Origin of the sequence: Burkholderia sp. Bp9143, from assembly GCF_003853645.1 — a bacterium.
In the GTDB taxonomy this organism is placed as follows: domain Bacteria; phylum Pseudomonadota; class Gammaproteobacteria; order Burkholderiales; family Burkholderiaceae; genus Burkholderia.
The window spans coordinates 1-110,706 of record NZ_QTPO01000021.1 but is presented as its reverse complement, the minus strand read 5'-3'; the positions used below and the strand labels follow the sequence as shown (position 1 = coordinate 110,706).

At 67.3% G+C, this 110,706-nt stretch carries 108 protein-coding genes, 6 tRNA genes and 1 riboswitch (1 of these 115 only partly in view); of the genes, 44 read left to right on the top strand and 70 right to left on the bottom strand.

The features are described from left to right. The 6 genes from urtB to hemN all read right to left on the bottom strand — a co-directional run. On the bottom strand, positions 1-1,168 hold the 5' portion of the coding sequence (gene urtB / locus DIE23_RS17830) for an urea ABC transporter permease subunit UrtB (RefSeq protein ID WP_124613338.1). Its footprint begins 452 nt before the window's first position; 1,168 of the gene's 1,620 nt are visible here — the first part of the coding sequence; it begins with the start codon at positions 1,166-1,168; its stop codon lies off the left edge, out of view. Positions 1,169-1,312: 144 nt separating this feature from the next. Beyond that, positions 1,313-2,620, bottom strand: a complete 1,308-nt coding sequence (gene urtA / locus DIE23_RS17825; RefSeq protein WP_124613337.1) for an urea ABC transporter substrate-binding protein — start codon at positions 2,618-2,620, stop codon at positions 1,313-1,315. A 385-nt stretch (positions 2,621-3,005) separates the two neighbouring features. Next, positions 3,006-3,329, bottom strand: a complete 324-nt coding sequence (locus DIE23_RS17820) for a rhodanese-like domain-containing protein (RefSeq protein WP_006758748.1) — start codon at positions 3,327-3,329, stop codon at positions 3,006-3,008. 11 nt (positions 3,330-3,340) lie between these two features. Further along, the gene (locus DIE23_RS17815) at positions 3,341-3,997 is read right to left on the bottom strand and encodes a protein-L-isoaspartate O-methyltransferase (RefSeq protein WP_124613336.1); all 657 of its coding nucleotides are present in this window, start codon (positions 3,995-3,997) and stop codon (positions 3,341-3,343) included. 104 nt (positions 3,998-4,101) lie between these two features. Beyond that, complete coding sequence (locus DIE23_RS17810; protein ID WP_124613335.1) at positions 4,102-4,359, bottom strand: hypothetical protein; 258 nt, start codon at positions 4,357-4,359, stop codon at positions 4,102-4,104. A 71-nt stretch (positions 4,360-4,430) separates the two neighbouring features. Beyond that, positions 4,431-5,822: an oxygen-independent coproporphyrinogen III oxidase gene (gene hemN, locus DIE23_RS17805; protein WP_124613334.1), complete on the bottom strand. Its 1,392-nt coding sequence runs from the start codon at positions 5,820-5,822 to the stop codon at positions 4,431-4,433. Positions 5,823-5,992: 170 nt separating this feature from the next. Here hemN and DIE23_RS17800 point away from each other — a divergent pair, with 170 nt between their 5' ends. The 3 genes from DIE23_RS17800 to DIE23_RS17790 all read left to right on the top strand — a co-directional run bounded on the left by DIE23_RS17800 (position 5,993) and on the right by DIE23_RS17790 (position 7,933). Continuing rightward, entirely contained in the window at positions 5,993-6,310 is a 318-nt protein-coding gene (locus DIE23_RS17800) for a YkgJ family cysteine cluster protein (RefSeq protein WP_124613333.1), read from the top strand. A 131-nt stretch (positions 6,311-6,441) separates the two neighbouring features. After that, entirely contained in the window at positions 6,442-7,023 is a 582-nt protein-coding gene (locus DIE23_RS17795; RefSeq protein WP_124613332.1) for a DUF1439 domain-containing protein, read from the top strand. Positions 7,024-7,102: 79 nt separating this feature from the next. After that, positions 7,103-7,933, top strand: a complete 831-nt coding sequence (locus tag DIE23_RS17790; protein ID WP_124613331.1) for an undecaprenyl-diphosphate phosphatase — start codon at positions 7,103-7,105, stop codon at positions 7,931-7,933. Positions 7,934-8,058: 125 nt separating this feature from the next. Here the strand turns inward: DIE23_RS17790 and trmB are convergent, their stop codons facing one another. Together trmB and DIE23_RS17780 are read right to left on the bottom strand one after the other, a co-directional pair. Next, positions 8,059-8,826, bottom strand: a complete 768-nt coding sequence (gene trmB / locus DIE23_RS17785) for a tRNA (guanosine(46)-N7)-methyltransferase TrmB (protein WP_124613330.1) — start codon at positions 8,824-8,826, stop codon at positions 8,059-8,061. A gap of 132 nt (positions 8,827-8,958) precedes the next feature. Then, positions 8,959-9,033: transfer RNA gene (locus DIE23_RS17780), tRNA-Gly, on the bottom strand. Positions 9,034-9,326: 293 nt separating this feature from the next. Between DIE23_RS17780 and DIE23_RS17775 the strand changes: the two genes are divergently transcribed. After that, complete coding sequence (locus tag DIE23_RS17775) at positions 9,327-9,671, top strand: cupin domain-containing protein (RefSeq protein WP_006752094.1); 345 nt, start codon at positions 9,327-9,329, stop codon at positions 9,669-9,671. 87 nt (positions 9,672-9,758) lie between these two features. Here DIE23_RS17775 and DIE23_RS17770 read toward each other — a convergent pair whose 3' ends face one another. Together DIE23_RS17770 and gabP are read right to left on the bottom strand one after the other, a co-directional pair. Beyond that, the gene (locus DIE23_RS17770) at positions 9,759-10,856 is read right to left on the bottom strand and encodes a GlxA family transcriptional regulator (protein WP_260436102.1); all 1,098 of its coding nucleotides are present in this window, start codon (positions 10,854-10,856) and stop codon (positions 9,759-9,761) included. Between the two features lie 7 nt (positions 10,857-10,863). Beyond that, positions 10,864-12,258: a GABA permease gene (gene gabP / locus DIE23_RS17765; protein WP_124613329.1), complete on the bottom strand. Its 1,395-nt coding sequence runs from the start codon at positions 12,256-12,258 to the stop codon at positions 10,864-10,866. 329 nt (positions 12,259-12,587) lie between these two features. On the opposite strand from gabP, the gene DIE23_RS17760 reads away from it, so the two are divergent. Then, positions 12,588-13,748: an enolase C-terminal domain-like protein gene (locus tag DIE23_RS17760; RefSeq protein ID WP_124613328.1), complete on the top strand. Its 1,161-nt coding sequence runs from the start codon at positions 12,588-12,590 to the stop codon at positions 13,746-13,748. 63 nt (positions 13,749-13,811) lie between these two features. Here the strand turns inward: DIE23_RS17760 and DIE23_RS17755 are convergent, their stop codons facing one another. The 3 genes from DIE23_RS17755 to DIE23_RS17745 form a co-directional block, all read right to left on the bottom strand. After that, positions 13,812-14,348 carry a chromate transporter gene (locus tag DIE23_RS17755; protein ID WP_124613327.1) on the bottom strand — a complete coding sequence of 179 codons (537 nt, stop codon included), beginning with the start codon at positions 14,346-14,348 and terminating at the stop codon, positions 13,812-13,814. Then, a complete protein-coding gene (locus DIE23_RS17750; protein ID WP_124613326.1) occupies positions 14,345-14,956 on the bottom strand; it encodes a chromate transporter in 612 nt (203 codons plus the stop codon). Before DIE23_RS17750 ends, DIE23_RS17755 begins: the two co-directional genes overlap by 4 nt. 128 nt (positions 14,957-15,084) lie before the next feature. Then, positions 15,085-15,840, bottom strand: a complete 756-nt coding sequence (locus tag DIE23_RS17745; protein WP_124613325.1) for a DeoR/GlpR family DNA-binding transcription regulator — start codon at positions 15,838-15,840, stop codon at positions 15,085-15,087. An 81-nt stretch (positions 15,841-15,921) separates the two neighbouring features. On the opposite strand from DIE23_RS17745, the gene DIE23_RS17740 reads away from it, so the two are divergent. Continuing rightward, a complete protein-coding gene (locus tag DIE23_RS17740) occupies positions 15,922-16,527 on the top strand; it encodes an NUDIX domain-containing protein (RefSeq protein ID WP_124613324.1) in 606 nt (201 codons plus the stop codon). Between the two features lie 79 nt (positions 16,528-16,606). Beyond that, positions 16,607-17,473, top strand: coding sequence for a Sir2 family NAD-dependent protein deacetylase (locus tag DIE23_RS17735; RefSeq protein ID WP_124613323.1), 867 nt, complete (start codon positions 16,607-16,609; stop codon positions 17,471-17,473). A gap of 33 nt (positions 17,474-17,506) precedes the next feature. Here DIE23_RS17735 and DIE23_RS17730 read toward each other — a convergent pair whose 3' ends face one another. Continuing rightward, positions 17,507-18,718, bottom strand: a complete 1,212-nt coding sequence (locus DIE23_RS17730; RefSeq protein ID WP_124613322.1) for a S53 family peptidase — start codon at positions 18,716-18,718, stop codon at positions 17,507-17,509. A gap of 200 nt (positions 18,719-18,918) precedes the next feature. Next, positions 18,919-19,110, bottom strand: a complete 192-nt coding sequence (locus DIE23_RS17725) for a hypothetical protein (protein WP_124613321.1) — start codon at positions 19,108-19,110, stop codon at positions 18,919-18,921. A 25-nt stretch (positions 19,111-19,135) separates the two neighbouring features. Here DIE23_RS17725 and crcB point away from each other — a divergent pair, with 25 nt between their 5' ends. Both crcB and DIE23_RS17715 read left to right on the top strand, forming a co-directional pair. After that, on the top strand, positions 19,136-19,522 hold the full coding sequence (gene crcB / locus DIE23_RS17720) for a fluoride efflux transporter CrcB (RefSeq protein ID WP_124613320.1): 387 nt from the start codon (positions 19,136-19,138) through the stop codon (positions 19,520-19,522). 24 nt (positions 19,523-19,546) lie between these two features. After that, positions 19,547-19,897 (top strand): DUF190 domain-containing protein, encoded by a 351-nt coding sequence (locus tag DIE23_RS17715; RefSeq protein ID WP_124613319.1) that lies wholly within the window; start codon positions 19,547-19,549, stop codon positions 19,895-19,897. Positions 19,898-19,906: 9 nt separating this feature from the next. Here the strand turns inward: DIE23_RS17715 and DIE23_RS17710 are convergent, their stop codons facing one another. Beyond that, entirely contained in the window at positions 19,907-20,470 is a 564-nt protein-coding gene (locus DIE23_RS17710; protein WP_057928544.1) for a YggT family protein, read from the bottom strand. 76 nt (positions 20,471-20,546) lie between these two features. Beyond that, positions 20,547-21,476, bottom strand: a complete 930-nt coding sequence (locus DIE23_RS17705; RefSeq protein ID WP_124613318.1) for a Rossmann-like and DUF2520 domain-containing protein — start codon at positions 21,474-21,476, stop codon at positions 20,547-20,549. Between the two features lie 512 nt (positions 21,477-21,988). Between DIE23_RS17705 and DIE23_RS17695 the strand changes: the two genes are divergently transcribed. Continuing rightward, complete coding sequence (locus DIE23_RS17695) at positions 21,989-22,276, top strand: hypothetical protein (RefSeq protein WP_124613316.1); 288 nt, start codon at positions 21,989-21,991, stop codon at positions 22,274-22,276. A 115-nt stretch (positions 22,277-22,391) separates the two neighbouring features. Here the strand turns inward: DIE23_RS17695 and DIE23_RS17690 are convergent, their stop codons facing one another. Both DIE23_RS17690 and DIE23_RS17685 read right to left on the bottom strand, forming a co-directional pair. Further along, a complete protein-coding gene (locus DIE23_RS17690; protein ID WP_124613315.1) occupies positions 22,392-23,063 on the bottom strand; it encodes a LysE family translocator in 672 nt (223 codons plus the stop codon). A 34-nt stretch (positions 23,064-23,097) separates the two neighbouring features. Next, entirely contained in the window at positions 23,098-24,654 is a 1,557-nt protein-coding gene (locus tag DIE23_RS17685) for a UbiD family decarboxylase (protein WP_124613314.1), read from the bottom strand. A 596-nt stretch (positions 24,655-25,250) separates the two neighbouring features. On the opposite strand from DIE23_RS17685, the gene DIE23_RS17680 reads away from it, so the two are divergent. Next, positions 25,251-26,378 carry a lytic transglycosylase domain-containing protein gene (locus DIE23_RS17680; protein ID WP_124613313.1) on the top strand — a complete coding sequence of 376 codons (1,128 nt, stop codon included), beginning with the start codon at positions 25,251-25,253 and terminating at the stop codon, positions 26,376-26,378. Between the two features lie 112 nt (positions 26,379-26,490). Here DIE23_RS17680 and DIE23_RS17675 read toward each other — a convergent pair whose 3' ends face one another. The 9 genes from DIE23_RS17675 to DIE23_RS17635 all read right to left on the bottom strand — a co-directional run bounded on the left by DIE23_RS17675 (position 26,491) and on the right by DIE23_RS17635 (position 34,535). Then, positions 26,491-27,687, bottom strand: a complete 1,197-nt coding sequence (locus DIE23_RS17675) for a pyridoxal phosphate-dependent aminotransferase (protein ID WP_124613312.1) — start codon at positions 27,685-27,687, stop codon at positions 26,491-26,493. A 68-nt stretch (positions 27,688-27,755) separates the two neighbouring features. After that, positions 27,756-28,193: a transcription antitermination factor NusB gene (gene nusB, locus DIE23_RS17670; RefSeq protein WP_059530215.1), complete on the bottom strand. Its 438-nt coding sequence runs from the start codon at positions 28,191-28,193 to the stop codon at positions 27,756-27,758. Then, entirely contained in the window at positions 28,190-28,708 is a 519-nt protein-coding gene (gene ribH, locus DIE23_RS17665) for a 6,7-dimethyl-8-ribityllumazine synthase (protein WP_059530212.1), read from the bottom strand. Before ribH ends, nusB begins: the two co-directional genes overlap by 4 nt. Positions 28,709-28,761: 53 nt before the next feature. Beyond that, positions 28,762-29,904, bottom strand: a complete 1,143-nt coding sequence (ribBA, locus tag DIE23_RS17660; protein ID WP_124613311.1) for a bifunctional 3,4-dihydroxy-2-butanone-4-phosphate synthase/GTP cyclohydrolase II — start codon at positions 29,902-29,904, stop codon at positions 28,762-28,764. A gap of 188 nt (positions 29,905-30,092) precedes the next feature. Beyond that, a complete protein-coding gene (locus DIE23_RS17655) occupies positions 30,093-30,611 on the bottom strand; it encodes a DUF1993 family protein (protein WP_124613310.1) in 519 nt (172 codons plus the stop codon). Positions 30,612-30,792: 181 nt separating this feature from the next. Next, on the bottom strand, positions 30,793-31,422 hold the full coding sequence (locus tag DIE23_RS17650; protein ID WP_057928487.1) for a riboflavin synthase: 630 nt from the start codon (positions 31,420-31,422) through the stop codon (positions 30,793-30,795). 14 nt (positions 31,423-31,436) lie between these two features. After that, a complete protein-coding gene (gene ribD / locus DIE23_RS17645) occupies positions 31,437-32,558 on the bottom strand; it encodes a bifunctional diaminohydroxyphosphoribosylaminopyrimidine deaminase/5-amino-6-(5-phosphoribosylamino)uracil reductase RibD (protein ID WP_124613309.1) in 1,122 nt (373 codons plus the stop codon). Between the two features lie 15 nt (positions 32,559-32,573). Further along, complete coding sequence (gene hemL, locus DIE23_RS17640) at positions 32,574-33,857, bottom strand: glutamate-1-semialdehyde 2,1-aminomutase (protein ID WP_124613308.1); 1,284 nt, start codon at positions 33,855-33,857, stop codon at positions 32,574-32,576. Between the two features lie 225 nt (positions 33,858-34,082). Continuing rightward, the gene (locus DIE23_RS17635) at positions 34,083-34,535 is read right to left on the bottom strand and encodes a hypothetical protein (protein WP_060313004.1); all 453 of its coding nucleotides are present in this window, start codon (positions 34,533-34,535) and stop codon (positions 34,083-34,085) included. 244 nt (positions 34,536-34,779) lie between these two features. Here DIE23_RS17635 and DIE23_RS17630 point away from each other — a divergent pair, with 244 nt between their 5' ends. Further along, complete coding sequence (locus tag DIE23_RS17630; protein ID WP_124613307.1) at positions 34,780-35,997, top strand: Bcr/CflA family multidrug efflux MFS transporter; 1,218 nt, start codon at positions 34,780-34,782, stop codon at positions 35,995-35,997. A 109-nt stretch (positions 35,998-36,106) separates the two neighbouring features. Here DIE23_RS17630 and DIE23_RS17625 read toward each other — a convergent pair whose 3' ends face one another. The 3 genes from DIE23_RS17625 to zwf all read right to left on the bottom strand — a co-directional run bounded on the left by DIE23_RS17625 (position 36,107) and on the right by zwf (position 40,255). Then, complete coding sequence (locus DIE23_RS17625; protein WP_124613306.1) at positions 36,107-38,041, bottom strand: bifunctional transcriptional regulator/glucokinase; 1,935 nt, start codon at positions 38,039-38,041, stop codon at positions 36,107-36,109. Beyond that, positions 38,019-38,699, bottom strand: a complete 681-nt coding sequence (pgl, locus tag DIE23_RS17620; protein ID WP_124613305.1) for a 6-phosphogluconolactonase — start codon at positions 38,697-38,699, stop codon at positions 38,019-38,021. The genes DIE23_RS17625 and pgl overlap by 23 nt, the downstream gene beginning before the upstream one ends. A gap of 86 nt (positions 38,700-38,785) precedes the next feature. Beyond that, on the bottom strand, positions 38,786-40,255 hold the full coding sequence (gene zwf / locus DIE23_RS17615; RefSeq protein ID WP_124613304.1) for a glucose-6-phosphate dehydrogenase: 1,470 nt from the start codon (positions 40,253-40,255) through the stop codon (positions 38,786-38,788). Between the two features lie 429 nt (positions 40,256-40,684). Between zwf and DIE23_RS17610 the strand changes: the two genes are divergently transcribed. From DIE23_RS17610 to DIE23_RS17595, 4 genes are all read left to right on the top strand, one after another. After that, a complete protein-coding gene (locus DIE23_RS17610; RefSeq protein ID WP_124613303.1) occupies positions 40,685-41,932 on the top strand; it encodes an ABC transporter substrate-binding protein in 1,248 nt (415 codons plus the stop codon). Positions 41,933-42,070: 138 nt separating this feature from the next. Beyond that, positions 42,071-43,009, top strand: coding sequence for a carbohydrate ABC transporter permease (locus DIE23_RS17605; RefSeq protein ID WP_124487779.1), 939 nt, complete (start codon positions 42,071-42,073; stop codon positions 43,007-43,009). After that, on the top strand, positions 42,999-43,856 hold the full coding sequence (locus DIE23_RS17600) for a carbohydrate ABC transporter permease (protein WP_124613302.1): 858 nt from the start codon (positions 42,999-43,001) through the stop codon (positions 43,854-43,856). Before DIE23_RS17605 ends, DIE23_RS17600 begins: the two co-directional genes overlap by 11 nt. A gap of 111 nt (positions 43,857-43,967) precedes the next feature. Continuing rightward, positions 43,968-45,086 carry an ABC transporter ATP-binding protein gene (locus DIE23_RS17595; protein ID WP_124613301.1) on the top strand — a complete coding sequence of 373 codons (1,119 nt, stop codon included), beginning with the start codon at positions 43,968-43,970 and terminating at the stop codon, positions 45,084-45,086. 97 nt (positions 45,087-45,183) lie between these two features. Here the strand turns inward: DIE23_RS17595 and DIE23_RS17590 are convergent, their stop codons facing one another. The 3 genes from DIE23_RS17590 to trxB all read right to left on the bottom strand — a co-directional run bounded on the left by DIE23_RS17590 (position 45,184) and on the right by trxB (position 47,672). Continuing rightward, on the bottom strand, positions 45,184-45,807 hold the full coding sequence (locus DIE23_RS17590) for a trimeric intracellular cation channel family protein (RefSeq protein WP_124613300.1): 624 nt from the start codon (positions 45,805-45,807) through the stop codon (positions 45,184-45,186). After that, on the bottom strand, positions 45,794-46,573 hold the full coding sequence (locus DIE23_RS17585) for a Smr/MutS family protein (RefSeq protein ID WP_124613299.1): 780 nt from the start codon (positions 46,571-46,573) through the stop codon (positions 45,794-45,796). The genes DIE23_RS17590 and DIE23_RS17585 overlap by 14 nt, the downstream gene beginning before the upstream one ends. A gap of 136 nt (positions 46,574-46,709) precedes the next feature. Then, a complete protein-coding gene (gene trxB, locus DIE23_RS17580; protein ID WP_124613298.1) occupies positions 46,710-47,672 on the bottom strand; it encodes a thioredoxin-disulfide reductase in 963 nt (320 codons plus the stop codon). Positions 47,673-47,961: 289 nt separating this feature from the next. Between trxB and DIE23_RS17575 the strand changes: the two genes are divergently transcribed. From DIE23_RS17575 to DIE23_RS17565, 3 genes are all read left to right on the top strand, one after another. Beyond that, the gene (locus tag DIE23_RS17575; RefSeq protein WP_124613297.1) at positions 47,962-50,271 is read left to right on the top strand and encodes a DNA translocase FtsK; all 2,310 of its coding nucleotides are present in this window, start codon (positions 47,962-47,964) and stop codon (positions 50,269-50,271) included. Positions 50,272-50,317: 46 nt separating this feature from the next. Further along, complete coding sequence (lolA, locus tag DIE23_RS17570; RefSeq protein ID WP_124613296.1) at positions 50,318-51,007, top strand: outer membrane lipoprotein chaperone LolA; 690 nt, start codon at positions 50,318-50,320, stop codon at positions 51,005-51,007. A 187-nt stretch (positions 51,008-51,194) separates the two neighbouring features. After that, a complete protein-coding gene (locus tag DIE23_RS17565; protein WP_124613295.1) occupies positions 51,195-52,505 on the top strand; it encodes a replication-associated recombination protein A in 1,311 nt (436 codons plus the stop codon). Between the two features lie 40 nt (positions 52,506-52,545). On the opposite strand, the gene DIE23_RS17560 is transcribed toward DIE23_RS17565, so the two are convergent. Then, the gene (locus tag DIE23_RS17560) at positions 52,546-52,812 is read right to left on the bottom strand and encodes a DUF2164 domain-containing protein (RefSeq protein ID WP_124613294.1); all 267 of its coding nucleotides are present in this window, start codon (positions 52,810-52,812) and stop codon (positions 52,546-52,548) included. Between the two features lie 251 nt (positions 52,813-53,063). On the opposite strand from DIE23_RS17560, the gene serS reads away from it, so the two are divergent. From serS to DIE23_RS17545, 3 genes are all read left to right on the top strand, one after another. After that, positions 53,064-54,365 carry a serine--tRNA ligase gene (gene serS / locus DIE23_RS17555; RefSeq protein WP_124613293.1) on the top strand — a complete coding sequence of 434 codons (1,302 nt, stop codon included), beginning with the start codon at positions 53,064-53,066 and terminating at the stop codon, positions 54,363-54,365. A 130-nt stretch (positions 54,366-54,495) separates the two neighbouring features. Further along, a tRNA-Ser gene (locus tag DIE23_RS17550) sits at positions 54,496-54,586 on the top strand. Positions 54,587-54,874: 288 nt separating this feature from the next. Continuing rightward, positions 54,875-56,410, top strand: coding sequence for a methyl-accepting chemotaxis protein (locus DIE23_RS17545; RefSeq protein ID WP_124613292.1), 1,536 nt, complete (start codon positions 54,875-54,877; stop codon positions 56,408-56,410). A 33-nt stretch (positions 56,411-56,443) separates the two neighbouring features. On the opposite strand, the gene DIE23_RS17540 is transcribed toward DIE23_RS17545, so the two are convergent. Continuing rightward, positions 56,444-57,604: an alkane 1-monooxygenase gene (locus DIE23_RS17540; protein ID WP_124613291.1), complete on the bottom strand. Its 1,161-nt coding sequence runs from the start codon at positions 57,602-57,604 to the stop codon at positions 56,444-56,446. 530 nt (positions 57,605-58,134) lie between these two features. On the opposite strand from DIE23_RS17540, the gene DIE23_RS17535 reads away from it, so the two are divergent. The 5 genes from DIE23_RS17535 (at position 58,135) to DIE23_RS17515 (ending at position 61,426) form a co-directional block, all read left to right on the top strand. After that, entirely contained in the window at positions 58,135-58,788 is a 654-nt protein-coding gene (locus DIE23_RS17535; RefSeq protein ID WP_260436101.1) for a GNAT family N-acetyltransferase, read from the top strand. A gap of 166 nt (positions 58,789-58,954) precedes the next feature. Next, positions 58,955-59,725 (top strand): septum site-determining protein MinC, encoded by a 771-nt coding sequence (gene minC, locus DIE23_RS17530; protein ID WP_124613289.1) that lies wholly within the window; start codon positions 58,955-58,957, stop codon positions 59,723-59,725. A 59-nt stretch (positions 59,726-59,784) separates the two neighbouring features. Further along, a complete protein-coding gene (gene minD, locus DIE23_RS17525; RefSeq protein ID WP_124496814.1) occupies positions 59,785-60,600 on the top strand; it encodes a septum site-determining protein MinD in 816 nt (271 codons plus the stop codon). 12 nt (positions 60,601-60,612) lie between these two features. Next, positions 60,613-60,867: a cell division topological specificity factor MinE gene (gene minE / locus DIE23_RS17520; RefSeq protein WP_006486661.1), complete on the top strand. Its 255-nt coding sequence runs from the start codon at positions 60,613-60,615 to the stop codon at positions 60,865-60,867. Between the two features lie 157 nt (positions 60,868-61,024). Next, positions 61,025-61,426, top strand: coding sequence for a YXWGXW repeat-containing protein (locus DIE23_RS17515; RefSeq protein ID WP_124613288.1), 402 nt, complete (start codon positions 61,025-61,027; stop codon positions 61,424-61,426). A 116-nt stretch (positions 61,427-61,542) separates the two neighbouring features. Here the strand turns inward: DIE23_RS17515 and DIE23_RS17510 are convergent, their stop codons facing one another. Then, a complete protein-coding gene (locus tag DIE23_RS17510) occupies positions 61,543-63,096 on the bottom strand; it encodes a chloride channel protein (RefSeq protein WP_124613287.1) in 1,554 nt (517 codons plus the stop codon). 182 nt (positions 63,097-63,278) lie between these two features. Here DIE23_RS17510 and waaC point away from each other — a divergent pair, with 182 nt between their 5' ends. Continuing rightward, positions 63,279-64,277 (top strand): lipopolysaccharide heptosyltransferase I, encoded by a 999-nt coding sequence (gene waaC / locus DIE23_RS17505; protein WP_124613286.1) that lies wholly within the window; start codon positions 63,279-63,281, stop codon positions 64,275-64,277. Positions 64,278-64,333: 56 nt separating this feature from the next. Here waaC and DIE23_RS17500 read toward each other — a convergent pair whose 3' ends face one another. The 9 genes from DIE23_RS17500 to rph form a co-directional block, all read right to left on the bottom strand. Continuing rightward, a complete protein-coding gene (locus DIE23_RS17500; protein WP_124613285.1) occupies positions 64,334-64,513 on the bottom strand; it encodes a hypothetical protein in 180 nt (59 codons plus the stop codon). A gap of 102 nt (positions 64,514-64,615) precedes the next feature. After that, complete coding sequence (locus tag DIE23_RS17495; RefSeq protein ID WP_124613284.1) at positions 64,616-65,926, bottom strand: MFS transporter; 1,311 nt, start codon at positions 65,924-65,926, stop codon at positions 64,616-64,618. A gap of 289 nt (positions 65,927-66,215) precedes the next feature. Beyond that, positions 66,216-66,707: an energy transducer TonB gene (locus DIE23_RS17485; RefSeq protein ID WP_124613283.1), complete on the bottom strand. Its 492-nt coding sequence runs from the start codon at positions 66,705-66,707 to the stop codon at positions 66,216-66,218. A 226-nt stretch (positions 66,708-66,933) separates the two neighbouring features. Beyond that, the gene (locus tag DIE23_RS17480) at positions 66,934-67,227 is read right to left on the bottom strand and encodes a hypothetical protein (RefSeq protein WP_124613282.1); all 294 of its coding nucleotides are present in this window, start codon (positions 67,225-67,227) and stop codon (positions 66,934-66,936) included. Positions 67,228-67,384: 157 nt separating this feature from the next. Beyond that, positions 67,385-67,786: a hypothetical protein gene (locus DIE23_RS17475; protein WP_124613281.1), complete on the bottom strand. Its 402-nt coding sequence runs from the start codon at positions 67,784-67,786 to the stop codon at positions 67,385-67,387. Positions 67,787-67,939: 153 nt separating this feature from the next. After that, a tRNA-Ser gene (locus DIE23_RS17470) sits at positions 67,940-68,027 on the bottom strand. Positions 68,028-68,069: 42 nt separating this feature from the next. Continuing rightward, complete coding sequence (gene hemW / locus DIE23_RS17465) at positions 68,070-69,284, bottom strand: radical SAM family heme chaperone HemW (RefSeq protein WP_124613280.1); 1,215 nt, start codon at positions 69,282-69,284, stop codon at positions 68,070-68,072. A gap of 34 nt (positions 69,285-69,318) precedes the next feature. Beyond that, a complete protein-coding gene (rdgB, locus tag DIE23_RS17460; protein WP_124613279.1) occupies positions 69,319-69,948 on the bottom strand; it encodes an RdgB/HAM1 family non-canonical purine NTP pyrophosphatase in 630 nt (209 codons plus the stop codon). Next, positions 69,941-70,681: a ribonuclease PH gene (gene rph, locus DIE23_RS17455; RefSeq protein WP_124613278.1), complete on the bottom strand. Its 741-nt coding sequence runs from the start codon at positions 70,679-70,681 to the stop codon at positions 69,941-69,943. The genes rdgB and rph overlap by 8 nt, the downstream gene beginning before the upstream one ends. A 175-nt stretch (positions 70,682-70,856) precedes the next feature. On the opposite strand from rph, the gene DIE23_RS17450 reads away from it, so the two are divergent. The 4 genes from DIE23_RS17450 (at position 70,857) to DIE23_RS17435 (ending at position 75,159) form a co-directional block, all read left to right on the top strand. Then, on the top strand, positions 70,857-71,780 hold the full coding sequence (locus DIE23_RS17450; RefSeq protein WP_057928524.1) for a YicC/YloC family endoribonuclease: 924 nt from the start codon (positions 70,857-70,859) through the stop codon (positions 71,778-71,780). Positions 71,781-71,786: 6 nt separating this feature from the next. Beyond that, complete coding sequence (gmk, locus tag DIE23_RS17445; RefSeq protein ID WP_124613277.1) at positions 71,787-72,467, top strand: guanylate kinase; 681 nt, start codon at positions 71,787-71,789, stop codon at positions 72,465-72,467. Between the two features lie 58 nt (positions 72,468-72,525). Continuing rightward, positions 72,526-72,729, top strand: coding sequence for a DNA-directed RNA polymerase subunit omega (rpoZ, locus tag DIE23_RS17440; protein WP_006025620.1), 204 nt, complete (start codon positions 72,526-72,528; stop codon positions 72,727-72,729). A gap of 63 nt (positions 72,730-72,792) precedes the next feature. Then, entirely contained in the window at positions 72,793-75,159 is a 2,367-nt protein-coding gene (locus DIE23_RS17435) for a bifunctional (p)ppGpp synthetase/guanosine-3',5'-bis(diphosphate) 3'-pyrophosphohydrolase (protein WP_124613276.1), read from the top strand. A gap of 176 nt (positions 75,160-75,335) precedes the next feature. On the opposite strand, the gene DIE23_RS17430 is transcribed toward DIE23_RS17435, so the two are convergent. Together DIE23_RS17430 and DIE23_RS17425 are read right to left on the bottom strand one after the other, a co-directional pair. Continuing rightward, a tRNA-Arg gene (locus DIE23_RS17430) sits at positions 75,336-75,412 on the bottom strand. 68 nt (positions 75,413-75,480) lie between these two features. Then, a tRNA-Arg gene (locus tag DIE23_RS17425) sits at positions 75,481-75,557 on the bottom strand. Positions 75,558-75,687: 130 nt separating this feature from the next. Here DIE23_RS17425 and greB point away from each other — a divergent pair. Beyond that, positions 75,688-76,251, top strand: a complete 564-nt coding sequence (gene greB, locus DIE23_RS17420) for a transcription elongation factor GreB (protein ID WP_124613275.1) — start codon at positions 75,688-75,690, stop codon at positions 76,249-76,251. Between the two features lie 108 nt (positions 76,252-76,359). Here greB and DIE23_RS17415 read toward each other — a convergent pair whose 3' ends face one another. Beyond that, entirely contained in the window at positions 76,360-77,502 is a 1,143-nt protein-coding gene (locus tag DIE23_RS17415; RefSeq protein ID WP_124613274.1) for a porin, read from the bottom strand. Positions 77,503-78,012: 510 nt separating this feature from the next. Next, a complete protein-coding gene (locus DIE23_RS17410; protein ID WP_124613273.1) occupies positions 78,013-78,276 on the bottom strand; it encodes a hypothetical protein in 264 nt (87 codons plus the stop codon). 392 nt (positions 78,277-78,668) lie between these two features. Here DIE23_RS17410 and DIE23_RS17405 point away from each other — a divergent pair, with 392 nt between their 5' ends. Then, positions 78,669-78,872, top strand: a complete 204-nt coding sequence (locus tag DIE23_RS17405) for a cold-shock protein (RefSeq protein ID WP_027783827.1) — start codon at positions 78,669-78,671, stop codon at positions 78,870-78,872. 163 nt (positions 78,873-79,035) lie between these two features. After that, complete coding sequence (locus DIE23_RS17400; protein ID WP_124613272.1) at positions 79,036-80,163, top strand: exonuclease domain-containing protein; 1,128 nt, start codon at positions 79,036-79,038, stop codon at positions 80,161-80,163. A gap of 34 nt (positions 80,164-80,197) precedes the next feature. Here DIE23_RS17400 and DIE23_RS17395 read toward each other — a convergent pair whose 3' ends face one another. Then, complete coding sequence (locus tag DIE23_RS17395; RefSeq protein WP_124613271.1) at positions 80,198-80,791, bottom strand: chorismate mutase; 594 nt, start codon at positions 80,789-80,791, stop codon at positions 80,198-80,200. A gap of 227 nt (positions 80,792-81,018) precedes the next feature. Beyond that, positions 81,019-81,165 (bottom strand): hypothetical protein, encoded by a 147-nt coding sequence (locus DIE23_RS39580; protein ID WP_009690993.1) that lies wholly within the window; start codon positions 81,163-81,165, stop codon positions 81,019-81,021. 198 nt (positions 81,166-81,363) lie between these two features. On the opposite strand from DIE23_RS39580, the gene DIE23_RS17390 reads away from it, so the two are divergent. From DIE23_RS17390 to DIE23_RS17375, 4 genes are all read left to right on the top strand, one after another. Beyond that, positions 81,364-81,759 (top strand): DUF2946 domain-containing protein, encoded by a 396-nt coding sequence (locus DIE23_RS17390; RefSeq protein ID WP_124613270.1) that lies wholly within the window; start codon positions 81,364-81,366, stop codon positions 81,757-81,759. A 127-nt stretch (positions 81,760-81,886) separates the two neighbouring features. Next, positions 81,887-84,226, top strand: coding sequence for a TonB-dependent receptor (locus tag DIE23_RS17385; protein WP_124613269.1), 2,340 nt, complete (start codon positions 81,887-81,889; stop codon positions 84,224-84,226). Then, positions 84,214-85,473 (top strand): sialidase family protein, encoded by a 1,260-nt coding sequence (locus tag DIE23_RS17380; protein WP_124613268.1) that lies wholly within the window; start codon positions 84,214-84,216, stop codon positions 85,471-85,473. Before DIE23_RS17385 ends, DIE23_RS17380 begins: the two co-directional genes overlap by 13 nt. Next, positions 85,470-85,952, top strand: coding sequence for a TlpA family protein disulfide reductase (locus tag DIE23_RS17375; RefSeq protein ID WP_124613267.1), 483 nt, complete (start codon positions 85,470-85,472; stop codon positions 85,950-85,952). Before DIE23_RS17380 ends, DIE23_RS17375 begins: the two co-directional genes overlap by 4 nt. Before the next feature lie 82 nt (positions 85,953-86,034). Here DIE23_RS17375 and DIE23_RS17370 read toward each other — a convergent pair whose 3' ends face one another. The 7 genes from DIE23_RS17370 to pepN form a co-directional block, all read right to left on the bottom strand. Continuing rightward, a complete protein-coding gene (locus DIE23_RS17370; protein WP_006476609.1) occupies positions 86,035-86,289 on the bottom strand; it encodes a GlsB/YeaQ/YmgE family stress response membrane protein in 255 nt (84 codons plus the stop codon). Between the two features lie 231 nt (positions 86,290-86,520). Next, positions 86,521-86,733, bottom strand: a complete 213-nt coding sequence (locus DIE23_RS17365; RefSeq protein ID WP_124613266.1) for a hypothetical protein — start codon at positions 86,731-86,733, stop codon at positions 86,521-86,523. Further along, positions 86,730-88,475, bottom strand: coding sequence for an FAD-dependent oxidoreductase (locus tag DIE23_RS17360; protein ID WP_124613265.1), 1,746 nt, complete (start codon positions 88,473-88,475; stop codon positions 86,730-86,732). Before DIE23_RS17360 ends, DIE23_RS17365 begins: the two co-directional genes overlap by 4 nt. A gap of 175 nt (positions 88,476-88,650) precedes the next feature. After that, positions 88,651-89,460 (bottom strand): LuxR C-terminal-related transcriptional regulator, encoded by an 810-nt coding sequence (locus DIE23_RS17355; protein ID WP_124613264.1) that lies wholly within the window; start codon positions 89,458-89,460, stop codon positions 88,651-88,653. A 179-nt stretch (positions 89,461-89,639) separates the two neighbouring features. Continuing rightward, a tRNA-Thr gene (locus DIE23_RS17350) sits at positions 89,640-89,715 on the bottom strand. Positions 89,716-89,919: 204 nt separating this feature from the next. Then, positions 89,920-90,933 carry a class 1 fructose-bisphosphatase gene (locus DIE23_RS17345; protein WP_124613263.1) on the bottom strand — a complete coding sequence of 338 codons (1,014 nt, stop codon included), beginning with the start codon at positions 90,931-90,933 and terminating at the stop codon, positions 89,920-89,922. Between the two features lie 288 nt (positions 90,934-91,221). Beyond that, entirely contained in the window at positions 91,222-93,915 is a 2,694-nt protein-coding gene (pepN, locus tag DIE23_RS17340) for an aminopeptidase N (protein ID WP_124613262.1), read from the bottom strand. Between the two features lie 186 nt (positions 93,916-94,101). Here pepN and DIE23_RS17330 point away from each other — a divergent pair, with 186 nt between their 5' ends. Then, on the top strand, positions 94,102-94,803 hold the full coding sequence (locus DIE23_RS17330) for a DUF4136 domain-containing protein (protein WP_124613260.1): 702 nt from the start codon (positions 94,102-94,104) through the stop codon (positions 94,801-94,803). A gap of 52 nt (positions 94,804-94,855) precedes the next feature. Here the strand turns inward: DIE23_RS17330 and DIE23_RS17325 are convergent, their stop codons facing one another. The 9 genes from DIE23_RS17325 to DIE23_RS17285 form a co-directional block, all read right to left on the bottom strand. Beyond that, positions 94,856-95,428: a TMEM165/GDT1 family protein gene (locus tag DIE23_RS17325; RefSeq protein ID WP_124613259.1), complete on the bottom strand. Its 573-nt coding sequence runs from the start codon at positions 95,426-95,428 to the stop codon at positions 94,856-94,858. A 78-nt stretch (positions 95,429-95,506) separates the two neighbouring features. After that, positions 95,507-95,643, bottom strand: a riboswitch (yybP-ykoY riboswitch). A gap of 94 nt (positions 95,644-95,737) precedes the next feature. Continuing rightward, positions 95,738-97,060: a guanine deaminase gene (gene guaD, locus DIE23_RS17315; protein ID WP_124613258.1), complete on the bottom strand. Its 1,323-nt coding sequence runs from the start codon at positions 97,058-97,060 to the stop codon at positions 95,738-95,740. Further along, on the bottom strand, positions 97,057-97,458 hold the full coding sequence (locus DIE23_RS17310) for a hypothetical protein (protein WP_124613257.1): 402 nt from the start codon (positions 97,456-97,458) through the stop codon (positions 97,057-97,059). Before DIE23_RS17310 ends, guaD begins: the two co-directional genes overlap by 4 nt. A 27-nt stretch (positions 97,459-97,485) precedes the next feature. Next, on the bottom strand, positions 97,486-98,511 hold the full coding sequence (locus DIE23_RS17305; RefSeq protein ID WP_124613256.1) for an adenosine deaminase: 1,026 nt from the start codon (positions 98,509-98,511) through the stop codon (positions 97,486-97,488). 18 nt (positions 98,512-98,529) lie between these two features. Continuing rightward, positions 98,530-99,534, bottom strand: a complete 1,005-nt coding sequence (gene xdhC, locus DIE23_RS17300) for a xanthine dehydrogenase accessory protein XdhC (protein ID WP_124613255.1) — start codon at positions 99,532-99,534, stop codon at positions 98,530-98,532. Next, a complete protein-coding gene (locus DIE23_RS39575) occupies positions 99,534-99,737 on the bottom strand; it encodes a hypothetical protein (RefSeq protein ID WP_185646481.1) in 204 nt (67 codons plus the stop codon). The genes xdhC and DIE23_RS39575 overlap by 1 nt, the downstream gene beginning before the upstream one ends. 408 nt (positions 99,738-100,145) lie before the next feature. Next, a complete protein-coding gene (locus DIE23_RS17295) occupies positions 100,146-100,658 on the bottom strand; it encodes a disulfide bond formation protein B (protein WP_124613254.1) in 513 nt (170 codons plus the stop codon). A gap of 150 nt (positions 100,659-100,808) precedes the next feature. Next, positions 100,809-102,185 carry an amidase gene (locus DIE23_RS17290; protein ID WP_124613253.1) on the bottom strand — a complete coding sequence of 459 codons (1,377 nt, stop codon included), beginning with the start codon at positions 102,183-102,185 and terminating at the stop codon, positions 100,809-100,811. 7 nt (positions 102,186-102,192) lie between these two features. Further along, entirely contained in the window at positions 102,193-102,873 is a 681-nt protein-coding gene (locus DIE23_RS17285; RefSeq protein WP_124613252.1) for a GntR family transcriptional regulator, read from the bottom strand. Positions 102,874-103,149: 276 nt separating this feature from the next. Between DIE23_RS17285 and DIE23_RS17280 the strand changes: the two genes are divergently transcribed. The 3 genes from DIE23_RS17280 (at position 103,150) to DIE23_RS17270 (ending at position 106,803) form a co-directional block, all read left to right on the top strand. Next, a complete protein-coding gene (locus DIE23_RS17280; protein ID WP_124613251.1) occupies positions 103,150-104,319 on the top strand; it encodes a gamma-glutamyl-gamma-aminobutyrate hydrolase family protein in 1,170 nt (389 codons plus the stop codon). A gap of 114 nt (positions 104,320-104,433) precedes the next feature. Beyond that, on the top strand, positions 104,434-105,138 hold the full coding sequence (locus DIE23_RS17275; RefSeq protein ID WP_124613250.1) for a DUF2968 domain-containing protein: 705 nt from the start codon (positions 104,434-104,436) through the stop codon (positions 105,136-105,138). Positions 105,139-105,507: 369 nt separating this feature from the next. Next, a complete protein-coding gene (locus DIE23_RS17270; protein WP_124613249.1) occupies positions 105,508-106,803 on the top strand; it encodes an MFS transporter in 1,296 nt (431 codons plus the stop codon). Positions 106,804-106,878: 75 nt separating this feature from the next. Here the strand turns inward: DIE23_RS17270 and DIE23_RS17265 are convergent, their stop codons facing one another. Then, positions 106,879-108,717, bottom strand: a complete 1,839-nt coding sequence (locus DIE23_RS17265; RefSeq protein ID WP_409364237.1) for a tetratricopeptide repeat protein — start codon at positions 108,715-108,717, stop codon at positions 106,879-106,881. Positions 108,718-108,847: 130 nt separating this feature from the next. Between DIE23_RS17265 and DIE23_RS17260 the strand changes: the two genes are divergently transcribed. Continuing rightward, positions 108,848-110,506: an FAD-dependent monooxygenase gene (locus tag DIE23_RS17260; RefSeq protein WP_124613247.1), complete on the top strand. Its 1,659-nt coding sequence runs from the start codon at positions 108,848-108,850 to the stop codon at positions 110,504-110,506. A gap of 8 nt (positions 110,507-110,514) precedes the next feature. Here the strand turns inward: DIE23_RS17260 and DIE23_RS17255 are convergent. Next, positions 110,515-110,706 (bottom strand): formate dehydrogenase subunit delta (locus DIE23_RS17255; protein WP_124613246.1); only part of this gene is annotated, 192 nt, incomplete at its 5' end.

Genomic DNA, 110,706 nt, shown 5'->3' with positions numbered 1-110,706 from the left:
CGAGCCGGTTGTACGGCAGGATCAGGTTCTGCATCACCGTCACGCCGCCGCTCATCCACGACGGGTTCACGACCTGCACGTTCTGCGCGCCGAACAGCATGCGCGTCGCCTGGATCAGGATCAGGCTCACGCCGAAGGTCGCGAGCAGCGTCTCGAGCGGGCGGCCGTACAGGTGCCGCAGCACGAGCCGCTCGAGCACGATGCCGATCAGCGCGGCCGCCGCGAACGAGACGGGTACCGCGACGAGCGGATACCAGTCGAACGCGGCCGGCGCATAGCGCTGGATCAGCGTCTGCACGACATAGGTTGCGTACGCACCGATCATCAGGAATTCACCGTGTGCCATGTTGATCACGCCGATCAACCCGTACGTGATCGCGAGGCCGAGCGCCGCGAGCAGCAGCACGCTGCCGAGCGACAGGCCCGCGAACACGGTGCCGACGATCTCGCCGCGGCGCTGCAGCGCGTGCAATGCGTCGAGCCCTTGCTGCGCGGCTTCGCGCACGCGCGCGTCGGGTTCGGTGTAGCTGCCGTCGGCGTTCTTCGCGACGAGCGGGCGCAACTGTTCGATCATGTCGAGATCGCGGCGCGCGGCCACCACCTGCACGGCTTCGAGTCGTTTCGCCGGATCGGCATCGTGCAGCGCGGCGATGGCCCAGAGTGCGTCGAGGCGGCGCTTCAACGACGGATCGGTTTCCTTCGCGCGTGCGCGATCGATCATCGGCTTGAGTGCCGGGTCGGGCGACTTCAGCAGCGCGTCGATCGCGTCGCGGCGCGCGGCGACGTCGGGCGATGCGAGTGCGAGGCCCGACAGCGCGCCGGCGATCTTCGTGCGCAGGAGGTTGTTCAGCATCACGGGCTGCGCGTCGCCGGCCGGTGTCGCGGCCTGGGTGAGCGCGTCATGTGCGGTGTCGCCGGTCTGGATCAGCAGGCGGCCGTCGCCGGTCGCGAGCGCGTCGCCGGTAGACAACGCATTGAGCAATGCGACGGCGCGCGGATCGGCATCGGCGGCAAGATGGTCGATTGCAGCCGTTTTCGCGTCGAAGTCGTCGCCGGCGAGCGCGGCGGTATCGGCGGCCGTCAGGGCGAACGCGGCGCGCGGCAGCGCGCACGCCAGCGCGGCACAGGCGACGACCGCGACGGCGGCGCGGCGAAAGCGTGTAGGCATCGGGAAATCCTGTCGGGCGTGGGAAAGCGAATACGTGCGGCGGTGCGCGGGCGGGTGCGGTTCGTTACGGTGCGTACCCGCATTCGCGCACCTGCCTGCGAGCGGAGAGCCACGCCGGTGCGCAGCGCCCCGCATCGCCTCGCATCAGGCCAGCACCGCGCGCTGCCGGCGCAGGAACGCCGGAATCGAGCTGACGATGTCCGGCTTGCCCTGGTTGCCCGCGATGAACGGGCTCCACGGTTGCGCACGCACCGCGGTCTTCGTCTTCCACACGACGTTGAATTGCCCGTCGCCGCGGATCTCGCCGATCATCACCGGCTTGTGCAGGTGATGGTTGCCGTCCATCGCGAGCGTGAAGCCCGACGGTGCGGCAACCGTCTGGCCGATCATCGCGACGCGCACCTTGTCGACGTCGGTGCTCTTCGCCTTCTCGACGGCCTGCTTCCACATGTGGATGCCCACGTAGGTCGCCTCCATCGGATCGTTGGTCACGCGCTTCGCGCCGCCCGGCAGGTTGTTTGCCTTCACCCACGCGGCGAACTGGTCCTTGAACTTCGTGTTGGTCGGGTTCTTCACCGACATGAAGTAGTTCCACGCGGCAAGATGGCCGACCAGCGGCTTCGTGTCGATCCCGCGCAGCTCTTCCTCGCCCACCGAGAACGCAACCACCGGCACGTCGGTCGCCTTGATCCCCTGGTTGCCGAGCTCCTTGTAGAACGGCACGTTCGAATCGCCGTTGATCGTCGAGATCACGGTCGTCTTGCCGCCCTGCGAGAAGTTCTTGATGTTCGCGACGATGGTCTGGTAATCGCTGTGGCCGAACGGCGTGTAGACCTCCTGAATGTCTGCGTCCTTCACGCCCTTCGATTTCAGGAACGCGCGCAGGATCTTGTTGGTCGTGCGCGGATACACATAGTCGGTGCCGAGCAGGAAGAAGCGCTTCGCACCGCCGCCTTCCGCGCTCATCAGGTACTCGACGGCGGGGATCGCCTGCTGGTTCGGCGCGGCGCCTGTGTAGAACACGTTGCGCGACATCTCCTCGCCTTCGTACTGCACCGGGTAGTAGAGCAGGCCGTTCAGTTCCTCGAACACCGGCAGCACCGACTTGCGCGACACCGATGTCCAGCAGCCGAACACGCACGCGACCTTGTCCTGCGTGAGCAGCTGGCGGGCCTTCTCCGCGAACAGCGGCCAGTTCGATGCGGGATCGACGACCACCGGCTCGAGCTTGCGGCCCATCACGCCGCCGTTCTTGTTGATGTCGGCGATCGTCATCAGCGCTGTGTCCTTCAGCGACGTTTCGGAGATCGCCATCGTGCCCGACAGCGAATGCAGGATGCCGACCTTGATCGGGCCCGTGCCCGCATCGGCCGCTTGCGCGAACGGGCTCTTGCCCGCGAGCGCGAGTGCACCGGCCATCGAACCGAACTTCAACAGACTGCGACGTTTCATCGGGATCCCCTTGTCGTGTTGGATAGCCGTGCGCCGTGACGGCGCCGGCATCGGAGTAACGCAAGGCATGTGCCAGTCGCATGGATGCACGCCGGGCGTGCCCCGGCGGGGTGGCGCGGGGCGCTGGCACGGTGCGCATGACGCGTCGTGCAGCATGCGCGATCCGTTGCGGTGCGCACGCACGGGCGTAAATGGTGCACGACGGGTGATCGTGTCGGCGCGTGCACGACGTGTCATCCCGTGCGACGGGGAAGGGCGGGAAACCAAGGCAGAAACGGAGGCAGAGACGCAAACGGGCGCGCCATGCACGCCCGTTCGGCGGATTGGAGCGATCGGCTGCAACTCGCCGGTCGCCGTGGCGGCGCGCGATGCGCCGCCGGCAAGGTCAGTAACGCGGCACGGACGGATCGACGTCACGCGACCACGCGTCGATCCCACCCTGCAGGTTGTACAGCTTCGTGAAGCCGCGCGATTCGAGGAACATCGCGACCTGCGCGCTGCGCATCCCGTGATGGCACACGCAGACGATTTCCGCTTCGTCGTCGAGCTCCTCGCTGCGCGCGGGGATCTGCTGCATCGGGATCGACACGCTGCCGGCGATCTGCGCGGTGGAAATTTCCCACGGCTCGCGCACGTCGAGCACGACCGGCGCGGGGCGCGCCGGATCGCGCAGCCATTCCGCGAGCATCGCGGGCGTCAGGATCTGCATGGGGCCGCCGCTCAGAACTTGAAACGCGACGGTTCGATCGCGTTGACGAGGTGATTGACGTAGGTTTCGAACACGTCGGCGACACGGTACTGCTTGTCGTCGATGCGCGTGATGATCTGCGCCTTCATCACCGGACGGCCGCCGACGAACGCCGACAGGCGGCCGCCGATCTTCAGCTGTTCAAGCATCTGCTGCGGCACGACCGGCAGGCCGCCCGCGACGCAGATCACGTCGTACGGCGCCTTGTCCGGCCAGCCGAGCGAGCCGTCGCCGAGCACGACTTCCGCGTTCGTCACGCCGTCGTTGCGCAGGTTGTCGGCCGCGAACTTCGCGATGACCGGATCGATGTCGACGGCCGTCACGTGCTGCGCCCGATGCGCGAACAGCGCGGCCAGGTAGCCCGAACCCGCGCCGATCACGAGCACGTTCTCGTGCTTCTTGACCGCCAGTTCCTGCAGCACGCGCGCTTCGACGCGCGGGAACAGCATCTTGCTGCTGCCGCCGGGCAGCGGCAGCTCGAGGTCGGCGAACGCGAGATCGCGATGTTCGGGCGACACGTAGTTTTCACGCTTGACGATCGACAGCAGGCCCAGGACGTCCAGATCCAGCACGTCCCACGGCCGGATCTGTTGTTCGATCATGTTGAAACGCGCGTTTTCGATATTCATGGTGTGGTCACGCAGCCAGGTCGGCCATCAGCGGGGATAGAGAAACTTCGTGATTGTACCAAACGAGGCGCCGGCAAAGCCTTCAGACGGCCTGCAACAGACCTTTACCCCTTGCTCTTCTTGATCTGTGCCTCGAACGCGAGGTCGAGCTTGCTCGCCTTGCGCGGCTTTTTGGGGCCGAATGCGTCGACGAACTTGACGAATTCGTCGAGCGGCAGCGGCTCGCTGCGTTTCTCGGCGGTGCCGCCGGAGCGGTCGACCAGGTAGAACAGTCCGCCCGCCATCGCGACGGCCGCGAACTGCGGGTTGCCGGAACGGGTCTTCAGGCGTTCGACCGCATTGGTTGCTTTGGTGGTGCGCATCGTGCGGATTCTTGCAGGGGCGTTGAGTCCGCTACTTTATCAAACCGGCCGCCCGCACGCGCCGCGCGGCGTCAGACGGTGCGCGAGTAGCGTTGCCTCGGCATCTGGCCGAGGTACGCGTCGAAGGCCATCGCGATGTTGCGCACGACCATCCGGCCGGCCGGGTGGATCGTCAGGCGATCGCTTGCCACGGTCAGCAGGCCGTCCTGCTCGAACCCGCGCAGCGCGTCGAGCTCGCGCGCGAAGTGGTCGACGAAGCGGATCCCGTGCGCCGCCTCGATATGCGAGAACGGGAGTTCGAGGTTGCACATCAGCTGCGTGATCACGTCGCGGCGCAGCCGGTCGTCCGGCGTGAGCCGCACGCCGCGCGCGATCGGCAGCCGGCCCGCGTCGAGCGCCGCGCCATAGGCCGGCAGGTCCTTCGCGTTCTGCGCGTAGACGTCGCCGACCTTGCCGATCGACGACACGCCGAAGCCGATCAGGTCCGTGTCCGCGCGCGTGCTGTAGCCCTGGAAATTGCGCTGCAGCGTGCCGTTGCGCTGCGCGCGCACGAGTTCGTCGGACGGCCGCGCGAAGTGATCCATCCCGATGTACACGTAGCCGGCCGACGTCAGCATGTCGATCGCGAGGCCGAGCAGCGCGATGCGCGTTTCGGGCGACGGCAGCGTCGCGTCGTCGATCTGCCGCTGCATCTTGAACAGGTGCGGCATGTGCGCGTAGCCGAATACCGACAGGCGGTCCGGCGCGAGTTCGATGATCGTCTCGAGCGTGCGCGCGAACACGGCGACCGTCTGGTGCGGCAGCCCGTAGATCAGGTCGACGCTGACCGAATGGAAGCCCGTCGTGCGTGCGGCCGACAGCAGGTCGGCCGTCATCGCGAGCGGCTGGATCCGGTTGATTGCCTGCTGCACGACCGGATCGAAATCCTGCACACCGAGGCTCAGCCGGTTGAAGCCGATGTTGCGCAGGTGGACGAGCGTCGCGGGCGTGACCGTGCGCGGATCGATCTCGATCGAGAACTCGGCGTCGGCGTCCGGCGCGAGCGCGAAGTGTTCGCGGGTGGCCACCATCAGCTCGGCCGTTTCGTCGTCGGACAGGAAGGTCGGCGTGCCGCCGCCCCAGTGGAGCTGCGTGACCGGGCGCGCGGGATCGAACAGCGCGGCCTGCAGCGCCAGCTCGCGCTTCAATTGCTCGAGATACGGGCGCGCGCGGCGGCGGTTGTTGGTCGCGATCTTGTTGCAGCCGCAATAGAAGCAGGCCGTGTTGCAGAACGGGATGTGGAAGTACAGCGACAGGTCGCTCGACGACGCGCCGGGATCGCCCGCGGCGCGCACGTAGTCGGCCGGGTCGAAATCGTCGCGGAATTGCAGCGCGGTGGGGTAGGACGTATAGCGCGGCCCGTTCGCGCCGTACTTCGCGAGCAAATCGGGACGGAACACTGTGTCGGCAGAACCGGAACTCATGATGGTCTCGCGCTTTTTAGATGCTTTCGAGTATATAAACGCGCGTTTCGGCTGCATTGTGTAATAACGTCGCAGCCGGCGGTGGCACAATGCGCAGTGGGCTGCCGCACGCTGCGTCCGGTTGCCGCACCGTTTTTTGTTGTTCGTGAGAGAGCCGAGTGTCCGTCGAAATGCCTGTCCGTCCGGCGCCCGCCGATGTCCCGCCGCCGCATGCGTGCCGCGAGGGGTGCGGCGCATGCTGCATCGCGCCGTCGATTTCCTCGCCGATTCCAGGAATGCCTGACGGCAAGCCGGCCGGCGTGCGCTGCGTGCAGCTCGGCGACGACCTGCGCTGCCGGATCTTCGGCCGGCCGGAGCGTCCCGCGTGCTGTTCCGGACTGCAGCCGTCCGCCGAGATGTGCGGCGCGTCGCGCGACGACGCGCTCGCGTGGCTGACGCGACTCGAGGTCGCGACGCAGCCGGCACCCGGCGCTGGCGCGGGCCGCTGAAGTGCCGCCGTGCGCCGCGGGTCCATGGAACCGGCGGCGTGCGCCGAAACACTAACTTCGGTCCACGGCTTCACACGGGGGGGAGCCGATAGCCAGACTGCCGCTTCGCCCGATACAGGAGATTGTTCAGCATGACCGCATCTTGCACGCCCGGCCGGCGCCGCTTCCTCGCCGCCTGCGCCGGCGCCATCGGCGTGTCGGTATCGCTCGCCGCCTGCGCGTCGACGTTCCCGTTCATCCCCGATCACTACACGTTCTCGCGCGGCGACGTGCAGAAAGCCGTCGCGCGCAAGTTTCCGTACGAGAAGACGGTCGCGCAGGTCGTCGATGTGTCCCTTGCGAATCCGGCCGTCAACCTGCTGCCCGACCAGAACCGCGTCGCCGTGCAGCTCGACGCGCATTTCGCGAGTCCGTTCCTGCGCGAACCGGTGAGTGGCAAGTTCACCGTGTCGGGTCAGTTGGCTTACGACGCGCCGAGCCGCTCGGTCGTGCTGAAGGCGCCGGCCGTCGACAGCCTCGTGCTCGACGGCAACGCGCAGATGTACGCGCAACAGGTCGGCGCGGCCGCCGGCCTGCTCGCGACGCAGGTGCTGACCAACTATCCGATCTACACGTTCAAGCCCGAACAACTGCAATTTGCCGGCGTGAACTACGAACCCGGTACAATTACGATTCTTACAAACGGCATACGCGTGGCGATCGTCGAGAAGTGACGGCGCACCGCGCGCGGCCGGGGCGGGCCGCGGCGGTGACGCGGCCCTTTCTTTCGACTACTTCGGAGTTGGGCCACGGATGGACTGGATCCTGATCTGCAAGGCATTGATCCTCGGCGTCGTCGAGGGGCTGACGGAATTCCTCCCGGTGTCGAGCACCGGCCACCTGATCGTCGCGGGCAGCTTCCTGAATTTCAACGATGCGCACGCGAAGACCTTCGACGTCGTGATCCAGTTCGGCGCGATCCTCGCGGTCTGCTGGGAATACCGGCACCGGATCGTGTCCATCGTGTCCGGGCTGCCGAGCCGGCCCGACGCGCAGCGCTTCACGCTGAACGTCGTGATCGCGACGATTCCCGCGATCGCGCTCGGCCTGCTGTTCGAGAAGAAGATCAAGGCCGTGCTGTTCTCGCCGGTGCCGGTCGCATTCGCGCTCGTCGTCGGCGGCGCGATCATCCTGTGGGCCGAGGCGCGGCAACGCGAACGCGGCGCGCCGCCGCGCGTGCAGTCGGTCGACGCGCTCACGCCGCTCGACGCGCTGAAGGTCGGCATCGCGCAATGTTTCGCGCTGGTGCCGGGCATGTCGCGCTCAGGCTCGACGATCATCGGCGGGATGCTGTTCGGCCTCGACCGGCGCGTCGCGACCGAATTCTCGTTCTTCCTCGCGATTCCGATCATCTTCGGCGCGACGCTCTATGAAACCGTCAAGGACTGGCAGGCGTTCACGGTCGATTCGCTCGGCCTGTTCGCGCTCGGGCTGGTTGCCGCGTTTATCAGCGCGTTCGTGTGCGTGCGCTGGCTGCTGCGCTTCGTCGCGACGCATGACTTCACCGTGTTCGCGTGGTACCGGATCGCGTTCGGCCTGTTCGTGCTGCTGGTGGGTTACAGCGGGTGGCTGAATTGGGCGTGATGCAGGTGCGGGGGCGAGGGTGAGGGCGCTTCCAATGTAAAACGGCCCGATCGGCAGAGTCGCCGGTCGGGCCGTTTTTTTCATGGCGCGGCGCGCGGTGTGCGATGCGCCGTCGCGGTGGGGATTCAGCCTGCTCGCTTGCGGAACACCAGGTCCCATACGCCGTGGCCGAGCCGCAGCCCGCGCCGTTCGAACTTCGTGACGGGGCGGTAGTCGGGGCGGGGCGCGTAGTCGGCGGCCGTGTTCTCGAGCGACGGTTCGGCGCCGAGCACTTCCAGCATCTGTTCCGCGTAGTTCTGCCAGTCAGTCGCGCAATGCAGGTACGCGCCCGGCTTCAAGCGCGACGCGAGGTGAGCGACGAGCGGCGGCCGGATCAGCCGGCGCTTGTGGTGGCGCGCCTTGTGCCACGGATCCGGGAAGAAGATGTGCACGCCGTCGAGGCTTTCCGGCGCGAGCATGTGCTCGAGCACTTCGACCGCGTCGTGCTGGATGATGCGGATGTTCGGCAGGTCCTGCTCGCCGATCAGCTTCAGCAGCGCGCCGACGCCCGGCTCGTGCACCTCGACGCCGAGGAAGTCGTCGCCCGGGCGGTGCGCGGCGATTTCCGCGGTCGACGCGCCCATCCCGAAGCCGATCTCCAGGATGCGCGGCGCGCGGCGGCCGAACACGGCGTCCCAGTCGGGGATTTCAGCGGCGTACGGGACGACGAAGCGCGGGCCGAGATCGTCGAGCGCGCGGCGCTGGCCGGTCGACACGCGGCCGGCGCGCGTCACGAAGCTGCGGATGCGGCGGCGGTGCAGCGGATTGACTTCGTCGGCGCCGTCGGCAGCTTCGTCGGGAAGGGCGGCGTCGTCCGGCGGCAGGCCGGCTTCGTTCGGATCGTCGTGCATCATCGGTGACAGAGAAAGGCTCGGTTCGGGCGCGGGCCCGTTACGCGCAGCGGTGCGCCGGATGAACGGGCACATGGTACAAAAAAGCCGCCTTCGACGAGGCGGCTCTTGCGCTGGCTGCCGTGCAGCCGAAGGTGGAGCGGGCGATGGGAATCGAACCCACGTCATCAGCTTGGGAAGCTGAGGTAATGGCCATTATACGACGCCCGCAGAACGCGTAATTCTACAGGGTTTAGCCGAGACGTTGCAAGCGAGGCGTTTTGGCCGCCGATCTCGAAGCCGGTGTGGCTCGGGGGCGGCGCGATGGCATCGCCAGGAATGGTCGTCAAGGCCCGGCCAGAAGCGGTCCGTCAACGCAAGGCAGAACGCAACGAACGCGTGCCGCACCTGCGTGCGAGCCGGTGTCGAAAATAGACGAGTCGGTGTCGGAACCATACAAGCCCCGCCAATGCTTTCGAACTAACGTGACAGACCTCTTACCCGATCGTTAGTCTGGAGCCGACATGTCCGATTTCATCACCGTTCTGCGCGAAACCTGCCCGACCCCGGTCCTCGATGCGACCAAATGGAAGCGCATCGGCGGCGATCCGCACACCGTGAACCTCAACGCATACCTGTCGAAGGACGGCAGCAAGATCATGGGCACCTGGATCTGCACGCCGGGCAAGTTCGAGGTGAACTACGAGAAATGGGAGTACTGCCACTTCCTCGACGGCTATTGCATCATCACGCCGGAAGGCGAGGAAGCCGTGCACCTGAAGGCCGGCGACGTGTTCGTGATCGAACCCGGCATGAAAGGGACGTGGGAAGTGGTGGAGACGGTGCGCAAGTACTTCGTCTTCGCCTGAGCGAGGCTGCAGGCTCGATCCACGCATCCCGTCGTCGTTCGATACGCGCCCGATTCCCGGAGCCGGGAGGGCAAGCGGGGATCGGGCTCAATAAAACTCGTTCCGGTTCGGAAACAGCTCGCCGAGCGTGGTCGCACGCTCGGCCGGCTCCGCCATACCGCCGATCGCGCCGGGCGCCTGACGCTCGCGATAGGCGCTCGGCGACATGCCGTACGCACGCCGAAACTCGCGCCCGAGATGCGACGCATCGGCAAAGCCGCAGGCCGCCGCGATTTCGGAAACGTTCTTGTCCAGATGCATCAGCATCCACGCGGCCGTGCGAATCCGGATCGCCCGGTAGCACGCTGCCGGCCCGCTGCCGGTCGCTTCCCTGAACAGCCGTTCCAGCTGTCGCGCCGAAAGGTCCAGCCGTCGCGCGAGCGCGTCGATCGTAATCGAGTGGCTGATGTGCTGTTCCATCAGCAGGATCGCCCGCTTCACCTTCGGATGCGCGTTGGGCGCGACACCGGGCGGATGCGGCTGCGGCGCGCTGACCGTTTCGCGCCCGTCGACCAGCAGGATCCGCAGCGCCTTGTAGACGATCGACGGCTCGATGTGCCGCACCAGGATCGCGGCTGCGACATCGATCGACGCGCGTCCGCCGGAGCAGGTCACGCGCCGGCCGTCCAGCACGTAGAGACGATCGGAGACCACGAGCTTCGCATCGACGGACGGAAACCGCTCGATGAAGTCCCAGTAGTGAAACCAGCTGATGCAGATCCGGTGCCCGGCCATCACGCCCGCGCGCGCCAGCGCGAATGCGCCGGTGCAGATGCCGACCAGCATCGCGCCCGCCGACGCGGCCGCGCGAATGAATTCCAGTGTGGCTGCGTCGAGTTCCGCGCGGGCATGCAGGAGCCCGCCCACGACGACCACGTAGTCGTATGCCTGATGCGCATTCAACGACTCCCATGCCGGGATCTGAATGCCGCAGCTGGCGCGAACGGGGGAGGTCATGTCACCGAGGATCGTCCACGACAACCTGACCGGCCGGCTGTTGTCTCCCTCGTCGGCCGCGAGCCGCAGCACGTCGATCATCCCCGAGAACGCCGTCAGCGTGAAATTCGGCAACAGGATGAAGCCGAACCGGATACGTGCCGGCGTGTCGGGTTCCGGCGGGCTTGCGACCGGCGCTGCATGACTCATGGCGTCCTCAGGCCGACGACACGCCGCGGCGGCCAAGGCCTGCCTGCACATCGCGGCTGCGCTGGTTCAGCCGCGCGGCGATCAGTACGAACCCGGCGAGCATGCCGGTTGCCGCGACTTCCATCCGGTGTCCGTCGAGGAACAGCATCGTGACGAGCGTCCCGCAGATGAACATGATGACGGCCCACGTGAGCCACGGGAACATCCACATCCGCAGCGTCAGCGCCGAACCGTTGACGTCGAGCATGCGGCGCATCCGCAACTGCGACACCGCGATCACCAGATACACGAGCAGCGCGATCGCACCGGACGTCGCGATCAGTACGTTGAACACCTGCTCCGGCACCACGTAGTTCGCGATCACGGTCAGGAAGCCGAACGCGGTCGATGCGAGCACGGCGGCACGCGGCGTGCCGGTCGAATCGGTGCGTTGCAGGAACGCCGGCGCGTCCTTGCGCTTCGCGAGCGAGAACATCATCCGCGACGCCGTATACAACGCCGAGTTCAGGCAGCTCGCGACCGACACGAGCACGATCACGTCGATGATCGCCTTCGCATGCGGTACGCCGAGCAGTTCCATCACGCGCTGGTACGAGCCGTGCACCGGCAGCAGCGGATCGTTCCACGGCACGATCGCGGTGACGAACAGGATCGAGCCGAGATAGAACAGCGAGATGCGCCAGATCACGGAATTGGTCGCGCGCACGATCTGCCGCTCCGGATTCTCGGATTCGGCCGCGGCGATCGTCACGATCTCGGTGCCGACGAACGAGAACATCGTCATCAGCATGCCGGCGAACACCGCGCCGATCCCGTTCGGCATGAACCCGCCGTGCGTGACCAGGTTCGAGAAGCCCAACGCGTGGCCGCCCGGCAGCAGCCCGAACACGGCCGCGCCGCCGATCGCGATGAACAGGGCGATCGCGACGACCTTGATCAGCGCGAACCAGAATTCGAATTCGCCGTAGTTCTTGACGGAGAAGAGGTTGGTCATCGTCAGCAGCAGTGTCACGCCGAGTGCGAAGATCCACGTCGCGATGTTCGGGAACCACGCGTTGAGGATGGTGGCTGCAGCCGTCGCCTCGATCGGGATCACGAGCACCCAGAACCACCAGTACAGCCAGCCGATCGTGAAGCCGGCCCAATGGCCGATCGCGCGATCGGCGTAGGTCGAGAACGAGCCGCTGTCCGGATGGGCGACGGCCATTTCGCCGAGCATGCGCATCACGAGGACGACGAGCGCGCCCGTCAGCGCATAGGCGATCAGCGCCGCCGGCCCCGCTGCCGCGATCGCGTGGCCGGAGCCGACGAACAAGCCCGCGCCGATCACGCCCGCGATCGACAGCATCGTGACGTGGCGTTGCTTCAGGCCTGTCGCCAGGCCCGTATGACTACCATTCATGTCGTCCTCCAATCCGTGTTTTTGATGTCTTGCCTGCTGTCCGTTGAACTGCGCGTTGCAGGAAGGCGATACGGCTTTGCCTTGTCCGGCGACATGTATCTTCTCGGCACAAAACCACGCGATCTAGAAAATATCCGACCGCGACCCATAACAAATGCGACGCGATGTTGACCAGTAGCGACACGTTTCGCTGGCGATGCCGATCGGCGAGGCGGTCGCGAGCCTGCAGGACATCGCGCAAGGGCCTATGATGCGGCGATCCGCCAGTCGCGCCGGCCACCGCGCGTGCATGGCCCGCGAACGCTGAACGTTTTCCCGGAATCCCGACCATGCGCATCACCGACATCCGCGAGCAAGCGATCCCGGTTTCCCGCTATGCCGATCCGGCGATTCCGTCCGGCGGCCTGACGACGAGCGTTGTCGCGATCGTCACCGATGTCGTGCGAGATGGCCGGCCGGTCACGGGTTACGGCTACGCATCGGTCGGCCGTCATGCGCAGGGCGGGCTGATTCGCGAACGGTTCGCGCCGCGTCTGCTGGCCGTCGCGGACGCCATCGCCGACGACGCCGGCACGAACCTCGATCCGTTTCGCGCATGGCGCGCGATGATGGCAGGCGAGAAGCCCGGCGGTCACGGCGAACGCTGTGTCGCGGTCGGCGCGCTCGACATGGCGATCTGGGATGCCGCCGCGAAGATCGCGGGCCTGCCGCTCCATCGCTTCGTCGCGGACCGGCTCGCGCGCCACGCAGTGCCCCGCGTGCGGGTCTACGCGGGCGGCGGCTACCGCTATCCGTACGACGATCTCGCACGCCTGTCGGACGAGATGCGCCGCATCGCCGATCTCGGCTACACGCACGCGAAGATCAAGATCGGTGGCCCGGATATCGACCAGGACAAGCGACGCATCGAAGCCGCCGCAGCCTGTCTTGCCGACAGCTCGCATCTCGCGGTCGACGCGATGAACGCGTACGACGCGACGAGCGGCTGCGCTGCCGCCGCGATGCTGGCACCGTTCGCACTCTGGTGGTTCGAGGATCTCTGCGATCCGCTCGACCTGCCGCTACATGCGGACCTGGCTGCGCAATACACGCCGCCGGTCGCGGCCGGCGAGGCGTTGTTCTCGCTCGCGGAAGCCAAGCTGCTCGAACGCTACGGCGGCCTGCGTCCGGACCGCGACGTCCTCGTGTTCGATCCGGTGCATTGCTATGGCTTGCCGGGCTACCTGCAGATCGTCGACCATTTCGTGTCGAACGGCTGGCGTCGCGATGCATTCTGGCCGCATGGCGGTCATCTGTTCTCGCTGCACGTCGTGTCAGCGCTCGGGCTCGGCGGCGCGGAAGTCAGCCCGTTCGCGTTTCATCCGTTCAGCGGGCTGGCGGACGGCGAAACGGTCGATGCCGGCTGCGCGGCGGTGCCGCAGGCGCCGGGCATCGGCTTCGAGCTTCATGCCGATGCGTATCGCGCGTTTCGCTCGGTAGCGGGGCGCTGAACGGCGCCGCCGGCTTCAGCGTGCGTCGATCGCGAACGGCGCGCCCGGCGTCTGCCGTCAGCGTTAGCCGATCACGTGCACGCCGACCAACAGCAACGCGCCGACGACGATCAGCAGTAGCGCGTGAATGCGCGTGACCATCACGCACACGGTCGACGCGACCGCGATCGCCCGCGCGGGCCAGCCGCCGTCGAGCGCCTGCAGCAGCACCCAGACCGACGCGAGGATCATGCCGGCCGCGACCGGGCGCAGGCCGGCTTCGAGCGCGATCTGCCAGCGTGCGCCCTGGTGCCGCCGCCACAGGTGCGCGATGCCGTAGATCAGGAACGCGGTCGGCCCGAACAGCGCGAGCGTCGCGATCACCGCGCCCCAGAAGCCCGCCACCTGCCAGCCGATCAGCGTCGCGAGCAGCGAGCCGGGGCCCGGCGCCATCCGCGCGATCGCGAAGTCGTTCACGAACTGCGTGGCCGTCATCCAGTGATGCACATCGACGACCTGTCGCTGGATGTCGGCGATGATCGCCTGACCGCCGCCGATCGTCGCGATCGACAACGGCGCGAATACGCCGAACAGGGCGGCGTAGCGTGGCGAGGCCGTCATCGTTCGTCGCTCCCGACGGTGGAGGTGGCCGCACGGCGGTATTCGAGCGCGACGCTCAGCGTGCCGCCGATCAGCACGGTCCAGACGAGCGGCCAGTGCAGCACCGCCACCGATACGAACGTGAGTGTCATCACCGCGAACGGCAGCACGCGGCGCGGCAGTCGGCGCACCGCGGTGATCGCCATCGAGATCGACAGCCCGATCGCCGCGGCGGCCGCGCCCGCGAGCGCGACATGCGTGAGCGGAAAGCGCGTCAGCGTCGAGAACGCGACGCCGAACAGCACGATCAGCACGGCAGGCGGCGCGATGATGCCGGTGAAGCCGGCCACCGCGCCGCGCCATCCGGCCAGCCGGTAGCCGATCCAGATTGCGAGGTTCTTCACGTTGACGCCCGGCAGCGCCTGCGACAGCGCAAGGCCGTTGAGGAACACCTCTTCATCGAGCCAGCGCCGCTCGTGCACGAAGACGCGCATCATGCGCCCGCTCAGCCCGCCGCCGAAGCTGGTCAGGCCGATCTGCGCGAACGCGACGAACAGTGCGAGAACGCCGGGTGGCGGGGCAGCACCGTTGGGCGGCGCGGGTGCGATCGGGGTGGCGGGCGAAGACATCGGGTGGACAGGACGCGGCGGGTGGGCACTCGCCCATGGTAGCAAGCGGTGCCTGTCGGCACGCTGACATCCGGCCGGCGAATGGGGCGGTGCCATGCCCCGGTGCTGGCTCCGAAGCCAGCGCGCGGCTAGGCTCGCACGACCGTCACGCCCGCGGCCTCGATCGGTTCGGTCAGCGCGGCATCGGTTTCCCGTTCGACGACGATGGCCTGCGCGAGCGCGAGCTCGCCGATCACGAATTGCGACGGCGCACGCAGTTTGGATTGCGACGCCAGCACGACCGTTTCGCCGGCACGCTCGGCCAACGCGCGCTTGATCGCCGCTTCCTCGAAGTCGCCGGTGCTCAGCCCCGCGACCGGGTGAACGCCGGTCACGCCCATGAAATACAGGTCCGCGTGGATGCGCGCGATGCCTTCCATCGCCGCGGCGCCCACCGCGACGATCGAATGCTTGTACAACCGTCCGCCGATCAGGATCACGTCGATCGACGGATGCGCGGCCAGCGCGACGGCGACGCTCGGGCTGTGCGTGACGATCGTCGCGCGCAGGTCGGGCGGCAACTGGTTGACGAGCAAGGCCGACGTCGTGCCGCCGTCGACGATCGCGACCTGTCCGGGCGCGATCATCTGCGCGGCCCGGCGCGCGATGCGCCGCTTTTCCGCGGTTTCGAGCGTCTCGCGCTGCGCGAACGGCGCGACGGCCGGCGACGCCGGCAGCGCGCCCCCGTGCACGCGCTGCAGCAGGCCTTCGGCCGCCAGCTCGCGCAGGTCGCGACGGATCGTGTCCTCGGACACGCCGAATTGTGCGCTCAGTTCGATGGCCAGCACCTGGCCGTCGCGGGCGAGCGCGTCGAGGATCGCTTTCTTGCGTTGGGTCGTCAGCATCGGGTCTGCACGAAATTTCTTGAAATTGCACGAATATGCACGTTACCATGTGTGCCGTCACTTGTCGAATGGGAGGCCGCCATGGCCGCAACGCGGGACCGCGTCCGCATCGTCGATACGACGGTGCTGTCCGATGACTGGTATGTGCTGAAGAAGGTCACGTTCGATTTCCTGCGCCGCGACGGCACGTGGCAGCGCCTGAGCCGCGAAACCTACGACCGCGGCAACGGCGCGACCATCCTGCTGCGCAACGCGGCGACGGGCGACGTGCTGCTCACGCGGCAGTTCCGGATGCCGGCGTTCGTCAACGGACACGACGGGATGCTGCTCGAAGCCGCCGCTGCCCTGCTCGACGACGCGACGCCCGACGCACGCATCCGCGCCGAGGCCGAAGAGGAAACCGGCTATCGCGTGCGCGGCGTGCGCAAGGTGTTCGAGGCGTTCATGAGCCCGGGCTCGGTGACGGAGAAGCTGCACTTCTTCGTCGGCGAATACGATGCGTCGCTGCGCACGGGCGACGGCGGCGGCATCGCGGAGGAGGGCGAGGATCTCGAGGTCGTCGAGATGCCGCTGCACGCGGCGCTGGATGCCGTCGAGCGCGGCGAGATCGTCGACGCGAAGACGATCATGCTGCTGCAGTACGTCGCGCTGCGGGAACCCGCGGGCGCGTGCACCGTGGCTGGGTGATGTCGCGGCGCGGCGCACGAACGGGCGTATGATCGCGCGACGCCACTCGCGCACCGTTCGACGCTACCGTTGCCCCATCATGCCGCTTTCCGACTCGCCCGATTCCGGCGCCGCTGACGCGCCACTGCCTGCTGATCTGGTCGCGTCCGCCGTCGAGGCGCTCGCGCGCGCCGATGCGCTGCTCGTGACGGCCGGCGCGGGCATCGGCGTCGATTCGGGGCTGCCCGATTTCCGCGGCACGGCCGGCTTCTGGCGTGCGTATCCGGCGCTGCGCCACGAGCGTTTCGAATTCCACGAGATTGCGTCGCCGCAGGCGTTCCGCGCGCATCCGCAGCTTGCGTGGGGCTTCTACGGGCACCGCCTTGAACTCTACCGGCAGACGGTGCCGCACGCGGGCTTCGCGATCCTGCGGCGCTGGATGGACGCGATGCCGAACGGCGGCTTCGTGCTGACGAGCAATGTCGACGGTCAGTTCCAGACGGCCGGTTTCGATCCGGCGCGTGTCGCCGAGATCCACGGTTCGATTCATTCGATGCAGTGCCTGCGACCGTGCTCGGACGACACGTGGGACGCCGCGCCGTTCACACCCGACGTCGACGCGGCCGCGTGCCGGCTGGTCGGCGAGTTGCCGCGCTGCCCGCGTTGCGGCGGCCTCGCGCGACCGAACATCCTGATGTTCGGCGACAACGGCTGGCTCGGCGAACGCTACGACGCGCAGGAGCGGGCGCTGCAGGACTGGATCGCGCAGGCAGGATGGGTGACCGTCGTCGAGATCGGCGCGGGTACCGCGATTCCGACCGTGCGTCTGCTGAGCGAACGGCTCGGCGCCGACGTGATCCGCATCAACGCACGCGAAGCCCATGCGCGCCGCGCGGACGTGATCGGGCTGAAGGGCGGCGCGCTCGCGACGCTCGTCGCGCTCGACCGTGCATGGCACGGCGGTTGAACGCCGCACCCCGGGACGACCGGCGTTCGCGCGTTACGGCTGACCGACGAGCGCCTGCACGAGCGCCGGGGCTTGCGGCGAACCGAGGCCGGTCACGTAGTCGTAGCCACCCGCGGCGTTGCAGACGCTGCCGCAGCTGCCGTTGGACCCGGTCGTGACGTCGTGATAGTCGCTGCCGTAGGCGTTTTTCCCGACCGTATAGAGCGTGTTGTAGGTACCGCTCAACAGGCTTTTGCCGGCCGCCGCGCGCAGCGAATTCGCGATCGCGACGAGTGCCGACCATTGCGGCGCGCCCGCGCTCGTGCCGCCGACCTGGAACCAGCCCGCCTGCCCCTGATAGCTGACCGAGTCGTATACCGCGAAACCGCTGGACGGATTCGCGTCGTAGCTGACGTCGGGCACGCCGCGCTTGCCGGCGACCGGAATCGGCCATGCGGTCTGGCCGACCGGTTCGGCCTCGAGGGAACTCACTCCGCCGCCGCTGCCGCTCCACGCGGCCTCGCTGACGTAGGCGCCGGACGTGTCGGTTGACAACGTCGTGCCACCTACCGCCACCACGTACGGCGATGCCGCCGGGTACTCGGTGCCGGTGCCGCTGTCGCCGGACGACGCGACGAACGTGACGCCCGCTACGTTGAAGTGGTTGTCGAAGCTGGTTTCGCTGCTGAACTCGTTGCCGCCGAAGCTCATCGACACGACCGACGCGCCGCGCTTGACCGCGACGTCGATCGCGGCCATCAGGTCGTTGAAGCTGGCCGATGCGGCCTCGACGAGGATGATCTTCGCCTTCGGCGCGATCGCATGCACCCATTCGACGTCGAGCGACATCTCGAGAGCCCAGCCCGAATCGGTTCTGGGCCGCGTGCCCCGCGCGTACACCTTGGTGAAGCAGCCGTTCGCCGTGGTGCACGCCGGCAGCGAGAACGCGCTGCTGAACACGCCGAGATCGGCTTCGATCTTCGGGTCGTCGTATGCGTCGACGATCGCGACGACCATCCCGTCGCCCTGGTTGGCGAGTGTGTCGAACCCGTACGCATGCCGGACGAGCGCGGGCGTGAGACCGGCGATCGTGGCCGTGCTCGCGCGCGGCTTCGTATGGAACGGCGGACGCGCGAACCCTTTCGGCGCGCGGTGGCCTTCGACGTAGGACGGCGCTCCGTCGTCGGCGGCGAGCGCGACAGTCGACGCGAGCAGCGACGCGCACAGCGCCGGAATCAACATGGATGACAGGCGGATATTGTTCATTTTCTGAATCTCCATGTCGATGGAGTAGGGTGGCGAAACAATTCTACGGAATCGGCAATGCGGATTGCATCAAATATCGGTCTAATTCGGGAAAGCGCTGATAAGGGAAAGTACGTGGAATGCCCATGAAACCTGGGGTTTTGAGGGTTAACGTGTGGCGGGGTAAAGCGACATTTTCTATTTTTAAAATGCTGAATAAATTAGCGATCGTGACTTAATTGGTTTGTAATATCCTGTGTAATGCGCTGGAAAATATCGATTGAGGCAGTCGTGCCGGAATAATGAAATGCATCGTGCCGGTGCGGCCCGCGCCGGGCCATGCCGACCGGCCTGCCGGCATTGCCGTCGCGGCGCGATTCCGCATACAGTTCGGCGTAGGCCGCATCCGCCATGCGGCCTCGTCAGCGAGGAGTTCCCTTGTTCTATTCGATCGTCGCGATCTTCGTCGGCGCGGGGCTCGGCGCATTGCTGCGCTGGTTCCTGAGCCTGGCGCTCAACGCGTTCTTTCCCGCCGTGCCGCTCGGCACGCTCGCCGCGAACCTGATCGGCGGCTACGTGATCGGCATCGCCGCGGTCGCTTTCACCATCCGCGTCGGGCTGCCGCCCGAGTGGCGGCTGTTCGTGATCACCGGCTTCCTCGGCGGCCTCACGACGTTCTCGACCTATTCGGTCGAAGTGATGACGCACGCGGTGCAGGGCGAATTCGGATGGGCGTTCGCGGTGGCTGCCCTACACTTGACTGGATCGTTCACGCTGACGGCGCTCGGCATGTGGACCGCGCGCGCGTGGTTCGCGGCGGCCTGAGCGCGCCGGCACCGGGAGGACGCGATGGACAGGGTCTTCTTGCGCTTCTACGTGCACGAGCAGGACCGGCTGCACTGGAAGCCGCTGTGGGAGTGGTTGCTGGAGGAAGGCAACCGGATGGGCGTCGCGGGCGGTTCCGCGTTCCGCGCGATGGCCGGCTTCGGCCGGCATCGGGTGCTGCACGAGGACCGCTTTTTCGAGTTGCAGGGTTCGCTCGCGATCGAGGTCGAGTTCATCGTCACCGAGGACGAGGCACGGCAACTGCTCGAGCGGCTGTCGCGCGAGAAAGTGCGCGTGTGCTACGCGATGATTCCGGCGAATTTCGGCGTGATCGACACGCTCGAGGCGCCGCCGGCGCAGGGGCCGGCGGCGTAGCGCAACACGTCAGATGCCGAACATCGTCAGCGACACGGCGGCGCGCGTGACGATCATCAGCAGCACCTGCACGATCACGAACAGCAGGATCGGCGACAGGTCGATGCCGCCGAGGTTCGGGATCACGCGGCGCAGCGGGTTCAGGAACGGCGCGGTGAGCTGGTAGAGGATAGGCATCGCCGGCGAGCGCGGATTGAGCCACGACAGCAGCGCCATCAGGATTGTCATCCAGATCACGAGATTGAGCGCCCACTTCACGACGGTGAGCAGCGCGACCACGACGAGCGTCGCGATCACCGAGGCCGGATCGAAGCCGGCCATCACGACCATCAGCACCACATAGACGAGCGCCGTGAGCAGCGCGGCGACGACGCTCGCCCAGTCGATGCCGCGCACGCCCGGGATCACGCGGCGCAGCGGCAGCACGAGCCAGTTGGTCGCTTGGAGCACGGCTTGCGTGACGGGGTTGTACGGCGGCACGCGGACGGCCTGCATCCAGACGCGCAGGATCAGCGCGGCGCCGAACAGCGTGAAGACGGTATTGAGCAGAAAACGGGCGATCTCGCCGAACATCGTTGGCATCCTTTTTATACAGTCGAGTAGCGTGCGGCCGCCAACGCCGGATGGCGGCGCATCGGCCGACACCTTATCACGCCTCGTCCCGCGACGGGGAGGGGTGCCCGGTCGTGCGCGCGAGCGACGTTTCGACGGCCTGCGCGAGCGCCGGCAGGGCGGCGGGCGGCGCGGCGCGCTTCGCCGCGAGCGCGACCGCGCGGCGGGTCATCAGCGCATACAGCGTCGCGTGGTCGCCGCCGCGTGCCTCGAGCAGCGCGAGCTGACGCTCGACGATGCCGGTGTCGCCGCGCGATACGGGGCCCGCGAGCGCGTTCGCGAGGCCCTTGTCGCGCGCGGTCTCGATCGTGCCGGCGAGCATCGGCAGCAGCGCGCGCAGCGCGGCTTCCTCGTCGAAGCCGAGGCCGCGCCACAGCTCGACCGCTTCCGACAGCCCGCACAGCGCGAAGCTCGCCGCGTAATGCGCGGCCGCGTGATACAGCATTCGGCCGCCGGCCGGAATCGACAGCGGATGGCAGCCGAGTGCGGCAGCAAGTCGCAACAGCGTCGCGTGCAGCGCGCCGTCCGCTTCGAGCGTGACCGAGCAGCCGTCGATGCGGGCGAGATCGGCGTCCGTGCCGCCGAACAGGTAGAGCGGATGGAAGCCACCGGTGGCCGCGCCTTGCCGCTTTGCGGGGTCGAGCAAATCGACCGCCGATGCGCCGCTGCAGTGGACGAGCGCCTGGCCCGCCGCGCGCAATGGATCGAACCGCAGCGCCGCGGCGGTCGACGCGAGATGGTCGTCGGGTACGGTCAGGAAGATCAGGTCGGCCGCGTCGACGACCTGCTGCGGCGTGTCGACCGCCCGGCAGCCGTCGATGCGCGCGGCAAGTGCCGTGGCCGATTCCGCCGTGCGGCTCGCGATCGCGACGACCGGAAAGCCGGCTGCCGCGAAACGCCGGGCGAGGCAGCGCGCCAGGCGGCCGGCGCCGATGAAGCCGAGGCGGGGAATGTCGGGGAGGGACATGGCGAGTCACGAAGCGAAAACGGAGCAGCCGCCAGTATCGCAGGAATGACGGGGCGGTCGCGGATGGGCGGTGCCGGGCAGGGACGCCGTGGGCGCCGGCATTCGACGCGGGGACCCGGTCAATTCGCGGAGCAGTCTCGCCGTCCGATGACGATCGCCGAATCCGGCCCCGAATCATGCGGGGGTCGCGTCTCGCTTGAATTGTCGGCGTCTTGTCTCAAATTTGTAATCGTTCATTACGGAGGCGTGCCTGCCGCGCTCACCGGATCCGGTAAGACTGACCGGGCAATATGTCGCGATTTTACTGGTCGGACGGAATCACGCGACTGGCAAGGGATGTCGAGGATCCGCAAAGCCACGCCGCACGGTGTCTGCAGCCGCGTGGAATTGCAATTTGCAACAAATGCGCGATACGCGCGGGGCGGGTTTTCGCTACATTGCTTCCATGCGACGTGCATGCCCGCCGTTGCCGACAGGAGCGCATAAATTACCGCTCCAGCAGGAGAATCGAAGTGAAAAAGCTCATTCCGTTCATCGCCGCCGCCGCGCTGGGCCTGGGTGCCGCGAGCGCCGCGCAGGCTCACGTGTCGATCGGGGTCGGCATCGGGGTCCCGATCGCACCTGCGTATCCCGTATATGCAGCGCCGCCGCCCGTGTATTACGCGCCGCCCCCGCCGGTGTATTACGCGCCGGCGCCGGCGTACTATGCACCGCCCCCCGTGGTCGTCGGCGGCTACTACGGTCGTCCGTACTGGCGTCACGGTTATGGTGGCTGGGGTCACCACGGCTGGCGTCGTTGACGCATTCCGCGCGGCGGCCTGACCGCGCGCGGCAAAACGGCGCAACGTCCCTTGCGGGGCGTTGCGCCGTTTTTCATTTTGGGGCGCGGCTCGGCGTGTGGCCGGCGTTGGGCGGTCACACCGCGTGGACGATCAGGTCGCGATAGCCGCCGACGATCACGCTGTACGAGAAATACGCGAACAGCAGCGCCGACGCGACATGGCACGCGCGCATCAGCCCCGCGCCCGCGCGCTTGCGGCCCTGGCTCGCGAGCGTGCACATGAAGAGCGTCCACGCGAGGCCGCCGAGGAAGAAGCCGGACAAGAACACCGACGCCGTCGCCGGTGTGGTCGCGCCGGCTTTCGCGATCAGCGCGCCGCCGACCGCCGCGAACCACAGGATCGCGCTCGGCGACGACATCGCGAGCAGCATCCCGCGCATGAAGCTGCGCCGCGCGCTGGCCCGCGGCTGCGGCGTGTCGTCCGCATCGCCATCGTCGGCGCCGCCGGCCGGCGCGAGCGCTTCACGTGCCATCTTCCACGTGAGGAACAGCAGCACCGCACCGCCGCCGATCCAGACGATCCAGCGCACGGCCTCGAACTGCAGCAGCACGGCCATCCCCGCGAGCGCGAGCGCCGCGTAGACGAGATCGCCGACGCACGAACCGACGCCGAGCCAGAAGCCCGGCCGGAAGCCGTGCGACAGCGTCAGCGACAGCATCGCGACGTTGACGAGGCCGATGTCGAGACATAGCGACAGCGACAGGAAGAATCCGTCGGACAGCATCGAGGCGGGGGGAAAGCTCATCGTCGTTCTTGTCGGGGGCGTTCAACGCGCGGACTTACAGTCCGATCTCCTGCCAGAGGCGGTCGACGCGCGCCTTCACGGCGGCGTCCATCTCGATCGGGCGGCCCCATTCGCGGTTCGTCTCGCCGGGCCACTTGTTGGTCGCGTCGAGCCCCATCTTCGAGCCGAGGCCCGCGACGGGCGACGCGAAATCGAGATAGTCGATCGGCGTGCTGTCGACCATCACGGTGTCGCGCACGGGGTCGACGCGCGTCGTGATCGCCCAGATCACCTCGTTCCAGTCGCGGATGTTCACGTCCTCGTCGACGACCACGATGAACTTCGTATACATGAACTGCCGCAGAAAGCTCCACACGCCGAACATCACGCGCTTCGCATGGCCGGCGTAGCTCTTCTTCATCTGGACGATGGCCATCCGGTAGCTGCAGCCCTCCGGCGGCAGGTAGAAGTCGGTGATCTCGGAGAACTGCTTCTGCAGCAGCGGCACGAACACCTCGTTGAGCGCGACGCCGAGCACGGCCGGCTCGTCGGGCGGCTTGCCCGTGTAGGTCGAGTGATAGATCGCGTCGCGGCGCATCGTGATGCGCTCGACGGTGAACACCGGGAACCACTCCTGCTCGTTGTAGTAGCCGGTGTGGTCGCCATACGGGCCTTCGAGCGCGTGCTCGTACGTCGCCGACGCGTTGCCGGCTGGCCGTGGCGGTGCGCCGGCCGGGGCAGGGGCGGGCGCGCCTTCCTGCGGATAGATGAAGCCTTCGAGCACGATCTCCGCGCGGGCGGGAACCTGCAGCGTGTCGACGCCGGGCGTCAGGCATTTCGCGAGCTCGGTGCGGCTGCCCCGCAGCAGGCCGGCGAACTGATACTCGGACAGCGAATCGGGCACGGGTGTCACCGCGCCGAGCGTCGTGGCCGGATCCGCGCCGAGCACGACCGCGACCGGATACGGCTTGCCGGGGTTCTTCAACGCGAATTCGCGGAAGTCCAGTGCACCGCCGCGATGCGCGAGCCAGCGCATGATCAGCTTGTTGCGGCCGATCAGCTGCTGGCGGTAGATGCCGAGGTTCTGGCGCGGCTTGTTCGGCCCGCGCGTGACCGTCAGGCCCCACGTGACGAGCGGCCCCGCGTCGCCGGGCCAGCAGGTCTGGATCGGCAGCTTGTTCAGGTCGACGTCGGCGCCTTCCCAGACGATCTCCTGGCACGGCGGCGACGACACCGATTTCGGCGCCATGTCCCACACGGCCTTCGCGAGCGACAGCAGCTTGCCGGCGTCCTTCAGGCTCTTCGGCGGATCCGGCTCCTTCAGGGCGGACAGCAGCCGCCCGAGGTCGCGCAGCGAGCCGAGCGCGGCGTCGTCGCCCGCATCGACACCCATCCCGAGCGCGACGCGGCGCGGCGTGCCGAACAGGTTGCCGAGCACCGGGAACGCATTGCCGGGCGGCGCGGCGAACAGCAGCGCCGGGCCGCCGGCGCGCAGCACGCGGTCGCACAGCTCGGTCATTTCGAGCACGGGCGACACGGGTTGCGTGACGCGCCGCAGTTCGCCGAGCGCCTCGAGGCGCTGGATGAAATCGCGTAAGTCTTTGTATTTCATGAGGAAGGTCCGGGCCGCCCGCAAGTCGGGCAGCGATGGGCGGGCGCAGCGGCCGGCTGCGGCCCCGAATCGACCGACGATTTTACCCGCGCCGCCGCACGCACGCCCGGCGGAGAAAAAAGTCGACCGCGCGCAGAGCCCCTACGGCAGGGGGCTCGCGATCTGAAGGGCGATTCAAAATTACTTTTTGTTATAATTTGGCGGTTTTATAGTGTTGACGATCTATAAAACCCTGCTAGAATCCGCTCACATTGGCTGCAGGGTAAACGGCTTCGAGCCGCCAATCACCGATCTTTGACGCAGCGCGTCACCGTCCGCCGAAACCTGCACGGCGTATTCGACGGCCTTTGTCGTAGTCCCAGCCAGCGCCACCAGACGCTGGTTTTTTGCGTGGGTGCCACCGCGTATGCCCGCCTCGCCCAGTGTGCGAAGGTGCCGGCCCTCTTACACCGTGGCCTCGAACGGTACTTATACCGTTTCCCCGATGCTTGCGCGTCCCAACCAAGGCGTGCGGCATCGTGATTCCGCGGCGCGTTTTCTGTCTCGCCATCGAGCCGAGCGAGCCGCACGAGTCATGTTCATGGGAGATGATCTGAATGAACGCTTGGTTATCGTGGCGTCCCAGTCAGCAGCATGCACAAATCGTGCGCAACATGCTGCGTCGCGGGACGCGTGTCAGTCACCATTTATTCAGCGTTGTCGGCTGTTTCGCTGTCGCGATCGCACTTGCCCTGTGGCTGCTGCCGACCGTGCGCGGGAACCTTGCCGCGAAGCTGATGCCGGTTGTGTCCGCGGCCGTGCAGGCCGGTCCGGCCCGTCTGCTGACCGGTCATCCGCTGCCGAACTTCGCGCCCGCCGGCGCGCAGCCGCAGCAGGAAGACGCCCCTGAAACGGATGCGCTCGCCGTCGGTCTCGACGTCGCACCGGAAACCGCCGCGCAGAACGATGCGTCCGATCAGGCCCGCAACGGCCCGTCGCCCGTCGCGCTCGCGAAACTGATCCCGTCCCAGCGGGTGCCGGCCGATGCGCGCGACGATCGTGCGCTCGCGTCGAATCGCCAGCAGGCGCTCGTCGCCACCTACCTGTCGCGCCGTTACCGGGTCGCCCAGGAGCCGCTCGGCCAGCTCGTCAAGGCCGCGTTCCAGACCGGCCACGACGTCGGCCTCGATCCGCTGCTGCTGCTGTCCGTGATGGCGATCGAATCGGGCTTCAACCCGTACGCGGAAAGCGGCGTCGGCGCGCAAGGCCTGATGCAGGTCATGTCGAAGGTCCATTCCGACAAGTTCGAATATTTCGGCGGTACCGACACCGCGCTGCAACCGCTCGCGAACCTGCAGGTCGGCGCGCTCGTGCTGAAGGACTGCATCGCCCGCGGCGGCTCGCTCGCGAGCGGCCTGCGCCTGTACAACGGCTCGACGAACCCGGACGACACCGTCTACGGCTCGAAGGTCATGGCCGAGCGCGGCCGCCTGCGCGACGTCGCGCATGGCCGCAACGTGCCGGCCAATGCGCCGCAGGCGCCGGCCCAGCCTTCGAAGCCGATCGTCACCGCGGCCGTGACGGCAACGGCAGGCGGCGCGAAGCGCGTGCACGCGACGCTCGACGGCGCGCAGCCGATCACCGCGAAGGCTGCCGCCACGCCGAAGGGCGCGCCGCAGCAGGACGACGCGAGCGTCGACACCGCGAAGCAGCCGCACGGCGATCACTCGGAACTTGGCGCGTAACGTCCCGCGGTTCCGGCCAGGCTCCAGCAAAAAGGCACCCGATTCGGGTGCCTTTTCTTTTTTGTGCGGCGGAAGGGGCCGGCGTGCCGGCCTGGAAGGCCGGTCGGTCGTCTCAGTGCTGGCCGAACAGCGTCGCCAGCCGCTCGACGGCCTCTTCGAGGCGCGAGTAGGCGGTCGCATAGGACAGCCGGATATAGTCGCGCGGCGCATGCACGCCGAAATCCATGCCCGGCACCAGCACGACGCCTGCGTCGTGCAGCATCGCCTGCGTGAGCGCGGCGCTGTCGCCGGCCGCCGGATGGGCGACGCCGCCGCAGTGCGCATACACGTAGAACGCGCCGTCCGGCATCACGGGCACCGTGAAGCCGAGCCGTTCGAGCGCCGGCGCGATGAAGTCGCGACGACGCTTGAATTCGAGGCGGCGCGCTTCGTAGATGTCGAGCGCCGCCGGTTCGAAGCACGCGAGCGCCGCGTGCTGAGCGAGCGCGGACGGGCAGATGAACAGGTTCTGCGACAGCTTTTCGAACGTGCTCACGAGCGCGGGCGGCACGACGAGCCAGCCGAGCCGCCAACCGGTCATGCTGAAGTACTTCGAGAAGCTGTTGACGGTGACGACATCGTCGCCGTAAGACAGCGCCGACACAGGCGCCGCGTCGTAGCTGAGCCCCTGGTAGATCTCGTCGACAATCGTGAAGCCGCCGCGTGCGCGCACGGCCTCGACGATGCGCTTCAGTTCGTCCGGCTCGAGCGACGTGCCGGTCGGGTTCGACGGCGACGCGAGCAGCACGCCGCGCGTGCGGTTGCCCCAGCGCGTGCGGACGTCGTCCGCGGTGAGCTGGAAGCGCGCTTCCGGGCCGCTCGGCACGAGCACGGGGCGGCCTTCGGCCGCCGCGACGAAGTGCCGGTTGCACGGATACGACGGGTCGGGCATCAGCACCTCGTCGTCGCGGCCGACGAGCGCGAGGCACGCGAGCAGCAGCGCGGCCGACGCGCCGGCCGTCACGACGATCCGCTCGGGGCTGATCGTGAGGCCGTAGGCGCGCGCGTAGTGCGCGGCGATCGCTTCACGCAGCGGTGCGATGCCGAGCGCGCTCGTGTACTGCGTGACGCCGCGGCGCAATGCCGCCGCGGCCGCCTCGACGACGGGCTCCGGTGCGGTGAAATCCGGTTCGCCGATGCCCATGTGGATAACATCGCGCCCGGAGGACTCGAGCCGCTGTGCCTCCTTCATCAGTTCCATCACGTAGAAGGGCTGGATCGCGTCGACGCGTGCGGCGAGCGTGACGAGCGAATCGGCGGTGGTATTCATCGGTCGGGCGGGGCGGGAAGGGGAGGAGAACGAAAAACGGGCGCTTGCGCGCCCGTCCAACTGCGGAATCAGCCGTTGCGGCGCGCCTGCGTTTCAGCGGGGCGCAGCTTCGCGGCAAGCTTGTCGAGCACGCCGTTGACGTACTTGTAGCCGTCGGAGCCGCCGAACGTCTTCGCGAGTTCGACCGCTTCGTTGATGATCACGCGGTACGGCGTTTCGACATGATGCGTGAGCTCGAACGTCGCGATCAGCAGCACCGCGCGTTCGACCGGCGACAGCTGGTCGACCGGACGGTCCAGCGACGGCGTGAGGGCTTCGACGAGCGTCGCATGCTCGCGAATCACGCCGTGCAGGATCGCGTCGAGCAGTTCCTTGTCGGCCTTGTCGTAACCGAGCGCGCCGCGCAGTTGCGCGTCGATCTCGCCGGAGGCCGCGTTCGACAGCAGCCACTGATACAGGCCCTGCGTCGCCAGCTCGCGCGATTGTCGGCGGGCGCTCTTCTTCATGCGCGCTCCTCTTCGTCGTCTTCGTCCTCTTCTTCTTCGTCTTCGTCGTCGCCGAGTTGGTCGAGTGCCATCGTCAGGTTGGCCATCTCGACCGCGACGCGTGCGGCGTCACGACCCTTTTCGGTCATGCGCGCGACGGCCTGCTCGTCGTTTTCGGTCGTCAGGACCGCGTTCGCGATCGGCAGGTTGAAGTCGAGGCCGATGCGGGTGATGCCCGCGCCGCTTTCGTTCGACACGAGTTCGAAGTGGTACGTCTCGCCGCGGATCACCGCGCCGAGCGCGATCAGTGCGTCGAACTGGCCGCTTTCCGCGAGCTTTTGCAGCGCGAGCGGGATTTCCAGCGCGCCGGGCACCGACACGAGCAGCACGTCTTCACCGGAGACGCCGAGGCGCTCGAGTTCTTCGACGCACGCATCGGCGAGGCCGTTGCAGACGGGTTCGTTGAAGCGGGATTGCACGATGCCGATACGCAGGCCGTCGCCTTCGAGATTCGGTTGGTATTGTCCGATTTCCATGATCTGGTCCGTGGTGTGGATGAACGGTTATAGGGCGAAAGCGTCGTGGCGGGTTACGCGTTGGACGCCGGGCAGGACTTGGCTTCGCCGCCGGGCATCGGAATGAAGCCCGTGACTTCGAGGCCGTAGCCGGACATGCTGCCCAGCTTGCGCGGATTCGACAGCACCTGCATCTTGCCGACGCCGACATCGCGCAGGATCTGCGCGCCGATGCCGAACGTCTTGAAATCGACCGGCCGGCGCTTCAGCGCAGCGGCCTTTTCTTCCTCGTCGAACGCCTTGAAGACGTCGATCAGGTGTTCCTTCGTGTCGCCGCAGTTGAGCAGCACGATCACGCCGAGGTCGCGTTCCGCGATGTCGCGCATCGCCGCGTCGAGTGTCCACGAGTGCGTCGAGATGCTCGTCTCGAGCAGGTCGAGGACCGACAGCGGCTCGTGCACGCGCACCGGCGTATCAACGTCGGGCGACGGCGTGCCGCGTACCAGCGCGATATGCGGCGAGCCGCTCGGCTGGTCGCGGTACAGCACCGCGCGGAACGTGCCGTGCGCGGTCTGCATCGTGCGTTCGGCGATCCGCTCGATGATCGATTCGGTGCGGCTGCGGTACTGGATGAGGTCGGCGATCGTGCCGATCTTCAGGCCGTGTTCCTTCGCGAACTCGAGCAGGTCGGGCAGGCGCGCCATCGTGCCGTCGTCCTTGATGACCTCGCAGATCACCGCGGCCGGCGTGAGCCCGGCGAGCGCGGTGAAGTCGCAGCCGGCCTCGGTGTGGCCGGCGCGCACGAGCACGCCGCCCGGCTGCGCCATGATCGGGAACACGTGGCCCGGCTGCACGATGTGCTCGGGGCGGACGTCGTGCGCGACCGCCGTGGCGATCGTGTGCGCGCGGTCGGCGGCCGAGATGCCGGTCGTCACGCCTTCGGCCGCTTCGATGCTGACCGTGAACGCGGTGCCGTACTGGGTGCCGTTGCGGTAGGTCATCAGCGGCAGGTGCAACTGCTTGCAGCGTTCCTGCGTCAACGTCAGACAAATCAGGCCGCGGCCGTACTTGGCCATGAAGTTGATCGCTTCCGGCGTGACGAATTCGGCGGCGATCACGAGGTCGCCTTCGTTTTCGCGGTCTTCTTCGTCGACCAGGATCACCATCCGGCCGGCTTTCAACTCCGCGATGATGTCGAGCGTGGAGGCGAGCGTCATAAGGGGGGCGAGAAAGAGGAAAGTGCGTATTTTACGCCAGCCGGACCGCGTTTCGGCTGGCGCCGGCTGCGGGCGGCCGGCGAGCGCGCCGAAACGCGGTGCGACCGGCCTGCGAGGCGGGCTTGCCCGGGCCGCCGCGGCTGGCCCGACGACAGGCAGCCGCAGGCCGGCCGGGGCCCGGCCGTGCGTCAGGCGTGCTCGTTGCGGCCGCCGAGGTAGTCGAGCTTGCCGAGCTCGACGCCGCTGTGACGCAGGATGTCGTACGCCGTCGTCACGTGGAAGAAGAAGTTGGGCAGCACGAAGTTCAGCAGGTACGACTGCCCGGTGAACTCGATCGGGCCGACGCGCATCTTGAGCACGATCTGGCGCGCTTCGCTGCCGTCGATCTGCGCGGCCTCGAAGCTCTTCAGATAGTCAATCGTCTTCTGGATGCGCGCATGCAGTTCGTCGAACGATTGCTCGACGTCGGGATAGCTCGGGATGTCGACGCCGGCGAGCCGCGCGGCGCAGCCCTTGGCCGTGTCGGTCGCGATGTACACCTGGCGGACGAGCGGCAGCATGTCCGGATAGAGGCGTGCGCCGATGAACACCGACGGGTCGATCTGCTTCTCGGCCGCATGCGCCTGCGCCTTGCCGAGGATGTGCTGCAGGTTGGTGAGGCCGCGGATCAGGACGGGCAACGAAGCCTGGTACATCGAGATGGACATGGGACGACTCCTGGAGGAAAAGGGGGCAGCCGGTACGCGGCGCACGATGCGTCGCGGCGCCGAAACCGCTGCCGTTGCATCTTAGCGCGACGGGATGACCCGTGCGCGTCGTTGGCCATCAGGCCAGGTGTCGGACCGGGCCGGCGGCCGCCATTTCCCATCCAGGGGCCGAACGGCCCGATCAGTCCTGGTGCACGCCCTGCGATGCCGACAGCATCCGCTCGACATACCGCGCGATCATGTCGACCTCGAGGTTGACCTTGTCACCGGCCTTCACGTGACGCAGCGTCGTGACCTCGACCGTATGCGGGATCAGGTTGATCGAGAATTCGCAGCCGTCCGCGCGATCGTCGACCGTGTTGACGGTCAGGCTCACGCCGTTGACCGTGATCGAGCCCTTGTATGCGAGATAGCGGCCGAGCTCGCGCGGCGCGACGATCCGCAGCTCGTGCGATTCGCCGACCGGCGCGAAGCGCGTCACGGTGCCGAGGCCGTCGACGTGGCCCGACACGATGTGCCCGCCGAGGCGGTCGTGCGCGCGCAGCGCCTTCTCGAGGTTCACTTCGCCCGGCTGTGCGAGGCCGACCGTGCGGTTCAGGCTTTCGCGCGACACGTCGACGTCGAATCCGGTTTCGGTCTTTTCGATGACCGTCATGCACGCGCCCTGGATCGCGATGCTGTCGCCGAGCGCGACATCGGCGAGGTCGAGCCCGCCGGCCTGCACGGTCAGCCGCACGCCCGCGTCGGGCGACGCGCCGAGCGGGTTGATCGATTCGATGCGACCGACGGCCGCGACAATTCCGGTAAACATCGTGACGGCTCCGTTCAATGAGTGACGGGGGGCGGCGCGACGCGCGCCAGGATCCGCAGATCGTCGCCGATCCGCTCGACGCTGTGGAACGCGAGCCGCGTGCGGGCGTCGAGGCTCGCCGGCGCGGCGAGGTCGAACATGCCGGCCGCGTCGCTGCCGAGCAGGCTCGGCGCGAGATAGACCAGCAGCTCGTCGACGCATTGCTCGCGCAGCAGCGAGCCGTTCAGCTTGTGACCGGCCTCGACATGCAGCTCGTTGACGCCGCGCGCGCCGAGCGCCGCCAGCATCGCGGGCAGGTCGACCTTGCCGTGCGCGTTCGCGAGCGGCACGATTTCCGCGCCGCGCGACTTCAGCACGTTCGCGCGCACTTCGCCGGCGGCATCGAGCCGGCCGCAGAAGATCAGCAGCGGCGCGCCTTCGAGCAAGCGCGCATCGAGCGGCAGGTCGAGGCGGCTGTCGACCAGCACGCGCTGCGGCTGGCGCGGCGTGTCGATGCCGCGCACGGTCAAAAGCGGGTTGTCCTCGCGGACGGTGCCGATGCCGGTGAGGATCGCGCACGCGCGTGCGCGCCACGCGTGGCCGTCGAGGCGCGCGGCCTCGCCGGTGATCCACTGGCTTTCGCCGGACGGCAGCGCGGTGCGTGCATCGAGCGACGCGGCCGTCTTCATCCGCACCCACGGGCGGCCGCGCGTCATCCGCGACACGAAGCCGATGTTCAGTTCGCCCGCTTCGTTCGCGAGCAGCCCGCAGCGCACGTCGATGCCCGCGTCGCGCAGCATCCCGAGGCCGCGCCCCGATACCTGCGGATTCGGGTCTTCCATCGCCGTGACGACCTTCGCGACGCGTGCGTCGATCAGCGCGTTCGCGCACGGCGGCGTGCGGCCGAAGTGGCTGCACGGCTCGAGCGTCACGTACACGGTGGAGCCGGCGACGTCATGGCCGCGCGCGCGCGCGTCCTTCAATGCCTGCACTTCCGCGTGGTCCTGGCCGGCCGGCTGCGTGAAGCCTTCGCCGATCACGTCGCCGTCCTTGACGATCACGCAACCGACGCGCGGGTTCGGCGCGGTCGTATACATGCCGCGCGCCGCGAGCGTCAGCGCGCGCTGCATATGGGCGAAATCGGTATCCGAGAACATGCGTGCGGACCCGGGTCAGGCGGCGAGGGCCGCGAATGCGCGACGCGCGGCCGCGAGCGTCGCGTCGATGACCGCGTCGTCATGCGTGCTCGACACGAAGCCGGCCTCGTACGCGGACGGTGCGAAGTACACGCCTTCGTCGAGCATCAGGTGGAAGAAGCGGTTGAAGCGCTCGGTGTCGCTCCTCGTGACTTCCGCAAAGCTGGTCGGCACGCGCTCGGCGAAGTACAGGCCGAACATCGCGCCGATCGAGTCGGCCGCGAACGGCACGCCGGCCGCGCGCGCTTCGGCCGCGAGGCCGTCGGCGAGGCGCTTCGTCTGCGCGGTGAGCGCGTCGTAGAAGCCCGGCGCCTGAATCAGCTGCAGCGTCTTCAGGCCCGCGGCGACCGCGATCGGGTTGCCCGACAGCGTGCCGGCCTGGTATACGCCGCCGAGCGGCGCGAGGTGGGCCATGATGTCGCGGCGGCCGCCGAACGCGGCGGCCGGCATCCCGCCGCCGATCACCTTGCCGAGGCAGGTGAGGTCGGCCGTGATCCCGTAGTGTTGCTGCGCGCCGCCGAGCGCGACGCGGAAACCGCACATCACCTCGTCGAAGATCAGCACGGCGCCGTGCTTCGTGCACAGCGTGCGCAGCGCGTTCAGGAATTCGGGCGTGCCGCGCACGAGGTTCATGTTACCCGCGACGGGCTCGACGATCACCGCGGCGATCTCGTCGCCGAACGCGCCGAACGCTTCTTCGAGCGCGGCGACGTTGTTGTATTCGAGGACGGTCGTGTGCTTCGCGATGTCGGCGGGCACGCCGGCCGACGTCGGGTTGCCGAACGTCAGCAGGCCCGAGCCCGCCTTGACCAGCAGGCTGTCCGCATGGCCGTGGTAGCAGCCCTCGAACTTGACGATGCGGCTGCGGCCCGTGAAGCCGCGCGCGAGGCGCAGCGCGCTCATCGTGGCCTCGGTGCCGCTCGACACCATCCGCACCTGCTCGATCGACGGCACCAGCTTGCAGATTTCCTCGGCGATCTCGATTTCCGCCTCGGTCGGCGCGCCGAACGAGAAACCGTCGGCGAGCACGTTCTGCACGGCCGACAGCACTTCCGGATGGACATGGCCGACGATCATCGGGCCCCACGAGCCGATGTAGTCGATGTACTGCTTGCCGTCGGCATCCCAGAAGTACGGGCCCTGTGCGCGCGAGACGAAACGCGGCGTGCCGCCGACCGAACGGAAGGCGCGCACCGGCGAGTTGACACCGCCCGGAATGGTCTTCTGGGCGCGTTCGAAGAGGATCTGATTGTTGGACATGTGCGAAACCTGCGAGAGAAGGGCGCGGGGGCCTGTGCACGGGCCGCGGCGCCTGGGCGGAACGATCGTCTGATTGTACCGGAGACGCGCCTGGCGGGCCCGCGGCCGGGTCCGCGGCCTTTCGGCGCGTGGGGAATTGGCGGGACGGCCGGAAAGGAGGGCATGATTCGATCGATCGACCGGCCCGATTTCCTGGGGGAACGATCGCCGCGACTGCCGCCCCGGCTATCGCGGCGGCTTGCGCTTGCCGGTCAGCTCGGCCCAGCGCTTCTCGAGCGGGCCTTCGACCATCGGCTTGATCGACGTGCCGGAGCTCTGCGCGTCCCAGGTCTGCACGGAGTACGGGTGGACGCGCAGCGCGTCGCGCGCGATCACGACGTCCTGGTGCGCGTCGACCAGCCAGTCGTAGACGAAATCGATGCACAGCCGGTAGCCGCGCTTCGTCGCCGGGTCGGGCACCTCGTAGGGCGCGCGCGTCACGTAGCCGGAACCGAACACGCCCTTCGGCTCCTTCGCGACGCGGTGCAGAAACACGCGGTCGCCCGGCAGGATGCCGCGCGCGAAGCCGCAGCCCCACACGTCATGCACGGCCTCGCCGGCCTTCACGCGCGCGGCGACGTCGGGCAGTTCGGGCCACGGCCATTTCTTGGGGCTCCAGATCAGCAGGAAGGCGGTCATCGGTTCGGTCGTGCGTCGATTTGGTCAGACAAGAGCGGCGGGGAGCAGCAAGCTTAATCGAATCCGCTCGCGACCATGCGCGACGCCGGCCGCCCGGCACTCTCCGGCCGTGCGCGGCACCCGGCCGGCGGCACGCGAAAAAGTTGCGCGTACAATCATGGGCCTGAGCGCCGTCCGCGGTGCGGCCTCCCGTCTTCACCGCCACGCGCGCCCCGATGCGCGCGGGCCTCCATTCCGGATACCCATGTCCCACGTCGTCCGGCGCCGGCCCGATGCCCGGCTGATCCTGTTGCTCGGCGCGCTCGCCGCCTGCGGGCCGATTGCCACCGACATGTACCTGCCGAGCCTGCCGTCGATCGCCGACGGCTTCTCGGTGAGTTCCGGAGCCGCGCAGCGCACGCTGACGAGCTTCATGGCCGGCTTCTCGATCGGCATGCTGCTGTACGGTCCGCTGTCCGACACGTGGGGCCGCCGGCCCGTGCTGCTCGGCGGCATCGCGCTGTTCACGCTCGCGAGCGTCGGCTGCTTCGCGTCGGGCTCGATCGACATGCTGATCCTCGTGCGCTTCCTGCAGGCGCTCGGCGCGGGCGCCGCGTCGGTGCTCGCCCGTGCGATCGCGCGCGACGCGCACGAGCCGACCGATGCGGCGAAGGTGCTGTCGATGGTCGCGATCGTCACCGCGGTCGGGCCGCTGCTCGCGCCGCTGATCGGCGGCCAGATCCTGCGCTTCGCCGGCTGGCGCGGCGTGTTCGTCGTGCTGGCCGCGTTCGGTGCACTGTGCGCGGTGACCGCGTACCTGCGCGTGCCCGAAACCTGGCCGAAGGAGCGGCGCAAGAGCGCGGCCGTGCTCGCGTCGTTCGCGTCGTACGGGCGCATCCTGTCCGACCCGGTCGCATGGGGGCACATGCTGTGCGGCGGGATGGCGTTCGCGTCGATGTTCTCGTACATCACCGCGACGCCGTTCGTGTACATCGAGTACTTCCACGTGTCGCCGCAGCACTACGGGCTGCTGTTCGGCCTGAACGTCGTCGGGATCATGGTCGGCAACTTCGCGAACACACGGCTCGTCGGGCGCATCGGCTCGCTGCGCATCATCGCGGCCGCGTCGCTGGTGAGCGGCATCGCGTCGCTCGCGGTCGCGCTCGTCGCGCTGACCGGATGGGGCGGGCTGTGGTCGATCGTCGTGTGCCTGTTCTTCGTGGTCGGCGTGGTCGGGATCCTGTCCGCGAACTGCACGACCGACCTGATGCATCGCTATCCGCACAACGCGGGTGCGTCGGCGGCCGTGTTCGGCGCGATGCAGCTCGCGCTCGGCGCGATCGCGAGCGTCGCGATCGGCGCACTCGCGGACGGCACGCCGTTCGCGATGGGGGTGACGATCGGCGTCACCGGCGTGCTGTGTTTCGCCGGCCGCTACCTCGTGCTGCGCTGGCATGGCCGACCGGTGAAAGCGGGCGCCTGAGCCGGCGTGGCCGCGGCCGCGGCATGAAAAAACGCCACCGCGCGATGATGCGTCGGTGGCGTTTTTTTCGGGCGTGCGGAAAGCGGCAGCCGCCGTTCCGTGTCGCGCGTCAGTCCCGCGCGACGTCCTTCGCCGCCGGTGACGCGCCGTGGCTCAGCCAGTCGAGCACGTCGGCCGTTTCGTCGTCGCTCGCGCGCGCGCGCGCGCGCGCCTGCGCGACGGCCTCCGGCAGCTCGCCGTTGGTCGATGCGCGACGGATCGCGACGCCGACCGCGAGGATGTCGATCATCAGCAGATGCAGGATCCGCGAGATCATCGACAACTGCGATTCGCGCATCTCGATGTGGTCGGTCTCGAGCGCGACGGTCGCGCGTTTCGCGAGCGGCGTGTTGCTCGACGTGATCGCGATCACCTTCGCGCCGGCCTGCATCGCGACGTCGAGCACGCGCAGCAGCTCCGGCGCGCGTCCCGACTTCGACACCGCGACGATCACGTCGCCCTTGCCGAGCAGCGCGGCCGATGCGGCCTGCATGTACAGGTCGCCGTACGCGATCGTCGGGATCCCGAAGCGGAAGAACTTGTAGTGCGCGTCCTGCGCGACGATGTTCGAGTTGCCGAGCCCGTAGAACTCGATGCGGCGCGCGCTGTTCAGGATCTCGATCGCGTTCTCGACGTGCTCGAAGTTCAGGTGTTCGCGCAGCTGCAGGATCGCGGACACCGTGTTGTCGAGCACCTTCGCGCCGAAGTCGGTGGCCGTGTCGCCGAGATGCACCTGGCTGTGGCTCATCGGAATCGTGCCCGTGAGGCCGGTCGCGAGCTTCAGCTTGAAGTCCGACAGCCCCTGGCAGCCGAGCGAGCGGCAGAAGCGGATCACCGTCGGCTGGCTCACGTCCGCCTTGCGCGCGATGTCGACGATCGGGTCGTTGATGATCGAGCGCGGATGGTTCAGCGCGAGATCGGCGACGCGGCGCTCGGCCGGCGTGAGCGCATCGCGCATCTGGCGGATCCGCTCGAACACGGCCGACGACGCTCCGCCCGAACGGTTCGACAACTGCTCCGCGAGAATCGCCGATACCCCGAGGAACGCCGGATATTCGGCGGTGATCAGGTAGGTCGGGATGTTCTGGAGATACTGCGTGAAGCGGCCCTTCGCCTCGAAGCGCGCGCGGAACGACGAGCGCGTGAACAGTTCGCCGAGCTTCAGCGCGACGCCGCCGCCGATGTACACGCCGCCGAGCGCGCCGAGCGTCAGCGCGACGCTGCCCGCGAACGCGCCGAGAATCCCGCAGAAGCATTCGACCGTCTCGAGCGCGAGCGCGTCGCCCGCGTGCGCGCGCTCGACGATCTCGACCGTGTCGACGGTCGCGGCGACGCGCTTCTTGTCGCGCGCGGCGAGCGCACGATAGATGATCTCCATGCCGGGGCCGGCGCACACGCGCTCGAACGACACATGCGGAAACTTCTTGCGTGCGTACTGCAGCACGAGATCCTCGCGCTCGTCCTGCGGCGCGAACGATGCATGACCGCCTTCGCTGCCGAGCGCGATCCAGCGGTCGTCCGCCGGAATCAGGCCGGACACGCCGAGCCCGGTGCCGGGCCCGAGCAGCCCGATCACGCTGTTCTGGCGGCGCGTGCCGCCGCCGACCTGCACGCGCTGTGCATCGGTGAGGCCCGGCAGCGCCATCGCGAGCGCGGTGAAGTCGTTGACGACGAGCAGCGTGTCGAAGCCGAGCGCGCGGCGCGTCGCCTCGATCGAGAAGCTCCAGTCGTGATTGGTCATCGTGACCTGGTCGCCGTCGACCGGGTTCGCGATCGCGATCGCCGCGTGGTTCACGCGGCTGATCTTCACGTCCTTCAGATACTTGCGGATCGCGTCGGTGATCGTCGGATAGTCGGCGCCGGGATAGACGCGGATCTGCGTGATCTCGCCGGGGCCGGTTTCCAGCGCGAAACGCGCGTTGGTGCCGCCGACGTCCGCGAGCAGGCGCGGGCCGTCGGCATGCTGGACGGCGACGACAGCCTTACTTTGCGCACCAGTAGACATCGAGCTGGGTCCCCTTGTCGTTGGCCAGTTGGGAAATCGCGTTCTTCTGCAGCGTGGCGGCCGCGGCGTCGAGCACGTCGCGTTTGCGGCTGCCCGCGATCAACAGGAAGAGCCGGTCGACGCGCTTCAGCGCATCGAGCGAAAAGCTCACGCGCGCATGCGGCGCGGCGCCGGGATGCACGGCGACGAAGCGTTCGGGCGTCGCGATCGCGTGGTCCCATTCGGGCGCGTCCGCGAAGATCGACGCGGTATGGCCGTCCTCGCCCATGCCGAGCACCGCGACGTTCGGTACGCGGTAGTCGGCGTTCGCGTTGAGTGCGGCGACGTGCGCGTCGAGCGCTGCGCGCGTGTCGACGAGCGGCAGGAAGCGGGCCGGGGCCGCCGCGTGCTGCAGCAGCGTGTCGCGCACGAGGTGCGCGTTGCTGGCCGCGTCGTCCTCCGACACCCAGCGGTCGTCGACCAGCGTGACGTCGACGCCGGCCCAGTCGAGCGCCGTGTGCGACAGCGTTTGCAGGAACGGGCGCGGGCTCGTGCCGCCGGACACCGCGAGCGTCGGGCGCGCGGGGCCGGCGAGCGCGGCGCGCAGCGCATCGCCGACGGCGCGCGCGAGCGCTTCGCTTTGCGCTTCCTGGGTGTCGAAAGCGTGAATCTCGATCACATCTCCTCCGGACTGCTTTGTCTGTTCAATTCGTGTGAATCGTGGGGTACGTTGCCGCACGCTAGCGCGCAAGGCAACGGTCTGCATCAGTTTTCTTCTTCGAGCCAGCAGGTGCCGTGCTGCGCGAGCATCGCGCTCGCCGCGGCCGGCCCCCACGTGCCCGCCGCGTAAGGCTTCGGCGGCTTCAGCGAGCGCGCCCATTCGTTCAGGATCGGCTCGACCCAGCGCCACGCGGCTTCCTGCTCGTCGCGACGCACGAAGAGGGCGAGGCGACCGTTGATCACGTCGAGCAGCAGGCGCTGGTATGCCTCCATCTGCCCTTCCTTGAAGAATCGGTCGAACGCGAGGTCGAGGTGCACGCTCGCGAGGTTCATCCCTTCGCCGGGCTGCTTCGCGAGGCAGTACAGGCGAATCGTCTCGTTCGGCTGCAGCCGGATCACGAGGCGGTTCGAGCCGGCGCGCAGCGCGGTGGGCCCGAGCGCCGAGTGCGGCACCGGACGGAAGTTGACGACGATCTCCGCGACGCGGTCGGCCAGACGCTTGCCGGTGCGCAGGAAGAACGGCACGCCGGCCCAGCGCCAGTTCTCGATCTCGACCTTCAGCGCGACGAAGGTTTCGGTCGGGCTATCGGGTTTCACGCCCGGCTCGGTTGCATAGGCAGGCACCTGCGCGCCCTTGATCACGCCCGCATGATACTGGCCGCGCACCGCAACCTTGCCGATGTCGCGCGCATCGACGGGCTTCAGCGCGCGCAGCACGCGCAGCTTCTCGTCGCGCACCGAATCGGAATCCATCGAGTGCGGCGGCTCCATCGCGACGATCGACAGCAGCTGCAGCAGGTGGTTCTGCACCATGTCGCGCAGCGCGCCCGTATTGTCGTAGAAATCGCCGCGCGCCTCGACGCCGAGCTCCTCGGCGATCGTGATCTGGATGCTCTCGACCCATTCGCGGCGCCACAGCGGCTCGAACAGCGCATTGCCGAAGCGCAGCGCGAGCAGGTTCTGCACCGGCTCTTTCCCGAGGTAGTGGTCGATCCGGTAGATCTGGTCTTCCGCGAAGATTTCGCCGACCGCGTCGTTGATCGCGTTCGACGAGCGCAGGTCGTAGCCGAGCGGCTTCTCGAGCACGATGCGCGCGCCTTCGTTCAGGCCGACCGACGCGAGCGCCTTGCAGATCGGCACGAACAGCGACGGCCCCGTCGCGAGATAGAACACGCGGATGCCGGGCAGCTGCGCGACCGCGTCGCGCAGCACGACGTAGTCTTCCGCGCGGCCGAGGTCGAGCTTCACGTAGTCGATGCGCTCGAGGAAGGACTTCCACGCGCTTTCGTCGAATGCCTTGCCGGCCGCCTTCGCCGCATGCGGCTTCACATGCGTGTCGACCCAGTCGAGATAGCCGGCCCGATCCGATTCGTGCCGCGCGACGGCAACGATCCGGCCGCTTTCCGCGAGCATGTTGCCGCGGTGCGCTTCGAACAGCGCGGGCAGGATCTTGCGCATCGACAGGTCGCCGGTGCCGCCGAAAAGGACGAAGGTAAAGCTGGAATCGGTATGCATGTGTCTCCGCCGGTTGAGGTGCTGGGAAGCGATCCGTAGTGCGATAAAAATATTTTTGACACTGAATTGTAGTTTAACTACAATCCGCCGCAAGGGGTAGCACCTGGGTGAAGAAAAAAAGAAGTGCGGTCGATGAACTGCGCGAGCTTCGCCTCCGGGAACGCCTTGTGCCGAATGGTATCGGACATTGACGGTGCGCATCGTCCGCGCGCCGTCGCCCCGGGCTCGCGCCGCGGCATCGCGGCGGGCCAGAAACACAAAGAGGAGACACACCGTTGAATCTCGATTCACGCTTTCTATAAGAGCCCGGCCGGTCATCGGCCCCGTACGCTGCATGCGTCCCGCGGCTCGATTTCCCCGTCGTTTATCAAGAAGCCGGTTCCCCGTCGGGGAACCTCACGAGTTGATTCAGTCTGGAGGAGATAAGTAATGAAAGTTCGCTCGATCATGGGCGCGCTCTGCGCCGCGGGTCTGATGGCTGGCGCCGTGGCGGCGCAGGCGGCCGAGAACGTAACGGTGCTGCACTGGTGGACCTCGGGCGGCGAGTCGAAGGCCGTCGGCGTGCTGAAGGACGACTTGCAGAAGCAGGGCTACGTGTGGAAGGACTTCGCGGTCGCGGGCGGCGCGGGCGCGGCGGCCATGACCGCGCTGAAGACCAAGGTGATCAGCGGCGACGCACCGTCGGCCGCGCAGATCAAGGGCCCGCTGATCCAGGACTGGGCCGACCAGGGCGTGCTGGTCAACGTCGATTCCGCCGCCGGCGACTGGAAGCAGAACCTGCCGCCGGAAATCGACAAGATCATCAAGTACAAGGGCCATACCGTCGCCGCGCCGTTCTCGGTGCACCGCGTGAACTGGCTCTATATCAACAAGTCCGCGCTCGACAAGGTCGGCGCGAAGGTGCCGACCACGTGGCCCGAATTCTTCGCGGTCGCCGACAAGCTGAAGGCCGCCGGCATCCAGCCGGTCGCGATGGGCGGCCAGCCGTGGCAGGACCTGACGTTGTGGGAAGACGTCGTGCTGTCGCAGGGCCCGGCGTTCTACAAGAAGGCGCTCGTCGATCTCGACCAGGCCACGCTGACGTCGCCGCAGATGCTGTCGGTGTTCGACACGGTCCGCAAGATCCAGGGCTACTTCGACACCGGCCGCAACGGCCGCGACTGGAACCTCGCGACCGCGATGGTGATCAACGGCAAGGCCGGCATGCAGTTCATGGGCGACTGGGCGAAGGGCGAGTTCGAGAACGCCGGCAAGAAGGCGGGCAAGGACTACATCTGCGCACCGGTGCCGGGCACCGCCAGCTCGTACACGTTCAACGTCGACTCGTTCGTGTTCTTCCAGCAGAAGGGCCAGAAGGACGCGACGCCGGGCCAGATCGCACTCGCGAAGACGATCATGACGCCGGACTTCCAGGAGCAGTTCAGCCTGCTGAAGGGCTCGGTGCCCGTGCGCCTCGGCGTGAAGATGGACAAGTTCGACGACTGCGCGAAGAAGTCGTATGGCGACGAGCAGACCGCGATCAAGTCGGGCGGTTTCGTGCCGTCGCTCGCGCACGGGATGGCGCAGGGCGATGCAACGGCCGGCGCGATCACCGACGTCGTCACGAAGTTCATGAACTCGCAGCAGGATTCGAAGAGCGCGGTCGCCGCGCTCGCGAAAGCCGCGAAGGTGAAGTAAAGCGCGACAGGCGCCCGGCCGGAAACGCATCGTCGGCCGGGCGTTCTTGCATGTGCAGCAAACGGGCTCGCCCGCGGGCCCGCGCCGTACCCGGCGCCGGCCTGGCCTGCGTCACCCTCGTTCCAGGAGTCGAATCAAGTGGCTGCCCCTCTTAGCGGAAACGGATCCGGCGCTGCCGCCGCACGGCGCACGTCGCCGATGTCGGCCTTCGCCGATCGCTGGATTCCGAAGCTCGTGCTCGCGCCGAGCCTCGCAATCGCCGTGGTATTCATCTACGGCTTCATCCTGATTACCGGCTATCTGTCGCTGACCAATTCGCGGCTGTTGCCGAACTACGAATTCGACGGCTTCGGCCGTTACTCGGACCTGTTCCAGAACGACGTGTGGTGGACCTCCGCCGCGAACCTCGGCTGGTTCGGGATTCCGTTCATCGCGATCTGCGTCGCGCTCGGACTGTTCCTCGCGATCCTGCTCGACCAGCGGATCCGCAACGAAGGTGCGCTGCGCGCGATCTTCCTGTATCCGATGGCGCTGTCGTTCATCGTCACGGGTACCGCGTGGCAGTGGATCCTGAACCCGGGCCTCGGCCTGGAGAAGGTGATGCACGACTGGGGCTGGACGAGCTTCTCGTTCGGCTGGCTCGACGATCCGGACAAGGCGATCTTCTGTATCGTGATCGCCGCCGTGTGGCAGTCGACCGGCTTCGTGATGGCGCTGTTCCTCGCCGGGTTGCGCGGCGTCGACGCCGAGATCTTCAAGGCCGCGCAGGTCGACGGCGCGACGCTGCCGACCATCTACCGCAAGATCGTGATCCCGAGCATGCGCCCGGTGTTCTTCTCGGTGCTGCTGATTCTCTGCCACATCACGATCAAGACCTTCGACCTGGTCGTCGCGCTGACGGCGGGCGGCCCCGGCACGTCGTCGTCGCTGCCGGCCATGTTCATGTACACGTTTTCGTTCAACCGCGGCCAGCTCGGGCTCGGCGCGGCGTCGTCGGTGATGATGCTCGCGACCGTGGTCGCGGTGCTGGTGCCGCTGATGTATATGGAATCGAGGAGCACCCGCAATGCAGCCTAAGATGACGATCAGCCGGGCAGTGATCTATGCGGCGCTGATCCTGTTCGCGCTGTATTTCCTGTTCCCGATCTACGTGATGCTGTCGACGTCCTTCAAGGACCTCGACCAGCTGCGCACCGGCAACCTGCTGACGCCGCCGACGCACTGGACCTTCGATCCGTGGGTGAAGGCGTGGAGCGGCGCGTGTACCGGCGTGCGCTGCGACGGCATGAAGCCGTTCTTCCTGAACTCGTTGCAGATGGTGATTCCGGCGGTGCTGATCTCGTCGCTGATCGGCGCGTTCAACGGCTACGTGCTCACGCACTGGCGCTTTCGCGGCGCGGATGCGCTGTTCACGATGATGCTGGTCGGCTGCTTCATCCCGTTCCAGGTGATCCTGCTGCCGATGGCGCGCCTGCAGGGGATGCTCGGCCTCGCCAACACGATTCCGGGCCTGGTGTTCGTGCACGTCGTGTACGGGATCGCATTCACGACGATGTTCTTCCGCAACTTCTACGTGAGCGTGCCGGCCGAGCTCGTGAAGGCCGCGCGCATCGACGGCGCGGGTTTCTTCACGATCTTCACGAAGATCCTGATGCCCGTGTCGCTGCCGATCTTCATGGTGTGCCTGATCTGGCAATTCACGCAGATCTGGAACGACTTCCTGTTCGGGATCGTGTTCTCCGGCGTCGATTCGATGCCGATCACGGTCGCGCTGAACAACCTCGTCAACACGTCGACGGGCGTGAAGGAATACAACGTCGACATGGCCGGCGCGATCATCGCCGCGCTGCCGACGCTGCTCGTCTACGTGGTCGCCGGCCGCTACTTCGTGCGCGGGCTGACGGCGGGCGCGGTGAAGGGGTAAGCGCGGCTTCATCCGATACGACGAACCGGCCGCGCTCGCGCGCGGCGCATCGAAACGAACCCGACGCGGCGCCGCAGTGCGCCGCGCGAGACGAGACAGAGGATTCACAGCATGGCAAGCCTTTCCATCCGTGACGTGTACAAGACCTACCCGAACGGGGTGCCGGTCCTGAAGGGTGTCGACATCGAGATCGAGGACGGACAGTTCCTGATCCTGGTCGGCGGGTCGGGCTGCGGGAAGTCGACGCTGCTCAACATGATCGCCGGCCTCGAGACCGTGACGAGCGGCGAGATCTGCATCGACGGCAAGGTCGTCAACGACCTGTCGCCGAAGGATCGCGACATCGCGATGGTGTTCCAGTCGTACGCGCTGTATCCGTCGATGACGGTGCGCGAGAACATCTCGTTCGGCCTGAACATCCGCAAGGTGCCGAAGAGCGAGCAGCAGCAGATCGTCGAGCGCGTGTCGGCGATGCTGCAGATCCAGCATCTGCTCGACCGCAAGCCGGGCCAGCTGTCGGGCGGCCAGCGCCAGCGTGTCGCGATGGGCCGTGCACTGGCGCGCGACCCGTCGCTGTTCCTGTTCGACGAGCCGCTGTCGAACCTCGACGCGAAGCTGCGCATCGAGATGCGCGCGGAAATCAAGCTGCTGCACCAGCGCCTCGGCACGACGATCGTCTACGTGACGCACGACCAGATCGAGGCGATGACGCTCGGCGACCGGATCGCGGTGATGAAGGACGGGGTGGTCCAGCAGTTCGGCGCGCCGCAGGAAATCTACGATTCGCCGTCGAACCTGTTCGTCGCGGGCTTCATCGGCGCGCCGCCGATGAACTTCATCAACGGCAAGCTGGTCGAGCAGGGCAGCGGGATCGCGCTCGAGATCGACACGGGCGTCAAGCGCGGCGCGCTGAACCTGCCGTTCGAGGCGGGCAAGCTGAAGTCGCATGTCGGCCGCGAGGTGATCCTTGGCCTGCGTCCGGAGCGCATCACCGACGTGCGCCACGCGCACAACGGCGACGCGTCGCACCTGCAGCCGTTCGACGTGCGCGTCGACGTGACGGAGCCGACTGGCCCCGACACGCACGTGTTCGCGCAGGTCAATGGCAAGCGCATCGTGAGCCGCGTGCATCCGGCCGCGAACCCGCAGCCCGACCAGACGCTGTCGCTGCTGTTCGACGTGTCGAAGGCCGTGCTGTTCGATCCGGCGTCGGAAGAGCGGATCGCGTGAGGTGAGCGCGTTCGCTGACTGAAAGAGCAGGGGCCGTCTCGAACGGCCCCTTTCGTTTTGGCGCACCGGCGATGCGCGGCACGGCGGCGCGGCGGCGTCAGTGCGGCAACCGCACGTCGAACTTGAACGTCGCGAGCCGCGCGACGAGGATGAATCCGGTCGCGAGCAGAACGCTGTACACCGAGTCGAACTGCAGCCACGCGAGCAGCAGATAGAACCAGCAGCCGACGAACGCGCAGGTCGCGTACGGCCGCGAATCGCGCAGGATCAGCGGGATGTCGTTGCACAGCACGTCGCGGACGATCCCGCCGACCACGCCCGTGATCACACCCATCATCACCGCGATGAAGCGCGGCATCTCGGCATCGAGCGCGATCGCGGTGCCCGAGATGCTGAAGATGCCGAGCCCGATCGCGTCGGCCACCAGCAGCAGCCGCTCGGCCGACAGCCGCGACAGCATTCGCAGCACGAACGGCGCGAACAGCGCGAGCACGAAGATCGCGATCACGTAGTCGTCGTGCACGACCCAGTAGAACGGCCGGCGTTCGAGCAGGATGTCGCGCAGCGTGCCGCCGCCGAACGCGGTGGCGAGCGCGACGACGAACGTGCCGACCGAGTCGAGGCGGTTCTTGCGCGCCTCGATGAAGCCCGAAATCGCGAAGGCCAGCGTCGCGATCGCCTCCAGTATCGCGATCGCGAGCGTCAGCCTAGGATGCGGCACGCGGCCCCCGATCGGCGGGCGCCGTCAGCGGCTGCAGCAGCACGAGCACCGCGCCAGCGCCGCCGTCGTGGCTGCGTGCCTCGCAGAACGCGATCACTTCTTCCTTCTGCACGAGCCACGCACGCACCTTGCCCTTCAGCACGGGTTCCTTGCCGATCGAGCCGAGCCCCTTGCCGTGGATCACGCGCAGGCAGCGCAGCCCCTTCTTGCCGGCCTCGCGGATGAACTCTGCAAGCGCGTCGCGCGCTTCGTCGCGCCGCATCCCGTGCAGGTCGAGCTGCGCCTGCACGATCCATGCGCCGCTCCTCAGCTTGCGCACGACGTCGCGGTTGATGCCGGGACGGTGGTAGTACAGCGATTCGTCGCTGTCGAGCAGCGTCTCGGGATCGAATTCGTCGGATAGCGTCGCGTTCAGCACGTCTTCCTCGTCGCGCTGCGTCTGCTTCGGCACCGGGTCGGGCGGCGTGCGGCCGGATTTCGCGCGCGGCGGCGCGTTCAGCGGCTGGATCGCGCCGATTTCGTTGCGGAACAGGTTCGCGTCGGCCTCGGCCTGCCGCGCGGCCTTCGCGGTTTCGACGCGGGTGCGCTCGCGGCGGTCGGCTTCGCCTTGCAGCGACTTGCGCAATGCGCCGAGGCCGGCCAGGCCCTGGCCGCGCAACGCGGCGGCGTCGGGCGCGGGCGTCGGCGCGGCGGGCGCCGGGTTCGCGGGACGGGCGGCGATCTGCCGCTTTGCGGGATCGCTCGGATGGGGCTGGTTCTTCGCCATGATTCGGTAACCGGGCAGGCGCGTTCGGGCGCGCGGGCACAAAAAAAGCCGCTGCACGGCGGCAGCGGCTTTCCGGTCAAGCCCGCTTCGCGGCAGCGGACGCCATTGTAGCGCCCGCCGCGCGAAGGCTTGACGCTTACTTCTTGTCGTGCAGGCTTTCGAGGTAGCGCTGCGCGTCGAGCGCGGCCATGCAGCCCGTGCCGGCGCTCGTGATCGCCTGGCGGTACACGTTGTCCTGCACATCGCCGGCGGCGAACACGCCGGGCACGCTGGTCGACGTCGCGTTGCCCTGCAGGCCGCTCTTCGTCAGGATGTAGCCGTCCTTCATCTCGAGCTGTCCCTGGAACAGGTCGGTGTTCGGCTTGTGGCCGATCGCGACGAACACGCCCTGCACGGTGAGGTCCTGCTTCTCGCCTGTCTTCACGTTCTTGATGCGCAGGCCCGTGACGCCGGAATCCTCGCCCGTCACTTCGTCGAGCACGTGATCCCACTTGATGTCGACGACGCCTTCCTTTTCCTTCTCGAGCAGGCGGTCGATCAGGATCGGCTCGGCGCGGAACTTGTCGCGGCGGTGGATCACCGTGACCTTCTTCGCGATGCCCGTCAGGTAGAGCGCTTCCTCGACGGCCGTGTTGCCGCCGCCGATCACCGCGACTTCCTGGTTGCGATAGAAGAAGCCGTCGCAGGTCGCGCAGGCCGACACGCCCTTGCCCATGAACGCTTCCTCGGAAGCCAGGCCGAGATACTGCGCGGACGCGCCGGTCGAGATGATCAGCGAGTCGCACGTGTATTCACCCGAATCGCCGATCAGCCGGATCGGCTTTTCGTGCAGTTTCGCGGTGTGAATGTGGTCGAATACGATTTCGGTGTTGAAACGCTCGGCGTGCTCGAGGAAGCGCGCCATCAGTTCCGGGCCTTGCACGCCCTTCGCGTCCGCCGGCCAGTTTTCGACGTCGGTCGTGGTCATCAGCTGGCCGCCCTGCGCGATGCCGGTGATCAGCACCGGGGAGAGATTGGCGCGAGCCGCGTAGACGGCAGCCGTGTAGCCGGCGGGGCCGGAACCGAGAATCAGGACTTTGGCGTGTTTGGGCGTGGACATGTGCGAATCCGTAAAAGGCGGCTGCGGCGGGCGGGGTAAGGCTCGCCGGACGGTCTGGGTTGACCGGGATGCCGTCATAGATGGGTATCAGACGCGCATTATAAAGGTCCCGTTGCTGCGCTGCCGAACGAGAGTTTCAATCGTCGCGATAGCGTTGCCCGGCGTCCGCTTCAGGCGCCCCGGCCCTGTTATGTAACCGTCATTTACACTTGACGCCCCGGTGCAGCGTTTACAATAAGCGGGATCGAACGACAGGCGGGCGCGCGGCCCGTCCTCTTTATACGGATTCATGGCAAAAGCTCCTTATTCCGCCCAGGCACAGGCGTTGCCGCACCGGATGTCGAAGCTCCTCACGGAGATCCGCTGGATTCTCCAGGTCGCGCTCTGCGCTTTTCTGGTGATGGCCCTGTTGAGCTACAGCCGGCGCGATCCGAGCTGGACGCACGCCGCGCAGGTGGACCACATCTCGAACTGGGCCGGCCGCGTCGGCGCGTGGACGGCCGACATCATCCTGCTGCTGTTCGGCCTGTCGGCCTACTGGCTGATCGTGCCGCTCGGGCGGCGCATCGCGGTCAACTACCGGCGCATCACGCGTCACGAGGCGGTTCCCGACGAACCCGAGCGGCCGATCGGCTGGCTCACCGAGATCTTCGCGTTCGTGCTCGTCGTGCTCGCGTGCGACGGCATCGAGGCGCTGCGGATGTGGTCGCTGAAGGTGCAGCTGCCCCGTGCGCCGGGCGGCGTGATCGGCGAGGCCGTGGCAGGCGCGATGTCGCACGCGTTCGGCTTCACCGGCGGCACGCTGCTGCTGTTGATCCTGCTCGCGATCGGCCTGTCGCTGTATTTCCGCTTCTCGTGGCTGTCGGTCGCCGAGCGCGTCGGCGGCGCGATCCTGTCCGCCGTCAACGTCGCGAAGCTGCGCCGTGAGGCCGAGCGCGACCGCAAGCTCGGCGAGGCCGCGGCCGTGCGCCGCGAAGGAAAGGTCGAGGAGGAGCGCGTGCGCATCGAGGATCACGAGCCCGTGACGATCGTGCCGCCGGTCGTCACGCCGGCGAAGTCCGAGCGCGTCGAGCGCGAGCGCCAGGTGCCGCTGTTTACCGACCTGCCGGGCGATTCGACGCTGCCGCCGGTGTCGCTGCTCGATCCCGCCCCGAAGACGCAGGAAGCGATTTCCGCCGATACGCTCGAATTCACGTCGCGCCTCATCGAGAAGAAATTGAAGGACTTCGGCGTGGAGGCGAGTGTCGTCGCCGCGTATCCGGGCCCGGTCGTCACGCGCTACGAGATCGAGCCGGCCACCGGCGTGAAGGGCAGCCAGATCGTCAACCTCGCGAAGGACCTCGCGCGTTCGCTGTCGCTCGTGTCGATCCGCGTGGTCGAGACCATCCCCGGCAAGAACTACATGGCGCTCGAGCTGCCGAACCAGCGCCGCCAGACGGTCCACCTGTCCGAGATCATCGGCTCGGAAGTCTATGCGGCCGCGTCGTCGGCGCTCACGTTGAGCCTCGGCAAGGACATCGGCGGCAAGCCGGTGTGCGCGGATCTCGCGAAGATGCCGCACCTGCTGGTCGCCGGCACGACCGGTTCCGGCAAGTCGGTCGGGATCAACGCGATGATCCTGTCGCTGTTGTACAAGGCCACCGCGGATCAGGTGCGCCTGATCCTGATCGATCCGAAGATGCTCGAAATGAGTGTCTACGAAGGCATTCCGCACCTGTTGTGCCCGGTCGTCACCGACATGCGCCAGGCCGGCCATGCGCTGAACTGGACGGTCGCGGAGATGGAGCGCCGCTACAAGCTGATGAGCAAGCTCGGCGTGCGCAACCTCGCCGGCTACAACAACAAGATCGACGAAGCGGCGAAGCGCGAGGAAAAGATTCCGAATCCGTTCAGCCTGACGCCGGACGATCCTGAACCGCTCGGCCGCCTGCCGAACATCGTCGTCGTGATCGACGAGTTGGCCGACCTGATGATGGTCGTCGGCAAGAAGGTCGAGGAACTGATCGCGCGGATCGCGCAGAAGGCACGCGCGGCCGGCATCCACCTGATCCTCGCGACGCAGCGTCCGTCCGTCGACGTGATTACCGGCCTGATCAAGGCGAACGTGCCGACGCGGATCGCGTTCCAGGTGTCGTCGAAGATCGACTCGCGCACGATTCTCGACCAGATGGGCGCCGAATCGCTGCTCGGGATGGGCGACATGCTGTACCTGCCGCCGGGCTCCGGGCTGCCGGTGCGCGTGCACGGCGCGTTCGTCGCCGACGACGAAGTGCATCGCGTCGTCGAGAAGCTCAAGGAGCAGGGCGAGCCGAACTACGTCGAAGGGCTGCTCGAAGGCGGCACCGCCGACGGCGACGAGGGTTCGGCCGGCGCGGGAACCGGCGAAGGCGGCGGCGAGTCTGATCCGCTGTACGACCAGGCGGTCGAGATCGTCATCAAGAATCGCCGCGCGTCGATCTCGCTCGTGCAGCGCCATCTGCGGATCGGCTACAACCGCGCGGCGCGGCTGCTCGAGCAGATGGAACAGTCGGGGCTCGTGTCGGCGATGTCGTCGAGCGGCAACCGCGAAATTCTTGTGCCGGCGCGCGACGCGGAATGAGTCCGCGGCGCCCGCAGCGCCGGCCACCCAGGGAGAAAACCGCATCATGCAGCAACTTTCGTTCGTCCCTTCCCTTCGTTCGACGCGGCGCTGGCTCGGCGCGGCGTTCGCCGGCGCATCGCTGATGCTCGCGGCGACGCATGCGTTCGCGGGCGGCACCGAACAACTGAAGGCCTTCGTGTCGCAGGTGCGTTCGGCGAAAGGCGATTTCACGCAGCAGATCGTCAAGGCGCCGGCCAAGGGCGCGAGCGCTGCGCAGGCCGCGCCGAAGCCCAACGACAATTCCAGCGGCACGTTCGTATTCTCGCGTCCGGGCAAGTTCATCTGGACGTACCAGAAGCCGTACCAGCAGGTGCTGCAGGCCGACGGCGACAAGCTCTACGTGTACGACCGCGACTTGAACCAGGTCACCGAGCGCAAGCTGAATGGCGCGCTGGGCGCGAGCCCGGCCGCGATCCTGTTCGGCAGCAACGATCTCGACAAGAACTACACGCTGCGCGATGCCGGCGAGAAGGGCGGCATCGAGTGGCTCGAGATGCTGCCGAAGGCGCAGGACACGCAGTTCCAGCGGATCGGCATCGGCTTCCGCAACGGCACGCTTGCCGCGATGGAACTGCACGACGTGTTCGGCAACGTCACGCTGCTCACTTTTACGAACATCCAGACGAACCCGCCGCTGAAGGGTGATGCGTTCAAGTTCGTCGTGCCGAAGGGCGCGGACGTGATCAACGGCTGACCGGCACCGCGCCGCTTTCCCGACACGGGCCTGCCGGCGACGGCAGGCCCGTGTTGTTTCCGGGCGCGGGCAACGGGCGCGGGCACTGGGCGCGGGCACCGGGCGCCGCGGTGCAGTCGCGCGGCTGTCATAATGTCGGGTCCGGCGGCCGGTTCGGCCGCCATCGTTTGATCTGGAGCGAGGGTTCATGTCCGACCTGTTTCAAGTCGAGCCGCGCCGGCCGCTCGCCGAGGCGCTGCGGCCGAAGACGCTCGCCGAGGTGATCGGCCAGACGCATCTGCTGGGCGAAGGCAAGCCGCTGCGGCTCGCGTTCGAATCCGGCAAGCCGCATTCGATGATCCTGTGGGGACCGCCCGGCGTCGGCAAGACGACGCTCGCGCGCCTCACTGCGCTCGCGTTCGACTGCGAGTTCATCGCGCTGTCCGCGGTGCTCGGCGGCGTGAAGGACATCCGCGAGTCGATGGAGCAGGCGAAGGACACGCTGAATCGCACCGGCCGTCACACGATCCTGTTCGTCGACGAGATCCACCGCTTCAACAAGGGGCAGCAGGACGCGCTGCTGCCATTCGTCGAGTCGGGGCTCGTGACCTTCATCGGCGCGACGACCGAGAACCCGAGCTTCGAAGTCAACTCGGCGTTGCTGTCGCGGGCGCAGGTATACGTGCTGCAGTCACTGAACGACGACGAGATGCGTCAGCTGCTCAAGCGCGCGCAGGAAATCGCGCTCGACGGCCTCGCGTTCGACGACAAGGCGATCGATACGCTCATCGGTTATGCGGACGGCGACGCGCGGCGCTTCCTGAACCTGCTCGAGCAGGCACAGACGGCCGCATCGTCCGCCCGGGTGACGACCATCGATGCCGAATTCGTCAGCAGCGCGATGACGTTGAACGCGCGGCGTTTCGACAAGGGCGGCGACAATTTCTACGACCAGATCTCGGCGCTGCACAAGTCGGTGCGCGGCTCGAGCCCGGACGGCGCGTTGTACTGGTTCTGCAGGATGATCGACGGCGGCGCGGATCCGAAATATCTCGCGCGGCGGATCGTGCGGATGGCGTGGGAAGACATCGGCCTCGCCGATCCGCGCGCGCTGCAGGTGGCGAACGACGCGGCCGAGACCTACGAGCGGCTTGGCTCACCCGAAGGCGAGCTGGCGCTCGGGCAGGCGGTGATCTATCTCGCGTGCGCGGCGAAGAGCAACGCGGGCTACAACGCGTTCAACCAGGCGATGGCATTCGTGAAGCAGGACAAGTCGCGCGAGGTGCCCGTGCATCTGCGCAATGCGCCGACCAAGCTGATGAAGGAACTCGGCTACGGCCACGCGTATCGCTACGCACACGACGAGCCGAACGCCTATGCGGCCGGCGAGTCGTATCTGCCGGAAGGGATGCGCGAGCCGCGCTGGTACAAGCCGGTGCCGCGCGGGCTCGAATCGAAGATCGCCGACAAGCTCGCATGGCTGCGCGAGCTCGACCACGAGGCCGGCAAGAAGGACTGACCGGCCGCGCGGCCCGACGGCCGGTGCTGCTTGGGGTGCGTCAGCGCTTGCGGCCCGGCTGCTTCTTCCAGTACTCGAACGGCTCCTCGTGGCATTCGATGTCGAGCTCGGCGACCCGCGCGTGCAGGCGCTCCTGCGCATCGGCGATTGCGAGGTTGTAGACCGCCGGCGCGATTTCCTCGACGAAGAAGTGCAGCAGTGCACCGGCCTGGATGTTGCCGATCGGCTCGTCCATGTTTTCTGTGAAATAGCGTTGCAACGACGCGATCGCGCGGTCGCGGACATCCTTGTCCAGTTCGATGGCCATGGGGTTCCCTCGGGTGATGGTGATGCGAAGGCGGGTGCGTTGCCCGTCGCGTGGCGCCCGGCCGGGGCGGCTGTCGCGCGCTGCGCGGCGGCGTTGCGCAACGCGCTTCGCCGGCTGTCGACGCGCAGGCAGGCCATGCGATACTGCCACGCCCGTCGCGCGTTTGCGGCACTGTCCATCCGGCCAGTGCCGTGGCGGCCCCGCGGTGCGTTAGAATTCCCGTCTTACACAACGATTTTCCAAGTCCTCCCATGCTCGACATCCAGTTGCTGCGCAAAGACCTCGACGGCGTCGCGAAGCGCCTCGCCGATCGCGGCTACACCCTTGACGTCGCCGCGTTCTCCGCCCTCGAAGCGGAACGCCGTGCGATCCAGACCCGTACCGAAGAGCTCCAGGCGCGCCGCAACAGCCTGTCGAAGCAGATCGGCGCGATGAAGGGGAAGGGCGAGGACACGTCGGCCGTCATGGCCGAAGTCGGCGGGATCGGCGACGAAATGAAGGCGTCGGAGGCCAAGCTCGGCGAGATCCAGGCGCGCCTGTCCGACCTGATGCTGGGTATGCCGAACATCGCGCACGAAAGCGTGCCGGTCGGCCAGGACGAGGCCGACAACGTCGAAGTGCGCCGCTGGGGCACGCCGCGCCAGTTCGACTTCGAGGTGAAGGATCACGTCGACGTCGGCACGCCGCTCGGCCTCGATTTCGAAACCGGCGCGAAGCTCGCCGGCGCGCGCTTCACGATGCTGCGCGGCTCGATCGCACGCCTGCACCGCGCGCTCGCGCAGTTCATGATCGACACGCACACGCTGCAGCACGGCTACAGCGAGACGTACACGCCGTACATCGTGAACCCCGAGATCCTGTACGGCACGGGCCAACTGCCGAAGTTCGCGGACGACATGTTCCGCGTCGAGAAGGGCGGCGCCGAAAATACGATCACGCAGTACCTGATCTCCACGTCCGAGATTTCGCTGACGAACACCGTGCGCGAGTCGATCGTCGAAGGCTCGGCGCTGCCGATCAAGCTGACCGCGCATTCGCCTTGCTTCCGCTCGGAAGCCGGTTCGTACGGCCGCGACACGCGCGGGATGATCCGCCAGCACCAGTTCGACAAGGTCGAGATGGTGCAGGTCGTCGCGCCGGACGCGTCGTACGCGGCACTCGACGAGATGGTCGGGCACGCGGAGGCGATCCTGCAGAAGCTCGGCCTGCCGTACCGCGTGATCACGCTGTGCACGGGCGACATGGGTTTCTCGGCCGCGAAGACGTTCGACCTCGAAGTGTGGCTGCCCGCGCAGAACACCTATCGCGAGATCTCGAGTTGCTCGAACACCGAGGCGTTCCAGGCGCGCCGGATGCAGGCGCGTTTCCGCAACGCGCAGGGCAAGCCGGAACTCGTGCATACGCTGAACGGTTCGGGCCTCGCGGTGGGCCGCACGCTCGTCGCGGTGCTGGAGAACTATCAGAATGCCGACGGTTCGGTCACGGTGCCCGAGGCACTGCGTCCGTACATGGGCGGCATGGAGCGAATCGAAGCGCCTGCGCAGGCGGCGTAAGATCGCTCCGCGATCGGTCTTCGAAGGACTCGCAAAAAATTTGCAGAAAACGCTTGTGAGTTCCGAAGAGATCGTTCTATAATCTTTTCTTTCCCGGACACGACCAACCGGGAAATGAAGCAGGAAGGAAGGAGAGGTGGCAGAGTGGTCGAATGTACCTGACTCGAAATCAGGCGTACGGTTTCCCCGTACCGTGGGTTCGAATCCCACCCTCTCCGCCAAAATACGAAGCCCCGTGATCCGAAAGGATCACGGGGTTTTTCGTTTGGGTCGCGCGTGCGTGAACGTTGCTGCGTCGATGCCGGTGTTCGGCAGTGCGCACGCAACGGCCGGCATTCGCTTGCCGGCAGCCCGGTGCTCACGGTCGCCGAATCGCCACCTTCTTCGCGGCCGACCCACGGGTCTCCGCCGCCGTTTTCCCGCTTCAGCCTTGGCTTCGCGCGCCGTTAACAGTGGGCGGCGGCAAGCGTCTCTTGCGTCGTCGCCGTCTCCCGTCGACTCAAGGTCCCATGAAGCTGAGCTACAAGATTCCCCTCGCATTCGCCGTTGCGCTGCTGCTGATGTTTTGCGGCGCGCTGTACGGCATCCGCATCCTCAATCACTCGATCGATACGTTCGCGAACGACGTGCAGACCCATGTCGCCGACGAGCGGCTCGTGTTGGCGACGCTCGTGCAGTTCAAGCTGCAGGTCCAGGAATGGAAGGACACGCTGCTGCGCGGCAAGCAACCCGACAAGCTCGACAAGTACTGGCAGGCATTCCAGACGCGCGAGCGCACGGTCGATACGCTCGCCGCGCAGCTCGTGCACCAACTGCCGCCCGGCGCGAGCCGTACGCTCGTCGAGCAGTTCATGCGTGCGCATGCGGCGATGGGCGATGGCTACCGGCGCGGGTTCGACGCATTCAAGGCCGCGGGCTTCGAGCCGACGGCCGGGGATGCGGCCGTGGCGGGTGTCGATCGGGCGCCCGCCGAACTGCTCGAGCGCGCGGCAAAGGCGATCGCCGACGAGAGCGCTGCCGTGTCGGCGCAAGCGAGCCGCGATGCGAGCCATGCGACCACGGCGAGCGTCGTGCTGATGCTGATCGTGCTCGGCATCGCGATGATCGGTGCGTTCCTGTTCAGCCGCGCGATCCTGCGGCCGCTCGATCGCGCGGTTGCCTGTGCACAGGCGGTGGCCGGCGGCGACCTGACGCGCGACGTCGACGCGGCCGGCGGCGACGAGATCGCGGATCTGCTGCGCGCGTTGCAGACGATGCAGGCGAGCCTGTCGGATGTCGTGCTCGAGGTGCGTACGCATGCCGAAGCCGTCGCGACCGCGAGCGCGGAGATCGCAGCGGGCAATCACGACCTGTCGTCGCGTACCGAGGCCCAGGCTGCGTCGCTCGAGGAAACCGCAGCCAGCATGACCGAACTGACGGGCATCGTGCGCCAGTCGGCAGAGCACGCGCAGCACGCGGCGCAGCTGGCACGGGACGCGTCGGACATCGCGTCCGCGGGTGGCGGCGTGATGACGGACGCGGTCGACACGATGAGCGGGATTGCCGCCAGCGCGGCGAAGGTCGGCGAGATCATCGCGGTCATCGACGGCATCGCATTCCAGACCAACATCCTCGCGCTGAACGCGGCCGTCGAGGCGGCGCGGGCGGGCGAGCAGGGGCGCGGCTTCGCGGTCGTCGCATCGGAGGTTCGCACGCTCGCGCAGCGCAGCGCGGCCGCCGCAAAGGAGATCAAGGCGCTGATCGAGCAATCGACGCGGCGGGTCGACGACGGGGCCGTGCTGATCGGCCGCGCGGGCGAATCGATCCACGAGATCGTCGCTGCGGTGCAGCGGGTCACGTCGATCGTCGGCGAGATCTCGTCCGCATCGCAGGAGCAGAGCGGCGGCATCCAGCAGGTGAACGTCGCGGTCACGCAGATGGATGAAGCGACGCAGCGCAACGCGGCGCTGGTCGAACAGGCGTCGGCCGCGACGCAGGCGCTGGCTGAGCAGGCGAGGGCGCTGCGGCACGCGGTCGCCGTGTTCAGGCTGCCGCAGGCGGCGTGACGATACTGCCGACCGCGACCGCGCCGTCCTGCATCACGCCGCGGCCGAATACTGCGCGAGCACGCGAGCGCGGATCGACGGCTTGATGTTCGATTGCGCCATGTTGCCGCCGTAGTGCGCGACGACGCGCGGATTCATCACGCAATACCAGAGCGGCGGCACATACGCGAACAGGATCATCGTCGCGTAGCCGGCCGGCAGTTGCGGCGAGTCATCGAAGTGGCGCAGTGCCTGGTACGAGCGTGTCGGGTTCGCGTGATGGTCGGCGTGCCGCTGCAACTGGTACAGGAACAGGTTGGTGACGACGTGATTGCTGTTCCACGAATGCTGCGGCGTGCAGCGTTCGTAGCGGCCGCTCGGCAGCTTGCGACGACCGAGCCCGTAGTGCTCGACGTAGTTGACGACTTCGAGCAGCGACGCGCCGTACACGGCCTGGATCACGAGGAACGGGATCACGACCTTGCCGGCCATCGCGATCGCGATACCCCACACGATGACGGTCATCGCCCACGCGTGCAGCACCTCGTTGCGCCAGGTCCACGCCGAATGCCCGAGCCGCTCGAGGCGTGCCTTCTCGAGCCGCCATGCCGAGCGGATGCTGCCCGTCACCGTGCGCGGCAGGAATGCCCAGAACGATTCGCCGTAGCGCGCGCTCGCCGGATCCTCGGCCGTCGCGACGCGCACGTGATGGCCGCGGTTGTGCTCGACGAAGAAGTGCCCGTACGCGACCGGTGCGAGCGTGACCTTCGCGAGCCAGCGCTCGAAGCGGTTGGTCTTGTGCCCGAGTTCGTGCGCGGTGTTGATCGAGATGCCCGTCGCGGCGCCGAGCGACAGCGCGAAGCCGATGTAGTCGTACCACGCGAGCGCATGCGTGCCGACGATCCGCACGCACACGAAGAATGCGATGTATTCGACCAGCGTCGCGAGATAGACGATGTAGCGGTAGTAGCGCTCGCGTTCGAGATGCGGGACGACGGCGTCGGGCGGATTGTCGCGATCGTCGCCGATCAGCGTGTCGAGGACCGGGATCACGCCGAACGCGAACAGCGGGCCGAACCACCAGAACACGTGAAGGCCTGTCGACAGCGCGAGCTGGGCCGAGAGGATCGGCAGCGTGATCGTCACCGCGCCGAGCAGCCACAGATAACGTTTGCCATCCGACCAGCCCGAGGCCGATGCGTCGGTCATTGCCATTGTCTCCCTCCTTTTTGGGGCCGGCTCCTGCGTTTGCGGGCGCGGTGGCCGAGTGACGCGCTTATCGTCGTTCGAATCGTCGTGGGACCGCGGCACTGGATCGGTGGTCCGGTTGTGCCAGTTATACGACCGTCGCGCGCGCTTTCCAAACCCCGGCGCTAGGCGTGCAACTCCAAACGGCGGGCCGTGCATGACGCGGGTCGGGAAGGGCCGACACCGGGGTGATTGAAACAGGCCGGCATGGGCCCGATTCGCCCGTGCGACCGACGTTCTCGTCAGATGAATACGTGAACCAACGTGCGCGAGTCTCCGGCGGCGAGGTCCGCAACAAATGTTGCAATGCAATAAGCGCGACGCGCTGACGCGTGGCGGCGTGGCCCTTTCGCATACATATATTACGGATTATTACGGTCGCGGCGGCGAAACGCCGGACCTTCGTCGCATGAATGCCGTGCATGACAAGGCGAGCGGGGCGACGCGTCCGACTTCGCCGTGCGGATTGCCATGCGTCGTCGCGCATCGCTGCGGCGATGCTGCACCTGCACACCCGCACGTGCTCGGCACCTGCTGCCTTTCGATCCGCGCTGCCATTTGAAAATAACGATTTGACTCATGCCCCGCTTTCGGTTGAAGCTAATAACTTGCTGTCCGATGGGGGCTGTGCCTGCATGAGTTCGACCTTGACCGTTCGTCGTATCGCTGCCGACCAGGGCGGCGTGTATCGCGAACTCCGCGCCGCATCGCTGCGTGAGCCCTACGCGCCCGGCGAAGCGCCGGAGGCCGAATTGCTGAACGTCGATTCCGACGCGGCGGCGGCCATCGCCGCGCTGCGTGCCGCGTCCGACGAGTCGACGACTTTCCTGCTGTACACCGAAGGCCATCCGGCCGGCATGATCGGCGCGTATTTCGACAATACGCCCGAGCGGCGCGCGTTCGTCAGCGAGCTGTGGGTCGCGCACGCGGTCCGCCACCTGCGCGGCGGCGTGCTGTTGCTCGAAACGGCCACGGCGTGGCTGGCCGAACGCGGTGCGCAGGACGTCTACGCATGGATCGCCGATGCGAACCGCAACGCGATCCGTTTCTACGAACGCGCGGGTTTCGGCAACACGGGCGAGCATGCGCCGATCGCGCGGATCCCCGGCGCGATGAAATCGTTGTTCGTGTCGCACTTCAACACGCCCTGACGCATGAATGCGCGGGCCGCACGGCGCGATGAAGCCCCGGTCGCCCGTCCGACTGCCCGCCAGCCGGTTGCGCGCTCGCCGCGACCGTCGCCGCCCGGTTTCCCAAAAATAATGGCTGCACGCGTGGACGCCTGTAAAATACGCAAAAATTTTTTGCAGAGTGTCCATGTCGCTTAAAAAATCGCCATTCTTCGAGCTACGCAGCGGATCGGTCGATACGTTGCTGTTCACCGTGAAGACGACCGATCTCGATGCGTTGCGTACCGAACTGGTCAAGCGCTTCGAAGCGACTCCCGAGTTTTTTGCCGATGATGTCGTCGCGATCGACGTCCGTCGCCTCGCGGACGGCGAACGCGTCGCGCTCGCCGACATCCGCCAGATGCTGAACGACGTGCGGATGCGTCCGGTGGGCGTCGTCGCGCTGGCCACGCAGGGCTGGGCAGGGGAAGCCGGCCTGCCGTTGCTCGAGGCGCGCGACCGCCGCGTGTCGGCCGCGAAGCCGGCCGAGGAGGCGGAGCCGGCGGCTGCCGTTGCCGTTGCCGCGGCGGCTGCGGCAGCCGAACCGGCGCCGGAGCCTGCACCGACGCCGATTCCGGCGGGCGGCCAGACGCTGGTGATCGATCGGCCGCTGCGTTCGGGGCAGCAGATTTACGCGAAGGGAGACCTCGTGGTGCTTGCGCCGGTCAGTCACGGCGCCGAGATCATCGCGGAAGGCAATATCCACATCTACGCGCCGTTGCGCGGCCGCGCACTCGCGGGCGTGCACGGCAATCACGACGCGCGCATTTTCTGCACGTGTCTGGAGCCGGAACTGATTTCGATCGCGGGTATCTATCGAACGACCGAGAACCCGTTGCCCGCCGACATACTGGGCAAATCGGTGCAGATCCGGCTCGAAGAGGAAAAACTGATGATCGAACCGCTGCGCCTGACGTGAATCACGCGGCACGCTCCGGATCGATCGGCTCTCATTGACGAACACAGGGTATTGGGTAAATGGCAAAAATCATCGTGGTGACTTCGGGCAAGGGCGGCGTGGGCAAGACGACGACCAGCGCGAGCTTCGCGTCCGGCCTCGCGCTGCGCGGCCACAAGACGGCCGTGATCGACTTCGACGTCGGCCTGCGCAACCTCGATCTCATCATGGGCTGCGAGCGTCGCGTGGTGTATGACCTCGTCAACGTGATCCAGGGCGAAGCGAACCTGAACCAGGCGCTGATCAAGGACAAGAAGTGCGAGAACCTGTTCATCCTGCCGGCGTCGCAGACGCGCGACAAGGATGCACTCACGCGTGACGGCGTCGAGAAGGTGCTGAACGACCTGGTCACGATGGACTTCGAATACATCGTCTGCGACTCGCCGGCCGGTATCGAGGCGGGCGCGCTGCACGCGATGTACTTCGCGGACGAAGCGCTGATCGTCACGAACCCGGAAGTGTCGTCGGTGCGCGACTCGGACCGCATTCTCGGCATCCTGTCGTCGAAGACGAAGCGCGCATCCGAAGGCAAGGATCCGATCAAGGAACACCTGCTGATTACGCGTTACAGCCCGAAGCGCGTGAGCGAAGGCGAAATGCTGTCGCTCGAGGACATCAGCGAGATCCTGCGCATCAAGCTGATCGGCGTGGTGCCCGAATCGGAAGCCGTGCTGCACGCATCGAACCAGGGTCTGCCGGCCGTGCATATCGACGGCACCGACGTCGCGGAAGCGTACAAGGACGTCGTCGCTCGGTTCCTCGGCGAGGACAAGCCGCTGCGCTTCACCGATTACCAGAAGCCGGGCCTGCTGCAGCGCCTCTTCGGCAGCAAGTAACGGAGGCCGCCCATGTCCATCCTTTCGTTTCTCCTCGGCGAGAAGAAGAAGTCCGCATCGGTCGCGAAGGAGCGCCTGCAGCTCATCATCGCGCACGAGCGGGTCGGCGGCCGGCCGCCGGCCGATTACCTGCCGGCGCTGCAGAAGGAACTGGTCGCAGTCATCTCGAAGTACGTCCATATTTCGAACGACGACATCCGCGTGAGCCTCGAGCGCCAGGACGATCTCGAAGTCCTCGAAGTGAAGATCGAGATCCCGCAAGCCTGACCGTTGCCAGTCCCTCCGCACGGCGGCGCCTGCCGCCGTGCGCGTCTTACGCCCTGTTGCACTTTCGGGCTCGCCGTAACACGGTGTCTGTCGGCCGTTGGTCGACCTCCCGCATTGAACGAAAACGCTCGCGTCATTTGTTAATCAGGAGGTTGTGATGGCTGTCTCTACTGTTCAACGTCGTATCGTTTCGCTCGCCCTGTTCGCCGCGGGCCTGTCAGCCGTCGCCGCGCCGCTCGCTGCACGCGCGGACGAACTCCTCGTCGGTACGCCGGTGATGGTGCAGTCGGGCCGGATGGTCGTCGCCGAACCGGTGGCCGCGCCCGCCGAGGAAATCGTCGTCGTCGCGCCGAACGCGCCGCCGCCCGTGCGCTACGAGGTCGTGCCCGACGCACGCGCCGGCTACGCATGGGAGGGCGGTCACTGGCGCTGGGATCATGGCCGCTACGTCTGGATCGGCGGCCACTGGGAAACCGAGCGTATCGGCATGCACTGGGTGCCGGGCCACTGGGATCAGCGCGGCCCGAACTGGTTCTGGACGCGCGGCCACTGGGCCTGACGGAGGCCTGCGATGAAACGAACCGCCATTGCCATCGCGCTCGTCGCGATCACGCTCGCCGGCTGTATCGTCGTACCGGCCCGGCCTGTCTATTACCGGCCCGCGCCGGTGGTGATCTACTGAGGGTTACGCGGGCCCGTCCGCACCGGGCCGCTCGCGCCGGATGGGGACGGGCCGCCGTCGTGCGGCGTCGCCGGCGTGTGCGTGGCGACGTCGGCGGCCGCCGGGGCCCCCGGCTCGCCCTCGTCCTGTTCGCGCAGCGTGTCGAGCGGATCGGCGGGCGCGGCAGCCGCATCCTGCGGCTCGATGATGCCGGCCGCAGCCGTCGGTGCCGCGGCGGGTTCAGCGGCGGCCGCGGGCGGCGCGAGATAGCGCTGCGCGAGTGTTTCGTAGAGCGGCGGCGCGAAGAAGCGCGCCATGCGGCTCGACACCAGTGCGGTCGCCATCAGCGAAATCACGAGCGCGTGGCCGTTGATCATTTCCATCACGATCACGAACGACGTGATCGGCGACTGCGTGACCGCCGCGAGGTAGCCGACCATCGCGAGCGCGATCAGCATCGGCAGGCTCATGTCGCCGAACACGATGTGCAGCAAGTTGCCGAACCCGGCGCCGATCGACAGCGACGGCGCGAAGATCCCGCCCGGGATCCCCGGCAGGTACGACGCGACCATCGACACCATCTTCAGGAACGGATAGAGCACCGACAGCTGTTCATGGCCGTCGAGCAGGCCGCGCGCCTCGGCATAGCCGCTGCCGAATGTCGTCCCGCCCGACACGAGGCCGACGGCGGCGATCACGAAGCCGCACAGCGCCGCGAACGCGATCGGGCGCTCGCGATACAGGCCGAGCAGGCGCGCGGGCAGCCAGCGCCCGGTATTGAGCAGCAGCCAGCTGAAGAGGCCGCCCGCGATGCCTGTCACGAGCGCAGTGACGAGCACGGCGACGGCAAGCATCTTCGGGAAATGCTGGCCTGCGTCGATCGTGCCGAAGTACGTGTAGTTGCCGTTCAGGCCCAATGCGACGACACCGGCGAGAATGATCGCGGTGATCAGCACGCCGCTTGCGCGGGCGGAGAAGCTGCGGGTCAGTTCCTCGATCGCGAACACGATCCCGGCGAGCGGCGTATTGAACGCGGCGGACAGGCCGGCCGCCGCGCCGGCGAGCACGAGCTGCCGTTCGATCTGCGCGTTCGAGCGCGGGTAGAAGCGCCGCAGGTTGAACATCAGCGCCGCGCCAACCTGCACGGTCGGGCCTTCGCGGCCGATCGTGAAGCCGCCGAGGATCCCCATGAACGAGATCAGGACCTTGCCGAACAGGATGCGCAGCGTCAGCAGCCGCGCGCCGAATGCGCCCGGGCTCGCATGCAGCGTCGCAATGACCTGCGGGATCCCGCTGCCCTCGGCGCCGCGGAAGAAGCGGCGCGTGAGCCACGCCGATGCCGCGGCGATCGACGGCGTCAGCAGCAACGGCAGCCACGCGGCATGGTCGCGCATCGTGCGGAAGGTGTCGTAGCCCCAGTCGATCAGCCGCGCGTACAGCACGGCCGCGAGGCCCACGGCGATCGCGCCGAGCCAGAACACGCCGTACTGGCGCCAGATCCGCAGCGAGCGGCGGGTGAGGGCGGGAAACAACCCGGAAAGCAGGGCGGGAAGGGCGGAGCGTTGCATCGGCGGCGGGCCGGGAGGGCAAAGAACGCATTATAAAAAGAACCGGATGCGGCCGGGGCTCGACAAACCTTCACAAAAACGTCGCATTTTGTTGCAAATGTAATGCTGGTGTAATGTATCCGCGCGGCAAGCGTCGTTAGCATCACCAAATGGCCGGCCCTTCCCCATTCCCAACAAGAAACGTGAAACGCATCCTCATCGTGAAAGTGACGTCGCTCGGCGACGTCGTCCAGACGTTGCCTGTCGTCGCGGACCTCCACCGTGCCTTTCCTGGCGTGACGGTCGATTGGGCCGTCGACGAGTCGTGCGCCGAGGTCGTGCGCTGGCACCCGGGCGTGAGCAAGGTGCTCTGCGCGCCGCTGCGGCGGTTCAAGAAGCTCCGGAACGGCGGCGACCTGAAGGCGATCTCCGCGTCGATCGGCGCGCTGCGCGCGCACCGCTACGATGCGGTCATCGACCTGCACGGCGTCTACAAGAGCGCGATCATCTCGGCACTCGCGCGCGCCGCGCGCCGCGTCGGCTATCAGACGCAGGATCTCGGCGAGACGGGCGCCCGCTTCGTGTACTCGCATCGCTTCGGCCCGCGGCCGGACTGCGACGCGTGGCACGGGATGCGCGTGAGCGCCGGCGAGGCGCTGGGCTATGTCCCCGAAGGCATCGCCGAATACGGGATCGTCCCGCCGCAGGATGCGAGCCTGCCGCCCGCGGTGACCGACGGCGCGCCGTTCATGCTGCTGTTTCACGCGACGTCCAATCCGGACAAGCAATGGCCCGCCGACCACTGGGCCGCGCTGGCTACGCAGATGATGGCGCGCGGCGTGCGCGTGCTGGTGCCGTGGGGATCGGCAGCCGAACACGACGATGCGCAGGACATTGCCGCGCGCGCGCCGGGTGCCATCGTGCTGCCCGCGATGTCGGTGCGCGAACTGGGCGCGGCCATCGGCCGGGCTGCGCTCGTGGTGGGGGTCGATACCGGGTTCGTGCACATGGCGCACGCGCTGCAGCGGCCGACTGTAATGATTTTCGTCGCGACTTCGCGCCACCATTGCGGCATCGGCGGCGCACCGAATGCGCTGTCGATCGGCGAACCGGGCGCGCCGCCGTCCGTTGCGCAGGCACTCGACGCGATCGATACGGTCGGGCCGGCCTATGGCGCGCTGCGTGATCGGCTGACGGCCTAGGGCCCGCGCAAGCCGCTATCGGCGTGAACCGGCCCCAGGGAAGCGGGGCCAGGCGTTCAGGCGAGCAGCGCTTCGACCGTGACCACCGCGGCGATGGCGGCCAGGTTGGCGAGAAGCGCCTCGAACAGGAGGCCGCGCCAGGTTTTCGGCCGGAAGCGCGCCGCGAGCAGCAGGGCGCCACCCAGCGCGAGCGCCAGGATCAGGACGAGGTCGGCGTTGCCGAGGCGGATGTTCATCGCGGCGGCTCCTTCAGGGAGGGATCCCGGGGCGCGTGATGGCGCCCCCGGATCGAGTATAGGCAGCACCGCCCGCCGCACAACCCCGGGCGCCCCCAAGGCTCAGACGAGCGATGCGTAGCGGGTTTCGCGCATCAGCAGCACGCCGATCAGGCTGATCGCCGCCGCGACCGACACGTAGCCGCCGACCCACGACAGGCCGCCGCGCGTGGCGAGCAGCTGCGCGATGTACGGCGCGATCGACGCGCCGAGAATCCCGCCGAGGTTGTACGCGACGCCCGCGCCCGTATAGCGGACGTTGGTCGGGAACAACTCGGGCAGCAGGGCGCCCATCGGCGCGAACGTCACGCCCATCAGGAACAGCTCGATGGTCAGGAACAGCGCGACGAGCGGTATCGAGCCGCTGCCGAGCAGCGGTTCCATCGCGAAGCCGGACAACAGCGCGGCGGTCGCTCCGACGACCAGCACCGGCTTGCGGCCGAAGCGATCCGACGCCCACGCCGACAGCGGCGTCGCGAGTCCCATGAACACCACCGCGAAGCACAGCAGGCCCAGGAAACTCTGGCGCGGAATATGCAGCGCCGATACGCCGTACGACAGCGAGAATACCGTCGAGATATAGAACAGCGTGTAGCAGACCACCATCGCGAGCGCGCCGAGCAGGGTCGGCCGCCAGTGCTGCGAGACGAGCGTCGCGACCGGCACGCGCACGCGCTCGTTGCGGTCCAGGGCGGCCTGGAACGCCGGCGTTTCGGTGATCTTCAGCCGCACGTACAGGCCGACTGCGACGAGCACCGCGCTGACGAGGAACGGGATGCGCCAGCCCCAGCTGCGGAATTGTTCGTCGGACAGCGACAGCGCGAGCGCGAAGAACAGCCCGTTCGACATCAGGAAGCCGACCGACGGGCCCAGTTGCGGGAACATCCCGAACCAGCCGCGCTTGCCTTGCGGCGCGTGCTCGGTCGCGAGCAGTGCCGCGCCGCCCCATTCGCCGCCGAGGCCAATCCCCTGCCCGAAGCGCAGCACGCACAGCAGCACCGGTGCAAGCGCACCGATCGCGTCGTAGCCGGGCACGAAGCCGATGGCGGTGGTGGACACGCCCATCACGAGCAGCGACGCGACGAGCGTCGATTTGCGGCCGATGCGGTCGCCGAAGTGGCCGAACAGGAACGAGCCGATCGGCCGTGCAATGAACGCGATGCCGAACGTGACGAATGCGGACAGTGCCTGTGCGGTCGCGGAGCCGTGCGGGAAGAACACGGGACCGATGACGAGTGCCGCGGCGGTCGCGTACACGTAGAAGTCGTAGAACTCGATCGCGGTGCCGATGAAGCTCGCGAACACGATGCGCCGGTGGCTGACGGCGCCGGCCGAACCGGTTGCGTGTGCAACGGCCGGGGGAGATGCGGACATGGATGTCTCCGTTTTGTCATTGGGGCGGTCGGCTGGGCGTGCGCTCGGGCAGGCGGACGCCTGCCGGGAGCGGCCGAGCGGATGATGCGGCGGCGTGGACGCGCGCCGTGGCGCGGACGTCACCCGCCGGTCGGCGATGGAGACGGATAGGTCGCCGCCGCCCGGTGCCGGCGTGGTCGGCTCGCATGCCGGGTGCGGCGCGCGAACGCGCGCGCGGGAGGATGGCCGCGCGATTGCGGAAAATTATAGCCAGCGCCGCGACATGGCGGCAATCGCACGCGGCGCGAGGTCAGTCGAGCGATTGCGCCTGCGCCGACGCGGTGCTTTGCAACTGGAAGTGGCCGTCATCGTTGAACAGCCAGCCTTCCATCATCTCGACCCGACCGTTGCCATCGAGCAGTTTGGCCGGCGGCGGCGGCAGCGGTGCCGAGCGGCGTAGCGATGCGAGCGCGAGCGCTTCCGCTTCGCTGTCGCCGTTGCTGCGATAGACGGATGCATTGACGAGGCGGCCGCTGCGATCGACCGTGAACGCGACGACGACGAGCGAGCGCAGCATCGCCTGCGGCGTCCCGTGCGATACGCCGGACGGATTGTGTTCGGCGACGCATTGCGCGACTTCCACGCGATACTGGTCGCGATTCGCGCTGCGCGTGACCGACGGGATCGTCAGCACCGAGTGCAGCGACGGCGGCGGCGTGATCGTGCAGGCGGCAAGCATGGCGGCGGCGACCAGCGCGGCAACGCGCAGCCGGTCGACGCCCGGGTGGGGAAGAGAGGGCATGGAGGAGTGCCGGAGGGTGACTATAAAAAAATGATAGGCGCCCAAGCACGACGTGTTATCGGGAGAAACGCATAGCGCGCGAACTGCGACGTAGCGCTTCGCAAATGATGGCACTCGGCGGCCCGCCTGCCGGGGCGGCGTCGCGATGTGACGTGACATGTGGCGATGCAGGCACGCCTTGTGCGCACGCGAGTCGCGCGCAGTGGCGGCGTTGCGGCGGGCCCGGTCAGTAGCCGTGCGTGACGAGCGACAGCACCGACAGGTCGGGATGCGTGCCGTCGATGATGCTCTTGCCGATGTGCACGGCTTCCCGAACCGCTTCGTCGACGCTCGCGAAGCTTTCCTCACCGTCCGCATGGAAGGGCACTGCATGATCGGGCAGCGCGGGATTCACGCCCGGATGGCAGACATAGCCGGTATAGGTGTAACGCGCGTCGCTGCCGGGGACGAGGGCCGGCACCACATGGATCTCGAAGCCTTCGTAATCGACGTGATCCGTCGCAGTCGACAGTTCGGTCATGGCGGTCTCCGTGTGCCGCACGCACGGATGGCGCGGGCGGCATCGAGTCGCGGCGGCGGTCGTGTCGCCGTGCTGATCGAATTCTAGGCGATGGCGGCCCGGCCCGTGAGGCCTGCGCGCATCGCCTGCGGCAATGTCGCGCGTGCCGTGTCGCGCCTTACCGCGTGCAGCGCGCGTCCTTGCGCTGCACGACGAGGATCACGGGATACTTCTGGCCGTGCTCGAGTTCCACCGGCGCGACGACCGTCAGCGTCGCCGGGTCGGAATCGTCGTACACGCTGACCTGCTCGTTGCGGATGTAGGTCACGCCGGTGCAGTTCGATGCGCGCCCGTCGTCCGACACCTTGCACTGGATCTCGTTTTCCTTCAGGTAGTTGTATGGCGTCGGGCTCGCGAGATATTCGCGCAGGCTGCGCGGCGAGCCGCCGACGCCCTTCACGTACGCGATCGCGCACGACGGCGTTTGCGCGTCGGTGCCGGAGGCGGAATCGGCGGCCGCTGCTTGCGTGCCGACGGCGGCCAGCAGGGCGACGAGCGACGAGGCGATGAAGGGCTTCATGACTTGGGTTTCCCGTTTCGCGAATCGGAGCGCCGGATTGTAACGGCATCCGGCGCGACGTGTCGGCACGCGGGGCGGGCTCCGCGCGCGACGCGCCGCGGACAAACAAAAAACCCCGTCGTTCGATGAATCGACGGGGTTTGGCGAACTTCCTGGCGGAAGCGGTGAGATTCGAACTCACGGACAGTTTCCCGTCGCCGGTTTTCAAGACCGGTGCCTTAAACCGCTCGGCCACGCTTCCACACGAGGCGGCATTGTAACCGAAATGCCGCCTCGTTCCGCCTCAATCGTCACGCAGGAACAATTCCTGCAGGTCGTTGAGGAAACGTTGACCCAGTGGCGTCGGCGCGATCTGCGCGAAATCGCGCGTGATCAACCCGCGCTGCTCCGCTTCCTTGAGTGCCGGATCGATCGTGCTGATCGGCAGGCCGGTGCGTTCGACGAAGCTGTGCACGGGGAAGCCCTCGACGAGCCGCAGCGTGTTCAGCATGAACTCGAACGGCAGGTCGCGCGCGCCGACTTCACGCTCTTCCTGCACCGGCGTGCCGACCATCGCCTGTTCGATGAAGGTGGCCGGATGCTTGTAGCGTGCCTGCCGCAGGATCCGGTTCGGGAACGACAGCTTCGTGTGCGCGCCCGCGCCGATCCCGAGATAGTCGCCGAAGCGCCAGTAGTTCAGGTTGTGCTTGCTCTGATGATTCGGCTTCGCGTACGCGGATACCTCGTAGCGTCCGTAGCCGGCTTCCGCCGTGCGTTCGTGGATCCATTCCTGCATGTCGGCCGACGCGTCGTCGTCGGGCACCGCGGGCGGAAATTTCGCGAACAGCGTGTTCGGCTCGAGCGTCAGGTGATACAGCGACAGATGCGGCGGCGCGAACGACAGCGCGGTCTCGATGTCGGCCCGGCATTCGTCGAGCGTCTGGTTCGGCAGCGCGAACATCAGGTCGAGGTTGAAGTTGTCGAACGTCTTCGCGGCGATCTCGACGGCCGCGCGCGCCTGCGCGGTGTCGTGAATGCGGCCGAGCGCTTTCAGATGGCCTTCGTTGAAGCTCTGGAGGCCGACCGACAGGCGGTTCACGCCGCTCGCGCGGAACTGCGCGAACTTCGCGGCCTCGAACGTGCCCGGGTTCGCCTCGAGCGTGATCTCGGCGTCGGCATCGAGCGGCAGCAGCGCGCGCACGTCGGACAGCAGCCGGTCGAGGCCGGCCGCGGACAGCAGGCTCGGCGTACCGCCGCCGATGAACACCGTATGCACCTGCCGACCCCAGACGAGCGGCAGCGCCTGTTCGAGATCGGCGCGCAGCGCATCGAGGTACTCGGTTTCCGGAAACCGCTCGCCTTTCCACTCGTGCGAGTTGAAATCGCAGTACGGGCACTTGCGCACGCACCACGGAAAATGCACGTACAGCGCGAGCGGCGGCAGCGACGTGAGCCGTACCTGCCCGGGCGACGTGAAGGTCGCGACGACGCGCGCGCCGGTTTCCGCCGCCTGGCTCATGCGGCCTCCGGCTGCGAATGCGTGACGAAGACGATCATGCTGGTTCCTCTGCGAGCCGCGCGAGCAGTGCCTTCAGTGCGAGCGCGCGATGGCTGTGGGTGTTCTTCACGGCCGGCTCGAGTTCGGCCGCCGTCGCGCCGAGCGACGGCAGGTGGAAATACGGGTCGTAGCCGAATCCGTGCTCGCCGCGCGGCGTGTCGACGATCTCGCCCACCCAGCGACCTTCGGCGAACAGCGGCTCGGGATCGTCTGCGTGGCGCACCAGCGCGAGCACGCAGCAATAGTATGCGCGCCGGTCGTCGACGCCGCGCAGCTGCTCGACGAGGTATGCATTGTTCGCCGCGTCGCCCTTGCCGCCGCCCGCGCGTTGCGCGTAGCGCGCCGAATAGACGCCCGGTGCGCCGCGCAGCGCGCGCACGCACAGGCCCGAATCGTCGGCGATTGCCGGCAGGCCGGTGAGCCGCGACGCGTGCCGCGCTTTCGTCAGCGCATTCTCGATGAACGTGCCGAACGGTTCTTCCGCCTCGGGCACGGCCAGGTCGCCCTGCGGCACGATCTCGATGCCGACCGTCGAGAACAGCGCGGTGAATTCGCGCAGCTTGCCGGCGTTGTTCGACGCGAGCACGATGCGCGACAGCGGCGCGAGGGTGCGATCGTCAGACATGGCCGGCGCCCAGCACGTCCTTCTGCAACTGCACGAGCTGGCCGATCCCGCATTGGGCGAGGTCGAGCAGCGCGTTCATCTCGGCGCGCGAGAACGGCACGCCTTCGGCGGTGCCCTGGACTTCGACGAAGCCGCCGGCGCCCGTCATCACGACGTTCATGTCGGTGTCGCACTGCGAATCTTCGGCGTAGTCGAGATCTAGCACGGGCGAGCCTTCGTACACGCCGACCGAGATCGCGGCGACGTGGTCGGTGATCGGCGAGCGCGCGAGCTTGCCGGCCGCGATCAACTTCGACACGGCGTCGTGCGCGGCGACGAAGGCGCCGGTGATGCTCGCCGTGCGTGTGCCGCCGTCGGCCTGGATCACGTCGCAGTCGATGTGGATCGTGCGCGGGCCGAGCGCCTCGAGATCGAACACCGCGCGCAGCGCGCGGCCGATCAGGCGCTGAATTTCCTGCGTACGGCCCGTCTGTTTGCCGCGCGCTGCTTCGCGGTCGCTGCGCGTGTTCGTCGCGCGCGGCAGCATCCCGTATTCGGCCGTCAGCCAGCCCTGGCCGCGATCGCGCAGGAATTCGGGCACGCGTTCGGCGACGCTCGCGGTGCAGATCACCTTGGTATCGCCGAATTCGACGAGTACCGAGCCTTCGGCGTGTTTCGTGTAGTGGCGCGTGAGGGCGACCTTGCGCAGTTCGTCGGCGCGGCGGCCGCTCGGGCGGGACAGGGAAGACGTCATGGGGGAATCGTGGACGGAAGAGGAAACCCCGATTTTAGCGCCGAACGGCAGGCGTGCCCGGCGGGGTGGGGCGCAAAAATGGGATAATGCGCGCTTCCCGCCCCGCGCCTTGCAATGCGCCGGGCGCCTCGACATATCCCCGCCCGAAAAGGGCACCCAGACGGCGAGACGAACCATGATCTACAGCATGACGGGCTATGCGAGCGCGACGCGCGAACTCGCGACGGCCACCGGCAACGGCGGCACCAGCGTGTCGGTCGAACTGCGCACCGTGAACTCGCGCTTCCTCGACCTGAACTTCCGCATGCCGGACGACGTGCGCGCGTGCGAACCCGCGCTGCGCGAAATGCTGATGAACAAGCTGTCGCGCGGCAAGGTCGACGTGCGCATCAACCTGCAGCGCGGCGAGCAGAGCATCGGCGCGGGCGCGCTGAACCAGTCGGCGCTCGGCCAGCTTGCCGAACTCGAGCGCTCGGTGCTCGATGCGTTTCCGGGTGTCGGCCGCCTGCGCGCGGGCGAGATCCTGCGCTGGCCGGGCGTGCTCGCCGAAAGCGGCGTGTCGGCGGAAGCGATCCGTGACGCGGTGCTCGCATGCGGCAAGGAAGCGATCGGTGAACTCGTCGTCGTACGTTCGCGCGAAGGCGCGCAGCTGGCGACGATGCTGCTGTCGAACGTCACCGAGATGGAAGCCATCGTCGCGCGCATCACGCCGCTCGTGCCGGAGCTGATCGCGAAGCATCAGCAGAAGATCGTCGAGCGACTGCAGGAAGCGCTCGGCCTCGCGGCGCCCGAAGGCAGCGCGGCGATCGTCACGCGCGAGGAAGCCGCGGAACGCATTCGTCAGGAAGTGACGATGTACGGCATCCGGATCGACATCGCGGAAGAGCTGTCGCGACTCACCGCGCACCTGAACGAAACGCGTCACGTGATCGAGAAGGGCGGCCGCGTCGGCAAGCGTCTCGACTTCATGATGCAGGAACTGAATCGCGAAGCAAACACGCTCGGCTCGAAGGCGGCGGCGAAGGAACTGGCCGACGCATCGATGGCGCTCAAGCTGTTGATCGAACAGATGCGCGAGCAAGTGCAAAACCTGGAGTAAAGCAACATGACCGAATCCCACCACGGCCACGCGTCGCATGCGCTGCACGGCGGCGTCTATCCCGGCAACCTGTTCATGGTCATCGCGCCGTCGGGCGCCGGCAAGTCGACGCTCGTGAACGCGCTGCTGTCGAAGGACAGCGACATCTGCCTGTCGATTTCGTACACGACGCGCAAGCCGCGCCCGGGCGAGCAGGACGGTCAGCACTACCACTTCACGACCGTCGAGGACTTCCGCGTGCGCCACGCCGCGCACGAATTCCTCGAAAGCGCGGAAGTGCACGGCAACTACTACGGCACGTCGCGCGTCTGGATCGAGGAGCAGATGGCGATCGGTCACGACGTGCTGCTCGAGATCGACTGGCAGGGCGCGCAGCAGGTGAAGAAGCAGTTCCGCAACGCGGTCGGCATCTTCATTCTGCCGCCGTCGCTCGATGCGCTCGAGGAGCGCCTGAAGAAGCGCGGGCAGGACGAGCCGAACGTGATCACGCGACGCCTGCTCGCCGCGGGCAGCGAGATGGCGCACGCGTCCGAAGCGGAATACGTCGTGATCAACGAGAATTTCGATCGTGCGCTGGCCGAGCTCGAATGCATCGTCGCGGCGACGCGCCTGCGCTTTGCTTCGCAGTACGCGCGACATGCCGAGCTGTTCATCGAACTCGGCATCCATTTGCCCCACGCGGAATGACGCGGGGGTAGAGGGACATAAGGTAGAATAGGGACTATATTCAGAAGGAATTACCAACATGGCTCGCATTACCGTCGAAGACTGCCTGAAGCAAATCCCCAACCGCTTCGAACTGGCGCTCGCCGCCACCTACCGCGCGCGGCAGCTCGCGCAAGGCCATACGCCGAAGATCGAGAGCCGCGACAAGCCGACCGTCGTCGCGCTGCGCGAGATCGCTGCCGGCCAGGTTGGCGTCGAGATGCTGAAGAAGGTGCCGGTGTAACGCGCATCCGGCCCGTTCCAGCCATGTAGTTCACGCGCGCAACGACTCGACCTGGAGGCGAATATGAGCACCACCCCATCGTCCGCCTCCGCGGATTCGACCACCGAAGCCACGGCCCAGTCGCCTGCGCGCCAGTATATCGACGCGGTCCTCGAACAGTCCTTCCGGCATCTGTTCGGGCCGACCGCCACTCCGGAGCAGCCGCGCAAGCATGGCGTCGTTTCGATTGCGAAACTGACGGCCGCGCTTGCCGAGTATCTCGGTCCGGATGAAATCAAAGAGGTCAAGGCGGCGTTCCACTTCGGCGACGAAGCCCACCTCGGTCAATATCGCCAGAGCGGCGAACCCTACATCACCCATCCCGTCGCCGTCGCGGAAATCTGCGCCGGCTGGAAGCTCGACGCGCAAGCCGTGATGGCAGCGCTGCTGCACGACGTGATGGAAGACCAGGGCGTAACCAAGAGCGAGCTGGCCGAACGGTTCGGCCCGAAGGTCGCCGAACTGGTCGACGGCCTGTCGAAGCTCGACAAGATGGAGTTCCGCAGCCGCGAGGAAGCGCAGGCGGAAAACTTCCGCAAGATGCTGCTCGCGATGGCGCGCGACGTGCGCGTCATCCTCGTCAAGCTCGCCGACCGTCTGCACAACATGCGCACGCTCGGCGCGGTGCCGATGGAAAAGCGCCGCCGCGTCGCCCGCGAGACGCTCGACATCTATGCGCCGATCGCGCACCGCCTCGGGTTGAACAACACGTATCGCGAACTGCAGGACATGAGCTTCGCGAACTTCAACCCGCATCGCTACGCGACGCTCGAGAAGGCTGTGAAGGCCGCGCGCGGCAACCGCCGCGAAGTGATCAGCAAGATCCTCGAGGCCGCTCAGCGCGCGATGGGCGATGCGAAGCTCGACGCCGAGATCACCGGCCGCGAAAAGACGATCTACAGCATCTATCGCAAGATGCGCGACAAGCAGCTGTCGTTCTCGCAGGTGCTCGACGTGTACGGTTTTCGCGTCGTCGTCGAGAGCCCGCTCGACTGCTACACGTGCATCGGCGCGCTGCACGCGCTGTACAAGCCCGTGCCCGGGAAGTTCAAGGACTACATCGCGATCCCGAAGATCAACGGCTATCAGTCGCTGCACACGACGCTCGTCGGCCCGTTCGGCGCGCCGATCGAGTTCCAGGTGCGCACGCGCAAGATGCACGAGATCGCCGAGGCCGGCGTGGCCGCGCACTGGCTGTACAAGAACGGCGGCGCGGATCTGAACGACGTGCAGAAGCGCGCGCACCAGTGGCTGAAGTCGCTGCTCGACATCCAGAGCGAAGCCGGCGATTCGAGCGAATTCCTCGAGCACGTGAAGATCGACCTGTTCCCGGACGCGGTCTATGTGTTCACGCCGAAGTCGAAGATCATGGCGCTGCCGCGCGGCGCCACGGCGCTCGATTTCGCGTATTCGATCCACAGCGATCTCGGCAACCAGTGCGTGGCCGTGAAGATCAACAACGAGTTGCTGCCGCTGCGTACCGAGCTGAAGAGCGGCGACATCGTCGAGGTGATCACCGCGCCGTATTCGAAGCCGAACCCCGCGTGGCTCGGTTTCGTCCGTACCGGCAAGGCGCGTTCGGCGATTCGTCACTACCTGAAGACGATGCGCCTGAACGAGTCGGTGCAGCTCGGCGAGCGGCTCGTCGACCAGAGCCTGAAGGGTTACGGGCTCGCGCTGGCCGACGTGGGCCCCGAGGTGTGGGAGAAGCTCGTCCAGTGGACGGGCAACAAGAGCCGTCAGGAAATCTTCGCGGACATCGGCCTCGGCCGCCGCGTCGCCGCGGTGATGGCCAAGCGCATCGAGGTGCTGATGAGCGGCCGCGATGCGGACGACGATCTGCCGAGGTCCGAGCGGCATCCCGCGCACAATGCGCCGCCGGTCGTGATTACCGGCACCGAAGGGATGTCCGTGCAGCTGTCGGCATGCTGCCGGCCGATTCCGGGCGATGCGATCATGGGCTATATCGGTATCGGCCTCGGGATGGCGATTCATACGACCGATTGCCGGGTCGCGCAGCGCATCCATCGCCGCGATCCGGGCCGCTGGATCGACGTCGAATGGGCGCCGCAGCCGGGTCGTCTGTTCGACGTCGCGGTGAAGGCGCTCGTGAAGAACACGAAGGGCATCTTCGCACGTGTCGCGGCGGACATCACGTCGGCCGACGCGAACATCGTGCACATCGCGATGGATGAGGATCTGACGCACGAATCGACGGTGCTGCGCTTCGTGATCCAGGTCAGCGATCGCGTGCATCTCGCGAACGTGATGCGCCGCGTGCGGACCAATCCGGATGTGATGCGGATCATGCGCGAGCGTTCGACCGACGACAGCGTGCATGCGCGTCACGACGGCGGCATGCGTATCGAGCGCGAGCGGCAGGATTACTGACGCTGCGCGCTGGCTCGCGCGAATGAGACGGCGGCCACGGGCCGCCGCTTTCATTTGTGCTGCGGGTGAGGCGATGTTGTGCGGTGGCAACCGGGCTCGGGTCGAGCGGGGCGGTGGCTAAAGAAGAGGGAGCGGAAAAGAAAAAAGGGCCTTCCCGGAGGAAGGCCCTTCTGAGGTGGCGCGGCTGGCAGGATTCGAACCCACGACCCCTTGGTTCGTAGCCAAGTACTCTATCCAACTGAGCTACAGCCGCACGCAAAAACAAAACACTACAACTTCGAACTGAAAGGGCCTTCGGTTGGGAAGGCCCTCGAAAAAAGGTGGCGCGGCTGGCAGGATTCGAACCCACGACCCCTTGGTTCGTAGCCAAGTACTCTATCCAACTGAGCTACAGCCGCACGCAGAAGCGGAAGTATAGCAGGGTTGCATAAAAAGGGAAGCCTTATTCGCAAAAAATGTCGCACGATCTTGCGCGGCCGCCTTCGTGTACCCTTGAAGCATCAGTCATCCACGTGTTGAATCTGCATCATGAACAAGGCGTTTGTCAAAGAGTCGGACGGCGACGACGACGATCTCGACCCAAGTCAACCCGCGATTCCAGCGGGCACGAAGAACTACATCACCCCGGCCGGCCACAAGCGGCTCAGGGACGAACTCCTGAACCTGATCGACGTCGAGCGTCCCGAGGTCGTACGGCTGGTGTCGTGGGCCGCGTCGAACGGCGACCGGTCGGAAAACGGCGACTACATTTACGGCAAGCGGCGGTTGCGCGAGATCGACCGCCGGATCCGCTTCCTGACGAAGCGGCTCGATCTCGCCGAAGTCGTCGACGCGAGCCGGCAGGAGAACATCGACCAGGTGTTCTTCGGCGCGACCGTCGATTACGCGACGCCGGACGGCGAGGATCACACCGTTACCATCGTCGGGATCGACGAGGTCGATCTCGATCGCGGTTGTGTCAGCTGGATCTCGCCGGTCGCGCGGGCGCTCATCAAGGCGAAGATCGGCGATACCGTCACGCTGATGACGCCGGCCGGTCCCCAGCCGATCGACGTGCTCGACGTTCGCTACCCGGCATCGGGCAGCGCGTGAGCATGGAGCGGCGCATCCGCGCAGCGCTTCGCTGAAACGAACGAGCGCCCCGGGTGGGGCGCTTCGTCATGACGGTCCTGGCCGAACGGCCGGGGTCAAGCGCATCGCTCAGAAGCGGTGGCGCATGCCGGCCGTGACGGCGATCTGCTTGTTCGTGGACGACGCGGTGCCGAGCCCGTTGATGTTCGCGCCGATCGCCAGGCCGTCCGAATTGACCCGCTGGTATTCGCCCTGCAGATACAGGTCGGTGCGCTTCGACAGCGCATAGTCGGCCTGCAGGTTGAACTGGTGCCAGCTCGGCGTCTGGCCGTCGAGACGGCTGTCGGTGTACGTGTACGAGCCCGCGAGCGAGAACGCCGGCGTCAGCGCGTAGCGGCCGTTCACTTCGTAATTGTTGAAGCGCGTGCCGCCGGCGAGCGGGACGCCGCCCGACACGCCGGACTGCCCGGCGCTGATCCTGGCCGAATCGGTCAGGCGCGTCTGCGTGAACACGAAGCCGGCCGTCGCGGGCCCGAACGTGTAGTTGAGGCCCGCGCCCCAGGTGCGCTGGCGGCTGGCCGCGAACGTCCAGTCGCCGGCCACCGCGCCGGGGTCGCTGGCCGCGAGCGCCAGCGCGTTGATGTTGTTGTTCAATTGCATGTACGCGGCCGCGACGTTGAAGCCTAGATAGCTGTACGACGCGCCCACGCTGTACGCGCGGTTGTTCGAGAAATCGCTGGAATTCGAGAAGCCGTACAACGCGCCGAATTTCAGGCCGCCGTAGTTCGCGCTCTGGTACTTGACCGAGTTGTTGATCCGGAACGAGTTGTTCAGGTTGTCGTTGTCGAACGGGTGTGCAAACTGCGTGCCGCCGTACTGGGTGCCGGTCAGCGACAGCGGGCCGAGGAAATCGACGACGCTGTCGTACTGGCGGCCGAGCGTGAGCGAGCCGTAACTCTCATGCGCGAGCCCGACGAACGCCTGGCGGCCGAATTCGCGGCCATTCTGCTTCAGCGAGCCGTTGTTGATGCCGAAACCGTTTTCCAGCGTGAAGATCGCCTTCAGTCCGCCGCCGAGATCCTCGGTGCCGCGCAGGCCCCAGCGGCTGCCGTTGATCGAGCCGCTCGTCTCCTGCCAGGCGCTGTGACCGCCCTGGTTGTTCGTATAGGTAATGCCGGCATCGATCAGGCCGTACAGCGTGACGCTGCTTTGCGCATGGGCGCCAGTGGCATACACGCCCGCCAATGCGGCGACGATCAGGGTCTTTTTCATGATCTGTCTCCAAACAGGATGATGTCGATCGAACCTGCTGCGGGCATCGGCGGCGTCGCAGGTCGGCGACGCCGTGCGCGTGGGGGCGCGGCACCCTCGTTGGATATCAATTTGCAGTGTACGGATCGGTCAGGGCGCAAAGGAAAACTGCTTCCCGCAATACTGTATTTTGAATTTCGCAAGAATGAGCGTATGCGCCGAGAGCCCCGGCCATCAAGACTTTGCGGCAGCGCAGCAGGCGGAAAAGGTGATCAGGACTGCGTATCGGGTGTCGCGGGCGTTGCGCGATCGCGACAGGCGATCAATGACGGGCGAGGGTAGGCCTAGCGCGATTATTGACACATCGGCAATAGAGGTTTGTGTGGAGCATGGATAATGAAAGCATGTTCTCTCGCTATACTGCGATCTCTGCTTTCCGAAGCAGACTTTTTCGTTGACGGAAAAGATCTCCAAACCTTTGTCGGCGCGACTTCCCAGTCGCGCTTTTTTTTCGCCCTTGTCTACCGATCCCTACTGCGGGTACGAGCGCCGCTTGCGCTTGCCTGTCGGCTGCGTGTCGTCAGCTTCGGCCTGCGGCGGCGTGTATGTCCAGTCTTCCATCACGTAGTGACGGGCATCCAGCGGTGACGCCAGCAGGTTCTGCCAATGATCGCCGTGCCAGGTCGGGTCGAACTCCGTGTCGCACGGCGCTTCGCGGGACTCGGCCAGCGCGCGGGACTTGCGGCGTACGCGTGTGAGCCGGCTCGCGAAGCGCTTGATTCCGTCCAGCCACATGACCTTCTCCTTCCATTGCCTTGCACTAGCATCGCAACGTCCCTCGTTCTTCGCAACCCGGAAAAAACCCGAGGAATTTACCGACTCGATTCGTCCCCGGTATGTTTTTCACGGTTTCGATTATTGGTGATCTGATCCCGGTAATAATGACAGGTTTTTGATGCAAATCAATTAATAAAAGACGATGGTGTGCCGATTCCAGTGGTATTGACGTTTTTTTGATAAAGAAAGCATTCAAAATTTCCTTGACGCACCCGGATTGTCCAATTTATAAAGTCAGCACTCCGTCCCCGGGCGGAGCGCTGGGGAGAGTATCGGCGCACCGTTGCGGGATTTCGGGAAGTGGCTATAAACAGTAGCTTTTTTGATCTAAACGAGTGGGGAACGAAGGTATGGATACCGGTATCGTAAAATGGTTTAACGATGCTAAAGGTTTCGGTTTTATTACGTCCGACAATGGCGGCGAAGATTTGTTTGCGCACTTTTCCGAAATCCGGATGGACGGCTTCAAAACGCTGAAGGAAAACCAGCGCGTTTCCTTTGAAGTGAAAGTCGGGCCGAAAGGCAAGCAGGCAGCGAATATCCAGGCGGTCTGACGCGCCACGCATTGCCGATCACGTCCGGCCCCCGCATCGCGGGGGCCTTTTGCTTTTTGGGGGCACGAAAACCGGTGGTCGGCGAATCGACGCCGGTTCGGACTGGTCGCGAACACGCCTGCCGGTGCATACTCACGAAAGCATCGTTTCCCCCTGTCTTTTCATGTCCGATTCTCGTCCGTCCGATCCCGCCTGCGAACAGCCGCTCGTCTTCGTCGACCTCGAAACCACCGGTGGCTCGCCCGCCGAGCACCGCATCACTGAAATCGGCGTGGTCGAAATCGGTCCGCTTGGCGCATCGACATGGACGACGGTGGTCAATCCGGGACAGTCGATTCCGCCGTTCATCCAGCAACTGACAGGCATTTCGGACGAGATGGTGCGCGACGCGCCGTCGTTCGCGTCGCTCGCGCCCGCGCTGTTCGAGCGACTCGATGGCAAGCTGTTCGTCGCGCATAACGCGAACTTCGACCGGGGCTTCCTGCGTGCCGAATTCGAGCGCGCCGGCATTGCGTTCAATCCGGACGTGCTGTGCACGGTGCGCCTGTCGCGCGCGCTCTTTCCGCGCGAGGCGCGGCACGGACTCGATGCGCTGATCGAGCGGCATGGCCTCGTTCCAGCCGCCCGACACCGGGCACTCGCGGATGCCGATCTGCTTTGGCAGTTCTGGCGGCAATTGCATGAGATCGTGCCGCTCGAGCGTCTGAGCGACCAGATTGCGCGTACGACGCGCCACTTCCGTCTCGCGGGTGGCATGACCGAAGCGTGGCTCGATACCGCGCCGGCCGGCTGCGGCGCGTACGCGTTGTTCGGGGAGGGCGACGCAGCACTGTATGTCGGCCGGAGCGTGCGCGTGCGGCAGCGTTTGCGCGCGCTGCTGACCGGCGAGCGGCGCTCGTCGAAGGAAATGCGGATTGCGCAGCAGGTCCGGCGTGTCGAATGGCGGGAGACCGGCAACGAACTGGGCGCAATGCTCGCCGAAGCGCAGTGGATCGCCCGCCTGCGTCCGTCGTACAACCGGCGTCCCGCAGCCGATAACGTCCGTGCGGGTAATGCGCCCTGGCCGTTCGACGGCGCGGTTGCGTTCGAGGCGATCGGCGAGCGCCGCCTGTTTCACGTGATCGACGGCTGGCGTTACCTCGGTGCGGCCGAGTCGCTCGACGCGGCCGTGCGGCTCGTGGCCGATGGCGCGGACGGCGCGTTCGAACCCCATACCCATCGTCTGCTGCAGACGCATCTCGCGCGCGGCCTGCAGCTGATTCCGCTCGCGGCACTCACGCCTGCCGACTGAGCACCGCGGGCTGCAGCGCGCAATGCAATGGCCGTCAGCCGATCGCGCTGGCGCCGCCGGCGGAGCAGACATGCGACAGCGCTGTGCTGAGCGCCTGCGTCTGGGTGGAGTCGTAGCGAGTGAGCGACTTCCAGTTCGCGATGCTGCGTGCGAGCCGCGCCTGGCAATCGGGTGCGTCGCGCAGCGGCGCGACTTGCGCGAGGCCCGTCAGCATCTTTTGCGTGAGCTGGTCGAGCGCCGGCCGCGTGCTGGTCGCGAGGTCGGGCGGCGCGCCTTCCGGCGGCCGCGTCGCGCGCCACTTTGCAAACAGCGCGTTCTGCACGTCCTTGCTCGCGGCGATCTGATCCTCGAAGAACGTGCGCGCGAACGCAGGATCCACGCCGGACTGTGCGGCGCGCTTCTCCACCGATGCGAGCAGCGCCGCTTCGCGCGGCCGGTCCTCGATCTCCTTGTGGTTCGCCCATTTCCATCGCGCGACGGGTTCGGCAAGCGCGAGCCGCTGCGACGCGAGCGCGACGAGATTGGTGAGAGCGGTGTCGTCGCCGTCGGCGCGTGCGATGTGCGGTGACGAAAAAAGGGCGGCGCCGAGCGCGGCGACAGCGACGCTGACACGAATGGCTTGTTTCATCGGAACGATCGGGAGAGGGGAGAGCCGGGCGGGCCGGAGGTGGAAAACCAGAAGGATAGACGAAGACAGTCGCGCGGCGAAACGACGCGACAGAAGAATCAGCGGACGAACTGATCCTGCACCGTCAGGCCGTTGCAGCCCGGGTGCGTAGCGATCTGCGCCGAAAACGCAGCGATGAACCGCACGATATCGATCGACACGTGGCGGTTACAGAACGGAACGTAGGTTCACTTCGGCGAGTACAGCTTGTGCTGCTCGTCGAAGAATGCCCGGACGTGCTCGGGCAATTCGGCGAGGAATTCCACGCCGACGGGTTCCGGATCCGGGCTCATCACTTGCTCGGGCGGGGGCATGCGGGTTGGTCTTTCGTCCATGGTCATTTCTCCAGCAGGTTCGATAATTATCAACCTCGCGCTTGGCTTTATGCCAGTGGCGAATCGTTAGATTTTGTCTCTGTTGTATTAACGGCACATGCGCTGCTGCGCGCCGTGCGATGCCGGCTATCACACCCCGCGCGGTCGGCAACAGTCGGGCCGCTTGCTATACTTGCGCGCACTTTTTCCTGGACCGCGATGAAACGAACGACGCGATGGATCGGCCTCGTATGGCTGGCGCTGGCGCTGGTACTGAACGTACTGTCGCCCGTCGTCGGCTACGCGCGTCTCGCATCGAGCGGTTCCGGCGCGCTCACGCTCGAGTTGTGCAGTGCGGCAGGCGCCCGCCAGGTCGTCCTCGCGCAGTCGGGCGACGACCGCGGCACGTCGTCGTTCGACCATGCCGGCGTGCCGCACTGCGTGTACTGCCCCGGCTTCGCGGCGAACGTCGCGCTCGGCACGAGCCTGCCCGCGTTGCCGGGTTTCGTGCGCGCGTTCGCGTATCGGGCGGCCGCCCCGGCCGTTCCCGATTTTCCCCGCAAGGGCATCCGTCTCGCGCAGCCGCGCGGTCCGCCTGAAAACGTCCCGATCTGATTGATATCGTCCGCGCGCCCCGGTGGCGCGCGTGCCGTCCGCGGCCCGGTCCGCGCGCCGCGCCGTCTGCGCGCGGCGCGTCGGCTCGCGTCCGGCGGTGTCCGGTCACGTTTTCAGGAATTCATCCATGTCGTTCACCTTCGCCGCGCGGCCGTCGCGCGGCCGGCTCGCGCTCGCCTGCGCGGCCGCCTTTGCCTGGCCGACCGCACAGGCGGCCCCGATCGATGGCGCATCGGCCGACCCGGTGCGCGGCGGCTCGGGCAACCCGGCCGGCCGTGCCGCACCGGTCGCCTCGGCGGGCGACACGTTGACCGCCGTCAACGTCACCGCCCAGCGGCAAGCCGTCGATCCGGATACGCCGGCCGTCGTCGAGTCGATCACGCGCGAGCAGATCGACGCGCACACCAACGTCACCACCGAGGACGCACTGAAGTACGCGCCCAACCTGATGGTTCGCAAGCGCTACATCGGCGACCGCAACAGCGTGTTCGCCGGCCGCGACTTCAATGAACTGCAGAGCGCGCGCGGGCTCGTGTACGCCGACGGCCTGCTGCTGTCGAACCTGCTCGGCTCGAGCTATGCGTACCCGCCGCGCTGGTCGCTGATCGCGCCCGACGATATCGCGCGCGTCGACGTGCTGTATGGCCCCTTTTCCGCGCTGTATCCCGGCAACGCGATCGGCTCGACCGTGCTGCTGACGACGCGGCGCCCCGACAAGCTCGAGGCGTCGCTGTCGACGCAGTTCTTCACGCAGCGCTATCACGACGGCTACGGGTTCGCGGACAGCTTCGGCGGAAATCACCAGACCGCGCGGATCGCGAACCGCGTCGGCAAATTCTGGTTCTCGCTGTCGCTCGATCGGCTGGAGAACGACGGTCAGCCGATGCAGTATGCGAGCCCCAATTCCGCCTACAACCCGCGGCTCGGTGCCGCGGTGCCCGTGACGGGTGCGGCAACCGACATCGGACCGAACGGCAAGCCGCGCAAGATCGTCGGCGCGCAGAACATCGAACGGACCGAGCAGCTCAACGAGACGGTCCGGATGGGTTATGCGTTCACGGACCGCCTCGACGCGACGCTGACGCTCGGGCACTGGGAAAACCATTACCGGCAGCACGGCGAAACCTTCCTGCGCGACGCGGCCGGCAATCCCGTCTACGGCGGCAACGTGTCGATCGGCGGCCAGAACATGACGGTCGCGCCGAGCGCGTTCGCGCCGCAACGCGGCGACCAGGAGAACTGGCTGTACGCGCTCGGGCTGAACGGCCGGCTCGATTCGGGCTGGCGGCTGTCGGGTGTGGTGTCCGCGTACGACGTGTCGCGCGACGTGCTGCGCGCGGCATCGACCGTGCAGGGCGGGGCGGGCACGCTGTTCCAGGGCGACGGCACGGGCTGGCGCACGTTCGACCTGAAGGCCGAGGCGCCGGAAATGAAGGGCCACACGTTCACGTTCGGCTATCACTACGACAACTATTTCCTGCGCAACGTCACGTACAACACGGCCGACTGGCTGGCCGGGCCGACCACGTCGCTCGCGAGCATCTACCAGGGCGACACGCGCACGCAGGCGCTGTTCGCGCAGGACGCGTGGCGTTTCGCGCCGGGCTGGCTCGCGACCCTCGGCTTGCGCTACGAGCGCTGGGATGCGTACGGCGGTGCGCTCGGCAACGCAAACGGCACGCTCGGTTACGCGGACCGCGGCGCGAATGCGTTGTCGCCGAAAGTCGCGCTGCAGTGGGACGCGACGGACGTATGGCGTTTCCGGCTGTCGTTCGCGACCGGCACGCGCTTCCCGACGGTCGGCGAACTGTTCCAGGGCACGATCTCGAACAACGCGATCGTCAACAACAACCCGAACCTGCGGCCGGAAAAGGCGATCGACTGGGACTTCACGGCCGAGCGCGATGTGGGCGTCGGCGTCGTGCGCGCGAGCGTGTTCCAGAGCGACCTGCGCGATTCGATCTACAGCCAGACGACGGTGTCGGGCGCGTCGACCGTCACCAACATCTCGAACGTCGATCGCGTGCGCGTACGCGGCGTCGAGCTCGGATTCAGCGGCCAGAACGTCGGGCTGCGCGGGCTCGACATCGACGCGAACGTATCGGCGAGCAATGCGCAGATCCTGGCCGACGCCGCGAATCCGGCGTACGTCGGCTCGCGCTTTCCGCGCATCCCGCGCATGCGCGCGAACCTGCTCGCGTCGTACCGCTTCGACGAACATTGGCTCGCGAGCGTCGGCGTCCGTTACTCGGGCCGCCAGTTCAACACGCTCGACAACAGCGACGTGAATCCGGACGTGTACGGCGGCACGAGCATCTTCACGGTCGTCGACCTGAAGGCGCGTTACCGGTTCGATCGTCACTGGACCGCGTCGGTCGGCATCGACAACCTGACGGACCGCCGCTATTACGTGTTCCACCCGTATCCGGGCCGCACTTTCTTCGGAGAACTGAAATGGTTGATGTGAAATCGTTCGCGGCAGGCTGCGCGTTGTGGCTCGCGGCGCTGTCGCCCGCCGGCGCACACGACGCACCCAGAGCCGCCGATTCGCATGCGGCGCACATGAGCATGCAGGCCGCACCGGTGCAACAGAAGCAGCCGCTCGCGACCGGCGCGGCGTTCGACGCGCGGCACCGGCTGTGGGTCGCATGGGTCGACGGCGCGCACGTCGTCGTCGCGCACTCGGACGACGCGGGCCGCACGCTGTCCGCGCCCGTGACCGTCAACGCGATGCCCGAGCCGATCTACACGAGTGCGGAGAATCGCTCGAAGACTGCGACGAGCCCGGACGGTCGCGCGGTGTACGTGTCATGGTCGATGCCGCTCGATGCGCCGTACACAGGCATGGTGCGCTTTTCGCGTTCGCTCGATGGCGGCGTGACCTGGAGCGTACCGGTCACCGTGCATCGCGACCGGCAGGCGATCACGCACCGCTTCGACATGATGGCCGTCGATTCGGCCGGCAACATCGCGATCGCGTGGATCGACAAGCGCGACCTCGTCGCGGCGAAGGCGGCGGGGCAGGCGTACGACGGCGCGGCCGTCTACTACGCGGTGTCGCGCGACGGCGGCGCGTCGTTCGAGCCCGAGCGCAAGGTGACCGACCACACGTGCGAATGCTGCCGCATCGCGATGGCGATCGATCCGGCCGGACACATCGAAGCCGTGTGGCGCAACGTGTTCCCGGGGCAGATCCGCGACCATGCGCTCGCGGTATTGCCCGTGTCGGCGTCGGCGCCCGTCCTGCCGGAGCGTGCGACGTTCTCGAACTGGCATGTCGAGGCCTGTCCCGAGCACGGGCCGGCGCTCGCGATCACACCGGACGGCACGCGCCATCTTGCGTGGTTCGGCGTCGTCGACGGCCGCGCCGACGTGTTTTATTCGCGCATCGGCGCCGATGGCCGGCCGCGCGGCACGCCCTGGGCGTTCGGCGCGAATCCGGCGGTGCCGGCCGAGCAGGCATCGCATGCGGCGCTCGTCGCGCGCGGTGATGTCGTCTGGCTCGCATGGAAGGCGTTCGACGGCGACACGATGCAGATCAAGCTGCGCCGCTCGGACGATCGCGGCGAGCACTGGTCGGCGCAGTGCGCGATCGCGTCGACGTCGGGCGCGAGCGACAACCCGCAACTGCTCGACGATGCGGGCCGTATCTACCTGTCGTGGCGTACGCGTAACGACGGCTACCGGCTGATTCCCGTGGAGGGTGCGCAATGAAACGGCTGATGGTGTTGATCGGTGCGGTGCTTGCGAGCTTGCCCGCTTGGGCCGGCGAACTGCAACCGCTGCGTGCGGCCGAGGTCGCGAAGGTGTACGCGACGGCGCATGAACGGCCGCTCGCGGTCGAGATCTGGTCGCTCGATTGCGGATACTGCCGCGAGAACGCCGCGCATCTCGTCGCGTGGCAGCGCTGGCATCCGGACGTGCAACTCGCGATGGTCTCGATGGACGCGTACGACGACAACGGTGCGGCAATTGCGCAGGCGCTCGCGCAAATGAACCTGCCGCCGCAGGTCGCACAGTATGCGAACGCGGAGCCGATGCCCGAGCGTCTGCGGGCGGCGCTCGATGCGGGATGGCGGGGAGAAATGCCGCGAACCGTGGGGATTGGACGCGATGGCGCACGTGAAGCGCGCAGCGGATTGCTGACGACCGACGTGCTCGACGGCTGGTTGCAGCGCGGCAAGCACCGCTGAAACGGACGGCGGCGCGCGCGGGATGCCGCGCGCCGCTTCAATGCAAGAACGAAAACGCGCCCGAAGGCGCGCGAGAAGATCGTCAGGCCGCGCGCCTGAACAGCCGGATCACGAACAGCAGGATCACGGCGCCGATGACCGCGACGATCACCGAGCCGATGAAGCCGCTGCCGATGCTGATGCCGAGCAGCCCGGCCAGCCAGCCGCCGATCACCGCGCCGACGATGCCGACGATGATGTCGACGATCAGGCCGAACCCGCCGCCCTTGACGAGCAAGCCAGCCAGCCAGCCGGCAATCGCGCCGATGATGAGCCACATAATCAAGCCATGAGTCATGGTGATCCTCTCCTTAAGTTGAGTCGAAATGACCGGACGTCGGCTGTTTCGCCGCAAGCTGTATGAAGGCGACATGCGACCTGCCGCGCCGCCCACGCAATGTAACGCGATAGACGGGTCGGAATCGTTAAGTAATGTTATGCACCCTTAACGGGTTTTTCCAGATGATTCGTCCGTCTGTGAAATATATCTGTAAGGAATGGCGGTGGCAGCACGGTGGTGCGTCATGCGTCATCGTCCGTGCGTCGGTGCCGGTGCGTCCGTTTCGGGCAGGCCGTCGCCGGCATCGGCAATCAGGCGGGTAACGGTCGCCGCATCGCCGATCGCCTCGATCGCCAGCAGTGCGAAGCGGGCGAGAAAGAGCGACGCATCGGTTTCGCCGATGCGGGTCATCGTGCGGCACAGGTCGGTGTATAGGATGTCGCGTTCGGTGTCGGTCATCATGTGTTCTCCTGAAGATCGGCTGACGTGTGCGGGTGAAGCGCGCGTTCGAGTGCGGCGGTCAGGTCGGCGGCGCGTGCATCGTGCCAGCGGCCGAGCACGTGTCCGTCCGGACGCACGAGATAGACGGTGCCGTCGCGCGCACCGTACAGGTCGAACAGCCGGCCGTCGGCATCGTAGCCGACGCACCCCGGCTGTTGCGGTGCCGCGTGCCGCGCGAGCGTGACCGGCGCGAACGGTATGCCGGCGTCGCGCAGGTGTCGCTCGAGATCGGCGAACGACGGATCGGGCGCACCGTCGCGCGTGAAGCGGAGCGCGGTGAAACGCGGGCCGACGAGATCGGTCAGGTGGCCGCGCCGCGCGCCGTCGGCGTTGCCGATGTCGCTCGACGCATGCAGCATCAGCGGACATTCCGCGAGTACCATGCCGGGCGCCGGCCCGGCCGAAAACGTATCGCGCTCGTCCGCATTGAGCGGCGACGCCGTATAAGCGATGGCCGACGTCTGGCGCGGATTGATCAGCGAACGCAACGCCGGATGGCGGACTGCGAGCGTCAGCACGGCCTTGCGCATCAGGTCGAACGCGAACGACGGCGGCGCCATGAACTCGGTGCTCTTGGTGCCGTAGCGCAGGTTCTCGTGCGTCGCGAACACGCGTTCGTCCGAATAGCTGTCGAGCAGCGCGTCCGACGCGAGGCCGCGAATGACGTACGCCAGTTTCCACGCGACATTGTCGGCGTCGTCGATGCCCGAATTCGCGCCGCGCACGCCGAAGATCGGCACGAGGTGCGCGGCGTCGCCGCAGAACAGCACGCGGCCGTGCCGGTAGCGTTCGAGCGTCAGTGCGTTCGCCTTGTAGATCGTGATCCAGATCGGCGACCAGTCGCCGCGCTCGCCCATCATGTCGAGCAGGTTCTGCACGCGCGGGATCACGTTCTCGGGTTTCACCGCCGCTTCGGGATCCTCGTCGTCGCGCAACTGGTAGTCGATCCGCCATACGTTGTCGGGCTGCTTGTGCACGAGCACCGTCGAGCCGGGGTTCGATGCCGGGTCGAAGTATGCGAGCCGCTCGGTCGGCCGATCGCTGTCGAGCGCGATGTCGACGATCACGTAGCGGCCTTCATAGCTTGTGCCCTGCAGCGACAGGCCGAGCGCATCGCGCATCGTGCTGCGCCCGCCATCGCTCGCGACGACCCAGTCGGCATCGAGTGCGTAGCCGCCGAGCGGCGTGTCGACGTCGAGGCGCACGCCGTCCGGGTGCCGCGTGACACCCGCGACCTTCGCCTGCCAGCGGATCTCGATGAGTTCGGGGCGGCGCAGCGCGGCATCGAGCAGGAACTGCTCGATGTGATACTGCGCGAGGTTCACCATCGGCGGCAGCTTCTGGTTCTCGTCCTGCGGCATCGTGAAATGCAGCACTTCGTCGCGACGATAGAAGCTGCGTCCGCCGCTCCACGGCAGTCCGACGCGCATGAAGCTGTCGAGCGCGCCGAGCCGCTCGATGATCTCGAGGCTGCGTCGCGAGATGCAGATCGCGCGGCTGCCGTGACAGACCGAATCGTCGGCTTCCAGCGGCACGCTGCGGATGCCGTGATTGGCAAGGCCGAGTGCGACGGCGAGGCCCACCGGCCCGCCGCCGACGATCGCGACGTGGTGCCGCTGCGTATCGACACCGTCGCTGCGGGGCGGCAGGTGCGCGCGATGGCGCGCGGCGACGAACGGATATGGCTTGAATTCGATGCCCATCGTTGGCTTCCAGGTTGCACTGATCGGACGCGCACGCTCGACGACGCGATGCGTGCGGGCAGTTGGATGCAGTATGGAAGCCGTGCCGGACGCCGCTGTCCCCATTCCGGGTACGGCGAACGGCCGGCGGTGGGCCGGGATTTACCCCGACGCGCTCAGGATCGGCGCGCGCAGTTCAGGGTTGCAGGCACAGCGCAAACAGCTGGCGCTGGCTCGAGATGCCGAGGCGCCGGTACGCGCGCTTCTGGTAGGTGACGACGCTCGAGGCCTTCACGCCGATCGTGTCGCCGATCTCCTGCGCGGTCTGGCCTTCGAGCACGCCGCGCAGCACGTCGAGTTCGCGCTTGGACAGTGCAGGGCATGCGCCGCGCAGCCGCGCGAGCATCAGTTGCGGGATGCCGATCTGCGTCGAGCCGGCGAGCGTGTAGTGATGCTGCGCGGCCTGCACGATCAACGGTGCGAGCGTTTCGATGGCCGCGATCTCGCGCGGCTGGAACGCGCCGCTGCGATGCGCGCGATACAGGTTGATCGACAGCCAGGTCGAGTCGTTCGGCTGCATCAGCAACGCGAGGCGATCGGATACGTCCGGGCCGCGGTAGCAGGCCGCGCGATACGCATCGTGGCCGATCTCGTCGCTGGCCTGCTGATGCAGCAGCACGTCGCGGCGGTGCGTGCCGCGACCCGTGGTCGAGACGATCTTCTGGTTGCCGTCGAGGGCGTAGAAATGTCGCGCGTAGGTGTCGGCGACGTCGCGCAGGTAGCGGCCGCCGCGATGATCGGCGACCGACACGGTGCGCGGCCGGTTGCCGAACTCATACGCGAAGATCGTGCACTGCGTGACGGACAGCGCATCGTCGAACAGCTTCAGGATTTCCGCCGCGAACGCATTCGGTTCGCTGCCGCCGATCGCGGCGACGAGACCGGTTGCGCGGGACACGTCCAGTTGTCCGCTGAGGTTCGGTCGTTCGAGACGCCAGGTGCGCATGATGCTGGGGGAGGGGCGGGTGGTCCGGCGATTGTAATCGGCGGCGCGCGGCGCGGGAGTCGGGAGATGCCCGCAAGCAGGAAATGACGGGGAGGGCGGGCGTACGATTTCGTGTATCGGAAACGTGGCCGGAAAAGAGAAAAGGCCTGATAAGCGATGCTTATCAGGCCTTTATATCTTGGTGCCGGAGATAGGAGTCGAACCTACGACCTTCGCATTACGAATGCGCTGCTCTACCAACTGAGCTACACCGGCAGCAGAGAAATGAAATTATATGGTGAAATCCGAGATCTTGGCAATAGGTTTTGCGAAATTTTTTCAGCTTGCTGCTGCTTCGCGAAACCCTCGATCCGGCGGACTCCCGCTTTCACTTCACTGCGATGCAGCCTGTCAGGGCCACATCGCGAAGGCGCGATTGTACTGAGGTCTCGCACCTCCGTCTAGTGGTGCAGTGCGAATTTATTCGCCTTCGTTGTGATAGCCGGTCACGCGCTCGACTTCGTTCTTCGAACCGAGGAATACCGGCACGCGCTGGTGCAGGCCGTTCGGCTGCACTTCCATGATGCGCTGCGTGCCCGTCGTCGCGGCGCCGCCCGCCTGTTCGACGATGAACGACATCGGGTTCGCTTCATACATCAGGCGCAGCTTGCCCGGACGATCGGGCGTGCGCTTGTCGGCCGGGTACATGAAGATGCCGCCGCGGTTCAGGATCCGGTGCACGTCGGCCACCATCGACGCGATCCAGCGCATGTTGAAGTTGTCGCCGCGCGGGCCTTCCTTGCCGGCGTTCAGCTCGTTGACGTAGCGCTGGACCGGTTCGTACCAGTGGCGTGCGTTCGATGCGTTGATCGCGTATTCGCGCGTATCGGCCGGGATTTGCATGTTGCTTTGCGTGAGCACCCACGAGCCGACTTCGCGATCGAGCGTGAAGCAGTTCACGCCGTTGCCGGTCGTCAGCACGAACACGGTTTGCGGGCCGTACACCGCGTAGCCGGCCGCGACCTGCTCCGTGCCCGGTTGCAGGAACGATTCCTCGGTGGCCAGCTTGCCGTCCGGGCAGCGCAGCACCGAGAAGATCGTGCCGATCGACACGTTCACGTCGATGTTCGACGAGCCGTCGAGCGGGTCGAACACGAGCAGGTATTCGCCGCGCGGGTAGTTCGCGGGGATCGGGAAGAACGTTTCCATTTCCTCCGACGCCATCGCGGCGAGGTTGCCGCCCCATTCGTTCGCGTCGAGCAGGATCTCGTTCGACAGGATGTCGAGCTTCTTCTGCACTTCGCCCTGGACGTTCTCGCTGCCGGCGGTACCGAGTGCATCGCCGAGCGCGCCCTTCGACACGTTGTAGCTGATCGCCTTGCACGCGCGGGCGACGACTTCGATCAGCAGGCGGAGGTCGGCGGGCAGGTTGTTGGTCTCACGCTGCTGCTCGATCAGGAACTTGGACAGCGTGGTGCGGCGGGCAATGGACATGACAGACTCCGAAAGGCCAAAGAATCCTTGAATTGCCGCAATTTTACCCGGCGCGCCTCCCGACCCGCCGCCTTTTTTCGTCCGGTTACATGGTCGGGCGGCCGATTCGGCCGGGCTCCGGCGTGCACTGCGCCGCGGATCGGCCCTGCCGCGGCGGGAAAGCCGGGTGTTCGAACCCTTGTCCGGCTCCGACCCCGCCAACCTTCGGCCGATAAAAAAAGCCGGCGCCGCAACGGGGCGGCGCCGGCTTCGTCGTGCGGACGCGCAAGGCGAATCGCGTGCGTTACGTTATGCGAGCGCCTTCTCGACGATCTCGCGCACGTCACGCGATTTCGCGCCGGCAGCGACCTGCTCGAGCGCTTCGCGCATCCGGTCGCGCAGCGCCGGCGTGAAGCGTCGCCACAGTTCGAGCGAGCGGGCGAGGCGCGCGGCGACCTGCGGGTTGATCGCGTCGAGCGCGAGCACCTGTTCGGCCCAGAACGCGTAGCCCGAGCCGTCCGCCGCGTGGAATTGCGCCGGGTTCGCCGCGCAGAAGCTGAAGATCAGCGAGCGTGCGCGGTTCGGGTTCTTCAGGTTGAACGCAGGGTGAGCCATCAGCGTGCGGACCTTCGCGAGCGTCGGCTGGGCGGACGTGCCGCGCTGCGCGGCCTGCATCGCGAACCACTTGTCGATCACGAGCGCTTCCTTCTCGAAGCGACGGTAGAAGTCGTCGAGCGCACGCGCGGCCGCGTCGTTCGCGCCCGCCGCCGCGGCGGACAGCAGCGCGCCGAGCGCGGCGGCGCGATCGGTCATGTTGTTCGCGGCGTCGTACTGTGCGGTCGCGATGCGCACGGTGTCGGCCGGATCCTCGAGTTCGGCGAGATACGCGAGCGCGAGGTTCTTCAGCGCGCGGCGGCCGGATGCTTCCGGTGTCGGCTCGTACGCGCCCGGCGTCTGGTGCTGCTCATAGCCGGCGAGCCACTCGGCGCGCAGCGCGGTCGCGAGTTGGCGGCGCACGAACTGGCGCGCGCGATGCACGGCAGCCGGATCGGCTTCCGCCATCTGATCGGCCAGATAGGTTTCCGACGGCAGCGTCAGCGCGAGTTCGCGGAACGCGGGCGACAGGTTTTCATCGGTCAGCACGCGGCGGAACGCGGCGACGAACTTCTCGCCGAGCGTGAGCGGCTCGTTCGCGGCGGCGCGCGCGGCGAGCGTCAGCAGCGCGCGTGTCGCGAGGCGCTGGCCGGCTTCCCAGCGGTTGAACGGGTCGCTGTCGTGCGCGAGCAGGAAGGCGAGGTCGTCGTCGGTATAGTCGTATTCGACGATCACCGGTGCCGAGAAATTGCGCAGCAGCGACGGCAGCGGCTGCTCTGGCACGTCGACGAACGTGAAGGTCTGTTCGGTATCGGTGAAGTCGAGCACGCGTGTCGTGCCCGTTGCGGCGGCTTCGCCGTCGAGGCGCAACGGCAGGTCGCGGCCGTCGCGGCCGATCAGGCCGATCGCGAACGGGATCAGCAGCGGCCCCTGCTGCGTCTCGCGCGCGGCCGGCGACGCGTCGCCGTAGCCTTGCGCAAGCGTGACCGTGTAGCGGCGCGCGGCCGCGTCGTATGCGGTGCGTACCGACACGCGCGGCGTGCCGGCTTGGCTGTACCAGCGCTCGAATTGCGCGAGATCGCGCCCGTTCGCGTCGGCCATCGCGTGACGGAAGTCGTCGCACGTCACCGCGTGACCGTCGTGGCGCTTGAAGTACAGGTCCATCCCCTTGCGGAACCCGTCGCGGCCGAACAGCGTCTGGTACATCCGCACGACTTCCGAGCCCTTCTCGTAGACGGTCATCGTGTAGAAGTTGTTGATCTCGACGTAGCTTTCCGGACGCACCGGATGCGCCATCGGGCCCGCGTCCTCGGCGAACTGCAGCTGGCGCAGCACGCGCACGTCCTCGATGCGCTTGACCGCGCGGGCCGCGGATCCGACGTCGTCGCCCGCGGCCATGTCGGCCGAGAATTCCTGGTCGCGGAACACCGTCAGCCCTTCCTTCAGGCTCAGCTGGAACCAGTCGCGGCAGGTCACGCGGTTGCCGGTCCAGTTGTGGAAGTACTCGTGGCCGACCACCGATTCGATGTTCGCGAAGTCGGTGTCGGTTGCGGTCTCGGGGTTCGCCAGCACGTACTTCGTGTTGAAGATATTGAGCCCCTTGTTCTCCATCGCGCCCATGTTGAAGTCGCCCACTGCGACGATCATGAAGCGGTCGAGATCGAGCTCTAGGCCGAAGCGCTTCTCGTCCCAGCGGATCGAGTGGATCAGCGAATCCATCGCGTGACGGGTCTTGTCGAGATCGGCCGGTTCGACCCACACCTGCAGCAGCTTTTCCTTGCCGGAGCCGGACGTGATCTTCTCCTCGATCGCGACAAGCTTGCCCGCGACCAGCGCGAACAGATAGCTCGGCTTGCGGAACGGGTCTTCCCATTTCGCGAAGTGGCGGCCGTCGGGCAGCTCGCCCGAGTCGACGAGGTTGCCGTTCGACAGCAGCACCGGATACGCGCTCTTGTCGGCGCGCAGCGTGACGGTGTACGACGCCATCACGTCGGGGCGGTCGAGGAAGTAGGTGATGCGGCGAAAGCCTTCGGCCTCGCACTGCGTGAAGAAGTTGCCGCTCGACACGTACAGGCCGGACAGCGTCGTGTTCTGGTCCGGCGCGCACGCGCTGTCGAGCGTAAGCTCGAACGCGTCGGGCACGTTTTCGACGGTCAGCCCGTGTTCGTGCGCGCGCACCGGACCATACGGCGCGCCGTCGAGCTGTGCGCCGAGGAATTCGAGCGCTTCGCCCATCAGCTCCAGATGCGGGGTGGGCGCCGCGTCCGGGTTGCGGCGCACGCGCATCGTATTCCTGACGATCGTGCGGGCCGGCGCGAGATCGAATTCGAGTGCGACGGAATCGATGAGGAAGGCCGGCGGCGTGTAGTCGGCGCGGCGGATCACGGTGGAGGAGGCGTTGTCGGACATGGTCGTCGAGATCGGTGGAGTGGGGATCGGGCCCGCAGCGCGGGCCGGGTCAACCGGGCCATTGTACAAAGCCTTGCGGCCGCGTGTCGGGCGAACTTTTTACCGGTTCCGGGAGTCCGCGTATTATCGGCATCCCGTGCGGTTCGCGCGGTGCGACGTACGGGTGACGGATCGACGAGGATCGACATGAAACGCGAATGGATTCAACGCGGTGCGGGCTGGGCGGCGGTGCTGTGCGTGGCGCTGCTGTCGGGCTGCACCAGCTACGTGACGACACAGGTCACGGCCTTCTCCGACTGGAGCGGCAGCGACGCGACACGCACTTACGCCTTCACGCGCACCGATGCGCAGAAGCACAGCATCGAGCAGTCGACCTACGAGCCGATCGTCGCGAACGAACTGTCCGCGTACGCATTCCGGCAGGTGCCGGCCGCGCAGGCACGCTATCTGGTCGGGCTGGCCTACGGGGTCGGCAGCGATCCGGTGACGGTGCCGCAACCGGTTTACTACGACCCGTGGTTCATGGGGCCGGGGCCGTACTGGCGGGGCGGGCCGTGGGGCCCGTGGGGGCCCTGGGGGCCGATGCCGACGGGCTACGTCGCGCAGACCTACCAGGTCTTCGACTACACGCTCGGCATTCGGATCACCGAGCGCGCGACCGGCAAGGAGGTCTATAACGTGACCGCGCGCACCACGGGCGACAACGGCGCGCTGCTGTATGCGATGCCGTTCCTCGCGCGCAGCGCGCTCGCCGAGTTTCCGTTGTCGAACGGGGCGATCCGCACGGTGCGGCTGCCGGTCGACAAGCGCGGCGGGCCGGCCGCACCGGCCGCCAACGAGCGTGCGGTGCCGGCCGTGCCGGCATCGGGCGCGGCGGTCGCGAAGTAACGCGGTATCGACACCGGCGCGGCCGCCCGGCCGCGTCACTTGCCTGCGTGCGTCAGACTCCGACGCCCAGCAACGCCATTGCGCCCAGCACGACGAACAGCACGGCCGCGATGCCATGCACCAGCTTCGTCGGCAGGCGGTGCGCGAAACGGTCGCCCAGCAGGATCGCGGGCACGTTCGCGAGCATCATCCCGAAGGTCGTGCCGGCCACCACGCCGATGTAATCCTCGAAGCGCGCGGCGAGCGCGACGGTTGCGATCTGCGTCTTGTCGCCCATTTCCGCGAGGAAGAACGCGACGAGCGTCGCGCCGAACACGCCGAGCCGCGAGCGGTTCGTATTGGCTTCGTCGGCATCGAGCTTGTCGGGCACGAGGATCCACAACCCCATCGCGATGAACGAGAACGCGAGCGCCCAGCGCATGATCGACGGCGTGACGAGCGCGCTGAGCCATTCGCCGAGCGCACCGGCGAAGCCGTGGTTCACCAGCGTCGCGACGAGCACGCCGAGAATGATCGGCACGGGCTTGCGATAGCGCGCGGCCAGCACGAGGGACAGCAGTTGGGTCTTGTCGCCGATTTCAGCGAGGGCGACGGCGCCGGTGGAGATCAGGAAGGCTTGAGACACGTATGGGGTTCCACGGGCCGATGTTGTGCGTGCGAGCGACGATCCGCCGCGCGCCGGGCCCTGATGCGGCGCGCAGTGAACCATCGGTCTCGCCAGGCCTGGTGGCTGCGCCCGCCATGGCCGAACGGCCAAGTCTGTTGACGGACGCCTCCGTCACGATGCGCGCCGGGGGCGCGGGACATCGAGCGGAGCGGCTACTCCCCAATGAGCGGCGAATTCTAGCACGGCGCGTGCCGCGCACGGCGAATTCGGCGGCCCCGGCATGCGCCGCAGCGCACGCCGGGGCAGGGTGGGGCCAAGGCGCGTGAGTTACGCGGCGGCGGCGGTGCGGCGTACGGCCCCGCGCTCGTGTACGAGCCGGCCGGCCGCGTACGTGCGGTACACGGCACGATCGTCGCCGAGCAGCGCGAACGCGAACAGCAGTTCCTCGAGCGACTCCGCGCGCTTCGTGCGGCGCGCGAGCAGCGGCGTGGCCTGCGGGTCGAGCACGACGAAGTCGGCTTCGGTGCGCGGCGCGAGCGTGCCGACCGTGTCGGCGAGATCGAGCGCCTGCGCGGCGCCGGCCGTCGCGAGCCAGAACATCCGCGTCGCGGTCAGGTGGTGGCCCGACAGCCGCGCGACCTTGTGCGCCTCGTTCATCGTCTGCAGCATCGAGAACGATGTGCCGCCGCCGACGTCGGTGGCGAGCGTGACGGGCACGTCGTATTCGCCGGCCTTGTCGAAGTCGAACAGCCCGCTGCCGAGGAAGAAGTTCGACGTCGGGCAGTGCGCGACCACGGTGCGTGTCTCGGCCATCCGGCGGCGGTCCTCGTCGTCGAGGTGGATGCAGTGGCCGTATACGGCGCGCGGACGCAGCAGCCCGTAACGATCGTAGATGTCGAGATAGCTGCGGTGGCCCGGGAACAGCTCGGCGACCCATTTCACTTCATCGACGTTTTCCGCGACGTGGCTCTGCACGAACACGTCCGGATGGCGGCGCGCGAGTTCGCCGCACGCCTCGAGTTGCGCCTCGGTGGACGTCGGCGCGAAGCGCGGCGTGAGCGCATACATCTGGCGGCCGTTGCCGTGCCAGCGGCCGATCAGCTCGGCGCTGTCGTCATAGCCCGATTGCGCGGTGTCGCGCAGGAACTCGGGGCAGTTGCGGTCCATCAGCACCTTGCCCGCGATCATCCGCAGGTCGCGCGCGTCGCTCGCCGCGAACAGCGCGTCGGCCGACTGCTTGTGCACGGTGCAGTAGACGAGCGCGCTCGTCGTCCCGCAAGCGAGCAGTTCGTCGACAAAGAAGTCGGCGACCTCGCGCGCATGCTCCGGATCGCCGAACCGGCGCTCGGTCGGGAACGTGTACTTGTCGAGCCACGGCAGCAGGCCGGGGGCCGGCGACGCGATCATGTCCGTCTGCGGATAGTGGATGTGCGTGTCGATGAAGCCGGGCACGATCAGCTTGTCGCGCAGGTCGTGGACGACCGCGTCGCGTGCGAGCGTCGCGGCGAGCCGCGCATACGGGCCGGCCGCGACGACCTTGCCGTCGTCGACGATCAGGAGGCCGTCGGTCTCGTGGTTCGCGGCCTGGCTCGACTGCGCCGGGTCGCCGTTGAAGGTCAGCAACTGGGAACGGAAAGCGGTTTGCGTCATGACGAATGGTCCTGCATCAAGGTAAGGCGAACAGAAGAAAACGGTCGGTGTCGCGCGGGCGACGTCATGGCAGGCGCTACCCGTGCATGCGCGATGCGGCGATGCGCGAAGGGGGGCGCGCCGTGGACTGCGATTGCGCACGCGAGCGTGGCGGCCGCGGCCGCCATCGCGGGATTCCCGGCGGCAAGCGCCAGGATGGCGACCGCAATCGCGGCCGGCGCGGCGGCGAGCTGCCTGACGAGCCGCAACGACAGGCTTCGGTGCGCGACGACGCACATCGCCGTCGCCACGCGTGCCACGGGGGCGACGCCGGCGTGCGCGTGCGGTGCGCGCATGCGGCCGGCACGGCGCAGGGCCGAGCCGGTCGTCACGAAGCGGATGTCGTTGCGGTGTTTCATCTGTCTAGCGAACCTCGATGCCGGCCGTCACGCGGCCTGCCAGTACGAATCGAGACGCGCGATCAGCGCATCGCGCTGCGCGGCATCGACGAACGACGCCTCGAAGCCGTTGCGGATCACCGCGTGCACTTCGGCGTCCGTCAGTTGCAGCCCGTCGACCGTCGCGAAGTAGTTGTCGTTGACGTAGCCGCCGAAATAGGCCGGATCGTCGGAGTTGATCGTCACCGCGACGCCGCGATCGAGCAGCGCCTTCAGCGTGTGCTTCGCCATGTCGTCGAACACGCACAGCTTCAGGTTCGACAGCGGGCACACGGTCAGCGCCGTGCGCGTGCGCGCGAGGCGTTCGACGAGCGCCGCATCCTCGATGCTGCGCACGCCATGGTCGATCCGGTCGACCTTCAGCACGTCGAGCGCTTCGTAGATGTAGGCGGGCGGGCCTTCCTCGCCCGCATGCGCGACGAGCTTCAGCCCGAGCGCGCGCGCCTTCTCGAACACGCGCGCGAACTTCGTCGGCGGATGGCCGAGCTCGGACGAGTCGAGGCCGACGCCGATCAGCCGATGGCGATAGCGTTCGAACAACGGCAACGCGGATTCGAACGTCGCGAGTGCGTCCTCTTCGGAAAGGTGGCGCAGGAAACACAGGATCAGCTTGCTCGACAGCCCGCGCTGCTCGGCATCGGCGAGCGCGCGGTCGATGCCGGCCACCACCGTCTCGATCGGCACGCCGCGTTCGGTGTGCGTCTGCGGGTCGAAGAACAGTTCAGTGTGGACGACGTTGTCGGCGAGTGCGCGTTCGCAATACGCGGCCGTCATGTCGTAGAAATCCTGCTCGGTCAGCAGCACGCTCGCGCCGGCGTAATAAATGTCGAGGAACGACTGCAGGTCGGTGAACGCGTACGCGGCGCGCAGCGCGTCGATCGACTCGTACGCGAGCTTCACGCCGTTGCGCTGCGCGAGCGCGAAAATCAGTTCCGGCTCGAGCGAGCCTTCGATATGGATGTGCAGCTCCGCTTTCGGAGCGCGGGCAATCTTGTCCTTGAATGTCGGGGTCATGGCGTTGTTCTTGGTCGGTCAGAAGGTAGGGGAAGCCTGCGCGGGCGCGTTCGCCTCGACGGCCTGCAGCAACTGCGCAGCCACCGAGATCGCGATTACTTCGGGCGCCTTGTCGATGATGCCTTCGACGCCGATCGGGCAGCGCATCCGCGCGACCTGGGCCGGGTCGATGCCGATCGCTGCCAGCCGATGATCGAACTGCACGCGCTTGGTGTGCGACCCGGTCATCCCGAAGTACGCATAGTCGCCGCGCCGCAGGATGCGTTCGGCCAGCACGAAATCGAGTGCGTGGTCGTGCGTCATCACGACGAAGTACGCGTGCGGCGGCGCCGCGTCGACGGCATCGGCCGGGCTGGCAACCGCGTCGATCGCGAGATTGCCGATCCCGGCGAGCGTCTCGGCCGGCGGGAACGCCGCGTCGGGCCCGTCGATCCAGCGCACGTGGCACGGCAGCGTCGCCAGCACCTTCACGAGCGCGGTGCCGATGTGTCCCGCGCCGAACAGCACGACGGGGAACGCATGCGGCGCGATCGTTTCGGTCATCAGCGACACGCCGCCGGTTTCCCACAGCAGGCAATCGGCACGCGCGGCGGGCGATTCGGGCTCGCTGAGCAGCGGCGCACCCGGCAAGGGGCCGAATGATACGCTACGCACGGTCGCGGCGCCGGCCGCGACGCGCTTCGCGAGCGACATGATCCAGCCGAGGTCGCCGACGTCGAGCCGCTCGAACGCGAGCACGACCGCGCCGCCGCAGCACTGGCCGAGGCTCGGGCCGAGCGCGAGCCGTTCGAGCCGGCGCGCGTGGGGCACGTGCGCGCCGTCCTTCAGCAGGTGCCGCGCGATCTCGATCGCCTTCCATTCCAGATGACCGCCGCCGATCGTATGGCGGGCCGTGTCGCGCGTGACGAGCATCTTGGTGCCGGCCTCGCGCGGCGCGGAACCGTCGGTATGCGCGACCGTCACGAGCACGGCCGCTTCACCGTGCGCGAGCAGTTGCTGCAGATCGCCGAGCCAGGCTTCCATCAGCACGCTCCGGTCGGGACGTCGCGGCGCGACGCGCGGCGCGGGCTGGCGGGCGCGGCGGCAACGAGGAAGGACGGGAGCGCGGCGGGCCGGCCGCTCGACTGGTTCAGCGCGGTGGCCGTGCGCCGAAGGCGCGCGCGAACGACGCCGCGGAACGTGCGGACGCCATGAGGGTGACGGATGCGGATGGTTTGCGTTGTCATGATGAATCCAGTCGACATTGCGGATCGGGCGCGCGTTACGCAGGAGGTGAGACCGCCTGGCCTCGCGCACGTAGATCGCCATCCAGTCGCGAAGATAGCACCGCAACGCGACGGGAACATCGCCGGACGGTGATCCGGGCTATCAGACAGCGATCATGTCGATCATAGGCCCGCCGCGCGGGATCGGGGCGCCGATGCGCGGGCACCGGGCCGAAACGCATGCGTGGCGGGGCGTGCGCGCGGATGTCGCGCGAGGCGCGGTCACCCGGAAATCCGGGCGGCGGCCGGGATAGGTGTTTACGCGCGGCCGGCGGGGTGCGGCCGCGAGAGACGTCGCCGGCATAGCCGGGCGAACAAGGGCGGACCACGCGGTCTCGACCGGTCGGCCGGACCGCGCGGCGCGGCCAGTCAACCTGCCAGCTTGCGGCGATGGCGCCAGAGGCTCGAGGCGACGGCAAGCAGGATCACGGCGAAGCCGATCAGCGCCCAGCCGGGCAGGAGGATCCCGAAGATCGGCGGATAGACCGTCTCGCACAGGCCGGCGACCTTGAACATGCCGGGGAACCACTGGGCGGGCGGCAGGCTGTCGACGATCGGCTGCAGCGTGTCGAAGCCGCAGCTGAAGCCCGGATTCATCTGGATCGACAGGTGCCGCGCGGCGGTGCCGACGCCGCCGGCCGCGGCGATCGCGATCAGCAGCTCGAGCACCCAGATGCCGCGCCAGTTGCGCATCCCGGCGGCCAGGAACGCGAAGATCCCGATCGCCGCGAAGAAGTAACGCTGGATGATGCACAGCGGGCACGGATCTTCGTTCTTTACGTATTGGAGGTACAGCGCGCCGGCCAGCAGGGCGATGCACACCCAGCCGAGCAGCATCAGCAGGCGGCGTTCACGGCGGAGTGCGAGCGTGTAGTCATTCATGTCGGCGGGATTCCTGTCGTTGGTCGGTCCGATAAGCAATCGCGCGATTTTAGCGCGAACGATCTGGCACGAAACTGACAGCGCGCGTGCGGCACCCCGCCGCACCCGCTTCGTCCGGTCCATCACCTCGCCTTCATGCCGTGCGTGCGATCACCGGATCGTGTTCAGCACGGCCTCGACCGCCTGGCCAATCGCGAGCAGCGCGTCGTCGCGATGCGGTGCGGCCGCGAGCATCAGGCCGACCGGCGCCGCGTCGCGCGGATGGCACGGCAACGACAATGCGCATGCGTCGAGGAAGTTGAACGCGCTCGGGTTGCGCAGGATCAGCGCATTGGTGCGCGTGAACGCGGCGTCGTCCGCTTCGAGTTCGGCGATGCGCGGCGGCACGACGGGCACCGTCGGCGCGACGAGCGCGTCGAAGCGCGACCAGACGGTGTGCGCCGCTTCGTCCAGCATCGCGTGGCGGGCGGCGAGCAGGTCGAGATAGTCGGCCGCGCTCGCCGGCTCGCCCTTCAGGATGCGCGACAGCACGCGCGGGTCGTATTGGTCGCGGTGCTGCGCGAGCAGCGGGCGATGCCACGCGTACGCCTCGATCGGCGAGAAGCCGAAGCGGTTGATGTCCGGCAACCGGTCGAGCGCGGAAAAGCGCACTTCCGTGACGATCGCGCCGGCGGCTTCGAGGTGCTTCAGCGATGCGTCGAGCGCTGCGGCGACGTCGGCGTCGACGCCGTCCGTCACGTAGTTGGTCAGCACGCCGAGCCGCACGCCTTCGAGCGGCCGCGCGGCCGGCACGTGCGGCTCGAGGCCCGCGAGCATCCGGTCGACGAGTGCGCAGCAGGCAACCGTCAGGCCGATCGGGCCGAACGAGTCGAGTGTGGTCGACAGCGGCACGCCGCCTTGTGTCGGGATCCGGCTCGCGGTCGGCTTGAAGCCCGTGAGCCCGCACAGCGCGGCCGGAATGCGGATCGAGCCGCCGGTGTCGGTGCCGAGCGCGACCGCAGCCATCCCGTCGGCGACGGACGCGGCCGCGCCGGACGACGAGCCGCCGGCAATCCGCGCGTCGCCCGGCACGTCGCGGCGGTACGGCGAACGGGGCGTGCCGAAGTGCGGATTCAGGCCGAGCCCCGAGAATGCGAACTCGCTCATGTTGGTGCGGCCGACCAGCACCGCGCCCGCGCGCTTGAGCCGTGCGACCGCGACCGCGTCGGCCTTGGCGGGCGGCGCCCCGTCGAGCACGCGCGAACCGGCGCGCGTCACCTGGCCCGCGACGTCGAACAGGTCCTTCACCGACACGGGGATGCCCGCGAGCGGCGACAGCACGGTGCCCGCGGCACGCAGGCGATCGTGCGCGTCGGCGGCCGCGCGCGCGTTGTCGGCGTCGACCTCGGTGAAGACGGCGGCACCCTGGCCGGACGGATCGGCGATCCGATCGAGCGCGACGTCGACGAGCGCGCGGCTCGTGGTCCGGCCGGCCGCGAGGTCGGCGGCGAGCTGGGCGAGCGGGGGGAAGGGCGTGAAAGTGGTCATGGGCGGCTCAAGGGCGAAGATGTTGGACGAGGGTGGCGCGAAACGAGTCGATATGGCGTTCGACGGCCGTGCGCGCGCCGGCGGCGTCGCGCGCGGACAGCCGCTCGAACAGTTCGCGGTGTTCGTGCTGGACGTCGGACAGGTGGCGCGGCTCGGACAACGTGACGAACCAGAAGCGCAGCGAGCGTTCGTGCAGCGCGCGCAGGATTTCCGCGAGGACCGTATTGCGTGCCGCCGCGGCAATCGCCTGATGAAATGCGCGATCGAGTTCCATCATGCCCTCGACGTCGTGAGTATCGACGCAGGCCTGCCCGTCGTCGAGCAGCGCGGCAATGCGCGCGAGATCCTCGGGTGTTGCATGGCGGGCAGCGAGTTCGACGCAATGCGCTTCGTTGATGCGGCGCACGTCGATCACCGCGACGATGTCGTCGAGCGACAGCGGCTGCACCATCAGCCCCTTGCGCGGCATCACGGACAGCAACCCTTCGAGCACCAGCCGGTGGACGGCCTGATGGACGGGCGTGCGGCCGATGCCGGTGCGTGCGACGAGGTCGGCTTCGTTGAGCGCGGCGCCCGGCTTCAGGCGCATCGTGATGATGTCGCGCTGGATCAGCGTGTACGCGCGGTCGGCGAGGCTGACCGCCGATACGGCGGGCCGGTCGTGGAGGGCGTCGGTCAGGGCGTTCATGCGGGCGGCGGCGCAGTGGTCGGGTAGGGCGCGGTCATGGCGCGGGCGAGGGGCGTGTGGACGATCCATGAATATTATTGTGATATATCACTGCTGTCCAGCTTACCGGGGCGATCTTCCAGCCGTCAAACGGGGTACGATGGCGTGTCCGGCGCCACATGCGACTGCTTGCAACAATATCGACAGGATGTTGCAGATTTACCGCGCGATCGTGCACTGAAGCATAATGAATCCTCGTCAATCCAATACGCGCGAGCGACGTACCAGACCATCGTCATGAGCGAAAACACGTCTTCCCCGGCCGGTCTGCCCGGCACCTCTTCCGCTTCTTCCTATTCCTCCCGTTCCGATCCGGCGAACATGCCCGCCGCGCAGGCTGCCGCAGCGCAGAACGTCGCTGTGGACGGCGTCTCGCCGGCCACGGCCGTGTCCGAGCCAGGTGAGCCGGGTGCTGCCGTCGACGGTGTTGCGGCGTCGCCGAAACCCGGCGCACCGCCGCCCGGCTTCGGCGCGCAGCCCGATTTCGATACGCCGCGACCGCCGCCCGCGAGCGCGCAGCATGCGCCGCCGGCTTACCTGAAACAAAGCGACACGCCGTGGTCGGTGTTCGGCCGGATCGTCGCGGCGCGTGCGCGCCGGATGTTCGACCGCGCCGGCCAGCGGATCACGCAGCGCACGCTGCGCATCGGCGTGTCGGCGCGGATCTTCCATCCGGAGCCGGGCGCGAAGGGGCTGCGCGGCAAGACGCTGCAATATCTCGAGGAATCGATCGCGCACTGGGTGATGTCGCGCGACGTGCTCGTGTTCATGATTCCGACCGTCGGTCATCAGGGCATGCTGCATCCGAGCAACATCCGCCTGCGCGACTACGCGAAGCATCTCGACGGCCTGCTGCTGCAAGGCGGTGCCGACGTGTCGCCGCAAACCTATGCGGCGTCGGATGCGCGTCCCGAATGGCCGGGCGACCGCGTGCGCGACATGTACGAACTCGAGCTGTTCCACGAGTTCGTCGAGTCCGGCAAGCCGGTGCTCGGCGTGTGTCGCGGCTGCCAGCTGATCAACGTCGCGTACGGCGGGTCGCTGTACCAGGACATCGCGACCGACGTGCCGACCGCGAATCCGCACGTGAGCGAGCATTACGACCAGCATCGCCACGCGATCCGCTTCCCGGACTCGTCGACGCTCGCGAGCATGTTCCCCGGGCGTAGCGAAGCGATCGTGAACTCGATCCACCATCAGGCGATCCGCGATCTCGGCCGCGATCTGAACATCGAGGCCGTGTCGGCCGGCGACGGGATCATCGAAGGCATTCGCTACCGGCGCGCGCCGTTCGTCGTCGGCGTGCAATGGCACCCGGAGTTTCATCGCGCGGGCGGCGCCGAACTGCTCGACTGCACGCCGCTGCTCGATGCATTCCTGCGCGCGGCACGCGAAACCCGCCTGTAACCGGCCCTTGTCTCACCCCACCGGAAGGCTGGCCGCATCCCGTTGAATTCGAGATGCGGCCGTTTGGTTTTGAACGATAGTCGCGACTCCCGATGCGTTCGCCGGAGTCTGACGTTGGCCTTCCAAGATTTTTCCCCTGCACGATGCGCAACGTGGATCGTTGCGCTGGCCGCCTGCGCGCATGCGGTTGCGGCGTGGTCCGCCGACGCGACCGCGCCCGTCGCGGGCACGCGCCCCGCGGTGACGAGCCTGAGCGGCGATGCCGCGACTGCGGCGCCGGCTTCCACGGCATCCGCCACGAACGTCACCGCGAAAGGCAACGTCGCCGAACTCACGCAGATGCTGCACGACGGGCGAATTGTCGAGATGCGCACCAGCTACAACGGCAGCTATGGCGCAAGCCTGATGTTCGATCCGCGCGAGATGACGTATTACGTCGCGCTGTTTCAGGACAAGCATCTGTGGCGCGTGATCAAGTCGCAGGATAAGAGCCGTGCGGAGAGGGTGTACGCGAACTTCGTCCAGCAGACGATGCAACTCGCGGACGTCGAAATTCATCGTACCGAACTGCAGGCGCAGAAGACGTTCCTCGAACGCGTGATCGCGCTGCAGGCGAATCGCGCGCAGCAACTGCAGGCCGATCTGAGCGTCGCACGCAGCCAGCAGGCCGAGGTGGCGCAGCGGCAGAAGTCGGTGCAGGAGCAGACGCGGGCGCTGCAGGTCGAGAAGCGGGCGGCGCAGTTGCAGTTGCGCGATCTGCAGGAGCAGGTGCGGCAACTCGAGCGGCAGGCCGAAACGGGGTTGCCCGCGCGCAAGTGACCTGGTATCGATCCAGCTGGATCGACGCCCACCCGATAAAAAACCCGGCGAAGCCTGCTTCGCCGGGTTTTTTATCGGGTGGGCGTCAGCAGGGGAACGTGCCGGGGCTATCAGTCGATCGGATCAATCGGATTCCGGTGCGCCTTTCGAGAAGATTCGTACGGGTCGAGGGCGGCGACGGCAACCGCAGGCGCGCTACAAGGCAACCGTCGGCTTCGCGTGGCATCATTCGCGGGCCATGCCGGTACGCACATCGTTGCACGACGTGCCGCCGGCTGGCAGCGATGTCCGTGCGCGCCGGGCCGGCGCGACACGCATCGTCGGATCCACACGGCGTGACTGTCGCGCCATCCGAGCCGAGAGAACAACATGTCCACGGCAACGCACGCCGTCGCGCAGGAATCGAAAGTCCGGACCGTGTTCCGGGTCGTCAGCGGCAACTTCCTGGAAATGTACGACTTCATGGTCTATGGGTATTACGCGTCGGCCATCGCGAAAACCTACTTTCCGAGCGGCAACGCGTTCGCGTCGCTGATGCTGTCGCTGTCGGTGTTCGGCGCGGGCTTCCTGATGCGCCCGGTCGGCGCGATCGTGCTCGGCGCGTACATCGACCATCACGGCCGCCGCAAGGGGCTGATCCTGACCCTCGGGCTGATGGCGCTCGGCACGCTCACGGTCGCCGCGATACCCGGTTACGCGACGATCGGCGTGCTCGCGCCGGTGCTCGTGCTGCTCGGCCGGTTGCTGCAGGGCTTTTCCGCGGGCGTCGAGCTCGGCGGCGTGTCGGTCTACCTGTCGGAGATCGCGACGAAGGGTCACAAGGGCTTCTATACGTCGTGGCAATCGGGCAGCCAGCAGGTGGCGGTCGTGTTCGCCGCGTTCGTCGGCGTGCTGCTGAACCGCGCGCTGCCGGCCGAGGACATGACCGCGTGGGGCTGGCGCATTCCGTTCCTGATCGGCTGCCTGATCGTCCCGTTCCTGTTCCTGATCCGTCGGTCGCTGAAGGAAACCGACGCATTCCTCGCGAAGCGTCACCGTCCGACGATGGGCGAGATCATGCGTTCGATGCTCGAGAACTGGGGCGTCGTGATCGCCGGCATGGGGATGGTGATCATGACGACGGTGTCGTTCTACATGATCACCGCATACACGCCGACGTTCGGCAAGGAAGTGCTGCACCTGTCGTCGCTCGACGCACTCGTCGTGACCGTCTGCGTCGGCCTGTCCAATCTCGTCTGGCTGCCGCTGTCCGGCGCGCTGTCGGATCGCATCGGCCGCCGCCCCGTGCTGATCGCGTTCACGGTGCTCACGCTGCTGTCGGCCTACCCGGCCGTGCTGTGGCTCGTGGCGGATCCGTCGTTCCTGCGGCTGCTGGCGGTCGAGCTGTGGCTGTCGTTCCTGTACGGTTCGTACAACGGCGCGATGGTCGTCGCGCTGACCGAAGTGATGCCGGCCGACGTTCGCACGGCCGGCTTCTCGCTCGCGTACAGTCTCGCGACGACGATCGGCGGGTTCACGCCGGCGATCTCGACGTTGCTGATCCACCAGACGGGCAACAAGGCGGCACCGGGGCTGTGGCTGAGCGTCGCCGCGATCTGCGGATTGATCGCGACGCTCGTGCTGTATCGCACGCCCGAATCGCGCAACCAGTACAACGCGGCCTGACGTCGCCCGTATCGCATCACGTCGAATGAAAAAAGGGAGCGCACCGCGCTCCCTTTTTTGTCTGCGTCCGGATATTCAGGCGTCGCGCAGCGCGCCGGCGACCGCCGCCGCCACGTCGAGCCATTGTCCCGGTGCGGACTGGCGGGCGAGCCTGGCGTGCGGATACCACGGACAGTCGTCGCCGGTGAACCAGCGCCAGTCGGGTGCGAACGGCAGCATGATCCACAGTGGCTTGCCGAGTGCGCCCGCGAGGTGCGCGACCGCCGTATCGATCGTGACGACGCCGTCGAGCCGTTCGATCAGCGCGGCCGTGTCGGCGAAGTCGTTCAACCGCCCGTCGAGCCGATGCACGCGAGGATGCGCATCGACGCGCGCCCGTTCGTCGTCGTCGAGCGCCGGCTGCAGCACGACCCAGTCGATGTCCGGCAGCGCGAGCAGCGGCGCGAGCGCGTCGAACGGCATAGAGCGGTTTTCCTGTGCCTGCCGGCGTCCCGTCCATGCAAGGCCGAACTTGCGCTTCGACTGGCCGCCCAGCGAGCCGCGAAAGCGCCGGAGCGCGCCGTCCGGCGCATCGAGGTAGCGTGTGCCCGCGACGATGTCGGCCGGCTGCAGGCCGAGCAGGAAAGGCAGGCTCATCAGTGTGCACGCGACGTCCGCCGGCAGCGGCTTTGCGGCGCCTTGCGCGACGAGCGTCACGCGCCAGCGCGCCGCGGCCGGTGCGAGCAGCGCGACGAGTTCGGGTTGCACTTCGAGCACGACGCGCGCGCAGCGCGCGCGGGCCAGCGGCACGAAGCGGACGAACTGCAGCGTGTCGCCGAAGCCCTGTTCCGCGCGGATCAGCAGCGTGCGCGACGCAATCGGCTCGCCCTGCCAGCGCGGCAGCGTGCCGAGCGGCGTCGCGCCCGGCGTGTCGTGGCGCGTTTCGTACGCGGGCAGGCCGCGAGTGAAGTCGCCCAGCGTCAGCAGCGTGACGGCGCGGTGCAGTTGCGCGAGTTTCAGGTCGGGGGCGACGCGCAACGCCTGGTCGAACGCGCGCAGCGCCATCTCGTGCGCGCCGAGTGCGTGATGCGCGTTGCCGAGGTTCAGCCACGCGAGACTGAACGACGGATCGAGGCCGACCGCGCGTTCGTAGTAGGGCAGCGCTTCGCGCTGGCGTGCCTGCGCGCACAGTGCGTTCGCGAGCCCGAAGAGGGCAAGCGGGAACGGCGGGTGCAGCACGAGCGCGGCTTCGAATGCGGCGGCGGCTTCGCCATGACGGCCGACCGCCTCGAGCGTGTTGCCAAGGTTGAAATGTGCGGCGACGAAGCGCGGCTGCGCGGCGATCGCCGCCTGGAAGTGTGCGACTGCGTCGTCGGCCCGGCCCATCGCGTTCAGCGCCATCGCGAGATTGTTGTGCGCGCCGGCATGCCCGGGCCGCAGATCGAGGGCGCGATGGAATGCGGCGAGCGCGTCGTCGTGACGGCCGAGCGCATTCAGCGCGTTGCCGAGGTTGTTGTGGATCGATGCGTCTTCCGGCGTGAGCCGTAGTGCGCGGGCAAACGCGTCGACGGCATCCTCGTGGCGCTGCAGTGCCGCATACGCGTTGCCGAGGTTGTAGTGCGCGAGCGGAAATTCGGGCGCGAGCGTCAGCGCGTTGCGAAAGCGGTCGATCGCTTCGTCGAGCCGGCCGAGTGCCTTCAGCGCGTTGCCAAGATTGAGCTGCAGCGCGGCGTCGTTCGGGCGCAGCTCGACCGCACGCCCGACGAGATCGGCCGCCTCGGCATGCTGGCCCTGCTGATGCCGCAGCACGCCGAACAGATGCAGCGCGTCGGCGTCGGCGGGATTGGTGGCGAGTGCGGCGCGATAGCCGTGCTCGGCCTCGGCGAGGCGGCCCGCGCGGTGCGCGGCATACGCTCGGTCGAATGCGGAATCCATGACGCGAAAACTGACGGAAAGCGCGTATTTTCCCACACTGCGCGCCGGTGCCCCAGATCGGCCGGTCGGCATATGGCCCCGTCACGCGGAGCGGCGTAGACTTGCACAATCGCGTGTCATCGAGGTTCTCATGGCTGACACACCACTCGATATCCCGCCCGTGCTGATCGTCGGCGCAGGCCCCACCGGCCTTGCCGCTGCGATGAGTCTCGCGCGTGCCCGCGTGCCGGTGCGCATCATCGACCGGCTCGCCGCGCCCGCGCCGTATTCGCGCGCGATCGGCATCCAGGCGCGCACGCTCGAACTCCTGGAGCAGCATCGCGCGGTCGAACCGTTTCTCGCGCTGGGTCATCGCGCCCATGCGGCCGCGCTGCATGCGGACGGCCGCGTGATTGCGCGGCTCGATTTCGATCCGCTGCAAACGCGCTATCCGTATCTGCTGTTTCTCGACCAGAGCATCACCGAGCGGCTGCTCGCCGAGCATCTGGCCGGGTTCGGCGTGACCGTCGAACGCGGCGTCACGCTCACCGCATGCGACGCGGGCGGACCGTCGCTCGTCGTGACGATTCGTGATGCCGATGGTCGTGAACAGGCGTTCGCGCCGTCGTACCTGATCGCTGCCGACGGCGCGCACAGCACGGTGCGCCATCTGCTTGGCCTGGGCTTCGCCGGGCATGCGTTCGAGCAGACCTTCCTGCTCGCCGATTTCGCGGCGATACCCGACTGGCCGGACGAGGAGATTCATCTGTTCACGACGCCCGACGGCATCGCCGGGCTGTTTCCGATGGGCGGCGGCCGCTACCGGCTCGTTGCCGACCGGCCGCCCGGCGGCGACGCATCGCCCGATGCGCCGACCACCCCGACGATCGAGGAATGCGAGGCGATCGTGCGCGCGCGCGTCGGCGCGTCGATTGCGCCGAGCGATCTCGCGTGGTCGGCGTATTTCCGCTTGCATAGCCGGATGGTCGACCGGCTGCGTCACGGGCGCGTGTTCTTCGCGGGCGACGCCGCGCACGTTCACAGCCCGGCGGGCGCGCAAGGCATGAACACGGGCATCCAGGAAGCGTTCAATCTTGGCTGGAAGCTCGCGCGCGTGCTGGGCGCGGGCACGCCGGAGCGGCTGCTCGACACGTATCACGCGGAGCGCCACCCGATCGAGCGTGACGTATTGCGGCAGACCGGCCTCGTCACGCAGATCGTCGAAGCCGACCACGGCGCGATGAAGCTGCTGCGCGATCATGTCGTGCCGTTGCTGGCGTCATTTGGGCCGGTGCGCGACGCGGTGCGCCGCACCGTCAGCGAGCTCGGCGTGCAATACCGGAAAAGCCCGCTCACGCTCGAGCGCGTGCTCGACGGCGGGCCGCGCGCAGGCGAGCGTGCGCCCGACGCGCTCGTGCATGTGGTCGACGGGCCGCTCGGCCGGGCGCCCGGAACCGCGCGGCTATACGACCTGCACGACCCGGCGAGCTTTACGCTGTTGCTGCTCGAGGAGCCGGCAGGTGTCGACGCGGGCGATACGGGCGACGTGCCGCCGATGCCCGCGGATGCGCAGGCGCTTGCGCAGGGGCTGGAGCGGATCATGCCGGGTGCCGTGCGGACGTGGCGCGTCGCCGATGCCGAAAGCGACGGCGCGGACGGGCTTGCGCAGGTATACGGTCGCTCGAGGCCGTCGTTCTACCTGCTGCGGCCCGATGGCTACATCGCGGTGCGCGGCCGTACCGCCACCGACGCGAACGCGCTGCTGCGCCACTGCGAAAGCTGGTTCGCGGGCATGTCGGTGCCCGCGTAGCGGGGCGCTCAGGCGGAGGTCGCGGCCGGCTCGAGCGATGCGCGGTGCGCGGCGATCGCGTCGCGCACGATCGGTGCCGCGCGTTGTCCGGCCGCGCTCGACGGATCGTCGAGCGCGGCGAGAAGCGCGCGCCGCATGCGTGGTTCCCAGAAGCGCCGGATGTGTTCGGCGATCCCGGACAGCGCTTCTTCGCGATCGGG

What these genes read in the sequence shown, in the direction of transcription:
- DIE23_RS17355 (WP_124613264.1), bottom strand. Translation starts at nt 89,460, where the DNA reads ATGCGCACCTGGCGTCTCGAACGACCGAACCTCAGCGGACAACTGGAC.
- DIE23_RS17480 (WP_124613282.1), bottom strand. Translation starts at nt 67,227, where the DNA reads ATGACCGAACTGTCGACTGCGACGGATCACGTCGATTACGAAGGCTTC.
- DIE23_RS17345 (WP_124613263.1), bottom strand. Translation starts at nt 90,933, where the DNA reads ATGTCCATTGCCCGCCGCACCACGCTGTCCAAGTTCCTGATCGAGCAG.
- DIE23_RS17310 (WP_124613257.1), bottom strand. Translation starts at nt 97,458, where the DNA reads ATGAAACACCGCAACGACATCCGCTTCGTGACGACCGGCTCGGCCCTG.
- DIE23_RS17295 (WP_124613254.1), bottom strand. Translation starts at nt 100,658, where the DNA reads ATGAATGACTACACGCTCGCACTCCGCCGTGAACGCCGCCTGCTGATG.
- DIE23_RS17270 (WP_124613249.1), top strand. Translation starts at nt 105,508, where the DNA reads ATGTCCACGGCAACGCACGCCGTCGCGCAGGAATCGAAAGTCCGGACC.
- DIE23_RS17625 (WP_124613306.1), bottom strand. Translation starts at nt 38,041, where the DNA reads ATGTCTACTGGTGCGCAAAGTAAGGCTGTCGTCGCCGTCCAGCATGCC.
- DIE23_RS17770 (WP_260436102.1), bottom strand. Translation starts at nt 10,856, where the DNA reads ATGAGTCATGCAGCGCCGGTCGCAAGCCCGCCGGAACCCGACACGCCG.
- greB (WP_124613275.1), top strand. Translation starts at nt 75,688, where the DNA reads ATGAACAAGGCGTTTGTCAAAGAGTCGGACGGCGACGACGACGATCTC.
- guaD (WP_124613258.1), bottom strand. Translation starts at nt 97,060, where the DNA reads ATGACGCAAACCGCTTTCCGTTCCCAGTTGCTGACCTTCAACGGCGAC.
- DIE23_RS17690 (WP_124613315.1), bottom strand. Translation starts at nt 23,063, where the DNA reads ATGAGCTTTCCCCCCGCCTCGATGCTGTCCGACGGATTCTTCCTGTCG.
- DIE23_RS17725 (WP_124613321.1), bottom strand. Translation starts at nt 19,110, where the DNA reads ATGGCGGATGCGGCCTACGCCGAACTGTATGCGGAATCGCGCCGCGAC.
- DIE23_RS17635 (WP_060313004.1), bottom strand. Translation starts at nt 34,535, where the DNA reads ATGACCGCCTTCCTGCTGATCTGGAGCCCCAAGAAATGGCCGTGGCCC.
- DIE23_RS17500 (WP_124613285.1), bottom strand. Translation starts at nt 64,513, where the DNA reads ATGAACATCCGCCTCGGCAACGCCGACCTCGTCCTGATCCTGGCGCTC.
- DIE23_RS17730 (WP_124613322.1), bottom strand. Translation starts at nt 18,718, where the DNA reads ATGAACAATATCCGCCTGTCATCCATGTTGATTCCGGCGCTGTGCGCG.
- hemW (WP_124613280.1), bottom strand. Translation starts at nt 69,284, where the DNA reads ATGAGCCAGGCGGCGGAAACCGGCGCGCGCGTCGTCGCGACCTTCACG.
- minE (WP_006486661.1), top strand. Translation starts at nt 60,613, where the DNA reads ATGTCCATCCTTTCGTTTCTCCTCGGCGAGAAGAAGAAGTCCGCATCG.
- DIE23_RS17630 (WP_124613307.1), top strand. Translation starts at nt 34,780, where the DNA reads ATGTCCCACGTCGTCCGGCGCCGGCCCGATGCCCGGCTGATCCTGTTG.
- DIE23_RS17710 (WP_057928544.1), bottom strand. Translation starts at nt 20,470, where the DNA reads ATGTTCGGCGAGATCGCCCGTTTTCTGCTCAATACCGTCTTCACGCTG.
- DIE23_RS17545 (WP_124613292.1), top strand. Translation starts at nt 54,875, where the DNA reads ATGAAGCTGAGCTACAAGATTCCCCTCGCATTCGCCGTTGCGCTGCTG.
- serS (WP_124613293.1), top strand. Translation starts at nt 53,064, where the DNA reads ATGCTCGACATCCAGTTGCTGCGCAAAGACCTCGACGGCGTCGCGAAG.
- DIE23_RS17285 (WP_124613252.1), bottom strand. Translation starts at nt 102,873, where the DNA reads ATGAACGCCCTGACCGACGCCCTCCACGACCGGCCCGCCGTATCGGCG.
- DIE23_RS17330 (WP_124613260.1), top strand. Translation starts at nt 94,102, where the DNA reads ATGAAACGCGAATGGATTCAACGCGGTGCGGGCTGGGCGGCGGTGCTG.
- DIE23_RS17610 (WP_124613303.1), top strand. Translation starts at nt 40,685, where the DNA reads ATGAAAGTTCGCTCGATCATGGGCGCGCTCTGCGCCGCGGGTCTGATG.
- DIE23_RS17370 (WP_006476609.1), bottom strand. Translation starts at nt 86,289, where the DNA reads ATGACTCATGGCTTGATTATGTGGCTCATCATCGGCGCGATTGCCGGC.
- rdgB (WP_124613279.1), bottom strand. Translation starts at nt 69,948, where the DNA reads ATGTCTGACGATCGCACCCTCGCGCCGCTGTCGCGCATCGTGCTCGCG.
- minD (WP_124496814.1), top strand. Translation starts at nt 59,785, where the DNA reads ATGGCAAAAATCATCGTGGTGACTTCGGGCAAGGGCGGCGTGGGCAAG.
- DIE23_RS17745 (WP_124613325.1), bottom strand. Translation starts at nt 15,840, where the DNA reads ATGCTGACGACCCAACGCAAGAAAGCGATCCTCGACGCGCTCGCCCGC.
- nusB (WP_059530215.1), bottom strand. Translation starts at nt 28,193, where the DNA reads ATGAAGAAGAGCGCCCGCCGACAATCGCGCGAGCTGGCGACGCAGGGC.
- ribD (WP_124613309.1), bottom strand. Translation starts at nt 32,558, where the DNA reads ATGTTCTCGGATACCGATTTCGCCCATATGCAGCGCGCGCTGACGCTC.
- DIE23_RS17685 (WP_124613314.1), bottom strand. Translation starts at nt 24,654, where the DNA reads ATGAAATACAAAGACTTACGCGATTTCATCCAGCGCCTCGAGGCGCTC.
- DIE23_RS17265 (WP_409364237.1), bottom strand. Translation starts at nt 108,717, where the DNA reads ATGGATTCCGCATTCGACCGAGCGTATGCCGCGCACCGCGCGGGCCGC.
- DIE23_RS17450 (WP_057928524.1), top strand. Translation starts at nt 70,857, where the DNA reads ATGATCTACAGCATGACGGGCTATGCGAGCGCGACGCGCGAACTCGCG.
- trxB (WP_124613298.1), bottom strand. Translation starts at nt 47,672, where the DNA reads ATGTCCACGCCCAAACACGCCAAAGTCCTGATTCTCGGTTCCGGCCCC.
- DIE23_RS17415 (WP_124613274.1), bottom strand. Translation starts at nt 77,502, where the DNA reads ATGAAAAAGACCCTGATCGTCGCCGCATTGGCGGGCGTGTATGCCACT.
- DIE23_RS17410 (WP_124613273.1), bottom strand. Translation starts at nt 78,276, where the DNA reads ATGTGGCTGGACGGAATCAAGCGCTTCGCGAGCCGGCTCACACGCGTA.
- DIE23_RS17760 (WP_124613328.1), top strand. Translation starts at nt 12,588, where the DNA reads ATGCGCATCACCGACATCCGCGAGCAAGCGATCCCGGTTTCCCGCTAT.
- DIE23_RS17810 (WP_124613335.1), bottom strand. Translation starts at nt 4,359, where the DNA reads ATGCGCACCACCAAAGCAACCAATGCGGTCGAACGCCTGAAGACCCGT.
- DIE23_RS17305 (WP_124613256.1), bottom strand. Translation starts at nt 98,511, where the DNA reads ATGACCCCGACATTCAAGGACAAGATTGCCCGCGCTCCGAAAGCGGAG.
- hemN (WP_124613334.1), bottom strand. Translation starts at nt 5,822, where the DNA reads ATGAGTTCCGGTTCTGCCGACACAGTGTTCCGTCCCGATTTGCTCGCG.
- DIE23_RS17735 (WP_124613323.1), top strand. Translation starts at nt 16,607, where the DNA reads ATGCCGCTTTCCGACTCGCCCGATTCCGGCGCCGCTGACGCGCCACTG.
- DIE23_RS17740 (WP_124613324.1), top strand. Translation starts at nt 15,922, where the DNA reads ATGGCCGCAACGCGGGACCGCGTCCGCATCGTCGATACGACGGTGCTG.
- zwf (WP_124613304.1), bottom strand. Translation starts at nt 40,255, where the DNA reads ATGCATACCGATTCCAGCTTTACCTTCGTCCTTTTCGGCGGCACCGGC.
- rpoZ (WP_006025620.1), top strand. Translation starts at nt 72,526, where the DNA reads ATGGCTCGCATTACCGTCGAAGACTGCCTGAAGCAAATCCCCAACCGC.
- DIE23_RS17650 (WP_057928487.1), bottom strand. Translation starts at nt 31,422, where the DNA reads ATGTTTACCGGAATTGTCGCGGCCGTCGGTCGCATCGAATCGATCAAC.
- DIE23_RS17715 (WP_124613319.1), top strand. Translation starts at nt 19,547, where the DNA reads ATGGACAGGGTCTTCTTGCGCTTCTACGTGCACGAGCAGGACCGGCTG.
- DIE23_RS17795 (WP_124613332.1), top strand. Translation starts at nt 6,442, where the DNA reads ATGACCGCATCTTGCACGCCCGGCCGGCGCCGCTTCCTCGCCGCCTGC.
- DIE23_RS17575 (WP_124613297.1), top strand. Translation starts at nt 47,962, where the DNA reads ATGGCAAAAGCTCCTTATTCCGCCCAGGCACAGGCGTTGCCGCACCGG.
- gmk (WP_124613277.1), top strand. Translation starts at nt 71,787, where the DNA reads ATGACCGAATCCCACCACGGCCACGCGTCGCATGCGCTGCACGGCGGC.
- DIE23_RS17535 (WP_260436101.1), top strand. Translation starts at nt 58,135, where the DNA reads ATGCTGCACCTGCACACCCGCACGTGCTCGGCACCTGCTGCCTTTCGA.
- DIE23_RS17485 (WP_124613283.1), bottom strand. Translation starts at nt 66,707, where the DNA reads ATGCCCTCTCTTCCCCACCCGGGCGTCGACCGGCTGCGCGTTGCCGCG.
- DIE23_RS17360 (WP_124613265.1), bottom strand. Translation starts at nt 88,475, where the DNA reads ATGGGCATCGAATTCAAGCCATATCCGTTCGTCGCCGCGCGCCATCGC.
- DIE23_RS17280 (WP_124613251.1), top strand. Translation starts at nt 103,150, where the DNA reads ATGAGCGAAAACACGTCTTCCCCGGCCGGTCTGCCCGGCACCTCTTCC.
- DIE23_RS17820 (WP_006758748.1), bottom strand. Translation starts at nt 3,329, where the DNA reads ATGCAGATCCTGACGCCCGCGATGCTCGCGGAATGGCTGCGCGATCCG.
- DIE23_RS17385 (WP_124613269.1), top strand. Translation starts at nt 81,887, where the DNA reads ATGTCGTTCACCTTCGCCGCGCGGCCGTCGCGCGGCCGGCTCGCGCTC.
- DIE23_RS17540 (WP_124613291.1), bottom strand. Translation starts at nt 57,604, where the DNA reads ATGGCAATGACCGACGCATCGGCCTCGGGCTGGTCGGATGGCAAACGT.
- DIE23_RS17495 (WP_124613284.1), bottom strand. Translation starts at nt 65,926, where the DNA reads ATGTCCGCATCTCCCCCGGCCGTTGCACACGCAACCGGTTCGGCCGGC.
- DIE23_RS17800 (WP_124613333.1), top strand. Translation starts at nt 5,993, where the DNA reads ATGCCTGTCCGTCCGGCGCCCGCCGATGTCCCGCCGCCGCATGCGTGC.
- DIE23_RS17395 (WP_124613271.1), bottom strand. Translation starts at nt 80,791, where the DNA reads ATGAAACAAGCCATTCGTGTCAGCGTCGCTGTCGCCGCGCTCGGCGCC.
- DIE23_RS17585 (WP_124613299.1), bottom strand. Translation starts at nt 46,573, where the DNA reads ATGGCGAAGAACCAGCCCCATCCGAGCGATCCCGCAAAGCGGCAGATC.
- DIE23_RS17365 (WP_124613266.1), bottom strand. Translation starts at nt 86,733, where the DNA reads ATGATGACCGACACCGAACGCGACATCCTATACACCGACCTGTGCCGC.
- DIE23_RS17375 (WP_124613267.1), top strand. Translation starts at nt 85,470, where the DNA reads ATGAAACGGCTGATGGTGTTGATCGGTGCGGTGCTTGCGAGCTTGCCC.
- DIE23_RS17775 (WP_006752094.1), top strand. Translation starts at nt 9,327, where the DNA reads ATGTCCGATTTCATCACCGTTCTGCGCGAAACCTGCCCGACCCCGGTC.
- ribH (WP_059530212.1), bottom strand. Translation starts at nt 28,708, where the DNA reads ATGGAAATCGGACAATACCAACCGAATCTCGAAGGCGACGGCCTGCGT.
- DIE23_RS39575 (WP_185646481.1), bottom strand. Translation starts at nt 99,737, where the DNA reads ATGACAACGCAAACCATCCGCATCCGTCACCCTCATGGCGTCCGCACG.
- DIE23_RS17595 (WP_124613301.1), top strand. Translation starts at nt 43,968, where the DNA reads ATGGCAAGCCTTTCCATCCGTGACGTGTACAAGACCTACCCGAACGGG.
- DIE23_RS17400 (WP_124613272.1), top strand. Translation starts at nt 79,036, where the DNA reads ATGTCCGATTCTCGTCCGTCCGATCCCGCCTGCGAACAGCCGCTCGTC.
- DIE23_RS17515 (WP_124613288.1), top strand. Translation starts at nt 61,025, where the DNA reads ATGGCTGTCTCTACTGTTCAACGTCGTATCGTTTCGCTCGCCCTGTTC.
- DIE23_RS17475 (WP_124613281.1), bottom strand. Translation starts at nt 67,786, where the DNA reads ATGAAGCCCTTCATCGCCTCGTCGCTCGTCGCCCTGCTGGCCGCCGTC.
- DIE23_RS17680 (WP_124613313.1), top strand. Translation starts at nt 25,251, where the DNA reads ATGAACGCTTGGTTATCGTGGCGTCCCAGTCAGCAGCATGCACAAATC.
- DIE23_RS17560 (WP_124613294.1), bottom strand. Translation starts at nt 52,812, where the DNA reads ATGGCCATCGAACTGGACAAGGATGTCCGCGACCGCGCGATCGCGTCG.
- DIE23_RS17380 (WP_124613268.1), top strand. Translation starts at nt 84,214, where the DNA reads ATGGTTGATGTGAAATCGTTCGCGGCAGGCTGCGCGTTGTGGCTCGCG.
- ribBA (WP_124613311.1), bottom strand. Translation starts at nt 29,904, where the DNA reads ATGACGCTCGCCTCCACGCTCGACATCATCGCGGAGTTGAAAGCCGGC.
- minC (WP_124613289.1), top strand. Translation starts at nt 58,955, where the DNA reads ATGTCGCTTAAAAAATCGCCATTCTTCGAGCTACGCAGCGGATCGGTC.
- hemL (WP_124613308.1), bottom strand. Translation starts at nt 33,857, where the DNA reads ATGTCCAACAATCAGATCCTCTTCGAACGCGCCCAGAAGACCATTCCG.
- trmB (WP_124613330.1), bottom strand. Translation starts at nt 8,826, where the DNA reads ATGATGCACGACGATCCGAACGAAGCCGGCCTGCCGCCGGACGACGCC.
- DIE23_RS17655 (WP_124613310.1), bottom strand. Translation starts at nt 30,611, where the DNA reads ATGTCCATCTCGATGTACCAGGCTTCGTTGCCCGTCCTGATCCGCGGC.
- DIE23_RS17260 (WP_124613247.1), top strand. Translation starts at nt 108,848, where the DNA reads ATGGCTGACACACCACTCGATATCCCGCCCGTGCTGATCGTCGGCGCA.
- DIE23_RS17435 (WP_124613276.1), top strand. Translation starts at nt 72,793, where the DNA reads ATGAGCACCACCCCATCGTCCGCCTCCGCGGATTCGACCACCGAAGCC.
- DIE23_RS17675 (WP_124613312.1), bottom strand. Translation starts at nt 27,687, where the DNA reads ATGAATACCACCGCCGATTCGCTCGTCACGCTCGCCGCACGCGTCGAC.
- xdhC (WP_124613255.1), bottom strand. Translation starts at nt 99,534, where the DNA reads ATGGAAGCCTGGCTCGGCGATCTGCAGCAACTGCTCGCGCACGGTGAA.
- gabP (WP_124613329.1), bottom strand. Translation starts at nt 12,258, where the DNA reads ATGAATGGTAGTCATACGGGCCTGGCGACAGGCCTGAAGCAACGCCAC.
- DIE23_RS17405 (WP_027783827.1), top strand. Translation starts at nt 78,669, where the DNA reads ATGGATACCGGTATCGTAAAATGGTTTAACGATGCTAAAGGTTTCGGT.
- DIE23_RS17705 (WP_124613318.1), bottom strand. Translation starts at nt 21,476, where the DNA reads ATGTCCCTCCCCGACATTCCCCGCCTCGGCTTCATCGGCGCCGGCCGC.
- DIE23_RS39580 (WP_009690993.1), bottom strand. Translation starts at nt 81,165, where the DNA reads ATGGACGAAAGACCAACCCGCATGCCCCCGCCCGAGCAAGTGATGAGC.
- DIE23_RS17790 (WP_124613331.1), top strand. Translation starts at nt 7,103, where the DNA reads ATGGACTGGATCCTGATCTGCAAGGCATTGATCCTCGGCGTCGTCGAG.
- lolA (WP_124613296.1), top strand. Translation starts at nt 50,318, where the DNA reads ATGCAGCAACTTTCGTTCGTCCCTTCCCTTCGTTCGACGCGGCGCTGG.
- DIE23_RS17600 (WP_124613302.1), top strand. Translation starts at nt 42,999, where the DNA reads ATGCAGCCTAAGATGACGATCAGCCGGGCAGTGATCTATGCGGCGCTG.
- rph (WP_124613278.1), bottom strand. Translation starts at nt 70,681, where the DNA reads ATGACGTCTTCCCTGTCCCGCCCGAGCGGCCGCCGCGCCGACGAACTG.
- urtA (WP_124613337.1), bottom strand. Translation starts at nt 2,620, where the DNA reads ATGAAACGTCGCAGTCTGTTGAAGTTCGGTTCGATGGCCGGTGCACTC.
- DIE23_RS17290 (WP_124613253.1), bottom strand. Translation starts at nt 102,185, where the DNA reads ATGACCACTTTCACGCCCTTCCCCCCGCTCGCCCAGCTCGCCGCCGAC.
- DIE23_RS17510 (WP_124613287.1), bottom strand. Translation starts at nt 63,096, where the DNA reads ATGCAACGCTCCGCCCTTCCCGCCCTGCTTTCCGGGTTGTTTCCCGCC.
- DIE23_RS17755 (WP_124613327.1), bottom strand. Translation starts at nt 14,348, where the DNA reads ATGACGGCCTCGCCACGCTACGCCGCCCTGTTCGGCGTATTCGCGCCG.
- pepN (WP_124613262.1), bottom strand. Translation starts at nt 93,915, where the DNA reads ATGTCCGACAACGCCTCCTCCACCGTGATCCGCCGCGCCGACTACACG.
- DIE23_RS17565 (WP_124613295.1), top strand. Translation starts at nt 51,195, where the DNA reads ATGTCCGACCTGTTTCAAGTCGAGCCGCGCCGGCCGCTCGCCGAGGCG.
- DIE23_RS17815 (WP_124613336.1), bottom strand. Translation starts at nt 3,997, where the DNA reads ATGAATATCGAAAACGCGCGTTTCAACATGATCGAACAACAGATCCGG.
- DIE23_RS17750 (WP_124613326.1), bottom strand. Translation starts at nt 14,956, where the DNA reads ATGTCTTCGCCCGCCACCCCGATCGCACCCGCGCCGCCCAACGGTGCT.
- DIE23_RS17390 (WP_124613270.1), top strand. Translation starts at nt 81,364, where the DNA reads ATGAAACGAACGACGCGATGGATCGGCCTCGTATGGCTGGCGCTGGCG.